This window comes from Demequina aurantiaca (assembly GCF_000975135.1).
Lineage (GTDB): Bacteria > Actinomycetota > Actinomycetes > Actinomycetales > Demequinaceae > Demequina > Demequina aurantiaca.
The window spans coordinates 1,669,906-1,783,758 of record NZ_BBRF01000001.1 but is presented as its reverse complement, the minus strand read 5'-3'; the positions used below and the strand labels follow the sequence as shown (position 1 = coordinate 1,783,758).

General features: G+C 65.5%; 111 protein-coding genes (2 of these 111 cut by a window edge). 20 read left to right on the top strand and 91 right to left on the bottom strand.

What is annotated here, in order from left to right; all coding sequences use genetic code 11:
• From ftsZ to mraZ, 13 genes are all read right to left on the bottom strand, one after another.
• A protein-coding gene (ftsZ, locus tag AOP73_RS08060) for a cell division protein FtsZ (protein ID WP_061964530.1) crosses the window boundary here: on the bottom strand, positions 1-635 show its 5' portion. Its footprint begins 553 nt before the window's first position; only the first 635 of its 1,188 coding nucleotides appear in the window; the start codon lies at positions 633-635; its stop codon lies off the left edge, out of view.
• A gap of 165 nt (positions 636-800) precedes the next feature.
• Complete coding sequence (locus AOP73_RS08055) at positions 801-2,015, bottom strand: cell division protein FtsQ/DivIB (RefSeq protein WP_152650579.1); 1,215 nt, start codon at positions 2,013-2,015, stop codon at positions 801-803.
• Positions 2,012-3,427, bottom strand: a complete 1,416-nt coding sequence (gene murC, locus AOP73_RS08050; RefSeq protein WP_061964526.1) for a UDP-N-acetylmuramate--L-alanine ligase — start codon at positions 3,425-3,427, stop codon at positions 2,012-2,014. The genes AOP73_RS08055 and murC overlap by 4 nt, the downstream gene beginning before the upstream one ends.
• A complete protein-coding gene (murG, locus tag AOP73_RS08045) occupies positions 3,424-4,542 on the bottom strand; it encodes an undecaprenyldiphospho-muramoylpentapeptide beta-N-acetylglucosaminyltransferase (protein ID WP_084626673.1) in 1,119 nt (372 codons plus the stop codon). Before murG ends, murC begins: the two co-directional genes overlap by 4 nt.
• On the bottom strand, positions 4,535-5,749 hold the full coding sequence (locus AOP73_RS08040; protein WP_061964524.1) for an FtsW/RodA/SpoVE family cell cycle protein: 1,215 nt from the start codon (positions 5,747-5,749) through the stop codon (positions 4,535-4,537). The genes murG and AOP73_RS08040 overlap by 8 nt, the downstream gene beginning before the upstream one ends.
• A 9-nt stretch (positions 5,750-5,758) precedes the next feature.
• Positions 5,759-7,138 carry a UDP-N-acetylmuramoyl-L-alanine--D-glutamate ligase gene (gene murD, locus AOP73_RS08035; RefSeq protein ID WP_061964522.1) on the bottom strand — a complete coding sequence of 460 codons (1,380 nt, stop codon included), beginning with the start codon at positions 7,136-7,138 and terminating at the stop codon, positions 5,759-5,761.
• Positions 7,120-8,202, bottom strand: a complete 1,083-nt coding sequence (gene mraY, locus AOP73_RS08030; protein WP_061964520.1) for a phospho-N-acetylmuramoyl-pentapeptide-transferase — start codon at positions 8,200-8,202, stop codon at positions 7,120-7,122. Before mraY ends, murD begins: the two co-directional genes overlap by 19 nt.
• Positions 8,199-9,683: a UDP-N-acetylmuramoyl-tripeptide--D-alanyl-D-alanine ligase gene (locus AOP73_RS08025; RefSeq protein ID WP_061964518.1), complete on the bottom strand. Its 1,485-nt coding sequence runs from the start codon at positions 9,681-9,683 to the stop codon at positions 8,199-8,201. The genes mraY and AOP73_RS08025 overlap by 4 nt, the downstream gene beginning before the upstream one ends.
• A complete protein-coding gene (locus tag AOP73_RS08020) occupies positions 9,680-11,284 on the bottom strand; it encodes a UDP-N-acetylmuramoyl-L-alanyl-D-glutamate--2,6-diaminopimelate ligase (RefSeq protein WP_061964970.1) in 1,605 nt (534 codons plus the stop codon). Before AOP73_RS08020 ends, AOP73_RS08025 begins: the two co-directional genes overlap by 4 nt.
• An 11-nt stretch (positions 11,285-11,295) precedes the next feature.
• Complete coding sequence (locus tag AOP73_RS08015) at positions 11,296-13,089, bottom strand: peptidoglycan D,D-transpeptidase FtsI family protein (RefSeq protein ID WP_236683533.1); 1,794 nt, start codon at positions 13,087-13,089, stop codon at positions 11,296-11,298.
• A gap of 4 nt (positions 13,090-13,093) precedes the next feature.
• Entirely contained in the window at positions 13,094-13,507 is a 414-nt protein-coding gene (gene ftsL / locus AOP73_RS08010; RefSeq protein ID WP_061964517.1) for a cell division protein FtsL, read from the bottom strand.
• Positions 13,504-14,490, bottom strand: a complete 987-nt coding sequence (gene rsmH / locus AOP73_RS08005) for a 16S rRNA (cytosine(1402)-N(4))-methyltransferase RsmH (protein WP_061964515.1) — start codon at positions 14,488-14,490, stop codon at positions 13,504-13,506. The genes ftsL and rsmH overlap by 4 nt, the downstream gene beginning before the upstream one ends.
• Positions 14,491-14,613: 123 nt before the next feature.
• Positions 14,614-15,081 carry a division/cell wall cluster transcriptional repressor MraZ gene (gene mraZ / locus AOP73_RS08000; RefSeq protein WP_061964513.1) on the bottom strand — a complete coding sequence of 156 codons (468 nt, stop codon included), beginning with the start codon at positions 15,079-15,081 and terminating at the stop codon, positions 14,614-14,616.
• Between the two features lie 197 nt (positions 15,082-15,278).
• Between mraZ and AOP73_RS07995 the strand changes: the two genes are divergently transcribed.
• The 3 genes from AOP73_RS07995 to AOP73_RS07985 are packed head-to-tail and all read left to right on the top strand — an operon-like array spanning position 15,279 to position 19,791.
• Positions 15,279-16,310, top strand: coding sequence for an AAA family ATPase (locus AOP73_RS07995; RefSeq protein ID WP_061964511.1), 1,032 nt, complete (start codon positions 15,279-15,281; stop codon positions 16,308-16,310).
• The gene (locus AOP73_RS07990) at positions 16,307-17,596 is read left to right on the top strand and encodes a DUF58 domain-containing protein (RefSeq protein WP_061964509.1); all 1,290 of its coding nucleotides are present in this window, start codon (positions 16,307-16,309) and stop codon (positions 17,594-17,596) included. The genes AOP73_RS07995 and AOP73_RS07990 overlap by 4 nt, the downstream gene beginning before the upstream one ends.
• A complete protein-coding gene (locus tag AOP73_RS07985; RefSeq protein WP_061964507.1) occupies positions 17,593-19,791 on the top strand; it encodes a transglutaminase TgpA family protein in 2,199 nt (732 codons plus the stop codon). Before AOP73_RS07990 ends, AOP73_RS07985 begins: the two co-directional genes overlap by 4 nt.
• A gap of 35 nt (positions 19,792-19,826) precedes the next feature.
• Here AOP73_RS07985 and AOP73_RS07980 read toward each other — a convergent pair whose 3' ends face one another.
• Positions 19,827-20,216 carry an SCO2097 family morphological protein gene (locus AOP73_RS07980; protein WP_061964505.1) on the bottom strand — a complete coding sequence of 130 codons (390 nt, stop codon included), beginning with the start codon at positions 20,214-20,216 and terminating at the stop codon, positions 19,827-19,829.
• A gap of 138 nt (positions 20,217-20,354) precedes the next feature.
• Here AOP73_RS07980 and AOP73_RS07975 point away from each other — a divergent pair, with 138 nt between their 5' ends.
• Positions 20,355-21,128 carry a spermidine synthase gene (locus tag AOP73_RS07975; protein ID WP_061964503.1) on the top strand — a complete coding sequence of 258 codons (774 nt, stop codon included), beginning with the start codon at positions 20,355-20,357 and terminating at the stop codon, positions 21,126-21,128.
• A gap of 198 nt (positions 21,129-21,326) precedes the next feature.
• On the opposite strand, the gene AOP73_RS07970 is transcribed toward AOP73_RS07975, so the two are convergent.
• Positions 21,327-21,530, bottom strand: coding sequence for a cold-shock protein (locus AOP73_RS07970; RefSeq protein WP_061964501.1), 204 nt, complete (start codon positions 21,528-21,530; stop codon positions 21,327-21,329).
• A 144-nt stretch (positions 21,531-21,674) separates the two neighbouring features.
• Positions 21,675-22,601 carry a PAC2 family protein gene (locus tag AOP73_RS07965; protein ID WP_061964499.1) on the bottom strand — a complete coding sequence of 309 codons (927 nt, stop codon included), beginning with the start codon at positions 22,599-22,601 and terminating at the stop codon, positions 21,675-21,677.
• A 133-nt stretch (positions 22,602-22,734) separates the two neighbouring features.
• Here AOP73_RS07965 and AOP73_RS07960 point away from each other — a divergent pair, with 133 nt between their 5' ends.
• The gene (locus AOP73_RS07960) at positions 22,735-24,948 is read left to right on the top strand and encodes a HelD family protein (protein ID WP_152650612.1); all 2,214 of its coding nucleotides are present in this window, start codon (positions 22,735-22,737) and stop codon (positions 24,946-24,948) included.
• 25 nt (positions 24,949-24,973) lie between these two features.
• Here AOP73_RS07960 and AOP73_RS07955 read toward each other — a convergent pair whose 3' ends face one another.
• Positions 24,974-25,777, bottom strand: coding sequence for a hypothetical protein (locus tag AOP73_RS07955; RefSeq protein WP_061964495.1), 804 nt, complete (start codon positions 25,775-25,777; stop codon positions 24,974-24,976).
• A gap of 67 nt (positions 25,778-25,844) precedes the next feature.
• Between AOP73_RS07955 and serA the strand changes: the two genes are divergently transcribed.
• Both serA and AOP73_RS07945 read left to right on the top strand, forming a co-directional pair.
• Positions 25,845-27,041, top strand: a complete 1,197-nt coding sequence (gene serA, locus AOP73_RS07950) for a phosphoglycerate dehydrogenase (RefSeq protein ID WP_061964493.1) — start codon at positions 25,845-25,847, stop codon at positions 27,039-27,041.
• Complete coding sequence (locus tag AOP73_RS07945) at positions 27,023-29,062, top strand: DEAD/DEAH box helicase (RefSeq protein ID WP_201774512.1); 2,040 nt, start codon at positions 27,023-27,025, stop codon at positions 29,060-29,062. The genes serA and AOP73_RS07945 overlap by 19 nt, the downstream gene beginning before the upstream one ends.
• On the opposite strand, the gene nrdR is transcribed toward AOP73_RS07945, so the two are convergent.
• Both nrdR and AOP73_RS11900 read right to left on the bottom strand, forming a co-directional pair.
• The gene (gene nrdR, locus AOP73_RS07940; protein ID WP_061964489.1) at positions 29,022-29,513 is read right to left on the bottom strand and encodes a transcriptional regulator NrdR; all 492 of its coding nucleotides are present in this window, start codon (positions 29,511-29,513) and stop codon (positions 29,022-29,024) included. The two genes, AOP73_RS07945 and nrdR, sit on opposite strands and share 41 nt — an antisense overlap.
• 64 nt (positions 29,514-29,577) lie before the next feature.
• Positions 29,578-29,892 carry a LysM peptidoglycan-binding domain-containing protein gene (locus AOP73_RS11900; RefSeq protein WP_061964487.1) on the bottom strand — a complete coding sequence of 105 codons (315 nt, stop codon included), beginning with the start codon at positions 29,890-29,892 and terminating at the stop codon, positions 29,578-29,580.
• Positions 29,893-30,095: 203 nt separating this feature from the next.
• Between AOP73_RS11900 and lexA the strand changes: the two genes are divergently transcribed.
• The gene (lexA, locus tag AOP73_RS07930; RefSeq protein WP_061964485.1) at positions 30,096-30,824 is read left to right on the top strand and encodes a transcriptional repressor LexA; all 729 of its coding nucleotides are present in this window, start codon (positions 30,096-30,098) and stop codon (positions 30,822-30,824) included.
• Positions 30,825-30,842: 18 nt separating this feature from the next.
• On the opposite strand, the gene AOP73_RS07925 is transcribed toward lexA, so the two are convergent.
• From AOP73_RS07925 to hflX, 3 genes are all read right to left on the bottom strand, one after another.
• Positions 30,843-31,073, bottom strand: a complete 231-nt coding sequence (locus AOP73_RS07925) for a hypothetical protein (RefSeq protein WP_061964483.1) — start codon at positions 31,071-31,073, stop codon at positions 30,843-30,845.
• A 72-nt stretch (positions 31,074-31,145) separates the two neighbouring features.
• Complete coding sequence (locus AOP73_RS07920) at positions 31,146-33,083, bottom strand: ATP-dependent DNA helicase (RefSeq protein ID WP_061964968.1); 1,938 nt, start codon at positions 33,081-33,083, stop codon at positions 31,146-31,148.
• Positions 33,080-34,567 carry a GTPase HflX gene (gene hflX, locus AOP73_RS07915; protein ID WP_061964481.1) on the bottom strand — a complete coding sequence of 496 codons (1,488 nt, stop codon included), beginning with the start codon at positions 34,565-34,567 and terminating at the stop codon, positions 33,080-33,082. The genes AOP73_RS07920 and hflX overlap by 4 nt, the downstream gene beginning before the upstream one ends.
• Positions 34,568-34,619: 52 nt before the next feature.
• On the opposite strand from hflX, the gene AOP73_RS07910 reads away from it, so the two are divergent.
• Complete coding sequence (locus AOP73_RS07910) at positions 34,620-35,249, top strand: class I SAM-dependent methyltransferase (protein WP_061964479.1); 630 nt, start codon at positions 34,620-34,622, stop codon at positions 35,247-35,249.
• Here AOP73_RS07910 and dapF read toward each other — a convergent pair.
• The 10 genes from dapF to pgsA all read right to left on the bottom strand — a co-directional run bounded on the left by dapF (position 35,246) and on the right by pgsA (position 44,016).
• A complete protein-coding gene (dapF, locus tag AOP73_RS07905) occupies positions 35,246-36,172 on the bottom strand; it encodes a diaminopimelate epimerase (RefSeq protein WP_061964476.1) in 927 nt (308 codons plus the stop codon). The two genes, AOP73_RS07910 and dapF, sit on opposite strands and share 4 nt — an antisense overlap.
• A gap of 17 nt (positions 36,173-36,189) precedes the next feature.
• On the bottom strand, positions 36,190-37,173 hold the full coding sequence (gene miaA, locus AOP73_RS07900) for a tRNA (adenosine(37)-N6)-dimethylallyltransferase MiaA (protein ID WP_236683532.1): 984 nt from the start codon (positions 37,171-37,173) through the stop codon (positions 36,190-36,192).
• A complete protein-coding gene (gene miaB / locus AOP73_RS07895; protein WP_061964474.1) occupies positions 37,170-38,774 on the bottom strand; it encodes a tRNA (N6-isopentenyl adenosine(37)-C2)-methylthiotransferase MiaB in 1,605 nt (534 codons plus the stop codon). The genes miaA and miaB overlap by 4 nt, the downstream gene beginning before the upstream one ends.
• A gap of 2 nt (positions 38,775-38,776) precedes the next feature.
• The gene (gene rny, locus AOP73_RS07890) at positions 38,777-40,237 is read right to left on the bottom strand and encodes a ribonuclease Y (RefSeq protein WP_061964473.1); all 1,461 of its coding nucleotides are present in this window, start codon (positions 40,235-40,237) and stop codon (positions 38,777-38,779) included.
• A 56-nt stretch (positions 40,238-40,293) separates the two neighbouring features.
• Entirely contained in the window at positions 40,294-40,779 is a 486-nt protein-coding gene (locus tag AOP73_RS07885) for a regulatory protein RecX (protein WP_160295456.1), read from the bottom strand.
• A 44-nt stretch (positions 40,780-40,823) separates the two neighbouring features.
• Positions 40,824-41,939, bottom strand: a complete 1,116-nt coding sequence (gene recA, locus AOP73_RS07880) for a recombinase RecA (protein WP_061964468.1) — start codon at positions 41,937-41,939, stop codon at positions 40,824-40,826.
• Positions 41,940-42,230: 291 nt separating this feature from the next.
• The gene (locus AOP73_RS07875; protein WP_061964466.1) at positions 42,231-42,464 is read right to left on the bottom strand and encodes a DUF3046 domain-containing protein; all 234 of its coding nucleotides are present in this window, start codon (positions 42,462-42,464) and stop codon (positions 42,231-42,233) included.
• 33 nt (positions 42,465-42,497) lie between these two features.
• Positions 42,498-42,809: a helix-turn-helix domain-containing protein gene (locus tag AOP73_RS07870; RefSeq protein WP_061964964.1), complete on the bottom strand. Its 312-nt coding sequence runs from the start codon at positions 42,807-42,809 to the stop codon at positions 42,498-42,500.
• 117 nt (positions 42,810-42,926) lie between these two features.
• On the bottom strand, positions 42,927-43,436 hold the full coding sequence (locus AOP73_RS07865) for a CinA family protein (RefSeq protein ID WP_061964464.1): 510 nt from the start codon (positions 43,434-43,436) through the stop codon (positions 42,927-42,929).
• On the bottom strand, positions 43,423-44,016 hold the full coding sequence (gene pgsA, locus AOP73_RS07860; protein ID WP_061964462.1) for a CDP-diacylglycerol--glycerol-3-phosphate 3-phosphatidyltransferase: 594 nt from the start codon (positions 44,014-44,016) through the stop codon (positions 43,423-43,425). Before pgsA ends, AOP73_RS07865 begins: the two co-directional genes overlap by 14 nt.
• Before the next feature lie 55 nt (positions 44,017-44,071).
• Here pgsA and AOP73_RS07855 point away from each other — a divergent pair, with 55 nt between their 5' ends.
• Entirely contained in the window at positions 44,072-45,427 is a 1,356-nt protein-coding gene (locus tag AOP73_RS07855; protein WP_084626740.1) for a CapA family protein, read from the top strand.
• 5 nt (positions 45,428-45,432) lie between these two features.
• Here AOP73_RS07855 and AOP73_RS07850 read toward each other — a convergent pair whose 3' ends face one another.
• The 7 genes from AOP73_RS07850 to thyX form a co-directional block, all read right to left on the bottom strand.
• Positions 45,433-47,691: a putative bifunctional diguanylate cyclase/phosphodiesterase gene (locus AOP73_RS07850; protein WP_084626669.1), complete on the bottom strand. Its 2,259-nt coding sequence runs from the start codon at positions 47,689-47,691 to the stop codon at positions 45,433-45,435.
• Positions 47,676-50,405: an FtsK/SpoIIIE family DNA translocase gene (locus AOP73_RS07845; protein ID WP_084626668.1), complete on the bottom strand. Its 2,730-nt coding sequence runs from the start codon at positions 50,403-50,405 to the stop codon at positions 47,676-47,678. Before AOP73_RS07845 ends, AOP73_RS07850 begins: the two co-directional genes overlap by 16 nt.
• 116 nt (positions 50,406-50,521) lie before the next feature.
• Positions 50,522-52,204 carry a ribonuclease J gene (locus AOP73_RS07840; protein ID WP_061964460.1) on the bottom strand — a complete coding sequence of 561 codons (1,683 nt, stop codon included), beginning with the start codon at positions 52,202-52,204 and terminating at the stop codon, positions 50,522-50,524.
• Positions 52,205-53,101: a 4-hydroxy-tetrahydrodipicolinate synthase gene (gene dapA / locus AOP73_RS07835; protein WP_061964459.1), complete on the bottom strand. Its 897-nt coding sequence runs from the start codon at positions 53,099-53,101 to the stop codon at positions 52,205-52,207.
• 72 nt (positions 53,102-53,173) lie between these two features.
• A complete protein-coding gene (locus AOP73_RS07830) occupies positions 53,174-53,509 on the bottom strand; it encodes a cupin domain-containing protein (protein ID WP_061964457.1) in 336 nt (111 codons plus the stop codon).
• A 79-nt stretch (positions 53,510-53,588) separates the two neighbouring features.
• Positions 53,589-54,101, bottom strand: a complete 513-nt coding sequence (locus tag AOP73_RS07825) for a hypothetical protein (RefSeq protein WP_061964455.1) — start codon at positions 54,099-54,101, stop codon at positions 53,589-53,591.
• Positions 54,098-54,787, bottom strand: coding sequence for an FAD-dependent thymidylate synthase (thyX, locus tag AOP73_RS07820; protein WP_061964958.1), 690 nt, complete (start codon positions 54,785-54,787; stop codon positions 54,098-54,100). Before thyX ends, AOP73_RS07825 begins: the two co-directional genes overlap by 4 nt.
• A gap of 221 nt (positions 54,788-55,008) precedes the next feature.
• Here thyX and AOP73_RS07815 point away from each other — a divergent pair, with 221 nt between their 5' ends.
• The 4 genes from AOP73_RS07815 to AOP73_RS07800 are packed head-to-tail and all read left to right on the top strand — an operon-like array spanning position 55,009 to position 57,204.
• Positions 55,009-55,644 (top strand): GNAT family N-acetyltransferase, encoded by a 636-nt coding sequence (locus tag AOP73_RS07815; RefSeq protein ID WP_061964453.1) that lies wholly within the window; start codon positions 55,009-55,011, stop codon positions 55,642-55,644.
• The gene (locus tag AOP73_RS07810; RefSeq protein WP_236683531.1) at positions 55,632-56,351 is read left to right on the top strand and encodes an AzlC family ABC transporter permease; all 720 of its coding nucleotides are present in this window, start codon (positions 55,632-55,634) and stop codon (positions 56,349-56,351) included. Before AOP73_RS07815 ends, AOP73_RS07810 begins: the two co-directional genes overlap by 13 nt.
• Positions 56,348-56,665 (top strand): AzlD domain-containing protein, encoded by a 318-nt coding sequence (locus AOP73_RS07805; protein WP_061964451.1) that lies wholly within the window; start codon positions 56,348-56,350, stop codon positions 56,663-56,665. Before AOP73_RS07810 ends, AOP73_RS07805 begins: the two co-directional genes overlap by 4 nt.
• Positions 56,666-56,715: 50 nt before the next feature.
• On the top strand, positions 56,716-57,204 hold the full coding sequence (locus AOP73_RS07800; protein ID WP_061964449.1) for a GNAT family N-acetyltransferase: 489 nt from the start codon (positions 56,716-56,718) through the stop codon (positions 57,202-57,204).
• A gap of 2 nt (positions 57,205-57,206) precedes the next feature.
• Here AOP73_RS07800 and AOP73_RS07795 read toward each other — a convergent pair whose 3' ends face one another.
• From AOP73_RS07795 to rimP, 16 genes are all read right to left on the bottom strand, one after another.
• The gene (locus AOP73_RS07795) at positions 57,207-57,686 is read right to left on the bottom strand and encodes a hypothetical protein (RefSeq protein WP_061964447.1); all 480 of its coding nucleotides are present in this window, start codon (positions 57,684-57,686) and stop codon (positions 57,207-57,209) included.
• A 2-nt stretch (positions 57,687-57,688) separates the two neighbouring features.
• A complete protein-coding gene (gene dapB, locus AOP73_RS07790; RefSeq protein ID WP_061964445.1) occupies positions 57,689-58,432 on the bottom strand; it encodes a 4-hydroxy-tetrahydrodipicolinate reductase in 744 nt (247 codons plus the stop codon).
• A gap of 28 nt (positions 58,433-58,460) precedes the next feature.
• Positions 58,461-59,783, bottom strand: a complete 1,323-nt coding sequence (locus AOP73_RS07785) for a M16 family metallopeptidase (RefSeq protein WP_061964443.1) — start codon at positions 59,781-59,783, stop codon at positions 58,461-58,463.
• Between the two features lie 451 nt (positions 59,784-60,234).
• Positions 60,235-62,451, bottom strand: a complete 2,217-nt coding sequence (locus AOP73_RS07780) for a polyribonucleotide nucleotidyltransferase (protein ID WP_061964440.1) — start codon at positions 62,449-62,451, stop codon at positions 60,235-60,237.
• 395 nt (positions 62,452-62,846) lie between these two features.
• The gene (rpsO, locus tag AOP73_RS07775) at positions 62,847-63,116 is read right to left on the bottom strand and encodes a 30S ribosomal protein S15 (RefSeq protein WP_061964438.1); all 270 of its coding nucleotides are present in this window, start codon (positions 63,114-63,116) and stop codon (positions 62,847-62,849) included.
• 128 nt (positions 63,117-63,244) lie between these two features.
• The gene (locus AOP73_RS07770) at positions 63,245-64,171 is read right to left on the bottom strand and encodes an amino acid ABC transporter permease (RefSeq protein ID WP_084626666.1); all 927 of its coding nucleotides are present in this window, start codon (positions 64,169-64,171) and stop codon (positions 63,245-63,247) included.
• Positions 64,168-64,821 carry an amino acid ABC transporter permease gene (locus tag AOP73_RS07765; protein ID WP_061964436.1) on the bottom strand — a complete coding sequence of 218 codons (654 nt, stop codon included), beginning with the start codon at positions 64,819-64,821 and terminating at the stop codon, positions 64,168-64,170. Before AOP73_RS07765 ends, AOP73_RS07770 begins: the two co-directional genes overlap by 4 nt.
• 100 nt (positions 64,822-64,921) lie before the next feature.
• Positions 64,922-65,785, bottom strand: a complete 864-nt coding sequence (locus tag AOP73_RS07760) for a glutamate ABC transporter substrate-binding protein (protein WP_061964433.1) — start codon at positions 65,783-65,785, stop codon at positions 64,922-64,924.
• A gap of 70 nt (positions 65,786-65,855) precedes the next feature.
• Positions 65,856-66,629 (bottom strand): amino acid ABC transporter ATP-binding protein, encoded by a 774-nt coding sequence (locus AOP73_RS07755; RefSeq protein WP_439645231.1) that lies wholly within the window; start codon positions 66,627-66,629, stop codon positions 65,856-65,858.
• 50 nt (positions 66,630-66,679) lie between these two features.
• Positions 66,680-67,702, bottom strand: a complete 1,023-nt coding sequence (locus AOP73_RS07750) for a bifunctional riboflavin kinase/FAD synthetase (protein ID WP_236683530.1) — start codon at positions 67,700-67,702, stop codon at positions 66,680-66,682.
• Positions 67,703-67,742: 40 nt separating this feature from the next.
• Positions 67,743-68,720, bottom strand: a complete 978-nt coding sequence (truB, locus tag AOP73_RS07745; protein ID WP_061964432.1) for a tRNA pseudouridine(55) synthase TruB — start codon at positions 68,718-68,720, stop codon at positions 67,743-67,745.
• Positions 68,704-69,141 carry a 30S ribosome-binding factor RbfA gene (gene rbfA, locus AOP73_RS07740; protein ID WP_061964430.1) on the bottom strand — a complete coding sequence of 146 codons (438 nt, stop codon included), beginning with the start codon at positions 69,139-69,141 and terminating at the stop codon, positions 68,704-68,706. Before rbfA ends, truB begins: the two co-directional genes overlap by 17 nt.
• On the bottom strand, positions 69,141-71,816 hold the full coding sequence (gene infB / locus AOP73_RS07735; protein WP_061964428.1) for a translation initiation factor IF-2: 2,676 nt from the start codon (positions 71,814-71,816) through the stop codon (positions 69,141-69,143). Before infB ends, rbfA begins: the two co-directional genes overlap by 1 nt.
• A gap of 131 nt (positions 71,817-71,947) precedes the next feature.
• Positions 71,948-72,235, bottom strand: coding sequence for a YlxR family protein (locus tag AOP73_RS12240; RefSeq protein ID WP_084626664.1), 288 nt, complete (start codon positions 72,233-72,235; stop codon positions 71,948-71,950).
• Positions 72,236-72,252: 17 nt separating this feature from the next.
• A complete protein-coding gene (nusA, locus tag AOP73_RS07725) occupies positions 72,253-73,305 on the bottom strand; it encodes a transcription termination factor NusA (RefSeq protein ID WP_061964424.1) in 1,053 nt (350 codons plus the stop codon).
• A complete protein-coding gene (gene rimP / locus AOP73_RS07720; protein ID WP_061964422.1) occupies positions 73,295-73,798 on the bottom strand; it encodes a ribosome maturation factor RimP in 504 nt (167 codons plus the stop codon). The genes nusA and rimP overlap by 11 nt, the downstream gene beginning before the upstream one ends.
• Before the next feature lie 96 nt (positions 73,799-73,894).
• Between rimP and AOP73_RS07715 the strand changes: the two genes are divergently transcribed.
• Entirely contained in the window at positions 73,895-75,016 is a 1,122-nt protein-coding gene (locus tag AOP73_RS07715) for a hypothetical protein (RefSeq protein WP_152650575.1), read from the top strand.
• Positions 75,017-75,115: 99 nt separating this feature from the next.
• On the opposite strand, the gene AOP73_RS07710 is transcribed toward AOP73_RS07715, so the two are convergent.
• The 3 genes from AOP73_RS07710 to ispG are packed head-to-tail and all read right to left on the bottom strand — an operon-like array spanning position 75,116 to position 79,060.
• Positions 75,116-76,915, bottom strand: coding sequence for a proline--tRNA ligase (locus AOP73_RS07710; protein ID WP_061964950.1), 1,800 nt, complete (start codon positions 76,913-76,915; stop codon positions 75,116-75,118).
• Between the two features lie 52 nt (positions 76,916-76,967).
• Complete coding sequence (locus AOP73_RS07705) at positions 76,968-77,909, bottom strand: GNAT family N-acetyltransferase (RefSeq protein ID WP_061964418.1); 942 nt, start codon at positions 77,907-77,909, stop codon at positions 76,968-76,970.
• Complete coding sequence (gene ispG, locus AOP73_RS07700; protein ID WP_061964416.1) at positions 77,906-79,060, bottom strand: flavodoxin-dependent (E)-4-hydroxy-3-methylbut-2-enyl-diphosphate synthase; 1,155 nt, start codon at positions 79,058-79,060, stop codon at positions 77,906-77,908. Before ispG ends, AOP73_RS07705 begins: the two co-directional genes overlap by 4 nt.
• Positions 79,061-79,155: 95 nt before the next feature.
• Between ispG and AOP73_RS07695 the strand changes: the two genes are divergently transcribed.
• Both AOP73_RS07695 and AOP73_RS07690 read left to right on the top strand, forming a co-directional pair.
• Complete coding sequence (locus AOP73_RS07695; protein ID WP_084626662.1) at positions 79,156-79,821, top strand: arsenate reductase/protein-tyrosine-phosphatase family protein; 666 nt, start codon at positions 79,156-79,158, stop codon at positions 79,819-79,821.
• Between the two features lie 4 nt (positions 79,822-79,825).
• Positions 79,826-80,506 carry an arsenate reductase ArsC gene (locus AOP73_RS07690; RefSeq protein ID WP_061964412.1) on the top strand — a complete coding sequence of 227 codons (681 nt, stop codon included), beginning with the start codon at positions 79,826-79,828 and terminating at the stop codon, positions 80,504-80,506.
• Between the two features lie 23 nt (positions 80,507-80,529).
• Here AOP73_RS07690 and AOP73_RS07685 read toward each other — a convergent pair whose 3' ends face one another.
• The 9 genes from AOP73_RS07685 to rpsB are packed head-to-tail and all read right to left on the bottom strand — an operon-like array spanning position 80,530 to position 89,167.
• Positions 80,530-81,840, bottom strand: coding sequence for a M50 family metallopeptidase (locus tag AOP73_RS07685; RefSeq protein WP_061964410.1), 1,311 nt, complete (start codon positions 81,838-81,840; stop codon positions 80,530-80,532).
• Between the two features lie 15 nt (positions 81,841-81,855).
• On the bottom strand, positions 81,856-83,010 hold the full coding sequence (gene dxr / locus AOP73_RS07680; protein ID WP_061964408.1) for a 1-deoxy-D-xylulose-5-phosphate reductoisomerase: 1,155 nt from the start codon (positions 83,008-83,010) through the stop codon (positions 81,856-81,858).
• A complete protein-coding gene (locus AOP73_RS07675) occupies positions 83,007-83,570 on the bottom strand; it encodes a DivIVA domain-containing protein (RefSeq protein ID WP_061964406.1) in 564 nt (187 codons plus the stop codon). The genes dxr and AOP73_RS07675 overlap by 4 nt, the downstream gene beginning before the upstream one ends.
• Positions 83,567-84,682, bottom strand: a complete 1,116-nt coding sequence (gene rlmN, locus AOP73_RS07670) for a dual-specificity RNA methyltransferase RlmN (protein ID WP_061964404.1) — start codon at positions 84,680-84,682, stop codon at positions 83,567-83,569. The genes AOP73_RS07675 and rlmN overlap by 4 nt, the downstream gene beginning before the upstream one ends.
• A 10-nt stretch (positions 84,683-84,692) precedes the next feature.
• Complete coding sequence (locus AOP73_RS07665) at positions 84,693-85,865, bottom strand: phosphatidate cytidylyltransferase (protein ID WP_084626660.1); 1,173 nt, start codon at positions 85,863-85,865, stop codon at positions 84,693-84,695.
• 25 nt (positions 85,866-85,890) lie between these two features.
• Complete coding sequence (gene frr, locus AOP73_RS07660) at positions 85,891-86,448, bottom strand: ribosome recycling factor (RefSeq protein WP_061964400.1); 558 nt, start codon at positions 86,446-86,448, stop codon at positions 85,891-85,893.
• Between the two features lie 27 nt (positions 86,449-86,475).
• Complete coding sequence (pyrH, locus tag AOP73_RS07655) at positions 86,476-87,225, bottom strand: UMP kinase (protein WP_061964398.1); 750 nt, start codon at positions 87,223-87,225, stop codon at positions 86,476-86,478.
• A gap of 47 nt (positions 87,226-87,272) precedes the next feature.
• Complete coding sequence (gene tsf / locus AOP73_RS07650) at positions 87,273-88,112, bottom strand: translation elongation factor Ts (protein WP_061964396.1); 840 nt, start codon at positions 88,110-88,112, stop codon at positions 87,273-87,275.
• A gap of 11 nt (positions 88,113-88,123) precedes the next feature.
• Positions 88,124-89,167: a 30S ribosomal protein S2 gene (gene rpsB / locus AOP73_RS07645; RefSeq protein WP_061964394.1), complete on the bottom strand. Its 1,044-nt coding sequence runs from the start codon at positions 89,165-89,167 to the stop codon at positions 88,124-88,126.
• A gap of 382 nt (positions 89,168-89,549) precedes the next feature.
• Between rpsB and AOP73_RS07640 the strand changes: the two genes are divergently transcribed.
• Complete coding sequence (locus AOP73_RS07640) at positions 89,550-90,161, top strand: M23 family metallopeptidase (protein ID WP_084626658.1); 612 nt, start codon at positions 89,550-89,552, stop codon at positions 90,159-90,161.
• A gap of 22 nt (positions 90,162-90,183) precedes the next feature.
• Here AOP73_RS07640 and AOP73_RS07635 read toward each other — a convergent pair whose 3' ends face one another.
• From AOP73_RS07635 to rimM, 14 genes are all read right to left on the bottom strand, one after another.
• The gene (locus AOP73_RS07635; protein WP_084626656.1) at positions 90,184-91,026 is read right to left on the bottom strand and encodes a FliA/WhiG family RNA polymerase sigma factor; all 843 of its coding nucleotides are present in this window, start codon (positions 91,024-91,026) and stop codon (positions 90,184-90,186) included.
• Between the two features lie 8 nt (positions 91,027-91,034).
• The gene (locus tag AOP73_RS07630) at positions 91,035-91,961 is read right to left on the bottom strand and encodes a tyrosine recombinase XerC (RefSeq protein ID WP_061964392.1); all 927 of its coding nucleotides are present in this window, start codon (positions 91,959-91,961) and stop codon (positions 91,035-91,037) included.
• Between the two features lie 112 nt (positions 91,962-92,073).
• Positions 92,074-93,432: a DNA-processing protein DprA gene (dprA, locus tag AOP73_RS07625; protein ID WP_236683529.1), complete on the bottom strand. Its 1,359-nt coding sequence runs from the start codon at positions 93,430-93,432 to the stop codon at positions 92,074-92,076.
• On the bottom strand, positions 93,429-94,946 hold the full coding sequence (locus tag AOP73_RS07620; RefSeq protein WP_061964388.1) for a YifB family Mg chelatase-like AAA ATPase: 1,518 nt from the start codon (positions 94,944-94,946) through the stop codon (positions 93,429-93,431). The genes dprA and AOP73_RS07620 overlap by 4 nt, the downstream gene beginning before the upstream one ends.
• Positions 94,943-95,299 carry a YraN family protein gene (locus tag AOP73_RS07615; RefSeq protein ID WP_061964386.1) on the bottom strand — a complete coding sequence of 119 codons (357 nt, stop codon included), beginning with the start codon at positions 95,297-95,299 and terminating at the stop codon, positions 94,943-94,945. The genes AOP73_RS07620 and AOP73_RS07615 overlap by 4 nt, the downstream gene beginning before the upstream one ends.
• A gap of 176 nt (positions 95,300-95,475) precedes the next feature.
• A complete protein-coding gene (locus tag AOP73_RS07610) occupies positions 95,476-97,149 on the bottom strand; it encodes an MDR family MFS transporter (protein ID WP_084626654.1) in 1,674 nt (557 codons plus the stop codon).
• 12 nt (positions 97,150-97,161) lie between these two features.
• On the bottom strand, positions 97,162-97,770 hold the full coding sequence (locus tag AOP73_RS07605; protein ID WP_160295455.1) for a TetR/AcrR family transcriptional regulator: 609 nt from the start codon (positions 97,768-97,770) through the stop codon (positions 97,162-97,164).
• A 114-nt stretch (positions 97,771-97,884) separates the two neighbouring features.
• Entirely contained in the window at positions 97,885-98,211 is a 327-nt protein-coding gene (locus AOP73_RS07600) for a DUF2469 domain-containing protein (protein WP_061964381.1), read from the bottom strand.
• Positions 98,212-98,278: 67 nt separating this feature from the next.
• Positions 98,279-98,962, bottom strand: a complete 684-nt coding sequence (gene rnhB / locus AOP73_RS07595; protein ID WP_061964379.1) for a ribonuclease HII — start codon at positions 98,960-98,962, stop codon at positions 98,279-98,281.
• Positions 98,963-98,966: 4 nt separating this feature from the next.
• A complete protein-coding gene (lepB, locus tag AOP73_RS07590) occupies positions 98,967-99,662 on the bottom strand; it encodes a signal peptidase I (protein ID WP_236683528.1) in 696 nt (231 codons plus the stop codon).
• 59 nt (positions 99,663-99,721) lie between these two features.
• Positions 99,722-100,069 (bottom strand): 50S ribosomal protein L19, encoded by a 348-nt coding sequence (gene rplS, locus AOP73_RS07585; protein ID WP_061964944.1) that lies wholly within the window; start codon positions 100,067-100,069, stop codon positions 99,722-99,724.
• Positions 100,070-100,245: 176 nt separating this feature from the next.
• Positions 100,246-101,607 (bottom strand): NADP-specific glutamate dehydrogenase, encoded by a 1,362-nt coding sequence (gene gdhA, locus AOP73_RS07580; RefSeq protein WP_061964377.1) that lies wholly within the window; start codon positions 101,605-101,607, stop codon positions 100,246-100,248.
• Positions 101,608-101,687: 80 nt separating this feature from the next.
• Positions 101,688-102,377 (bottom strand): tRNA (guanosine(37)-N1)-methyltransferase TrmD, encoded by a 690-nt coding sequence (gene trmD, locus AOP73_RS07575; protein ID WP_061964375.1) that lies wholly within the window; start codon positions 102,375-102,377, stop codon positions 101,688-101,690.
• Positions 102,377-102,934, bottom strand: a complete 558-nt coding sequence (gene rimM, locus AOP73_RS07570) for a ribosome maturation factor RimM (RefSeq protein ID WP_061964373.1) — start codon at positions 102,932-102,934, stop codon at positions 102,377-102,379. Before rimM ends, trmD begins: the two co-directional genes overlap by 1 nt.
• A gap of 86 nt (positions 102,935-103,020) precedes the next feature.
• On the opposite strand from rimM, the gene AOP73_RS07565 reads away from it, so the two are divergent.
• Positions 103,021-103,416 carry a hypothetical protein gene (locus tag AOP73_RS07565; RefSeq protein WP_061964371.1) on the top strand — a complete coding sequence of 132 codons (396 nt, stop codon included), beginning with the start codon at positions 103,021-103,023 and terminating at the stop codon, positions 103,414-103,416.
• A gap of 91 nt (positions 103,417-103,507) precedes the next feature.
• The gene (locus AOP73_RS07560; RefSeq protein ID WP_061964369.1) at positions 103,508-103,903 is read left to right on the top strand and encodes a hypothetical protein; all 396 of its coding nucleotides are present in this window, start codon (positions 103,508-103,510) and stop codon (positions 103,901-103,903) included.
• A 64-nt stretch (positions 103,904-103,967) separates the two neighbouring features.
• Here AOP73_RS07560 and AOP73_RS07555 read toward each other — a convergent pair whose 3' ends face one another.
• From AOP73_RS07555 to AOP73_RS07510, 10 genes are all read right to left on the bottom strand, one after another.
• Positions 103,968-104,204 carry a KH domain-containing protein gene (locus AOP73_RS07555; RefSeq protein WP_061964368.1) on the bottom strand — a complete coding sequence of 79 codons (237 nt, stop codon included), beginning with the start codon at positions 104,202-104,204 and terminating at the stop codon, positions 103,968-103,970.
• A 2-nt stretch (positions 104,205-104,206) separates the two neighbouring features.
• A complete protein-coding gene (rpsP, locus tag AOP73_RS07550; protein ID WP_061964366.1) occupies positions 104,207-104,752 on the bottom strand; it encodes a 30S ribosomal protein S16 in 546 nt (181 codons plus the stop codon).
• Positions 104,753-105,022: 270 nt separating this feature from the next.
• On the bottom strand, positions 105,023-105,796 hold the full coding sequence (locus AOP73_RS07545; protein WP_084626650.1) for an FAD:protein FMN transferase: 774 nt from the start codon (positions 105,794-105,796) through the stop codon (positions 105,023-105,025).
• Positions 105,797-105,799: 3 nt separating this feature from the next.
• On the bottom strand, positions 105,800-106,297 hold the full coding sequence (locus tag AOP73_RS07540; protein WP_061964362.1) for an FMN-binding protein: 498 nt from the start codon (positions 106,295-106,297) through the stop codon (positions 105,800-105,802).
• Between the two features lie 2 nt (positions 106,298-106,299).
• Positions 106,300-107,658 (bottom strand): ferredoxin reductase family protein, encoded by a 1,359-nt coding sequence (locus AOP73_RS07535; protein WP_061964360.1) that lies wholly within the window; start codon positions 107,656-107,658, stop codon positions 106,300-106,302.
• 61 nt (positions 107,659-107,719) lie between these two features.
• Positions 107,720-108,853 carry an amidohydrolase family protein gene (locus tag AOP73_RS07530; protein ID WP_061964358.1) on the bottom strand — a complete coding sequence of 378 codons (1,134 nt, stop codon included), beginning with the start codon at positions 108,851-108,853 and terminating at the stop codon, positions 107,720-107,722.
• Positions 108,854-108,860: 7 nt separating this feature from the next.
• A complete protein-coding gene (gene ffh / locus AOP73_RS07525; RefSeq protein ID WP_061964356.1) occupies positions 108,861-110,456 on the bottom strand; it encodes a signal recognition particle protein in 1,596 nt (531 codons plus the stop codon).
• A 28-nt stretch (positions 110,457-110,484) separates the two neighbouring features.
• Positions 110,485-112,362, bottom strand: coding sequence for a [protein-PII] uridylyltransferase family protein (locus AOP73_RS07520; protein ID WP_084626648.1), 1,878 nt, complete (start codon positions 112,360-112,362; stop codon positions 110,485-110,487).
• Between the two features lie 23 nt (positions 112,363-112,385).
• Positions 112,386-112,724 carry a P-II family nitrogen regulator gene (locus AOP73_RS07515; protein WP_061964354.1) on the bottom strand — a complete coding sequence of 113 codons (339 nt, stop codon included), beginning with the start codon at positions 112,722-112,724 and terminating at the stop codon, positions 112,386-112,388.
• 2 nt (positions 112,725-112,726) lie between these two features.
• Positions 112,727-113,853, bottom strand: partial view of an ammonium transporter gene (locus AOP73_RS07510; protein ID WP_061964352.1) — the 3' portion only. The gene runs 106 nt beyond the window's last position; only the last 1,127 of its 1,233 coding nucleotides appear in the window; its start codon lies off the right edge, out of view; it ends in the stop codon at positions 112,727-112,729.

The window sequence follows — 113,853 nt, the reverse complement described above, 5'->3', positions numbered from 1 at the left end:
TTCACGTCATTGAAGTCGACGTTGATGAGGCCGGGCGTGGTGATCAGGTCAGTGATGCCCTGAACGCCGCCCTGCAGCACCTGGTCAGCTGCGGCGAAGGCGCCCAGCACACTGAGTTCCGCGTCCGCAATGTCGAGGAGGCGATCGTTCGGGATCACGATGAGCGTGTCGACCTCGTCGCGAAGCGCCTTGATGCCGCTGTCCGCCTGGTCCGAGCGGCGAGCGCCCTCGAAGCCGAACGGGCGGGTCACCACACCCACGGTCAACGCGCCGAGGCCACGTGCGATGCGAGCCACGACGGGTGCGCCACCGGTTCCGGTACCGCCACCCTCGCCGGCGGTGACGAAGACCATGTCGGCTCCGCGCAGGGCCTCCGCGATCTCCTCCTCGTGGTCCTCCGCGGCGCTTTTGCCCACCTCAGGGTCGGCGCCAGCGCCGAGGCCCCTGGTGAGCTCGCGGCCGATGTCCAGCTTGACGTCGGCATCCGACATCAGCAGGGCCTGGGCATCGGTGTTGATCGCGATGAACTCCGCGCCCTTGAGTCCCACGTCGATCATGCGGTTGACGGCGTTAACGCCACCTCCACCGACGCCGACGACCTTGATGGCGGTGATGTAATTCTGCGGTGCAGCCATGATGTTCTCCCCTAAACATTAACCCTCTACCTGAAGGTTATAGTTATGTCAACTAGATCCACCATGAAGGTACGTCCAGGGCGCGGACGAGCGTCGCATTGACGCGCGTGTCGCCGATAATCGTGCCGCGATTTCCTTGCCGCCCCGCGCGACCCACCTAGGCGACTACTTAGATGTGATGGGCAGCGTCGGAGCGCTGACGTCGATGACCTTGGCGTCATCCGCGTCGCCCGAATTCAGCAGCACCTCGAGCACCCGTGCCTTGAGCGCAGACTGCTCCGAACTGCCCCACTCGACCCGCGGGCCCTTGCGCAGCGTGAACGTGACGGAGTCCTCGGTTGCGGCCTTGATGTTGTCCACGCGTCGGCTCACCTCAACGGGCAGCTGGTCCACCACACCGAGCACCGACTTCAACACCCGCACGTGATCCTCCCCTACTGGCACCTCAATCGCGGGCAGGTTGTCGGGAGCCTCGTCCGAGCGGCCCACTTGCACGGCCTCGTCGTCGATCAGCAGATACCCACCCTCGGGGTCGGGCACCGCAGCGACGGGTTCGCGCGACTCGATCGTCACGGCTAGGCCCGCCGGCCACTCGCGCTCGATGTGCACCGCCCTGACACCAGGGACGTCACGAATCTCGTTCGCGAGGTGGGTGGTATTCAGCAGCGCGAGTGAGGTGCCCTCGTGAGTCGCGATTGCGTCGTTGACCGCGGCAGGATCAACGACTGTCCCGAATCCGCTGGCCTCCACCTTGGTCGGATCCAGCGCGAAAACCGGAGACAGTAGCAGCAGCCACACGGCGAGCACGGCGGCGCCCACGTAGGCAGCTCGCTTGGCCCACGTGATGAGCAGAACTCGGTTCTTGGCCTTGGACCGTTCTCGCAGGCGCTCCTGCATGCGCGTGGTCACGTTGCCGAGCGCGGTCTTCGAATGGTTGATGGTCGCGGCCAGCGGAGACAGCGTCTCGGTCTCGCCCTTGTCGACCGGACCCTTGCGAATCTGGCTGGACGTGACAATCGCCACGCGTGACCATGCGCCAGGAGTCTTAGCGTCGGAGCCCTCCTTGCCCCCCTCGGACGGCCGCGGCGCACTGGGAGGACGGGCAACAATTCTGGTGGTGCTGACCGGCACCGAGTCCGTCGCGGGCGATGCCGTGGCTTTGGTCTTCTTGGGCGCCCGCCGTGGCATCGCCGGCTTGCCGGTGCGCGGCTTCGCCGCGGGGCCACTCGTGCGAGGCGCCGCAGGTTTGCGCGAACTAGCGGGGGTGGCCTTGGGCTTCGCCTTGCGCGCTCCCCCGCCGCTGGGCGCGGCGGGACGTTGCTTGCCACCTGGGGCAGGGCTCGATTGCTGGGGTGACGGGGGCCGGCGCTGATCAGTCACTGGTCACCGCCATCGCTGGCGTTGGGTTCCGCGGAACCTCCTGCCGAGCGTCGCTCGAGCGCGCCAAGGATCCAGTCGGCCGCGAGGGTCACGGTGCCCGAGCCCACGGTCAACACGGTGTCGCCCGGTCGCACAAGATTCGCGGCCACGCCGGCGGCGTCGGCAAGATCCTCGACCACCGTCACCGTCGAGCCCACACCCGGTACCACCTGATCGGCGATGAGTTGCGAGTTCACCCCCTCGATGGGGTCCTCGCGATCACCATGGACACCAGCGATCACCACGTCGACGTCGTCGAGCGACAGGGCGTGCGCAAAATTGCCCGAGTGCGCCTGCGTGCGGGTGAAGAGCGCCGGCTGGAACAGCACCACCATGCGTCCCACGCCTGATTCGCGAGCCGCGCGAAGCACCGCCGTCACTTCGGTGGGGTGATGCGCATAGTCGTCGATAACCTTGACGTCGTCCACGATGCCGCGCAGCTGATAGCGCCGACCCGTGCCTGCAAACGTAGCGAGCGCCTCGGCGGCACGATCCGGGTCAGCGCCCACCTGAGTGGCCGCAATCCAGGCCGCCGCCGCATTGAGTCTGTTGTGGTCTCCGGGCATCGTCAGCGCAGTCAGGAAGCTTTCCCCGTCGCGCGTCATCGAGGCGTCGGCGACGATCACGTCGCTGTTGGCGTCGTGCCCATAGGTCACCACAGCATCGGCCGCGTGGCCGGAGGCGTCCGCGATGCGCACGGCATGCTCGTCATCGCCGCACACCACAAGGGTGTTGGCCGCCGTCGCGAACGTCGCGTACGCGTCCTCCATTGCCTCGGCGGTGCCGTAGTAGTCCAGGTGGTCGGGCTCAACATTGAGAAGGATCGCGACGTCGGCGTCGTAGCGCAGAAACGAGCCGTCGGACTCATCTGCCTCGACTACCGCGATGCCCGAGGTTCCGGCGTACCCGCCCGCGACCGCGCCCTCGATGCCGAAGACTCGTGCGCCCACCGCGTAGCTCGCGTCGATGCCGCAGTGGTGCAGCACGTGCGCCACCATGGCCGACGTAGTGGTCTTGCCATGCGTCCCGGCAACCGCGATGATTCGCTGACCCTCGAGCGCACGCACCAGGGCTTCCGAACGGTGCCACACGTCAATTCCGAGCTCGCGCGCGCGGGCGAGTTCGGGGTTGGTCTCCCGAATCGCGGTCGAGACCACGACGGCCCGTGCTCCCTCGACGAGCGCCGGGTCGTGCCCCACCCGTACGTCCATGCCGGCGTCACGCAAGGCGCGGAAATAGGCGCTCTCGCCCCGGTCCGAGCCGCTGACGTCGTAGCCACGGGCGGCGATGAGGCGAGCGACCGCGGACATTCCGGAGCCGCCCACGCCGATGAAGTGAACTCGGTCGGCCGTGGTCGCGTTGTCCTGACTCACGCGGCGGCCTCTTCGATCATGTCCGCGAGCCGGCTCGCACCGTCAGCGATGCCGACCGTGGCTGCGGCCGCCCGCATGGCTGCGGCAACCTCGGCGTCCAGCACCATGCGCTCGGTTGCAAGCACGAGCTTCTGAGGAGTGAGGTCACCGTCGTCAATCAACTCGGCGGCGCCTGCGTCAACCGCGCCGCGAGCATTGAGGGCTTGTTCCCCGTTGCCGTGCGGCAGCGGCACGTAGAGCGCGGGGATGCCCATCGCGGTGGTCTCAGCGACGGTGCCGGCTCCGCTTCGGCACACCACGGCATCGGCTGCCGCGAGCGCGGTGGCCATATCGTGTAGGTATTCATGAACGGCGTAGCGATCACGCACCGTGGCCTTCAGATCACCCTTGGCGCGCAGCGCCTCGTCGTCCTTGCCCCGGCCCGTCGCGTGAAGGACGTAGAGGCCGTGGTCCAGCAGGGTCGGCACGGCATCCACCACGGCGGCGTTCACGCTTGCGGCGCCCTGCGACCCGCCGGTGACAAGCACCACCGGCGCGTCCTCGGGCCAGCCCAGGGACTCGCGTGCCGCGGCGCGCGCAGCCTCGCGAGACGTGGGATCGCCCAGCGTGCGGGCGAGCTCGGTAATCTCGGGGCGCAGAGGCAACCCGGTCTCAACAGCACCCTCGAGAGGCGTGTCCGCGAACGTGACTGCGACATGGGACGTGAATCGCGCGCCCAGCTTGTTGGCCATGCCGGGACGGACATTGCCCTCGTGCACCACCATCGGCACCTTGAGGCTGCGGGCCGCGACATACGCGGGAGTCGAGACGTACCCTCCGAACCCCACCACCACATCGGCGTCGGTCGAGCGAATGGCGTCCTTGGCGGCGCGAACGGCGGCATTCCAGCGCCCGGGAAAGCGGAACATGTCTCCCGAGGGACGCCGCGGCATGGGCACGCGCGGCACCACCAGCAGGGGCAGGCCGGCGCGTGGCACCAGGTCCTGCTCGAGACCCTCGGCGGTACCCAGCACGGTCACGGAATGCCCACGGCGGGTGAGTTCGGCGGCGGTCGCCAGCAGCGGGTTCACGTGCCCGGCCGTGCCACCCCCTGCAAGCAGGAAGGACTTACCCACGGCGCCCCCTCGACAGCACGGTGAGTGAACGCTTGATGACCGAAGGACGCGCGGCGAAAGCCTCCTGGGCGCCCGGTTCGTGTCTGGCGAAGGCCATGAGCACGCCCAACGCAGTCATCGACATGATGAGGGACGACCCTCCCGAGGAGACGATGGGCAGCGGCACCCCGGTGACGGGAGCGAGCCCGACCACGACGGCGATATTGACGCAGGCCTGACCCACGATCCAGACGCCGATGGCCGCGCCGGCGATCTGTACAAAGGGATCGCGCGAACGGCTGACGATGCGCGTGACCGCGATCACGATCATCGCGAACGCGAGCAGGACCAGCACCGTTCCGATGAGGCCGTACTCCTCGCCGAGGACGGCAAAGATGAAGTCGTTGTCCGCGGCGGGTAGGCCGCCCCACTTCTCGCGGCTCATGCCAGGGCCCAGGCCCCACAGGCCACCGGAGGCGAGCGCCCAGGTTCCGTGCGTGGTCTGCTGACACGCGGCCTGAATGTCGCAGCCCTCGGGCTTAAGGAACGTCTGGATACGGTCAAGCCTGGTATCGCCAATATTGATCAACGCGAGCACCCCCACGCCGCCCAACACCGCGAAGAGACCGAAGAATCTGGCGGGCAAACCGGCCACCCAGTACGCGGCGGCGATCATCATGGCCATCACCATTGCCGTGCCCATGTCGTGTCCAGCAAGCACGAGAGCCAGGACGATGCCGGCGCCGATTCCCCCTGGAACCAGCGCGCGTTTGAGGTTGGTGAGTTCGTTGCGGAAGGTGGCGAGCACGACGCCCAGATACAGGGCAATCCCGAGCTTGCCGATCTCGGACGGCTGCATGGTGATCGGTCCGACCTTGAGCCAGTTCTTGTTACCGCCGGACGACGTACCGGCCACGTACACGAGCATGAGGAGCGCAATCGAGCCGAACAGGATCCACGGCGCGAGGCGCTTCCACGTCTTGACACTGAGCCGGGAGCCGATAATCAGGGCCACCAGGCCCACGGCCATCGCCATCGCCTGAACCATGAAGAGTGCATAGGGGTTGCCGTCGGTCTGGCGGATCGACAGAATCGACGAACTCGACAGCACCATCGCGAGGCCAAGCACCACGAGGATGGTGGTCGCGGCGACCAGCAGGTAGTAGGAGGTGGCGGCCGAGCGCGTAGGGGATGCGGCGGCGTCACGCTTTGATGCGGTTGCCGTCATGCCCCAGTCCTAACTCCCTAGCGCCTCCACCGCCTGAGCGAAGGCTTCCCCGCGATCCGCGTAACTGCGGAACTGATCCATCGATGCACATGCCGGAGACAATAAGACTGTGTCTCCCGCCCGTGCCACGTCGCGCGCGGCCTCAACTGCCCGCGCCATCACAGTGTCCCCCGGTTCAATGCGCGTCACAGGGATATCTGCCGCGTGTCTTGCGAGCGCCTCGCTCAACGGAACTGGGTCGACCCCTATCAACACCACCTCACGCACGCGCGCAGAGATGGATCGGATGAGGTCGTCGAACTCCTGATCCTTGTCCAGCCCGCCTGCGATCCACACCACAGACTTGTCCTCGCGTCCTCCGAAGGCCGCGATCACGGCGTGGGCGTTGGTCGCCTTCGAGTCGTCCACGTACGTCACCCCGTCCAGCTCCCTCACGGTGGCGGTGCGGTGAGCATCAAGAGCGAAGGCGCGCAGCCCGTCACGTACGGCGGACGTGGGCACCCCCGCGGCTCGCGTGAGGGCCGCCGCACATAACGCGTTGAAAATGAGGTAGGGCGGGACGGCACCAGACACCAGGTGCTGGAGGTCATCGACGTGGCCGAGTTCGAGCGCCTCGGTGCGGCGGTTGTCGGTAAATGCTCGCTCGCACAGGACGCCATCCACGACGCCAAACTGCGAGATGGCCGGGGCTCCAAGGGTGACGCCGATGGCGCGGCAGCCGTCCTGCACGTCGGCATCCGCGACCATGGCCTCGATGCTGGCATCGTGCGCCGGATACACGCACGCCTTCTCGACGTTGCGGTAGACGCGGGCCTTGGCCGCGCGGTAGTTCTCGAGGCCACCGTGCCAGTCCGTGTGGTCGTCGTCGACGTTGAGTGCGACGGCGGCGAGCGGCGCGATCGTGGAACTGAAGTGAAGCTGCAAGCTGGCGATCTCCACGGCCACCAGATCGTGTTCCTCGCGCCCCGCGGCGATGACGGGTACGCCCATGTTTCCGCACACGGCGACGTTCAGGCCCGCGGCCGATGCGATGGCGCCGACCATCTGCGTCGTGGTGGTCTTGCCGTTAGTACCGGTGATCAATACCCACGGCACACCCGCCCGGCGCACGCGCCACGCAAACTCCATCTCGGACCAGATTTCCAGCCCTGCAGCCTCGCACGCCAGGACGGCCTCGCTGTGCGGCGAGAATCCGGGGGACGCCATGACGACGTCGAACTCGGCGAGGTTGACCTCGTCGGTGCTCGCAGCATCGGCGTTGCCGTTGGAATCCACCGTGGTGACGGTCGCGCCAAGGTCCAGCGCTGCCGCGCGGGCGGAGGTCCCGGCGACGCCCACGCCCAAAATCAGGACGCGCTTGTCAGCGAGCGTCACAGCGAACTGACCCATTCCGCGTAGAACAGCCCCATGCCGATGCCTGCACAGAGCCCCGCGATGATCCAGAAGCGGATCACGATGGTGACCTCACCCCAGCCCATGAGTTCGAAGTGGTGATGCAGTGGAGCCATCTTGAAGATGCGCTTGCCCGTGAGCTTGAAGGACGCGATCTGTAGCACCGAGCTCATCACGATGATGACGAACAGGCCGCCGATGATGCCACCCAGGATCTCGGTGCGCGACACGATGGTGAGACCGGCGATGGCGCCACCGAGGGCGAGCGATCCGGTGTCGCCCATGAAGATCTTTGCTGGGCTAGCGTTCCACCACAGGAAGCCGAAGCACGCACCCGCGATGGCCGCGGACAGAATAGCCAGGTCTCCCGGGTCGCGAACCTCGTAGCAAAGACTGCTGCTGTCGCTGAGGCCGCAGATTTGATTGCCCTGCCAGATGTTCAGCAGCACGTACGCCCCGAAGAACACGATCGAGGCGCCGGTGGCCAAGCCATCCAGTCCGTCGGTCAGGTTGACCGCGTTTGACCAGGCGGTGATGAGGAAGTTGGACCACACGATGAAGAGGATGAGGCCCACTGCGGGTCCCCAGTACGCGAGGTCGAGCGCCGTGTCGCGCAGGAACGAGATGGACGTCGAGGCGGGCGTCAGCCCTTCACCGTTGGGGAACTGCAGCGCGAGGATGCCGAACGTGATGCCGACGACGCCTTGACCAAGAAACTTCCAGCGAGCCCTCAGCCCAAGCGAGCGTTCGCGAGTGATCTTGATGCCGTCGTCGAGAAAGCCCACGAGGCCGAGGCCCACCATGAGGAAAACCACCAGCATCGACGATGCATTGGGTAGTTTTCCCGTGGCCAGGTTGGCCACCAGCCATGCGATGACCGCCGCCAGGATGATGACGATGCCACCCATGGTGGGGGTGCCACGCTTGGTGTGGTGACTGGCGGGACCGTCCTGGCGAATGAACTGGCCGTATTGACGCCGTGTGAGGTAGCGAATGAGCAGGGGCGTCCCCAGTAGGGACAGCACCAGCGAAATCGCTCCCGCAGCTACGACCGCTCTCATTCATTCACTCCCACAAGTTGGTCGGCTAGCTTCCACAGTCCCGCACCGTGCGAGGCCTTCACCAGCACGGTGTCTCCGGCGGCCAGACGCTCGTCTACAAACGTGCGGGCCTCCTCAATCGTAGCGACCCAGGCGGCCTCGTCGCCCCACGACCCCTCGCGCACGGCGGACGTGAATGCTGGTCGTGCGCCGTCGCCAACGACCAACAGGTGGTCGACGCCCAGGCGCACCACGTCAAGTCCGATGTCATTGTGCGCGTCAATCGACGCCTCGCCCATCTCCAACATCTCGCCGATGACAGCGAACGTGCGTCCCTGGGATCCGACAGCCATCAGGGCGCGCAGTGCCGCGCGCATGCTCTCGGGGCTCGCGTTGTACGAGTCGTCGATCACGGTGACCCCATCCGCGCGAGTGGTGACCGCCATGCGGTGGGCGGACAGGGGCCGGGCGGCAGCCACCGCATCGATCGCCTTGTAATACTCCATCCCGCACGTCAACCCCACGGCAATGGCCGCGAGAGCGTTGGTCACATGGTGCTCGCCCACGAGTCCCAGGTGGATCGCGTACGGCACGGCACCGTCGACAAATCCGTCGCTGGCAGAGCCTCCCCCACCCTGACCGGGGTCATCCGGGTCGTGGAAGCTCGCGCTGGACGCGAACGATGCCTGCACCATGGGAGTGAATTCCGCACGGCCGTCGACCAGGCGCGCACGCGAGGCGATCAAACTCACCTCGGCGTCCTCTGTCGCGCCAAAGGTCCGCACCGTCAGACTCTTGTCGTGCACGGCGGGCACGTCGCGCATGCCGGCCACGCGACCATCGTCCGCGTTGAGCAGCACCGTCCCCCCGGGGATCACACCGTCGATGATCGTCGATTTTTCCGCGGCCAACGCCTCGATATTGCCGTAGCCACCCACGTGTGCCGATCCCACAGTGAGCACCACCGCGATGTCGAGCGGCGCGATCGACGTCAGGTAGGCGATGTCGCCGGGCGCGCTCGCGCCCATTTCGAGCACCAGGTGGCGCGTCGAGGCGTCCGCACGCAACACGGTCAGCGGTAGGCCGATCTCGTTGTTGAAGCTACCTACGGGCGCCACCACGTCGGGAAGCACCTGGGCCAGCAGGTCTTTGGTAGTGGTCTTGCCGTTCGAGCCGGTGATGCCGATCACGGTGAGGTCCCCCTCAACGCGCAGCAGCGCAAGGTAGGCGCGAGCCAACCGGCCCAGAGCCTCAGTGACGTCGTCAACCATGATGTGAGGCGCGCCCACTGGGTGCTGCACAAGGCACAGGGTCGCACCGGCCGCGATGGCCTGATCCACGTAGTCGTGGCCGTCCACCCGGTCGCCGATGAATGCCGCGTACAACGCCCCGGGCTCGACATCTCGGGTGTCCTTCTCCACGGAATCGACGCGCACGTCCACGTCAGCGACGAGCGTTCCGCCCACGGCATTCGCCACCCACTGTGCCGTCAACTGCCTCATGACTCTCCCCCGGTGCTAGCGCCGTGACTGCCTGTGCGGCCGGCGACGATGCGTTCGTGTGCCTGCAGGTAGGCATCGCGATCGTTGTAGCGGTAGAACACTCCAGCGATCTCCTGCGTGGGCTCGTGGCCCTTGCCTGTGACAATGACGGTGTCTCCCGGTCCACCCAGGCGCAGCCCGAATTCGACGGCGGCGACTCTCGGCTCCACCTCGTGGACGTCCGTGAGATCCGGGCGCACCTGCTCGATGCCGGCGCGAATCGCCGCGCGCACGGCGGCGGGCTCTTCCGAGCGTGGGTTCTCGTCTGTGAGGACGATGACGTCGGCTAGCCGGGCGGCAATCTCGCCCATCACTGGCCGTTTGCCTTGGTCTCGGTCGCCGTCGGATCCGAAGATGAGGATCAGCTTGCCGGGTGTGATGGGTCGTACGCCCTCGAGTGCGAGCGTCAACGCATCGGGCGTGTGGGCGTAGTCGACGATCGCCAGCGGGTCGACGTCGCTGCGCTCGATGACGCGTTCCATGCGGCCGGGAACGCCGTGCGCGGTGGAGACGCCCTCGATCGCGGCAGCCAAGTCGATGCCCGCGGCGTGAGCGGCGACGATGGCGACCATAGCGTTCGACACATTGACGAGGCCGGGCAGCGGGCTGTGCGCTTGGTGGAGCACGCCCTGCGGGTCACGGAAGGTGAACCGCGAGCCCACGCCGTCGAGCCCAACGTCCGCGTCGGTCACAGCCCAGTCGGCCGATGCCGCTGCGGCGAGCGCTTCCTCGTCACCGGTTCGATCGGGACGTGTCGCGACTGTCTCGACGGGGATCTGCACCTCGCGTGCGAGCTGCCTGCCCCACGTGTCGTCCACGTTGATGACGCCGCGCCGGGCACGGCCGGGGGCGAAGAGCTTGGCCTTCGCCTTCAGGTAGTTGTCCATCGTGCCGTGGAAGTCCAGGTGGTCCCACTGCAAGTTGGTGAAGACTGCCACGGAGAAGTCTGCGCCGCTAATGCGCTCGAGCTCGGCGGCGTGCGAGCTCACCTCGGTGATGGCGGCTGTCGCGCCCTCCTCCCGCATGCGGGCGAGCAGCGCGTGCAGCACCGGCGCCTCGACCGTGGTGCGTGGGCTCTCGATTGCTTGATCGCCGATGCGCAGCTCGACGGTGCCCATCAGGCCCCGGTGCGGGTGCGCTGCGGCGAGCGCGTTGTCGATGAAGTAACTAGTGGTGGTCTTGCCGTTGGTGCCGGTGACACCCACAAAAACGAGATCATGTGACGGATCACCGTAAATCAGCGCCGCGGCCTCGCCCATGGCGAGCCGCGCATCGTCCGCCACGAGGACCGGAACTCCAATGTCAGCCAACTGTGCTGCACCGGCCCCGTCGGTGAGGATAGCCACGGCACCACCGGCCACGGCATCGGCCGCATAGACAGCACCATGGCGGTTGAAGCCAGGGAACGCCCCAAAAAGGTCTCCCGGCGCGACGTGTGTGGAATCGACAGTCGCCCCCGTCACCAGGACAGCCGCTGATGGGGTGTCGAGCTCAGCAATGCCGGCGCGGTTGGCGACGTCCGCCAAGGGGGTGGACGGAACACTGGCGGGCCGTAGCGCCATCTCAGCCAAAATTACTCCCAGGTGGTCGGGTACAGCTTGGCGGGCGTGCCGGATGGCGGCACACGCAGCGCCTGCAGTGCGAAGGTGGAGACATCTTTAAACAGCGGTGCTGCGACCTCACCACCATAGATCGAAGTCTTGGGCTCGTACATGATGACCGACACGACGATACGCGGGTTGTCCGCGGGGGCGACGCCCACAAACGAGGCGATGATCTTGGTGAGCTTGCCGCTGGCATCGGCGGCCTGCGCCGTACCCGTCTTGCCGGCTACTCGGTAGCCCTCGATCTGAGCGTTCTTGCCGGTGCCGTCCTCAGTCACGTCCTCGAGCATCAGCATGAGCTCCGACGCCGTCTTCTCCGACACCACCCGCGTGGGCTCGTCCAATTCGCGCGGCGTAAACGTTCCGTCCGGGTGCTGGAGACCCTTGACGATGGTGGGCTGCAGGCGCACGCCTCCGTTCGCCACCGTCTGGTACACCTGTGCGGTCTGCAGTGCGGTCACCGAGACTCCCTGGCCATAGAGCACCGCGTACTTGGTACGACCGTCCCACTCCTCCCAGGGGTGCAGGATTCCGCCGGACTCGTCGGGTAGACCCACATTGGTGGGCTCTCCAAACCCGAATGCCGTCAAGTACTTGTAACGGGTTTCCTGAGAGAGCTTTTCACCGATCTGCACGGTGCCCGTGTTGGACGAGTGCACCAGCACTCCCGCGAGCGTGAGCTTCTGAGTACCGGAGTCGTGTGAGTCGTGGAACGTCTGGTTGTTGGGTGTCGTGTACTTGTAGGGCGCCTTGTACTCCGACAAGGGCGTGGCGACACCTTCCTCGAGCGCCGCAGCCATGGTGATCACCTTGCCGGTCGAGCCCGGCTCGAAGACTGTCGACACGGTGCGGGCACCACGGGCATCCGCCTTGGTCGCGCCGGGGTCGTTCGGATCCACTGAGCCGGAGTCGACCAGGGCCAGAATCTCCCCCGTCTGGACGTCCTCGACGGTGACCATCGCACGCTCGGTACCGGTCTTCTTGACTGCGGCCTCGACGAGCTTCTGCGTCTGCCACTGGATGTCACGGTCGAGCGTCAGCACCACAGTCGAGCCGGGGACCGCTGGAGTCTCCTCGTGCGTGCCGGTCGGGATGATGGTGCCTCCGCCACCCTTCTCGTACGTGATGGATCCTGGCTTGCCGAGCAGTTCGTCCTCGTACTCGAGTTCCGTGCCTGCCGCGCCGCGTTCGCCTGGGCCGTCGGCGCTACCTGCGACAAAGCCCACCACGTTGCCGGCGATGTCGCCGTTCGGATAGATGCGCTCCGAGGTGGGTTCAGGCTCGATGCCGTAAATGTTCTCGTCCTGGATCAGTTCCCAGGTCTCGGGGGTGATGTCTTTGGCGATGTACTTGAAAGTGCTGTCGCCGACCATCTGAGCGGCGAGCTCAGATTCCTTGAGCCCCAAGATGGGAGCCAGAATCTTGGCGGCGTCGAGCGGCCCCTCGGCAACTACCTGCTGATTCTCGGTGCGCTTGAACTGGGCAATGAGCTTCTGGTTGACGCCAACGTTGTACCGCTTGACCGAGGTTGCCAGGACCACACCGTTGCGGTCGACGATGTCTGCTCGCTCGGAGTCGACCTCGGTAGTGACGAGCCGCGAGGCCAGCGCCTCCTCGGAGAGTTCAGCGGCCTGGACTCCCTGCACGAGCACGAGTCGACCGGCGAATACCACCAGCAACGCCAGAAGCAGCACCGCGAGGATGCGCTGGCGTTTGACGGGCTTGCCTACGGTCGGTGCGACGGAGCGCTGAGCCGATGCCATCGATCTACTGCCCCTCCGACTCGAGTACAACCGCATCCTTGAGAGAGACAAATCCCAATGTCTCTGCGGGAACCATACCCATGTCGGCAGCCTCATTCGCTAAGAATTGCGGCGAAGAGTTCGATTCGAGTTGCGTGACGAGCGAAGCACGCTCCTGGTGCAGGCTCGCGATCTCGATCTTGAGGTCGCGGCGCTCGTAAGCGCCACTCGCCATCGTGGTGTTGAGAATCAGCACCGCCACCATGGACCCAAGCACGATCGAGACGCACAACCAGGCGAACGGCACCATCGATCGCACCTGCTCGGGAGCAGCGACGGCACGCAAGTGCTCGCGGCGGCGTGCGGCTTGCCTCGGGCTTGCCTGGGGCGCCCCCGCGCGCGCCGAGGAACGCTGCTGTCGCAACGGTGCTGCACTCATGCTGTTCTCCTCAGTCGCTCGATGGGGGTGAGACGGGTACGTTGCGCGGCCCTCAGCCTCACGGGCTTGGAGCGAGGGTTGTCTTCGGCCTCTGCCTCGGTGGCCATCTCCGCGCCACGAGTGAGGGCCTTCAGGTACGGCTGGTCCTCGTCGGGAATGACGGGCATCCCGGGGGGCGCGGAGGACACGACGCCTGCGGCGAAGGCCTGTTTCACAATCCGGTCCTCGAGGGAGTGATAGGACATCACCACAATGCGGCCATCGACCGGGGTGGCCTCGATTGCCGTGGGAATGGTTCGCTCCAATACCTCAAGCTCGCGGTTGACGGCAATGCGCAACGCCTGGAACGTGCGCTTGGCCGGATTGCCGCCCTTCGCGCGCGCCGCGGCCGGAATCGCGACGCGGACCAGTTCGACCAGGTCAGCGCTGCGCGTCACCGGCTCGGTCTCGCGCCGGCGCACGATGGCCCGGGCAATACGTGGAGCGAAACGCTCCTCGCCGTACTCGCGGAAAATGCGGGCCAGGTCTCGCTCAGGAAGATCGGCAAGAAGATCGGCGGCCGTCACCTCATCGTCGCGATTCATGCGCATGTCCAGCGGAGCATCCTGCGCGTAGGAAAATCCGCGATCGGCCTCGTCGATCTGCAGCGAACTGACGCCCAGGTCGAGTAGAATTCCGTTGGCGGTGGTCGCTCCCACGAGCGAGAGGGCACCCGCAATATCGTCGTACTCCGCGTGGTGGGCCACAAAGCGGTCGCCAAAGGGCGCGAGACGCTCGCTCGCGAGCGCGATCGCATCGGTGTCACGGTCAATACCCACGACGGTCACGTGGGGACAGCGTGTCAACAGTGCCTCGGTGTGGCCGCCCATGCCCAGGGTGCCGTCGATCGCAATCGAGCCGGGCGCCTCCAGCGCTGGGGCAAGGAGATCGACGCAGCGCTTTAGCATGACCGGCTGGTGCCGGGAAGCTGCGCTGTGTGTCATTGCCCCTCCTTGCTGGTTCGTGTTGGTGTACATGGGCGACATGTCCCGAGGTCTCCCTCCGGCTCTCTGTCGGGGGGAAGTCCGTCAGAGCGGCGCGGGAGGAGGCCACGGGGCATGTCGGTGTTACATGTCGTCAAAAACTTCTGCTGCAGTGGCGGCATATTCGTCCTCGCCGCGCTCGAGGTACTCGTTCCAGGCGTCGATGTCCCAGATCTCCACGCGTGAGCCCAGGCCCACGACTGCGACCTCACGGTCGATGCCCGCGTACTTTCGCAGCGGCTGCGACAGCAAGATGCGCCCCTGCTTGTCGGGGATGTCGTCGGAGGCGTAGCCCAGGAAGTTGCGCAGGTAGTCACGCGCATTCTTGTTCTCGAGCGGCGCCTTGCGCAGGCGGTCGTGGATGCTCGCGAACTCGTCAAGCGGGAACAGGAAAATACAGCGATCGAGTCCGCGCGTTGCCACGAGCCCCGAAGCGAGGCGGCCACGGAACTTGGCCGGCAGGATCAGGCGGCCCTTGTCGTCCAATTTGGGCGTGAACGTGCCGAGGAAGACCCCGGTAGGGCCCAACCCATGTGCGGTTGTCTCCGACACGTCCAATCACCTCCCCAACGCCACGACTCGCCAGTTGTCCCCACATTACTCCACTTCTCTCCACATTTGGGGGGATTCGAGAGAGTTGACGACCAATCCCAGGCATATATCCAGGTAACTCAGCAGTTAATTAAGTGGAGTGACATTGTCACTTGCGCGTATCGCATAGGCTCGTGGGGTTACGTAAAGGAGCGCACATGTCACAGCCGCTGCCCACTGAGGCGGAACTGACCGAGGTTGCGGACGTCACCTCGCAGATCCGGGAGTCGATTTCCACCGTGCTCTCCGGCATGGACACGGCAGTTACTGCCACCCTCGCGACGATGCTCGCCGAGGGCCACCTCCTCATGGAAGACGTCCCCGGCGTGGGAAAGACCACGCTGGCCCGAGCACTTGCCGCGAGCATCGACTGCTCGCTCGGACGCTTGCAGTTCACGCCGGACCTACTGCCATCCGACGTCACCGGTGTGAGCATTTTCCGTGCGGCCGATGCGTCGTTTGAGTTCCGCCCCGGCCCCGTCTTCGCGAACGTCGTCATCGCGGACGAGATCAACCGCGCGTCGCCCAAGACTCAGTCCGCACTACTCGAGGCGATGGCCGAGCGGTCCGTGACGTCCGATGGCACCACGCGCCCCCTTCCCCGTCCTTTCCTGGTGGTGGCGACGCAGAACCCCATCGAGATGGAAGGCACGTACCCCCTCCCCGAAGCACAGCGCGATCGCTTCATGGCGCAGGTCTCGGTTGGTTACCCCTCACCTCAGGACGAGATGTCGATGCTCGAGTCCCACGACGGCGTCGACCCCCTCAGCCTTGTCACTCCGGTCGCAGACACCGAGACGATTGCGCGCTTGGTCGACATCGCGCGGCGGGTGTACACGGCGCCAGCCATCAAGCAGTACATCGTCGACCTGGCCACGGCGACTCGCACGGACGGCGCTCTCCGCCTGGGCGCGTCGCCGCGAGCGGCCCTTCAGCTCCTCGCCGCCGCGAAGTCACGCGCAGCGATGGCGGCCCGCAACCACGTCTTGCCGGATGACATCAAAGCGCTCGCGGTGCCGGTCTTTGCCCACCGTCTGATCTCGTCGACCGAGGCGCGCCTCGCCGGGCGCACGTCCGACCAGGTCATCCGCGAGATCCTCGCACGTACCGCCGTCCCCTCCGAAGCCCGCGACGTGGCTCCGCACCGTGAGAGGGCGTTCACCCGCACCCAGGCCGCGCCAGCACAATGAAGCGACGCCGCTCTCGCGACCTGGGGACCATCACCGTGATGACCCCCCGGGGCATCGGCATGGGAGCATCCGGCGTCGTGATCGTGATCCTCGGCATCGGCCTCGCGAGCCCCGTACTCGTCTGGATCGGCGTGTCGATGGCCGCCACGGTGCTCATCGCAGCAACATGGCTGCTCGCCTCCGTGGCAATGTTCCGCCGGAGATTCCCCGATGCGTGGCGGACCGTTGTCCCCCATCCGTTGTCTGCCGGCGGTAGCGGAACCGTCAACGTCAGCATCCGTACCGCGCGGCACCGCCAACGACTCGGCATAAGCAACGCCCTAGCGTCCGCCCTCGACGTACGCGAGCAGGCAGCGGCGGAGCTCACCGGGGGGCTCTCCACCAAGGCCACGGTCGGCCGCTCCGCCGAGGAGCTACGCCTCGACTATCAGGTGCATCCCTCCCTCCGTGGCCGGTGGCCGCTCGGACCCGCGCTCGTTAAAGTTTCCGAACCGCTCGGCATGATGTGGGCGGACGTCGCCGCCGGCAGCGTCGAACACGTACCCGTCTGGCCGCGCATCATCGACCTCACGGCGGCGACCGGCGCGTTGATGGGTCAGGCCGATCAAGTGGTGCTGGGGGCACGTATGCCTTCCGCCGACGACTCATCCCTACGGGACTATCGGGACGGCGACGACCTTCGCCGGGTGCACTGGAAGAGCACCGCACGGCGCGGAACCATGGTGGTGCGTGCTGACGAGCGAGCCGGCGTCAGGCCCGCCACTGTGTTGCTGGACCTGCCCGTCAACCCGGTTGCCGCCGAGTGGAGCATCAGTGCCGCGGCATCGGTCGCGGTTTCCGTGCTCGCGTCTGGTCACCCTGTGCGCCTCATCGGCTCCAATGCTCCCCCGGAGGTAGGCGAGGTCAACGATGCCCACAATCACGACAGCGCCCGCTCTCGAATTCTCAATGCGACACTCGACCTTGAGGTGCCGCTTAGTCGCGAGAACGCACTCGACCACACCCGTGCCGCGGTCCGGATTGCGACCCACGAGGCAACCCAGGGAGAAGTCGTCATCGCCGTGTGCGATCCGCTCGCGGACGACATCCTCGCATCGCTGGTACCGCTGGGCGAGTCCGGCCGCGCGTGGGCAATCGTGCGCAACGGCGACGGCCCTCGCCACGACGAGCGTGCCGAGAATACCGCCGCAACGCTCAACAGATCCGGCTGGAAGGTGGTCACGGCGTCGGTGCGAGACGACTTGGCCTCCGTGTGGACTGAACTTGTTGCCGGAGGGTCGCAATGAGTCGCCGCCCTAAAAACTCACGCGCGTCACGCGCTAACCGACCCTCATGGCTCGTCACTATTCTGATCGCCGTCGCTGCCCTGCTCGGGCTGGGCGGACTCTCCGTCATGATCCACTACGACACGTGGTTGCGCACCGTAGTGGTGACCGTCCTGGCGGTTGCCGCCGTGGTGGCATTCGCGCGGACTCGGACGGCGTCCAGGTGGGTTCCGACTGCCATCGGCGCGGTCGCCGCGTTCATGTTCATGATCTGGGACTTCGCGGCCCGTGAGGATGGGTCACATCACACGTTCCCCACCATTGGCGCGTTGCGAGACCTCGGGGCCGCCCTCGGCCAGGGAATACATCACGCCGAGGTGTCGACCATTCCCGTCACCGCGACACCAGGGTTCGCGGCGATCATTGCTGGCTCGGTGCTCGCGCTGTTCCTGGTCAGCGAATATCTCACAGTCTCGTGGGGCCTCACCGCGACCGCCGGCATTCTGCTCCTCCTCGCGTGGCTCCCGGCCGCGATACTGCAGCACCAGGTTTCCATCACCCTGCTCGTGGCTGCCATTGGCTGTTGGGTGGCAGCAATGGTGCTGACCCGTGCCCCCACGGGGCGAGGTCGACCCAACACTCTCACCGGTGCAGCGGTGACCGCTGGCGCGGTGGTGGCGATTGCTGCGCTCGTCGCCCCCCTGGGCGTTGGGGCCCCCGGGTGGGGCATGATCCCTCGATTCGAGGCACCGGGTGGCCTCGATGGCACCACACGCCTCAACCTGGCGCTCGACCTGCGCAGCTCGCTCACCACGAAGTCAGGAACCGCCGTCATGGTCTACGCGACCTCGGGCTCGCGCCCCGAGGCGCTTCGCCTCTACACGCTGACCGACTTCGACGGCAATTCGTGGGAGCGCGACGAGCCGATTGACGAGTCAGTGCCGGCGACCGACGGCGTGTTGTGGCCCACAGCGGTGGACGACTGGTCTGGCCGCAATCGTGAACGTCTCGACATTCAGGTCCGCTCACTTTCCGAAAGCAACCTGCCGCTGCCCACCGCTCCACGCACGGTGGACGTGGGCCCCGGGTGGTCGTACGTACCCTCGCGTGACGAGGTCACCAGCTCCGACAAGACCACCAACGGACTGACCTACTCAGTGGTGACCGACCTGGACTACCACGACAAGGATTCACTGATCGAGGAACAGGGACAGATCGACGAGGGGGCAGACGAGGGTCTCGACCCCCGCTACCTCGAGGTGGCACCGGACATCGATCTCGACCGCGTGCACACTGTGGCTCAGAACGTGACTGACCGGGCGGACACGCGCTATGCGCAGGCACTCGCGCTCCAGCAGTATCTACGCAGTCCGCTCGACTTCACCTACGACACCACGGTGAGTCCCACTGGCGACGATTCGGTGTCGGAGTTCTTGGACGCACGGTCTGGATACTGTGTCCAGTTCGCCACGACGATGGTGGTCCTCGCGCGCTCACTCGGCATCCCAGCCCGGCTGGCAGTTGGCTTCCTCGGTGGCACCGTCACGGAGGATGAGACGTATGTGGTCCGTGGTTCAGATGCACACGCTTGGCCTGAGCTCTACTTCGCGGATCAGGGATGGGTGCGCTTCGAACCGACTCCTGCGATTCAGACCGGCACGCCGCCCATCTACGCGGACCCCACGCAAGGCATCAACGAGCCCGTCATTAACCTCCCCGAGGGACGCGCGCCGGAGAATCCCGGCGATATCTCCAACCCTGATCTGGGCGTTGACCCCGGCAGTAGCGTCGACACCACCGCCGCTCCGGTGACCAGCTGGTGGGCGGTGGCCGGCCTGATCGTCGTAGCTCTCGCCGTGGCCGCCGCCTTGTGGTGGCGCCACAGGGTGCGCCCCGTTCATGCCCTGACAGAGCCCGAGCGCGCCTGGCGCATCCTCTCCGACCGACTCGCTCCGCGCATCGGCTGGCCGGACACGCTCACACCTCTCGAGGCACCCACACACATTGACGAGGGTCTGCGACCACTACGCACTCGCCTGAGCGACGACGCACAGGCCGCGTTGGCACGGGTATGCGGCGCAGTGTCAGACGCACGCTACGGCTTTACCGGTGACGCCACCGGCACAGATCACGCCGACAGGTCGCTGGGGACGGACGCCCGCCTCGTGGCGACCGAGGTCGAGCAGGCAATCAAAGGCAAGCCCGTCTCGAAGTAAAAGATGGGGGCCAGCGGAACTGACGAACTGCGTGCTTAGAGGTCGCCCTCTTCGCGGCGGCGCTCAAAGCGGTCTTCGACGCGGCCCATGAAACCCTTGTGATCCTTGGTCGCGGTCTTGGGAGCGGGGCCCTTGGCATCGTCCGCCCGCGGCTCAGCCGCCTTGGAGGACGTTGGCTTGCCGCCCGTCAGTCCCCAGACTGCGAACCCAAGCATGATGGCAAAGCCGGCGATGCCGAGCAACGTCAGCTGAGTCATCACTCCTGCTAACACCACTCCGAGGCCAGCAACGACACCAAACACGGCCCACGTGAGGTGACCGCGAGACTTCTGTCCGCGAGACATGGCGTGACCCAATTTGGGGTCGGAGCCGAGGTCGTGCTCGAGCTGCTCAAGCACGCGCTGCTCATATTCTGAAAGCGGCACCGTGACCTCCTTAGGTTCCTGTGCGGATAAGTCTAGTTGATATTTTGCGCAGACACTAGACCGATGTGAGCACGGTCGTAGGCGGAGCGGTGAGCACTCTTCTACGTTCGCCATCACGTCGGGTCTACAGTGAACGCCATGGCCCGCCGCGCACCCACAGTGATTGCCCCGAACACACCTCGCAACACTCCGATCGCGATTGGCTCGGGGACCGTCGAGTTGCGTGACGAGTCTGATGGGTCAACGACTGTATGGGTCAATAATGTTCCCAGTTCGAGCATGCGACCTGAAGTGGACGTGCTCGACTTCGAATACATGCGCCATATGGCGGCTGCGATCGCCGCGTGGGCACCGTCGGGTCGTTGGCTCGCTCTCCACGTGGGCGCGGCCGCATGCTCACTCCCCCGCTACCTGGCTCACGCCTACCCAGAGTCTGGCCACATCGCCGTGGACATCGACACCTCTCTGCCCGAGCTAGTCCGCGAGTGGTGGGACCTCCCTCGCGCGCCACGCCTGCGCATCCGTGCGCAGGACGGGCTCGACGCGGTGGCCAGTCGCCGCGACGACAGCCTCGACCTCGTGGTGCGCGATGCCTTCGCGGGCGATGCCACCCCCAATCATCTCGCCGACGCCCACTGGTGGGAGCAGGCCCGTCGGGCTGTGCGCGCGTCCGGATTGGTGGTCGCGAACGTCGGTACCCGCCCGGGCACCATCATGGGCCGCGACGACGCTCGCGCGGCCCGGGCCACGTTCAACGACGTCATTGCCGTGGGCGAACACGCGGTTCTCAAGGGCAAACGACGTGGAAACGTGGTGGTGGTGGCAGGCGACGCGATCGACTCGCGAGCGCTAGCGCGGTACGCGGCATCGGCGCCGCTGCCCACGGGTGTCGACCCGGGCTGGAACCGCTAGCCCCCTCCCCTGGGTCGCCACCGCATCGTCCGCGGCAGTGCTCCACCCTTGGCAGAAAGACAAAAATGGCCGCTCTCCCGAAGGAGAGCGGCCATCGTTGCGCGTAGTCACGGCACGAGTGCCACGAACTACAAATGCCTGTATTCAGCTGGCGTCGAGCGGGCCTAAGCCTGCGTCAACTGCCAAGACTGAGAAGACTTAGAGGGGACGAACCTGCTCGGCCTGGGGACCCTTGGGGCCCTCGGTGACCTCGAACTCGACGCGCTGCGCCTCTTCGAGGGACTTGTAACCGTCGGTCACGATCGCGGAGTAGTGCACGAAAACGTCGGCGCCGCCGCCGTCCTGTGCGATAAATCCGTAGCCCTTTTCGGCGTTAAACCACTTCACAGCACCCTGTGCCATTTTTAATTCCTATCTGTACTGCCCGGAGACGGGAAGCAACGACACCATGTCCCTGCTTGTCGCCGCAATGCTTTGTTCCACGCCCGGAAAGCCAGACAGGTTTCGCACACTACGTTCTTGCAACCAACCCAATTGTGTCACGTTTTATGGATTTGGGGGGAAGTCAGGCCGTTGTTGTTCAAGAAATTGCTCAAATGCCGCTCCGAGCTCGTCCGCGGAGGGCAGCGAACCGTCCATCGGGATGACTCCTTCGCGAGACTCAACCAGCGCGTCGTACTGCCTTTCAAGCTGTTCAACCAGGCCTTGAATCTCCTCCGACTCGGCCATCTGCCGGTTAATCTCCTCGGTCGCCGTCGACGCGGCATCGTCCAGATCGCCGGTGGAGAGGACCAGTCCCGAGACGTCCTCAATGGCGCGCATAGCGCGCTGGGCGGCCTGGGGGTACGAGCTCTGAGCCAGATAGTGAGGCACGTGGATCGCCACGCCTACCGCGTCAAGATCCCATTGGCCGAACCGGTATTCCATGAGGTTTTGTGAGGATGCAGGCACTTGAACAGTGCCGAAGATGCTGGGCGCGTCAGGCAGGATCTCTTGACGGGTTCCGTGCACCGTCGCGATCAGCGGCCTGGTGTGCGGTACTCCCATGGGGACACCGTGGGTGCCCAGAGTGAGACCGACGCCAAGGGTGTCGACGATCTCACGGACCGCTCGAATGTAGCGCTCCCACTGCACGTCGGGCTCAAACCCGTGCAGCAATAGGAACGCGGTTCCCTCGGCATCGGTCACCATGTCCAGTTCGAGGTGCGGTTCGTCGTAATCGGTCCACTGATTCACGGAGAACGTCATCTCAGGACGGCGCGACCGGTAGTCGAGCAGTTGATCGATGTTGAACGTCGCGACGCGCACGGGTTCGCTGTGTTCGAGTACGTGGTCGGCGACGTGTGCGCCAGCACGGCCAGCGTCAATAAACCCACGCAGCGAATACATCAGCACCGCGGAACCGTGTGACGACCGTGCTGTCCACGCCTCGACGCCTTGCGGGTCCCACGTCAACAGAGAAGTGTCAGTCATAACCTCATTGTTTCACGGCATCCCCGGCCGGGGGTCAGACCTCGCTGCGAGCGAACGACCAACCGCCGCTGGTCGCCACGCTCGAGCATCTTTGCGATAATGGTCAACTGTCTCGGCGACTTACGTGACGAAGATGCAAGGGGTGAAGATGCACGAGGACAACGCGGTGAGCACTGACCGGCGCGGACTCGCTGGCGAGCAAGAGGTCATCGACGTTCTCTACTCCCGTGTGGATACCTTGCGCGATGAGGCCGACGAACGCCTGACAGAAATACGACGCACAGGCCCCAGTGGCTCCCCACAGAATCGCTCCGAGCGCGACGCGTTCGCCACACTGTACGAGGACCGCATCGCCCAGTTGGATGCAGTGGAGGATCGGCTCTGCTTTGGCCGCCTTGACCTGCGCGACGGCGACCATCTGTACGTGGGCCGCATCGGGCTGTCCGACGCCGACCACGCCCCTCTGCTGACGGACTGGCGCGCCCCAGCCGCCCGCGCGTTCTACTCTGCCACCGCGGCGAACCCTGGGAATGTGGTCAACCGTCGACACCTGACCACTCGCCGCCGTGTTGTCACCGCCGTCGAGGACGACGTGTTGGACGTCGAGGCGCTACGCGAATCCGGCGCCGATGCTGCCCTCGCTGGCGAGGGAGCGCTGCTCGCCGCGCTAGGAGAACGCCGCACCGGACGCATGGGCGACATTGTCGCCACCATTCAGGCTGAGCAGGACGACGTGATTCGAGCGCCGATGCAGGGGGCGCTGGTCGTTCAGGGTGGCCCCGGCACGGGCAAGACCGCCGTCGCTCTCCACCGCGCCGCATACCTGCTGTACCACCACCGTCAGCAACTCGAGAGCCGAGGCGTGTTGCTCATCGGGCCGTCGCGGTCCTTCCTGAACTACATCGACCATGTGCTGCCGTCGCTGGGAGAGACCGGCGCGGTCAGCACCACCATGAGTGGGCTCGTCAAGGGCGTTGATACGTCCACCATGGAGGGCGACGAGATCGCGGCTCTCAAGGGCCGGACCGAGATGGCTACGGTGATTCGCAGTGCAGTCCGCGAGCGCCAGCGCCTCCCGCGTGCCGACCAGGAATTCCGCCTCGACGGGCGCACGGTTGTCATCCGCCGCGCCGACGTCAAGGACGCCCAGGCGCGTGCACGTCGCGACGGCAAGCCTCACAATCAGGCCCGCAAGGCGTTCGCCAAGGACATGATCGGTCGCCTGACCATGCAACTGATGGAGCAGCTCGACCACTCGCTCGGCGACGACGACCGCGCCGAATTCGAGCGCGACGTCCGTGACGACAAGAACATTCGCGTCGCCATCAACCTGTGCTGGCTGCCGGTCTCCCCCGTTCAGCTGTTGCGCGATCTCTTTGCCAAACCACACCTGCTCGATTACGCCGCGCAATCCCTCTCGCCGGTCGAGCGCTCACTCCTCATGCGCGCCGCTGACGCGCCTTTCACCGACGCCGACGTGCCCCTGCTGGACGAGGCCGCCGAGCTCCTGGGCGATATGCCCGGCTCGAACAAGCGCACCCGAGACGAGGCACCCTCCGCGGAGGAGGTCCAGTACGCGAAGGACGTGCTCGACAGCTTTGGCGCGGAAAGCATGATCAAGGTGGATGCCGAGGTGCTGGCCGCCCGCATGCAGGCCGGACCCGGACGCATGTCTGTCGCGGAGCGCGCGTCCGGCGACCGCCGCTGGGCCTACGGCCACGTCGTCGTCGACGAGGCCCAGGAGATTTCGCCGATGGGCTGGCGGATGCTCCTGCGACGATGCCCCACAAGGTCCTTCACGATCGTGGGCGACGTCGCGCAGACGACAGCGAGCGCCGGCACCCGCTGGTGGCCGGAAACCATGGACCCCGTGTTCAAGGACTCGTGGAACCTTCGTGAACTCACCATCAGCTATCGCATTCCGGCCGGGGTGGCCGAGGTTGCTCAGTCGTTTGCCCGTTCTGCCGGCCTGCCGGTGAGTGACCTGACGGCAGCTCGTGACCTCGACGACTCGGTTGCTGTGACCCAGGACGCCGATGCCGTGACACGTGCCGTACGCATCGCCTCCGAGCACTCACGCGCGCTGGCGTCGACAGGGGGCGGACTGGTCGCGGTCATTGCTCCGGACGCACTGCTGGCCAAGGCCGGACGTCAATTCGTCGACGCCGGAGTCGAGGATGTCACCCTGGTGACCGCGCGCGGCGCCAAGGGGCTTGAGTTCGACGTGGTGGTGGTGGTTGAGCCGGCACAGATTGCTCAGCACCCCGGCGACCTCTACGTCGCGCTCACTCGCTCGACACGCCGCCTGGAAGTGGTCCACACCGGATCGCTACCTCTCGGAATGTAGCAACCCGGGCCGCCACCGACGCGGCCTAGACATCCTCACAGGGACCTGCCCCCGCGATGGCCAGGCCCTCCAGGTCGCCCCCTCCCCACGTGGTGAGTTTCGAGTTGGACGCGTTCATGAGTTCCGCCGTGTCGTTCACGTGGGCGAGCCCCACGACATGGCCCCATTCGTGCATCACAATGGCTTGGGCGAGATCGTCACCCCCGGGAACCGACATCAGCCGAACGATGTCCTCGCTGTCGAGCACGATCACCCCAGCGTGCAGGTAGCGCTGCGAGCCGTACGCGCCGTTGACCGCGCTCGATCCCCCCACCCCGGTCACCGCCCCGGCGAGGTCTGGGGTTTCCCCCTCCGTTGACCAGCCCACCACGACCGGTGCAAAGCGGTCGCCGTAGCGCTCCTGGAACAGTTCACGTTCAAAGTCCGCCGGCTCCGTGGTGGTGCCTTCATAAACCAACTCAATACCCGTCGCCGCGGCCACCGCATCGGCCGCGCTGTGAAGCAGCGGCTCGGCGCCCGGCGGCATCCCCTCCGGAGACAACACCCACCCAAGCGGACGGCAGGGGTCATAGCGCACGGGCCCGGCGTCGGGATCGTCGAACAGGAACGAGAACGAGCCCTTGCCCTGCGGAACAATGACCGCGCTGTGCCGTTCGGAGGGCCCGTCCGGCAACGGAATGGTGCGTTCAGCATCGCCTTCGATCACCGAGTTGCGCGGAGTGCCCAAGTGCTTCAGGTCCTCCAGTTCGATGCCCTGCCAACTTGCCATCGCCCACGCGCCCGCGACGGCGCAAGCAAGCATCGCGGTGACGTTCAAGGCACGGGACATAGGTCTAGCCTGCCACGGTCGCGCATACGAATTGGAAACGGCGGCAAAGTGCGAGACAATCAGCCACGTGCGAGCACTCTTACTTGAAAACCTTCACCCCAAAGCCACCGAGATCCTCGAGGGCGCCGGAATCGACGTCGAGAACCATGGCGGTGCCATGGACGAGGACGAACTGATCGAGGCCCTCAAGGGCGTCGAACTGCTTGGACTGCGCTCCAAGACACAGCTCACGGAGCGCGTCATCGAGGCCTCCCCCTCGCTGATCTCCGTTGGAGCGTTCTCCATCGGAACCAACCAGATCGACCTCGCGGCGGCCGCCCGTAAGGGAATCGCCGCGTTCAACGCGCCATTCTCGAACACGCGCTCCGTCGTCGAGATGGCCGTATCCGAGATGATCTCGCTGACGCGTCGCCTCCCCGACCACAACCGCATGCTGCACCAGGGCATCTGGAACAAGAGTGCTGACGGCGCACACGAGATTCGCAGCCGCACGCTTGGCATCGTGGGTTACGGCAACATCGGCTCGCAACTGTCCGTCATCGCTGAAGCGCTCGGCATGAATGTAATCTTCTACGACAGCGCAGAGAAGCTTGCGCTCAGCAACGCCACGCGCATGCCGACGCTTGAGTCGCTGCTTGCCGAGGCAGACATCGTCACCCTGCACGTCGATGGGCGCCCAGGCAACCAGGGTTTCTTTGGCCCCGATCAGATCAACGCCATGAAGCCCGGCGCGCTGTTCCTCAACCTGTCGCGCGGCTTCAACGTCGACATCGACGCCCTCTGCGCGGCTCTCGAGTCGGGTCACATCGGCGGCGCTGCCATCGACGTGTTCCCCGAGGAGCCCAAGAAGAAGGGCGACCCGTTCGTTACCCCGCTGCAGAACATGCCCAACGTCATCCTCACCCCCCACATCGGTGGCTCCACTGAGGAAGCACAGCGGGACATCGGCATCTTCGTGGCGACGCGGCTGCGCGACTACGTTCAGAACGGTTCCACGTCGCTGAGCGTCAACCTGCCCAACCTTTCCCTGGAGCAGGTCAGCGGTTCGTACCGCATTGCTCACCTGCACTCCAACATTCCTGGTGTGCTCGCGGCCGTTAACCACGAGCTCGCGCAGCACGACGTCAACATCGAAGCGCAGTTGCTTTCAACGCGCGGCGACCTTGGCTACGTTGTCACCGACATCGCGGCCGGCACTGACTCCGGTGCACTAGAAGCACTTGCCAGCATGCCTGGCACCGTGCGATTGCGAGTTCTCTCATAAATAACCCCACCACCAACGAAGCCGTCGCCTTCTCCGACCTCGGTCTACCCGACGCGCTCGTTGAGGCACTGTCGCGCGCCGGAATCGAGACCGCGTTTCCCATTCAGTCGGCGACCATCGCCGATGGTCTAGCCGGCCGGGACGTCCTCGGCAAGGCCCGTACCGGTTCAGGAAAGACGCTTGGCTTTGGCCTGCCCGCGATCGCGCGCCTCGCCGATACCGGACGCGCCGAACCGAACAAGCCCCGTGCCATTGTGCTGGTCCCCACCCGCGAGCTGGCCATGCAGGTCAACGACGCGCTCGAGCCCTACGCGCACGCCATGCACGTGTCGCTACGTCTGGTGGCCGGCGGCCTGTCGATGTCCAAGCAGGTTCAGGCCCTCGACCGTGGCGTGCACCTGTTGGTGGCCACCCCTGGGCGCCTCGCCGACCTGGTGCGCCGCGGCGACGCCAACCTGTCCGACGTCTCGCTGGTCGTGCTCGATGAGGCCGACCATATGGCCGAGATGGGGTTCATGGACGAGATCACCGAGATCCTCGCCGGAGTGCCCAAGGGCGGGCAGCGACTGCTGTTCTCGGCGACGCTCGACGGCGACGTCGACCGGCTGGTCAACGCGTACATGAACGACCCGGTGCTGCACGACGTCACCTCTGGTGACGACGCGACTGCCACCATGACGCACGTGGGCCTCAACGTTCCGCCCCACCTGAAGTACCAGATCGCCAACCGCATCGTCTCCCGCGAGGGTCGCACCATCGTGTTTGTTCGCACCAAGTTGGGGTGCGACCGCATTGCCGGCCAGATGCGCGAGGCTGGCGTCAACGCGATCGCCCTGCACGGCGACAAGACGCAGGCGGAGCGCAATGCGGCCATCAGCGGCTTCCGTGCTGGCACCGTTCCGGTGCTTGTGGCGACCGATGTCGCTGCTCGCGGCATCCACGTCGACTCGGTCGACCTGGTCATGCAGATTGACCCACCAGCAGACCACAAGGACTACACGCACCGCGCCGGTCGTACCGCTCGCGCGGGCGAGGCCGGCATGGTCGTCACGCTCGTGTTGCCGCACCAGCGCAAGACCGTTGACCGCCTGTTTGAGAATGCCGGAATCGAGCCGCTGTTCCGCAAGATTCGCGGAGACGATGCAGAATCCATGGCCATGGTTGACGCACTGACGGGAGGGCACGAGCCCAGCGGGATACCCGTTCCCGAGCCGCGTGCGCCCCGCCCCGAACGTGGTCGTGGACGCCCGGAGCGTGGGGGCGGCTCGCGTGGTCGGGGTGACTCCGGTCGCCGACCGAGCCGCAATATGTCCGACGGCGGACGGTGGGATTCTCGCCGCGAGGACGCCGGAGCGTCGCGTGCACGTGATGATCTCGCGCGCAAGGAGCGCGAGCTTGCCGAGCGGGAGCGTCAGCTGACCATGCGCGAGCAGGAGTTCTCGTCCCGCGCGCAGGCCCCACGCGCCTCGACGGGCGGCGCGCCTTCCGCACGCCGCGACGAAGGACGCCCCGCTTACGAGCGCAAGTCGTCGGACCGCAAGCCTTACGGCCGGGACGACCGTTCTAGCCGTTCCAATGGACGCGACGAGCGCCCCTCGTACAAGCGTGACGACCGCTCAGGCCGCCCGACGAGTCGCGACGACCGTCCAGCAAAGTCATCCTCATGGGACCGCAAAGACTCCAAGCCCCCACGTGACCGCGACGACCGCAAGCCCTACAGTCGTGACGACCTTGCGTCGTCGGATCGTAAGTCCTACGGCCGGGAGGACCGCCCCTCATACAAGCGTGACGACCGCTCAGGCCGCCCGACGAGTCGCGACGACCGTCCAGCAAAGTCATCCTCATGGGACCGCAAGGAATCCAAGCCCTCACGCGACCGCGACGACCGCGGCTCGGCCAATGGCAGGAAGTTCGACGGACCCAAGAAGCCCAAGGCCGTCAACGACACTCCCGGCAAGGGCAAGAAGCCCAAGAAGACCTCTAATCGGAGCGGGAAGCCTCGTCCAAAGAAGAAGAAGTAGCCGCAGCATCCTCTGCCCTTAGCCGTGCGATCGCGGCGTCGAAATCGTCGAGCGTCTCGAACGCCTGATACACGCTCGCGAAACGCAGGTACGCGATCTCGTCGAGTTCGCGCAGTGGTGGCAGGATGGCGAGTCCGATGTCGAGAGCGTTGATCTCGGCCTGACCGTTGGCACGGATCGATTCTTCGACTTTCTGTGCCAGCAGGGCGAGGTCGTCTTCGCTGACAGGCCTCCCCTGGCAGGCCTTCTTCACTCCGGACATGATCTTCTCGCGGCTGAAGGGCTCAGACACCCCCGCTCTCTTCAGAACTGACAGGCTCGCGGTCTCGACGGTAGTGAAGCGTCTGCCGCACGAGGGGCACTCGCGGCGGCGGCGGATGGAAGCGCCATCGTCCGAGGTACGCGAGTCGACGACCTTGGAGTCAGTGTGGCGACAGAAGGGACAGTGCATTCCCGCATTGTCCCATGTCGAGCAAGGCGCCTGCGAACCGGCGTAAATGCAGTGGGCGCTTTGCCTAGACCTTAGACGGAAGCAATAGTTCCTGGCCGGCACGGAGCGACGAGGACTCCATCACGTTCAATCGCTGAATGTCACCCACCGTCGCCTGGACGTCGTTTCCACTGGGGGTGATCGAGCTGGCGATATCCCACAGGGTGTCCCCCGGCATCACGACGTAAGTGTCGGTCACCACCGGCACCGTCGAGGCATCGGCGGACGTGTCGTTGGCGAAAGCCTGAGGTCCGACCACCACTGCGACGGCCAAGAGTACGACCACCAGAGCGGCGCGCTTGGCACGGGCTGCGGGGTTCTGCGGTGCGTAGATCTTCATGATTCCCTCCATTCGAACACGTGTTCGTCGAACACTTGTTCTATTTCTAGCATCTAGGACCGACAAGTGCAAGACACGCTCGAACATATGTTTGATTAATTGCTCGACGTGCCCTACCGTCATGTCCTAAGAGCATCACGAGGGTCTGACAATGACTGGCCCGGCAAACGTGCGGTTCAGGACCTAGAGGAGAGGGAACGCTCATGAGTGACGACGCGAACCACGCACCTGGCGGTGCGACCATTCATCAGTTCCCCAACGTCGGTGGCGGTGACACGCTCACCGAGCGCCAGCGACAGATTCTCGAGCACATCCGCGACGCAGTCGCTGATCGTGGGTACCCGCCCAGCATGCGTGAGATCGGCGAGGCAGTCGGCCTCAACTCGACGTCGTCCGTGACCCATCAACTCCGCACCCTGCAGGAGAAGGGCTACCTGCGCCGCGACCCCAACCGCCCGCGCGCCATGGAGGTCGTCCTGCCCGGCGAGCCCATCGAAAGCCTCGAATCGATCGACGACTCACCCCCAGCATCGGCGCCCGCCATTGCTGTGGACGAGAACGTCTCGAGCGTCCCACTGGTGGGGCGCATCGCCGCAGGTGGCCCCATCCTCGCGGACCAGGCCGTCGAGGATGTCTTTACGCTCCCCACCCAACTCACCGGCCACGGCGACTTGTTCATGCTGAAGGTCTCCGGTGACTCGATGATCGACGCCGCCATCTGCGACGGCGACTGGGTAGTAGTGCGCAAGCAGAACACCTGTGAGAACGGCGACATCGTCGCGGCGTTGCTCGACGACGAGGCAACGGTCAAGACGTTCCGTCAGCGCGACGGTCACGTGTGGCTTATGCCCCACAACCCCGCGTATACGCCGATCGACGGCGACCACGCCACCATCATGGGCAAGGTCGTCTCGGTGATGCGGCGCCTCTAGTCGTGACGCCGGATGGCGCTACTTCGAGTCGCGCCATCCATCAAGCCAGTGGAACCCACCATTGATGGCGCGGCGCATCGCCTGCATCGCATTCGCGATGGTCGTCTGATAGACGCGAGACTCTTCGGTCTCCGCCGCTTCCGCCTTGGCACGGCTGGTCGTCATGAAGTGCTCAAGGTAAGCAGCGAAGCGCTCGCGCTCGGCCAGCTGTCCACGGACAAACTCCTCGGACGGTTCGTTCTCTGTCATCGTGTCAGCTCCTTGAAGACGGTCAACCTGAATAAAGCCTATGGGGTGCGGCGCAGCACCTGCACCTAGACATCAACTGCCGTTGGCCCTTGCCGCCGCATCCAACCGGCGGAGTGCGTCTAGCACCTTGTCACGGTCGTTCGTCGGCCACAGCGGGGGCATTGACTTGGCAAGAAAGCCACCATATCGCGCAGTTGCCAAGCGCGAGTCGAGCACCGCCACGACGCCCCGATCATCGGCTCCACGGATCAGGCGACCCGCGCCTTGCGCCATGAGCAGTGCAGCCGATGTCGCGGAGACCGCCATAAAGCCGTTGCCTCCGCGTCGCCCCACCTCCTCGGTGCGCGCCTGAGAGACGGGGTCGTCCGGTCGCGGGAAGGGGATGCGATCGATGATGACGAGCGACGATGAGGGGCCCGGAATGTCGATTCCCTGCCACAGCGAGGTCGAACCAAAGAGGCACGCGCGCGGATCCTCACGAAACTGCTCCACGAGCGTCGAGACCTGATCGTCGAGCTGATAGAGCACGGGAACGTCGAGGCGTTCACGCATCGCCTCAGCGGCGGCCAGTGCGGCGCGGTGCGAGGAGAAGAGGCCTAACGTGCGCCCACCCGCGGCACGGATGAGCTCTTCCATCTCGTCCAGGGCCTCGGCCGAGATTCCGCCGGGCCCGGGGCGAGGCAGGTGGGCCGCGACGTAGAGGATGCCGGCCTTTGAGTAGTCGAAGGGACTACCCGCGTCCATGGACGTGGGGCCATCGAGCCCCAGGTGACGCGCCATCGCGTCAAACTTGCCGCCCAGCGCGAGGGTGGCGGAGGTAAACACGGTGGCCTTGCCGTCCAGTAGACCGCCGCGGATGAGGCCGGCCACGTCCAACGGCGCGGCGACGATGCGCGACGGACGCGGGGCCTCATAATCGCCATCCGCTGGGGCAAGCCAAATCACGTACTTGCCGTGCTCACCTTGGAGTTCTTCGCACACGTCGAAGACCTCCTGCAGGGCCGCCATCGCAATCTTGGAGGCCGACCCACCGGCCGCCTCGGTCACCTTGCCCACCTGTGTCAGGGCCGCGCGTGCGGCCCCGCGAATCAGCTCGACCGCCTCCGCAAGCGCATCGGGCAGGCCAAGGCGCAGGCGACCGTTCTCGGAGTCTCCCAGCGCGCCATCGAGGCGGCGTGCCGCTGTGTCCAGATTCTCGGTGGTCACACCGCACCTGCGGGCCGCCCGTGCGGCCCGGTCGACCGCCGCCACCGTTAGCTCGTGGGTAGCCGATGACGTGATGCGCTGCACCAGCTCGTGAGCCTCGTCGACGATCAACACGTCGTGCTCCCCCAGCATGTCGTGGCTCGTCGCCTGGACCCCGAGCACCGCATGATTGGTCACCACCACGTGGGCCTTCGCCGCCTCGTCGCGCGCCTTCTGCGAATAGCACTCGTCAATCATGGGGCACTTCTTCTCGAGGCACTCGCGCCCAGACACGCTGACCTGCGCCCACGCGCGACCGGAGACGCCGGGAACCAGATCGTCACGGTCGCCCGTCTCGGTCTCCTTCTCCCATTCGTTGATGCGCGCGACCTGCTGACCGAGTTCACTGGTGGGCCCAGCCGTGAACGGCAGCATGTCGTCGTCCGGCTCGGGATAGCCACCTGCCATTTTGTGGACGCATAGATAATTGCTGCGGCCCTTGAACAACGCGATGCGAGGCTGTTCCCCAAGGTCGTCGGCTAGGGCATCCGCGACCTGCGGAAGGTCCTTGGTGTAGACCTGGCGCTGCAGCGCGAGCGTGGCCGTCGAGACGATCACGCGCTTCTTAGTGCGCACGGCGTGAACCACGGCAGGCACGAGGTAGCCGACTGACTTACCTGTGCCGGTGCCCGCTTGGATGAGCGCGTGTTCGCGGGTCTCGATGGCCTCGTCGACGGCAACAGCCATGTCGCGCTGCCCGTCACGCTCCTGGCCGCCGAGCGCGGCAACCGCCTTGGCGAGTAGCGCCGTGACGTCGTCGCTCACGCCGGAGCGACCGCCGCGGCGTGCAGCCGCGCGGCCAGTGACTCGTCGACGAGGGCTTCCATCCACGTTCCGTCGGCGTCGTGTCGTTCGAGCAACACCTCGCCGTGCTGATGGATCTCGCTCACCAGGTCACCGCGCGTGTAGGGCACCGTGAGGTCTACGCGGACGGACGGACGTGGGAGAGCTTCCGCGATGGCGTCCATCAGTTCTGGAATGCCTGCGCCGGTCATGGCGGACACGTCGATGGTCTGGTCTCGTCGCGAGCGCAGACGCATCAGCGTCTCAGGGTCCGCGATGTCGGCCTTGTTGAGCACCAGCACCTCGCGCACATCCGAGGCTCCCGGTACGTCCGCGAGCACGGTGTGCACTGCGGTGATCTGACCCTCCGGGTCCGGGTGAGCTGCGTCGACGACGTGCAGAATGAGGTCGGCATTCGCGGCCTCCTCCAGGGTCGACGAGAACGCGGCGACCAGCTGGTGTGGCAGGTTGCGCACAAAGCCAACCGTGTCGGACACGGTGAATTCGCGGCCGTCGGGGGTCTGCGAGCGTCGCACGGTGGGGTCAAGGGTCGCGAACAGCGAGTTCTCCACCAGCACTCCGGCCCCCGTGATGCGGTTGAGCAGCGAGGACTTGCCGGCATTGGTGTAGCCGATGATCGCGACATTCGGCAGCGCCAGGCGCCGATCGCGACGCACCTCGCGCGCGGGCGCCATCGCCTTGATCTGGCGGCGCAGGATGGCCATGCGGGTGTGGATGCGGCGGCGGTCCAACTCGATCTTGGTCTCACCTGGGCCGCGCGAACCCATTCCGGCGGCCGCGCCACCCACCTGGCCACCGGCCTGGCGAGACATGGAGTCACCCCAACCACGCAGGCGCGGCAGCAGGTATTCGAGCTGAGCGAGCTCGACCTGAGCCTTGCCCTCCTTGGACTTGGCGTGCTGGGCGAAGATATCCAGGATCAGCCCAGTGCGGTCGATGACCTTGACCTTGACGACGTCCTCGAGTGCGCGGCGTTGGCTGGGTGCGAGCTCGTCGTTGACCACCACCGTATCCGCGCCCACCTCGGCAACGATTGCCTTGACCTCGAGCGCCTTGCCCTTGCCGATGTACGTGGCAGGGTCGGGGTGAGCTCGACGCTGCAGCACACCATCGAGCACCTCGGATCCTGCCGTCTCCGCGAGGGCAGACAGCTCTCTCAGGCCCACCTCGGCATCGGCAAGATCGCGCTGGTATTGACCCACCAACACCACCCGCTCGAGGCGCAGTTTGCGGTACTCGACCTCGGTGACATCCTCGAGCTCGGTGCTGAGGCCGTAGACACGGCGTAGCGCGGCGCGTTCCTCGCGGTCAAACTGGTCGCCGTCGTAGTCGGTTCTCGCGGTGCCACCGGCGCCAATCGCCGTTCCCTCGCGCGAAAGGACGCGGTCAATCACCGCATCGGCGCGGGACGTTTCGGGCAGTTCTGTCTCGTGGGGTTCATTCATACTCCCTCTATTGTCGCACCCTGCCGCGCGACGCGGGGTACGCTCGCTTACCGTGAGCGACGACCACTATTTCACCGCCCAGCCCGCGTCCGCCGACGAGCGGCGCGTCATTCCCGTGACCCTTGCGGGCTTCGACATCGACGTGGAGACGGCGCCAGGGATCTTCTCCCCGGGTCACGTCGACGCCGGCACCGCAGTGCTGCTCCGCTACCTACCGACGCCACCCGCAGGTGAGTTGCTTGACCTCGGTTGCGGTTGGGGTCCTATCGCTCTCACTGCGGCCTTGTCCAACCCTGAGACACGCGTCACTGCCGTCGACGTCAACGAGCGCGCGCTCGACCTGTTGCGCCGCAATACGGAGCGCATCGGCTCGCGTCACGAGCTTGGAGCCATCAACGCCACCACACCCGATGCTGTGGCGGCCGATCTCCGCTTCGACGCCATCTGGTCCAACCCACCCATTCGCATCGGCAAGGCGGCGCTCCACGACCTCCTGACGGCCTGGATCCCGCGGCTCAAGCCTGGCGGCGAAGCGCATCTGGTGGTGCAGAAGAATCTGGGCGCCGACTCGTTGGCGACGTGGATCGCGGCTCAGCGCGATGAGACTGGCCCCTGGGGTCACATCGAGAAACTCGGCAGCTCCAAGGGCTTCCGGGTGCTGCGGCTCACGCGCGCCAGCTAGCCGCTGATGACCCCGTCGGCGATGAGAGCCGCGGGCCCCTCCAGCACCGTTTGATCCCCGACGATGCGCACGGTCACCAGCCCACCGGGCACCTCGACATCCCAGACTGTGGGCGCCGCTTCGCCGGCCCATTCGCGCACCGCAAGGGCCACCGCGCATGCGCCCGTGCCGCAGGACTGAGTCTCGCCTGATCCGCGCTCGTGAACGCGCATGCGCACCCGGCCGCGCGGTACCCCGTCGACCAGCGATCCGCCGCGTGTCACCACAAATTCGACGTTGGAGCCGTGCGGGGGCACGGGCTCGACCACCGGAGCATTGGAGAGGTCCAACGCCTCGAGCGCCTCGAGCGATGGCAGCGCCACCACGTGGTGGGGGTTGCCCACGTCCACGCTCAACGCGGGATGGGGGTGCGCCAGCCCCTGGACGGTCACCTCGGCATCGAACCCCTCGGGGGCCTCGCCGAGGGCCCATGTGCCCATACCGACGGCGTAGTGGCCGTTGTCGAGCCCCGTGAGGGTGCGAGGACCGCCTCGGGTTCCGATGGTCAGTCCCGACCTCAGGTCCTCGTCCGCCTCGCGCTCCACATAGGCGGCGAACACGCGCGCGCCATTGCCGCACATTTCCGACGTTGAGCCGTCGGCGTTCCAGTAGTCCATGAACCAGGTGTCGGGTGCGAAGTCTGCTCCCGCGTCCAGATTGCCGGCGCGCACAGCGCGAATCAGCCCGTCACCGCCGATACCGCCGCGGCGGTCACATAGCTCGCGCGCCATTTCCGCCGTGACGTCCACGTCGCCGTGCTCGTCAAAGATCAGCACGAAGTCGTTGCGCGTGCCGTGTCCCTTAGTGAAGCGCAGACCAGCGAGAGTGCCGAGGGGGCGGGCGGCAGCGGACGTCGTGTCGTTGGACGGGGTGGTCTCAGGCATGCCATCAGCCTACGCAGTCAGAGCCCTGCGGCCCGAATCGCGTCAGCCACGGCGCGTGGAACGTCGTCCGTGTCCACCGGACCGTCCACCCAATTCACTCGGTCGTCCGGGCCAAACCACCGGTGCTGCTTGCGAGCCAGTCGGCGCGTGTGCTGCGCAATCAGGTCGATGGTCTGACGCTCGGTCAGTTGGCCGTCAAGGTGGCTGAGCGTCTCCGCGTATCCCACGGCCCTGCGAGCCGTGATCGCGCCACGGATTCCCTGCTCCTCGAGCCGGCGCACCTCGTCCACGAGCCCAGCGGCCCACATGTGTTCCACCCGCGCGTCGATGCGCGCGTCGAGAATCTCGTACGGCACGCGCAACCCGACCTGCACCGCGGGGATCGCATACTCCTTGACGGGTAGCGAGCTGGAGAACTTCTCGCCCGTGATTTCGATGACCTCGAGCGCGCGCGCAATGCGCTTGGCATTCTGCGGCTGAATCTTGCTTGCCGCGTCAGGGTCCACTGCAAGCAGTTCACGATAGAGAACACCGGGTCCCTCGACCTCGGCGCGCGTCTCGAACTTCTCACGCACCTGGGGGTCCGTGGGCGGGAAGTCGAACTTGTCGAGCAGCGCCCTCAAGTAAAGGCCCGAGCCACCCACCACAATGGCGCGACCCCCACGAGCATGAATGTCATCGATCGCGGCACGCGCCTGGTCCTGAAACTGGGCGACCGTTGCATCCTGTGACACGTCGAGCGTGTCCAGCAGGTGATGGACTATCCCCCGCCGCTGCGCCATGGGCAACTTCGCGGAGCCGATGTCCATTCCGCGATAGAACTGCATCGAGTCCCCGTTGATAATCTCGGCGGGGGTCCCCCGCGCGATGAGGTGCTCGGCGATCCCGACACTGATCGCGGACTTGCCCGTGGCAGTCGCCCCCACGATTGCGATCACCTCGGGCGCACTACTGGCGGCCGTTGCTGGGGCCGAGTTGATGCCGTCGGCGGGCTCGGTCACGGGTTGCGGCGCAGGCTAGGCATGCCAAGGCCCACCGGTGCGCCCGGGGTGCCGTTGCCGGTCCCGCACGCGTCGCCACAGCCGCCGGAGGCGTGCTCATGGTCGCCCGCCTGCACCGAGTCCCAGGCGTCCCCCGCACGGGTACGCCGAACCGAGTAGGTGCCTCCGTCCTGAGCGTCACTGTCGAGAACCGAGTCTGCGACCAAGTGGAACGGGGCGCCGTACGTGACGTCAACGGTGACCATGTCACCAGGTCGCGGCGCGGCGTCGGTGCCTGCCACCCCATCGGGGAGGCTGAAGTGGACCAGGCGATTGTCGCGGGCTCGGCCTGTCATGCGTTCCGAGGCGTCGTCCTTACGGCCGGCGCCGTCAAGCACCATCAGCTCCACCGTGGTGCCGACGAGGGCCTGGTTCTCCTCGAGGGCGATGCGCTTCTGCAGGTCCAACAGGCGCACGAAGCGCTCCTGGACGACCTCCTTGGGAAGTGGCTCGAGCTCGAAGGCGGGCGTGCCGGGACGCGGCGAATACTGGAACGTGTATGCGCTGGCGAAGCGCGAGGCCTCGACCACGCGCATAGTCTCGAGGAAGTCGTCCTCGGTCTCACCAGGAAAGCCCACGATGATGTCCGTGGTGATCGCAGCATCGGGCATCGTGGCACGCACCCTGTCGAGGATCCCCAGGAATTTGCTGGAGCGATACGAGCGACGCATCGCTCGCAACACTGCATCCGAGCCTGACTGCAGCGGCATGTGCAGGCTCGGCATCACGTTGGGCGTCTCGGCCATCGCGTCGATCACGTCGTCCGTAAAGGCCGCCGGGTGTGGCGACGTGAATCGCACCCGCTCGAGTCCCTCGATCTCACCGCAGGCTCGCAGGAGTTTGGCGAACGCGCCCCGGTCGCCGAACTCGACGCCATAGCTGTTGACGTTCTGACCCAGCAGCGTGATCTCGACGGCGCCCTGCGAGACCAAAGCCTTGATTTCCGCCAGGATCTCGCCGGGACGGCGGTCACGCTCTTTGCCGCGCAATGACGGGACGATGCAGAAAGTGCACGTGTTGTTGCAGCCCACAGAAATGGACACCCAGGCTGACGCGATCGCATCGCGACGAGAGGGTAGCGTCGAGGGGAAGACCTTGAGCGACTCCTCGATCTCGACCTGCGCTTCGGCGTTGTGGCGCGCACGCTCGAGTAGGGCCGGGAGCACGTCGATGTTGTGCGTGCCGAAGACGACGTCCACGTAGGGCGCGCGCTTGACGATGTCGCCGCGGTCCTTCTGCGCGAGGCATCCGCCCACGGCAATCTGCATGCCCGGGTGCTCGGCCTTGATCGACGCCAGTTGACCCAGGTTGCCGTAGAGCTTGCCCGCCGCGTTTTCACGCACGGCACACGTGTTGATCACGACAACATCAGCGATATCGGCTGCTTCCGGGGCTGCGATGTAGCCGGCACCCTCGAGCAGACCCGCCATGTGCTCGGAGTCGTGCACGTTCATCTGGCAACCGAGCGTCCTCACCACGTAGGTGGGCGCTGAAGTAGCCTCGACGGCGGTCACGTCTGATGAGGCGAATGGTGCGGTGGTGGTGAGGGGCGTCTGGGTCATACCTATCCTGCGACGGCGTCCGCGCGTAGTTCGCGAATCACCGTCACTCTGATCTCTCCGGGAACGTTAAATTCCTTGCTGATGTGATCAGCAATTGTACGCGCCAGTTCCCGCGTGCCCTCATCGTCCACCTCGTCGGGCTCCACCACGACGCGCACCTCGCGGCCCGCCGCCATGGAAACGGCCTTCTTGACGCCCGCATGCTCGCTCACGAACTTCTCGAGGTGGTTCATCCGCTCGACGTAGTGCTCGACGTCCTCACGCCTCGCGCCCGGGCGCGAGGCGGAGATGGCGTCCGCCACCTGCACGATGACGGCCTCGATGCTCGCGGGCTCGACCTCGTCGTGGTGGGCCGCAATCGCGTTCACGACAGTCTCGGTCTCTCCGGCCCGTTCGGCAATCTCGGCGCCGATAGCGGCATGTGTTCCCTCGCGCTCGTGGCTGTAGGCCTTGCCGAGATCATGCAGGAAGGCTCCGCGGCGCGTGGACTCCACGTCGGCGCCGACCGCCACTGCGATGTCGGCAGCAATCTGCGCGGTCTCCACCAGGTGAGCGAGCACGTTCTGGCCGTACGAACTGCGCAGGCGCAGCAGGCCGAGCGTATCGACAATCTCCTGAGGCACGCCCTTCACCTTGGCCGCTTCTAGTGCGTCGAGGCCGGCGTCTCGGTGACGCTGGGCGGCACCCGCCACGGCGCGCGCGTAGGCGGCCTCCACCCGCTGGGGCTGGATGCGGCCGTCCTCAACGAGTGCGGCGAGTGTGACCTCGGCAATTTCGCGCCGTTCCACATCAAAGCAGGACAGCTGTACCGCGTTCACGCCTTCCTCGACGATGACGTTAACCCCGGTGAGCGCTTCGAACGCCCGGATATTGCGGCCCTCACGGCCGATGATGCGGCCCTTCATCTCCTCAGAGGGAAGATCGATCCAGGTCACTGACGCCTCCGCGGCCGTGGGGGCGGCCTGGCGTTGCATGGCCTCGACAAGTATTTTGCGCCCTCGTTCGTCGGCGTCCCGTTTCGCGGCCTTCTCAATGCGACGCACCTCGGCGGCGGCGTCCGCGCGAGCGCCGCCGGTCAGTCGCGCTACGAGCTCGGCCTTGGCCTCGTCGGCCGTTGTCCCGGCGAGGGCGGCGATCGCCTCCACATGAGCCGCTCGCTGCTGCTCACGTTCTGCGGCAATACGCTTCTCGTCCTTGGCGACCATGGCCACGCGCTCTTCCAAGTTGCGCGAGTATCGCTGCGCATTGCGATGTTCCTCGGCAGTCTCCTTCTCGCGCAGCAGTGCCCGTTCCTCACGATGCTTTGCCTCGTCAATGCGTTGACGGGCATCGTCGCGGATGTCCTTGGTCTCTCGCTGCGCGGCCTCGCGGATAGCCTTTGCCTCGCGGCGCGCGAACATGACGAGCAGGAGGGCGATGAGCGACGCGCCAAGAAGTAGCACGATGATGGTCGACTGCAACATCTGCCCCACTCCCCTCGACAACTGCCAAAACGCAGGCCCCCCTCTGCGTCACGCGATCACAGAGAACGCGTTTCTTCACTATCGGCATTATCCAGGGATTTCACAACCCCAAAAGCCACACCAGGGGCGTAACCCTTACGCCCGAGCATGCCAACGGTTCTGCGGACTCGCACCTCATGGTCGAGGCCCGCGAGTTTTTCCCAGCGTTTACGTGCTAGTTCGCGCGCACGTTCGAACTCGTCGTCGTCATCAATTTGACTCAACGCGGCGTCAATGTCGTGCTGTTCAAAGCCCTTGCGGCGCAGTTCGGCGCCGATGGCCCGACGTGACGCACCCCGCTCGTTGTGTCGGGTACGGGCGACTGTCGCTGCCAGTTGCGCATCATCGAGGAGCCCCACCTCGACGTAGCGTTCGATGATCTCGTCAATGATGGGCTCAACGACGTTGCGCTTGCGCAGACCTTCGCGCAGTTGCTCAGCGGATCGCGGCGCGCTCCCGAGAATCCGCAGTGCGATCTCCCGCGCGCGCTCGGCGGACTCCACCGGTGTCGTGGTGGTGGAGTCCTGCCGAGCACGTGGGGCCATACCTAGAAGGAACTCCGCTCCTTCTTGGCGGCGGGCTTTGCCTTAGGCGCGGCTGCGGCCGCAGCCTCCGCCGCATCCTCTGGCGAGACGTCAGGAGCCGCGGCGGTCTCATCGAACGCCACCACTCCAATGCCCAACTTGCTCTTGATCTTCTGTTCGATCTCGATCGCGAGCTCGGGATTGTCCTTGAGGAAGGTGCGCGCGTTCTCCTTACCCTGACCCAGTTGGTCGCCTTCGTAGGTGTACCAGGAGCCGGACTTCTTGACGAAGCCGTGCTCGACGCCCAGGTCGATGATGCCGCCCTCAGCAGAGATGCCCTGGCCGTAGAGGATGTCGAACTCCGCCTGCTTGAACGGTGGTGCGACCTTGTTCTTGACGACCTTGACGCGGGTACGGTTGCCGACCGCATCGGTTCCCTCCTTGAGGGTCTCAATACGTCGCACGTCGAGGCGAACGGAGGCGTAGAACTTCAGCGCCTTGCCGCCCGTGGTGGTCTCTGGGGAGCCGAAGAACACACCGATCTTCTCGCGCAGCTGATTAATGAAGATCGCGGTGGTGCCCGTCTGGGCGATCGCACCGGTGATCTTGCGCAGTGCCTGTGACATGAGCCGCGCCTGCAGGCCCACGTGGCTGTCACCCATCTCCCCTTCGATCTCGGCCTTGGGCACCAAGGCCGCGACGGAGTCGATGACGAGGATGTCGACGCTGCCCGAGCGGATCAGGATGTCAGCAATTTCGAGAGCCTGCTCACCGGTGTCCGGCTGTGAGACCAGCAGGTTGTCGGTGTCGACGCCAAGCTTCTTGGCATACTCCGGATCGAGAGCGTGTTCGGCATCGATAAAGGCCGCGGTACCACCCTGCTTCTGCATGCTCGCGACAGCGTGAAGCGCCACGGTGGTCTTACCGGAAGACTCGGGGCCGTAGATCTCGACGACGCGTCCACGGGGAAGGCCGCCTACGCCGAGCGCGATGTCCAGCGAGATAGAGCCGGTCGGAATCGCTGCGATGGCAACCTTTTGGCTGTCGCCAAGTCGCATCAGCGACCCCTTGCCGAACTGGCGGTCAATCTGTCCGAGTGCCGCCTCGAGTGCCTTGGAGCGGTCTGGGGTTCCAGCCATGGTCTGTGTCCAATCTTGTCAGTGCCCTGCGTGTGGGTAGTCCGCGTAAGGCGAGTGCCTCACCCGGACCGTTCGTGTCCAAGTACGACGCTATGTTGCGCCACTGACATCGGCGCTTCTCAGGCTCTGAATCACACGACCCTGAGGTTCGCTCCACGTCTTGTGCACCACAGTAATCGAACGAGTGTTCGAATGGAAGCGACACGCCGCATTCTCGAATCCCACGCGAGTTGACGTGGCACCCAGGCCCTCGGGCGACGCCTCGGGTATGCCGTGCGCGGCCGTTACTCGCTAGCGAGGCGGAGGCACCATACGCTCGCGGTCGCCGCCGTCGCGGCGCGCGAGAGGAACCTGCATCTGATTGCAGATGGCGTGCCATACGTCCCTGGGGTCAAAGCCGTCCTCAAGCCCCTGGGCCGCAGTGCGTGAGTCCAGTTCGTCGAGTGCGAGCTCGCGCGCCAGGGTGCGCGAATACGCCTCGCCAAACACGTGGTCCATGAGTTCCCAGAATTCGCTGAGCCTCACGGCCTTGCCACACTTTCCCGCTGAGGCGAGATGTCAGCGAGCGCGCATCGAGCTGAGCAGCTCGGGCACCGTGTCGGGGATTGACGGCATGACTGCGACGTCTGCGAGCGACTCGGCGGTCTCGAAGCGGCCGGAGACCTCACGCAGGATGGTCGACATCGGCACGTCGAGCGCTTCGCAGATCGAGGACAGCAGTTCTGACGATGCTTCCTTCTGTCCACGCTCTACCTCGGACAGATAGCCGAGCGATACTCGAGCTCCGGAGGAAATGTCGCGCAGGGTCTTGCCCTGCAGCAGGCGGGCGTCGCGAAGTACATCGCCGATCTCATTGCGCAAAATAGGCATACGCACCGCCCTTCCGTTGACGTTCGCTTTGGGAAGCGCCGCACCCCTCGCGGGAATCGCGGTGCTCTTCTTGTTGAACGTAGTTCCTTGGTTCATGCTGACACAACGCACATTACCTTAGAGTTGTTCCCCAATTCCAGGCGCCTCGGCGGTATGTCCGCCCATGGCGGACAAAAACACCGTCAAGGCCGCGTCAACGGAGCGCCTCACGATGGCCCCCCGGTCGCCTGTGAACGTAAATTCCTGGGCTCGCGCGATGCCCGGACCGGCGACACCGATGAACACCGTGCCCACCTCCCGGCCATCGTGGGCCCGCGGTCCGGCAACGCCCGTCGTCGACACTGCGATGTCCACACCAAGTCTGGCTCGCGTGCCTTGTGCCATCGCGAGCGCCGTATCCGGAGAGACGGCTCCCACCTCGTCGAGCACATGCGCGGGCACCCCCAGCAGGTCGCGCTTCACGTCCGCGTGGTACGCCACCACCGCGCCGCGCCACACGTCGGAGGCACCCGGCACCGCGGTGATGGTCGCGGAGAGCGCGCCGCCCGTGAGCGACTCGGCCGACCCCAAGGTCAACCCTCCGGCGCGTGCCAAGTCAATGACGTGTGCTGGTTCAGGCCGCCACATCAGGACGGCTCCCCTGATGTCCGCCGTCGACTGCCCGCTGATGGCGCCGGGCGGCCACGATGCGCCGCATGTAGTCGTATCCGGTCACGAGCGCGAGCACGACCGCGGCGACGAGCAACACGTAGGCCACCACATCTACCCACGGTGCAGCGTTCGGCCACAGGAAGAGCGTGATGGCGCCCGCCTGAAGCGCCGTCTTGATCTTGCCCCCTTGCGACGCAGCGATGACGGTATCCCCGGCCACCATCAGTCGGCCCACTGTCACGGCGATCTCGCGCAACGCGAGCACGATGAAGGCCCACCAGCCGATGCCATCGATCAGTGAAATCATCGCCAACGCCGCCAGGATCAGGACCTTGTCGGCAATCGGATCCGCAAGCTTGCCGAACGTCGAGACCACGGCCCAGCGACGGGCGAGGTAGCCGTCCAGAAAGTCCGTTGCGCCCGCGATCAAGAAGACGAGCAGTCCCCACCATCGATCCGGCCCCTCGGCGCCGTCGTCCGCGAGCAGGAGCAGCACCATCACCGGCACCGCCACTAGGCGGAGGGCCGTCAGGATGTTCGGAAGGGCTGCGCTCACAGGTTCACCCTACTGGCGTACCCGCCCCGCTACCTCACAGGCGATAATGGTCGGCATGTCTCCCTCGCGCGCGCCCTCGCATTCCACGAGTCCGCGCACCAGCCTCGGCCTGTGGCTCGTGGCCTCACTGGGTGTGGTCGCCGTGGTCGCCACTGGCATAGTCATCGGCCTGAACGTGTCCTCCCCATCGGGGGGCCCCACCACTGTCGCGGGCCCGGTTGCTTCTCCAGGGGAATCGTCGAAACCCGACGCTGCCACGGACGCAGTCGTGCCGCCTCCCGCTCCCGTGAGCGAGGTCAACAAGACACCAGCCGATGAGACGGTCACCTTTACGCTCGCCGCGGCTGGGGACGTGCTCACCCACGGCCCTGTCTTGAGCTCCGCGAAAACATCGGATGGCTACGACTTTGACCGGCTCATGGATCCGGTGCGTGACTATGTCTCCGGACCCGACCTCGCCCTGTGTCATCTTGAGGTCCCGATCGCGCCCCCGGGCACCCAGCCCACTGGCTATCCCATCTTTGGCGCCCCCAAGGAGCTCGTGGGCGCCCTACAGGACGAGGGCTGGGACGGCTGCTCGACCGCGTCGAATCACACCGTCGACCGTGGTTTCGCGGGCCTTGAGGCCACCCTGGACGAGTTCGACACGGTCGGAATGGGGCACGCCGGCTCCGCCAGGACTGAGGACGAGGCCGACTCGGTGCAGATGTATCGGGTTCGCACCGGGGAGCGGCTGATCACGGTCGCAAACATTTCATTCGCCTACGGCCTCAACGGCTTGCCCAAGCCCGAGGGCAAACCGTGGGCCGTCAATACCTTCGACGCCAATGCGGAGGACGCACAGCCCATCATCGACCGCGCCCAGGAGGCGCGCGACGCGGGCGCCGACATCGTCATCGCATCGGTGCATTGCTGCGTCGAATACCAAACCGAGCCCACCGCCGCTCAGCGTTCGATCGCGGAGAAGATCGCGTCTTCTGGCCTGGTAGACCTATACATCGGGCACCACGCGCACGTTCCACAGCCCATCGAGCTACTTCCTGGCGGCCCCACGGGTGACGGCATGTGGACCGCCTTTGGGCTCGGCAACTATCTGTCGAATCAGGATGCGAATTGTTGCGTCCCCAATACAGACTCGGGCATCCTGCTGACCGCCACCTTTGACGTGTCCGCTGACGACGATGTGGGCGTGGGGGTCGAGTGGACAGCGGTCACGGTGGACCGCCGAGATGCGCACGAGATGCATGTGCTGCGCGACATTCCCGACGGCACCGAGACTCTCACCGCCAACGAGGTTGCTGCTCGCCTCAAGCGCGTGAGCGACGCGGCCGGGACGCAGGCATCGGAACGGACCGAGCCCGCCGAGGCGCTGGCGGACGACTCCTATTGGGTCCCGCGCGGCAAGAAATAGCGCCGCTACTCCACGCTGGAGTCGACGGCGTCCTCCTGCGGGAGGGGGTCAATCATGCTCGTGGAGAATTGCGTGGTGGCCGCGCAAATGGCGGCCGCCGGCTGCGCTACGCCGAAGAGCCAGCCTTGGCCGTAACGCCAACCGCAGTTGCTGAGGAACTGCGCTTGGGCTTCCGTCTCAATGCCCTCGGCGATGGTGGCAAGGCCGAGTTCGCGCGCGAGAGCTCCGAGAGCACGTGACACCCGGGCTCCCGCGGGGTCCTCGGGAATTCCAGCGACGAACGACATGTCCAGCTTCACTCCGGACACGGGTAGGTCGCGCAGGTAACTCAGCGGCGATACCCCCGTGCCGAAGTCGTCCAGCAGGATGGGAACGCCGGCATTGCGCAGTTCGGTGAGTTCATGTCGGATGCGCGTGTTGGGCGCGACCAGCGACGCCTCCGTGAGCTCCACGACGATGCGCTGTGCGCTCAGCCGGTGGCGCCCAATGGTGCTGAGAACACGGTCCGCGAACTCTGAGTCGCCCAGTTGATCCGCGGACACGTTCAGCGAGACCCACGCAGTGTCACTCGCTACTCGTGCCAGGAATCCGGCCGCCTGATCCACGAGCGCGGTGCCGAGTACGACGGATAGCTTCTTGTCGTTGATGAGTGGCAGGAACGCCCCGGGAAGCAGGAGCCCGCGGGTGGGGTGTTGCCAGCGCACCAGCGCCTCATAGCCCACCACGGTGCGCGTGCTGAGTTCCAGAACTGGCTGGTAGTGCAGCACCAGATCGCCGTTCTCGATGGCTCGCGCGAGTTCCGTGGCAAGGGCGCTGTGAGTGTCAGTGGAGGTACGCATGGAGGCGTCGAATACCTCCGTACGCGACTTGCCGGACGACTTGGCTCGGTACATGGCGGCATCGGCGGCGCTCAACAGTGCCGGGGCTCCGCCGTCCACGGTGGTCTCGTCGGCCATCGCGATTCCCAGTGACGCGTTGACGGCAATGAGGTGGCGTTTCACCTGAAGAGGTTGCTTGAGGCCGGTGTGAATCGCTCCGGCAATTTCGAACAGCGCCTTGGCACAGTCGTCGTCCTGCACCACAATGACAAACTCGTCGCCACCGATGCGGGCTACGGTGCCACGTCCCGCGGTAGCCGAACGCAGCACTCCCGCGACGTGAACGAGCGCGTTGTCCCCCGTCGCGTGACCGAAGCGGTCGTTGAGTCCCTTAAAGCCATCGAGATCCACCGCGATGACGCCCGCACGGCCTTGCGCATCGGGCTGCTCGAGGACTTGCTGGAGCACGTCGTGGAGCAAGGTGCGGTTGGCCAGACCCGTCAGTGGGTCGTGCATGGCCCGGTGGGCAAGCAGCTCGGAATGCATGCGATCGTCCGTTGAATCACGCACCTGCACCACGTAGTGGTCGGGCGCTCCCCCGGCGTAGCGCACTAGTCCCACGTCAAGGACGGCCCACACGACGTTGCCGTCTGCCCGCACGTAGCGCTTTTCTAGCGAGAAATGGTTCTGGTGTCCGTCGTAGAGTCGCTGGAGCTGGTCGCGCTCAGCCTGCAAATCCTGAGGATGCGACAGCGCCGAGAATGGCGTGCCCCGCAGCGCTGCCACCGTTGAGCCCATCATCTCCGCGAACGCACGGTTGGCCTCCATCAATCGCCACTCAAGGTCAACGAGAGCCATGCCGGTGGGTGCGTTCTCCATCGCCTTGCGAAACTGCACGTCTGACCGATTGAGCGCCTCGGCCGCCTCTCGCAGCCCGCTAGTGTCCATAATGGTGGTGACGGTGATCGAGGTGCCGTCGTGCTCGCTCTCGACGTTGGCAGTGCGCACCTGAATCCAGCGCACGTCGTCCGCACCTCGGCGGCCGGGAACCCCCACGACGCGAGACTTCCCTGGCTCGGTAGGCGCGAAGGCCTCGTTGACGAGGAGCGGATGCATCTGTGCGTCCAACGCACGCACCGGAAGCCTCATCATGGGCTTGCCCACCGCATCGGCCGCGTTCAATCCCAGAATATGCGCGGCCATGTCCGAAATCATCGCGATCTCACCCGTTGACCGGGAGATGATCACGCCGTCACGTGCGGAGGACATCACCGCATCGAATTGCTGTCGCAGTTCGCGCTCGTGGATCAGGGCGTCGTCGTGTGCTTCGCGTTCCTTGTGCGAACGCCAGAAATAGTAGAAGGCCGCGAGCGCGAGGACTACCAGCAGGCAGGTGACAGCAACGACAAAGCTTGGTTGCTGAAACAGATCTACGAGTCCGCCCATGGCCCTTCCTCAGCGTCGTCCTCGACGTCTTCAATGCTTACACTAGCGGGTGTTTCGCCCCGAAGAATCGCTAGTGTGCCAGCAAGGTCATCAGCCATGACGAGCACGTCGCGTGCCTTGGAGCCCTGCGAGGGTCCCACGATCTCTCGACTCTCCAAGAGGTCCATCAGACGGCCGGCCTTGGCGAAGCCCATCTTGAGTTTGCGCTGAAGCATTGACGTCGACCCGAGCTGGGTGGTGATGACAAGTTCGGCCGCAGCACAAAGGTCGTCTAGATCATCTCCGATGTCCTCTGCCACGACGGCAGAAGAGGTGCTCTGGATCACGTCGTCACGGAACTGCGGTTGTGCCTGGTTCTTGACGTGCTCCACCGCTTCGTGAATCTCCGTCTCCGTCACCCAGGCACCCTGCACGCGCATCGGCTTGGATGAACCCATGGGCAGGAACAGCGCGTCACCCTGGCCAATCAGCTTCTCGGCACCGGGCATGTCGAGCACCACGCGCGAGTCAGCGAGGGACGACGTAGCGAAAGCGAGGCGGGACGGCACATTCGCCTTGATGGTTCCCGTGATGATGTCCACCGAGGGGCGCTGCGTCGCCAGCACCAGGTGAATACCGGCGGCGCGGGCCAGCTGCGTGATGCGCTGAATCGACTCGTCGACGTCGCGTGGCGCGACCATCATGAGGTCGGCAAGCTCGTCGACAATCACCAGCAGGTACGGGTAGGTGGTGATCTTGCGTTCGGAGCCCGGCAGTGGCTTGACCTTGCCCGCGCGGACTGCCTTGTTGAAGTCGTCGATGTGCTTGTAACCGAACAGCGCCAGGTCGTCGTAGCGCATGTCCATTTCCTTCACCACCCACTCGAGGGCCTGGGCGGCCTTCTTCGGATCGGTAATGATGGGGGTGATCAGGTGAGGAATCCCCTCGTACATGGTGAGTTCCACGCGCTTGGGGTCCACCAGCACCATACGCACCTCCTGCGGGGTAGAACGCATCAGGATGGAGGTGATCATGGAGTTCACAAAGCTGGACTTACCAGCGCCGGTGGCTCCGGCGACGAGCAGGTGGGGCATCTTGGCGAGGTTCGCCATGACGTAGCCGCCCTCGACATCCTTGCCAATGCCGATCGCCATCGGGTGGTCATTCTTGATGGCCACCTGCGAGCGCAACACGTCGCCTAGCGCGACGGTCTCGCGGTCGACGTTGGGAATCTCGATGCCGATCGCCATCTTGCCGGGAATCGGGGACAGAATGCGAATGTCGGCACTGGCGACCGCGTACGCGATGTTCTTGGACAACTGGGTGATCTTCTCGACCTTGACGCCGTGACCCAACTCGACCTCGTACCGCGTGACCGTGGGTCCGCGGGTGAATCCGGTCACGTTCGCGTCCACACCAAATTGCTCAAGCACGCTCTTCAGTGACTCGACGACGCGGTCATTCGCTGCCGAACGAGTCTTGTGCGGCGCGCCGGCGACCAGCATGCTCGGGTCAGGCAGCACATACGGGCTGGAGTTCTCGAGCTGGCCCTGTTCGCCGGCGGGCACGATACTCGTTGTCTCGGGCGCGCGGAGCTCGGTCTTCGCGCCCGATGCGGCGGCAGCCAGGGCTGCGGCATCCGCGGAGGTCTCGATCACCTCAGTGACGTCATACGGGGACACGCCCTCGCCGGAATAGACCGTGGTCGGGGACATCTCCTCGTCCTCCGGCACGGCAGGCTTCATGCCCGCCTTGGCGTCGAGCTTGGCCTGCTTGGCGGCCTTCGCCTCCGCCTCGGCGCGGGCCAGTGCGGCTCGGTGCTCTCCGCCGGGGTCAATGATGTCGTCGAAGGGGTCGCCGTCAATGGCAGCAGCAGCGGCGAAGGCCTCATCGGCCTCGTAGCCGTCGAGACGTCGCTCGTCCTCGGCGGACGTGCCGGTCATCTTGTCGCGAGCCCGGTCCATGAGACCCGGCTTGCGCTGTTTGACGGGCTTCTCCCCGGAGCGTTCCAACGTCCGGTGCTCGGGCAGGTCCAGTTCGGGGTCATCGTCGATCTCCTGGCCCCTGCCAAAGAGATGACGAGCTCGCGGCCCCACCTCGCGCAGCGGAATTCCAGCGATGATAAGAACCGACCACAGGCCGAGGAGTACCAGCACCACGACTGCCAGTCCGCTGGTGAGGATCGCCGCAAGTGGGGTTCCCACCAGGAAGCCCATGATGCCCCCGGCGGACTGAATGGCGTCCATCCCGTCTGCCTGAGGCGAGGGGGATCCCTTGGCAATCTGAATGATGGCGTCGACGATGACCGTCAGCATCAGCACACCCAGCGCGATGCGGTTATTGGTGTGCCCCTCCTGCGGCGCCCGGAACAGCCGGAACGCCATCACGAGCAACACCACCGGCATCGCGACGGCGAGCACTCCAAAGATCCCGGCCGCGACGAAGTGGACGGCGGTGCCGGCCCAACTCGAGAGTCCAAACCACTCACGTGCCGCGACAATGATCGCGAAGATCAGCAGCGTGATTGCCAGGCCGTCGCGACGCACCTCGGGACTCACATCGCGGGCGCCGTGGCCGATGTGACGAACGGATCCGCCCACGGCGTGCGAGACTCCAGCACCGGCCGACTTGATGCCACGCACAAGCGTGGGAGGCTGTTCGGCCTGCTTCTTCTTGGCGGGCGTGCGGGGCTTAGCCCCCTTGGGGGCAGTGCGAGCTGGACGTGACTGTGCCATGTTTCAGCACGCTACTCCTCGCATCGGACAAGGCGAGGTTGCCATGCCGCGTGTGACTGCATCAGCCGTGGCATCGGCGCGGACCCGCCCACGGGCGGGACCGCGCGTCACACTGGCTACGCCTCGATGACGATCGGGATGATCATGGGGCGACGACGCAGCTTGGTGCCGGCGAAGCGGCCGAGCGTGCGGCGCATCACTTGCTGAAGCTGATGATTGTCGGTGGACCCGCCTGCCGCAGACTCCTCGAGAGCCGCCTTGATTTTGGGCAAGATCGCGTCAAAGACGCTGTCGTCCTCAGCAATGCCCCGCGCGTGCACGGTGGGACCGGAGACCACCTTGCCGTTGGACGAGTCGACGACCGCGAATACGGACACAAACCCCTCCTCCGACATGATGCGGCGGTCCTTGAGCTCGGCATCGGTGATCTCGCCCACGGACGACCCGTCGACATACACGTTGTGCATCTCGACCGCGCCCACGACCTTGGCCTTGCCGTTCTGCAGGTCGACCACCACGCCGTTCTCCGCGAAAACGACGCGGTTCTTAGGCACGCCGGTCTTCATGGCCAGATTGCCGTTCGCGAGCAGGTGACGCACCTCGCCGTGAACCGGCATCACGTTCTTGGGGCGCACGATGTTGTAGCAGTAGAGCAACTCGCCGGCGCTCGCGTGGCCGGAGACGTGAACGCGCGCACTACCCTGGTGGACCACCGTCGCGCCGTGACGCATGAGGCCATTGATCACGCGGAACACCGCGTTCTCGTTGCCCGGGATCAGGGACGATGCCAGGATCACCAAGTCGCCCTGACCCACCTTGAGCTTGTGGTCGAGATTAGCCATGCGGCTGAGGGCGGCCATGGGCTCGCCCTGTGAGCCGGTGCACATGTAGACCACCTTGTTGGCTGGCAAGTCGTCGGCCTTCTTGGCATCAACAACGAGGCCCTGCGGCACATCGAGGTATCCCATCTCAGAGGCAATACCCATGTTGCGCACCATGGAGCGGCCCACAAACGCGACCTTCCGACCATGCGCGTGGGCGGCATTGAGGACCTGCTGCACGCGGTGCACGTGGCTGGAGAACGACGCCACCACGATGCGGCCGGTGGCGTTCCCAAACTGCTGGTCCAGGACCGGGGTGATTTCCACCTCGCTCATGGTGAAGCCAGGGCTCTCTGCGTTGGTCGAGTCCACCATGAACAGGTCGACGCCCTGCTCGCCTAGGCGGGAGAAGCCACGCAGGTCGGTGATGCGGCCGTCGAGCGGCAGCTGGTCCATCTTGAAGTCACCCGTGTGGAGCACGGACCCGGCAGGCGTCTGAATGAACACGGCCAGTGCATCGGGAATCGAGTGGTTGACGGCGACGAACTCCAGATCGAAGTCGTGAAGCTTCTCCTTCTGCCCCTCCTTCACCGCGAGGGTGACGGGGGTGATGCGGTGCTCCTTGAGCTTGGCCTCGATGAAGGCGAGCGTCAACTGCGAGCCGATGATGGGGATGTCGCGACGCAACCGCAGCAGGTACGGCACAGCGCCGATGTGATCCTCGTGGCCGTGCGTCAGCACGATTCCCTCGACGTCGTCCATGCGGTCCTCGATGTAACTGAAGTCCGGCAGGATCAGGTCCACGCCTGGCTGGTTGTCCTCGGGGAATAGCACGCCACAGTCGACGATGAGCAGCTTGCCGCGGTACTCGAAGACGGCCATATTGCGGCCGACCTCACCCAGGCCACCCAAGGGGACGATGCGCAGAGCGTCGGGGTTGAGTGCGGGTGGTTCTTTAAGTTCGGGGTGAAAGTTCACTTAGTTCTTCAATCCTGCGGCAATCAGTACCGCGGTGAGGGAGTCGTACTCCTCGGAGGTGGCCGGGAGCAGCGGCAGCCGCATGTGGCGCCCGCTCAAGACGCCAAGCGCCTGCATCCCGGCCTTGGCCATGGTTGCGCCCGGACCTGGTGACATGACCGCGTCAGTCACCGGTGCGATGCGTTCGTTCAATTCGTCGGCGAGCGCCGTGTTGCCGGCATCGTGAGCCGCGATCATGTCGCGCACCCACTCGCCTGCCACGTGACTCACGACCGAGACGACGCCGACGGCGCCCACTCGTAGAAATTCGAGGGTCAACGGGTCGTCACCCGAGTACCAGACCACGTCGGAGCGCTCGATGCGGGCCTTGGCCTGAGCCACGTCTCCCGTCGCGTCCTTGAGCGCCGTCACGGTAGGAATCGCGGAGATCTGGTCGAAGGCGTCGTCTCCGATCGCCAACGCAGTGCGACCGGGGATGTCATAGAGCATTACCGGCAGGTCGGAGGCGTCGCAGATCGCCTTGAAGTGGGCAACGACGCCTGCCTGCGAGGGCTTCGAGTAGTACGGCGTCAGGGCGAGCACGCCATCCGCTCCGCATTCCTTTGCCTGGGCAGCCATCATCACGGCGTGAGCCGTGTCGTTGGAGCCCGCGCCGGCGACGATGGTCGCCCGGTCTCCCACGGCCTCGACGATCGCACGCGTGAGGTCTTCCTTTTCTGGCGCGTGCGTGGTGGGTGCCTCGCCCGTGGTGCCAGAGATGACTAGTCCGTCGCTGCCATGGTCAACCAAGTACCTGGCGACATTCTGAGCGCCCTCGATGTCGATGGTTCCGTCGTCGAACATTGGGGTCACCATCGCGGTGAGCACCGTGCCAAAGGGGCGCTGAGCAGAGGTCATGTGCCTAACTTACCGCGTACGCCACGCCATGCCTGCCCGGCGGGGCCCGCCGGGCCATCGGCCGGAAGCTTGCTACGTGGCGCGAGTGGCCACCGTCAGCAGGAACGCGGCATCGGTGGGCGCGTGCACCGAGTGGCGCAACGGCGGAATGAGGTAGTAATCCCCCACCGCGAGGCGCACCACCTCGCCGCCCGCGGTGATGTCGATGGCGCCCACGAGCACCTGGACCGTGGCCTCGCCCGGGCTGGCATGCTCGCTGAGCCCGTGCCCCTCCGTGAGGCAGATCAGCGTCTGGCGAAGGTCGTGCTCGCGTCCTCCGTAAATTGTTTCTGAATGACGGCCATTGCCCGACTCCTGCGCCTCGGTGAGGTGCTTCTGCGCGAGTTCGTGAAGGTTGACACTAGTCATGGCATGCCTTTCATCAGTAGCCCGTAGAGCCGGGCGAGCATTTCCATCGTGGCACGCGCACCAGGTTGGCGCGAGCCGACTAGTTCGCCTGCGACTCCTTGAGCTTGGCCTCGACCAGTCCCTTGTTGTCGATCAGTAGCGTCACCGCGGTGAAGTCCGTCTGGGCGAGTCCGCCGCCCACGATGGTCGAGCCCTCAAAGGTGATCGACGTCGCGGTCGCGGTGGGCTTGCCCAGGTTCACGATCAACGAGTGGTTCTTGCCGCCGAGGACGCCGGTGATCACTGCGCGAGGCATGGTGTCGCCGAACTCGCTGTCCCAGTCCTGCACGAGCTGAGAGACGGACACTGCGTTGACTTCCTGGCCGTCCTCGACGCTGACCTGCAACACCGAACCACCCACGTTGTCGAGCTCCACTGCCTCGGTCGAGACGGAGGCCGTTTGCGATTGCACCACCCAGACGTCACCTTCGTCGGACTTCGCCGTGGTGGCGGCAGCAATTGCCCAGCCACCAAAGAGCCCGAGCGTGAGCGCGATCAGAGTCACCACCGTGATGGTGCGGATGGTGTTCTTCTTCTTGGTGTCCTCGGTCATGGTGCGACGCGTCCGTTCTTGTTGAAGGCCGCGTAGGTCAGCGGCATGAGGGTGGCCCACTCGTCTTCCATCTGCTCCGCGACCATCTCGATCTCGCGCTGAGGGAAGGAGGGGAAGTGCGTGCCCTCGCGCGTGGTGCGCAGGGACAGGAAATTCATCAGTGCGCGGGCATTCATGGTGACGTACATCGAGCTGTACGTGTTCACCGGCAAGACCGCGCGGGCGACCTCACGAGCAATGCCAGCATCCAGCATGCGCTGGTAGGCCTCGTAGGCGTGCGTGCAGCTCGAGCGAATCTCCGCATCGGCGAGCGCGTGCTGCTCCGCAGTGCCGTCCTCAAAGCTGTAGGCACCAGGCTTGCCCACCTGGACCAGTTTGCGCTCGGGCGCGGGCGTATAGAAAACGGGACGCAGGTTGCGGTAGCGGCCCGATTCCTCGTTGTAGCTAGCGATGCGGTGACGCATGAACTCGCGAAACACGAAGATAGGCGCCTGGACGTAGAACGTCATCGAGTTGTGCTCGAAAGGGCTGCCGTGGCGGTCGCGCATCAAGTAGTTGATGAGGCCCGCGCTCTTCGACGCGTCGGCGTCCACGTCGTCGAGGGATTGCTCGCCCTTGGTGGACACGCGCGCCGCGAACAGCACGTCCGCGTCCTGCGCGTTGGCGCGTACCAACTCGACCGTCATGTGGGACTTGAATTCGATTTCCGGTGTCTCGCTCACGCCGCCCAGCCTAGCGTTGTCCACGTGAGGCGGGGACGCACGGCACGCGTGAGGTCGACTCGTGGCCACCTCTCGCAAGCTTGCGGTACATGAGTGCGGTTTCGATGCCCCAAATCAGCACTCATGTACCGCCAGCAAGCACCACGCGCCGGAATCGCACCCACACACCGTGCCAGGATGTACCCATGCCAGCAATGCCCCGAGCGGTACCCCACCGCGTCGTGACCGAGCGCGTCGTGATTCGCGCGTATGAGGTTACCGACGCGGAGGAGATGGATGCCGTCATGGTCGCCAACCACGTGCGCCTGCGGGAGTGGATGGCGTGGGCGTGGGACGAGCCGCAGATCCTCGAGACCCGCCGCAACTTGCTCCGCTATTTCCGCGAGCGCTTTGACGCGGGCGAGGACTGGACCATGGGGATGTTCGACCGCTCGTCGGGTGCACTGCTGGGCGGTACTGGTCTGCACCCCCGAGGCGAGCCAGGACTTCTCGAGATTGGCTACTGGCTCGCGGCCGATGCCGAGGGGCGCGGGCTGATGAGAGAGGTCGCCGCAGCGCTTACTCAGGTGGCTTTAGAGGTCGCGCACGCGAATCGCGTCCAAGTCTGCTGTGACCCAGCAAATGTGCGTAGCCGTGGGGTGCCGCAGTCACTCGGCTATACGCGCGTGGGAGTACGGACCGAGCCCGAAGGGGCGGAAGTCGGCCGAGAACTGACAGAAGTGTGGGCGATGACCGACCTCTCCCCTGACTCCCCCGTGGCGGCGTACCCGCGGCCAGGCTTGGCCGATGCCGACGGTAGGGACATCGCTTGGCCCGCCTGAACGTGGGGAGGCTGAGTCTGCGCGGGCTCGACCCCGCGCGCCAACAGGCTGTCTCAGTCTCCGTCGCGACCGGGGCCTACGCGATCAGCTTTGGCGCGCTGTCCGTCGCCGCCGGCCTGGACGTATGGCAGACGATGGCGCTGTCGCTCCTGGTCTTCAGCGGCGGCTCGCAGTTCGCATTCGTTGGTGTGATTGCCGCGGGAGGCGGGGCTGCGGCGGCCGTCGCGACTTCCACGTTTCTGGGGCTGCGCAACGGCTTTTACGGGGTGGGACTCGCGCCCGTACTGCGACCCATGAGTGGGTGGCGGCGTGTGTGGGCGGCGCACATGACCATCGACGAGTCGACGGCCGTCTCCCTCGCCCAGCCCGCCGACGACGTTGAGGCACGACGTGCGGGTTTCTGGTGGACTGGCGTGGGCGTCTTCATCCTGTGGAACGCGATCACGGTCGTGGGTGCGCTCGTCGGAGAGCGCATCGGCGACCCTGCGGACTGGGGCCTCGACGCGGCGGCCGCCGCGGCGTTCCTCGGCCTGGTGTGGCCGCGCCTGGCGTCGCGTCCCGCTCAAGCGGTGGCCGGGGCATCGGCCGTCTTGGCGCTGTTGCTCACCCCAGTGACCCCGGCAGGAGTGCCAATTCTTGCCGCCGCCCTGATCGCCATCGTGGTCGGTTGGCGCGCCCCCACGTCCAAGGACGAGGTGCCCGAATGACTTCATACATGTGGATGTGGGTGGCGATCGTGGGCGCCGGGCTGCTGGCCTGGGCGACCAAGTACGCGGGTCACGTGGTGCCGGAGCGGTTTTTGGAGAACCCGCGCGTGCACCGCATCGCAGCGTACGTGACCGTCGCATTGCTGTTCGCACTCTTCGCGGTGCAGGCGTTCACGACGGACGGCGCGATCGTGTTCGACGCGCGCGTGGTCGCGGTCGCGGTCGCCGCGGTACTGCTGTGGAGGCGAGCGCCGTTCATCGTGGTGGTGGTGGTTGCCGCAGCCGTCGCCGCGGTGCTGCGGCTGATCTTCTAGCGCCCACGGTCGGTTCGGTCACGGCTGGTGTGCCGCGTACGCTTGAGGGCATGCCTACCGCCGATGTTTCCGCCCGCCCCGCCGTGCTCGGCGACGAGCACGCGTTCGCCGCGATCCAGTTGGCCGCGTGGCGCGAGACGCTTGGCGACGAGGCGGTCGATGCTCTAGATGCCGACGAGGTGCGCGACACCTGGGGTGCGGCGATCGAGTCTCCTCCTACGCGCGACGACCGCATGTTCGCCGCCTGTGACGGTCCGCGTGTGGTGGGCTTCGCGGCCATGACCGCCGCCGGCGACATCATCGCGCTCGAGGTTGCCCCCGAGCACCGCCGCATGGGCCATGGGTCACGCCTCATGGCCGCCTGCGTGGACACCCTCCGCATCAGGAATGCGCCCGTCGTGCGCGCCTGGGCACTCGAGGGCGACGAGGCGCGTGAAGCGTTCCTGCAAACGGCTGGACTTGGCGAGGGCGGTGTCCGGCGCACCCTTGAGGGACCCCACGGCGACCTCGTCGAGCGGCTCTGGCGCGCAGAGGTCTAGCTCTAAGCGTCGGTGCGGGAGGCCTTGCGCTCGGCACGGTAGAGGTCCGCAGCGTGACGCAGCGTCTTGCGGGCCTGAGAACGCTCCCCCGCCGCCTCGTAGGCGTAGGCGAGGTGGAACCACGCCGACCAGTCCTCCGGGGCGTCCTCAACCTGGCGCGACGCCACCTCAAAGACCGCCTCGGCGGACTCGCGCGTGAGTTTGCCGCTGGGCTTGGTCTCGCCGTCGTGGATGGGCAGCCGACCCTCGCGATCCAGCGTGTCCGCCATCTGCTGCACGGACGTCCCCAGCCGGAACTCGTGCACCAAATACCAGGCACCAAGCAGCGGCAAGAACAGCAGCGCGGCGCCGATCCCCTTTGCCGCCAGCTCGTCGGAGCCAAGGAACAGGAATGCCTGGTTGGCGATCAACACGAAGTACAGCGCCAGGATCAACGTGATGGCGACGGCGGCGAGGAAGCCGCGATTGCGCATGAGCTTCATCTCTACAGGCTCATGTACTTGTCGAGTCCGACCGTCAGCCCCGAGTAGTTGCCCACCTCGCGAATACCCAGCAGCACTCCCGGCATGAAGCTCACGCGGTCGAACGAGTCGGTGCGGATGGTGAATTGCTCACCCGGATTGCCCATCAGGATCTCCTCGTGGGCGACCAGGCCTCGCAGACGAACCGAGTGCACGCGCACGCCGTTGACGTCCGCGCCGCGAGCGCCGTTGGCGAAGTCCTCCGTCGCATCGGGCGATGCCGCGATGCCTGCCTCCGCGCGTGCGGCGGCGATACCGGCGGCCGAGTGCACCGCGGTTCCGGAGGGCGCATCCACCTTGTCGGGGTGGTGAAGTTCAATGACCTCAACGGACTCGAAGTACTTGGCCGCGAGGGCCGACATGCGCATTGCTAACACGGCGCCGAGCGCAAAGTTGGGGGCGATCAGCACACCCAGGTCGGGACGCTCACGCAGGTGCTCTTCGACTCGCTGAAGCGCGTCCTGGGTCCACCCCGAGGTGCCGACCACGGCACTGATGCCGAGGTCGATCAGCGCGTGGACGTTGGCCTCCGTCGCGGACGGCACGGTGAAGTCCACCGCGACATTCGCCTGCGCCTTCGCGGCGGCAGAGATGTCGTCACCGTCATCGAGAGTCGCGACGACGCTCAGGTCCTCGGCCGCAGATACGGCGTTGACGACGTGGGTTCCCATGCGCCCCGAGGCGCCCAGCACAGCTACGTTAATCATGCGTCCACCTTACTTGGGAGCAGCGGGACTAGACCGCGCCCGGGCCCACGCGCACGGCAGTTCGCTGGCGGCCAGCCAACTCGGCGGCAAGGCCCACTACCTGATCCGCCGTCACGGCACGCACCTGGTCCAGCACCTCGCCGATGCTCCACAACTCGCCATAGACGAGCTCGGCCTTCCCGAGCCGCGACATACGCGAGTACGAGTCCTCGAGGCGCAGCACGGTTGAGCCGCTCAGCTGGCCGATGGCGCGCTCCATCTCCTCGTCCGTCACACCCTCGGCCATGCGCTCAAGCTCGGAGACCATCAGGCGCGACACCTCGTCCGCTTTGCCCGGCGTGCAGGCGGCGTACATGCCAAACAAGCCAGCATCGGCGTTGGGTGCACCGAATGAATAGACCGAGTAGGTGAGACCGCGCTTTTCGCGAATCTCCTGGAATAGGCGCGACGACATGCCCCCGCCCAGGATGGTGTTGAAGACGGCCAGGGTGTTGCGGCGGTCGTCGCTAGCTTTGAAGCCGCGCGAGCCGATCACGACGTGCGCCTGCTCAAAATCGCGGACGATGCTGAGGTCGCCGCCCTGGGTAGCCGTCACCTGGTTCGTCGAGTCGCGCCGTGACAGTGGCGCTCGCTGCGACGTCACGTCCCAGCCTCCTAGTTCTAGGGCAGCCATCACTTGCTCGCACACGATGTCGTGGTCCACTCCCCCGGCGGCCGTCACGATCAGACCCTCGGGGACGTAATGCTTCTGGTAGTGGTCCCAGACAGCGTCGCGGGTCACCGAGCGGATGATGTCAGGGGTTCCGCCGATGGGCCGGCCCAAGGGGTGCCCGCCAAAGACCAACTCCGTGAACTTCTCGTGCGCCACGTCCCCCGGGTCATCGTCGTTCATGGCGATCTCCTCGAGGATCACACCACGCTCCATTTCGAACTCGTCTCGGTCCAGCTTGGGGCTGGTGACCATGTCCAGGATGACGTCGATCGCCATCGGCAGGTCGGTATCAATCACCCGCGCGAAGTAGCAGGTGAACTCCTTGGCCGTCATCGCGTTGGACTCGCCGCCCACGCGGTCAAAGGCCTCGGCGATCTGCAGCGCGCTACGACGCTGGGTGCCCTTGAACAGGAGGTGCTCGAGGAAGTGCGTGGAGCCGGCGTGCTCAGGGGTCTCGTCGCGCGAACCCACACCCACCCAGGCGCCCATCGTGGCGGACCGCATCCCAGGGATTTGCTCGGTGAATACCCGCACTCCTCCCGGTAGCACGCTGCGGCGCACCACGGCACCGTGATCCTGTTCGATGGAAATGGAGGAGCCGATGGATTCGGCGGAGACAAGGGGAAGGGCGTGAGGCATGGTCACGAGCCTAACCCCGGCCGCCGCTGCTCTGGCGCAGTTTCGCTACCCGCGTTGCCCTGGCCGGCATCGGCGTTCCATCCTGAAGGACGATTAGCCAGATAGTCCTTCGACAAGACACTGAGGGACCATCGGGAAGGACGAATGAAGGTTTCGTCCTTCGGGACCGGACGGGACCGCACAGGGCGGGACGGGGCCGGACCGGACAGGGCGGGACGGTACAGGGCGGGACGGGACGAGGACGGAACAGGGCGGGACGGGACGAGGATGGAACAGGGCGGGGCGAAACAGGGCGGGTACCACGTGTAGGGGCCTACTCGATGTGCGGCCGATGCGCTGGCCCGGTCGTGCCTCTCGAGCGATTGGCGCAGGTCAGGGTTCAGAAACGACGAAGCCGCCGGCCCCTTGCGGGAACCGGCGGCCTCGTGAACCGTCTAGTGAAGGGCTGCGACTAGTTGTCGTCACCCTCAGAGTCGGCGCCCTCGGCACCGGCCTCTTCGACGACCTCGAGCGACAGCTTGCCGCGCGGGTCAACTTCACCAATCTGGACCTGAATCTTCTGACCCACGGAGAGGACGTCCTCGACGTTCTCCACACGCTTGCCACCGACCAGCTTGCGGATCTGCGAGATGTGCAGCAGTCCGTCGCGGCCGGGGCTGAGCGAAACGAAGGCACCGAAGGCGACGGTCTTGACGACCGTTCCAACGAAACGCTCGCCGACCTCAGGCACGTGCGGGTTGGCGATCGCGTTGATCGCCGCGCGGGCAGCCTCGGCCGAAGGGCCGTCGGTTGCACCGATGAACACGGTGCCGTCGTCCTCAATGGAGATGTCGGCGCCAGTGTCGTCCTGGATCTGGTTGATCATCTTGCCCTTCGGGCCAATGACCTCACCGATCTTGTCAACGGGGACGCGCACCGAGATGACGCGAGGAGCGAAGGGGCTCATCTCGTCGGGCTCAGAGATGGCCTCCGCCATGACGCCCAGGATGTGGATGCGAGCATCCTTGGCCTGGTCGAGTGCTCCGATGAGGACCGAGGACGGAAGCCCGTCGAGCTTGGTGTCGAGCTGGATGGCGGTGATGAATTCCGAGGTACCTGCGACCTTGAAGTCCATGTCGCCGAACGCGTCCTCAGCACCCAGGATGTCGGTCAGCGCCGCGTAGCGGGTCTCACCGTCAACCGTGTCGGACACGAGGCCCATGGCGATACCCGCGACAGGGGCGCGCAGCGGCACACCAGCGTTGAGCATGGCGAGGGTTGATGCGCAAACCGAACCCATCGAGGTGGAACCATTGGACCCGAGGGCCTCGGACACCTGGCGGATTGCGTAGGGGAAGTCGTCACGCGACGGGAGCACGGGCACCAAGGCACGCTCAGCAAGCGCACCGTGACCGATCTCGCGGCGCTTGGGGCTGCCCACACGGCCGGTCTCGCCCGTCGAGAACGGCGGGAAGTTGTAGTGGTGCATGTAGCGCTTCTTCGTCTCGGGGCCAAACGAGTCGATCTGCTGCTCCATCTTCAGCATGTTCAGCGTGGTGATACCCATGATCTGGGTCTCTCCGCGCTCGAAGATAGCCGAACCGTGCACGCGCGGAATGGGGCCAACCTCTGCGGCGAGCGGACGAATGTCCTTCAGGCCACGGCCGTCGATGCGGATGCCCTCCGTGAGGACGCGCTGGCGGATGGTCTTCTTCGTGACGGCGCGAACCGCTGCGGAGATTTCCTTCTCGCGACCCTCGAACTGAGCGTCAAGAGCGGTGTGAGCCGCGTCCTTGATCTCGTCGAGACGGTCCTCGCGCTCTGCCTTGTCAGCAATCTTGAGCGCTGCGGACAGGTCCGCCTCGGTGGCCGCGGTCACGGCGTCGAGGACATCGTCCTGGTAGTCAAGGAAGCGGGGGAACTCCTTGGGAGCCTTCTGCGACTTGCCGGCGAGTTCGATCTGGGCGTCGCACAGCGCCTTCAGGAATGGCTTGGCAGCCTCGAGGCCCTCGGCGACGACGGTCTCGGTGGGAGCCTGGGCACCCTCGGAGATCAGGTCGAACGAGTCGTCGGTCGCTTCTGCCTCAACCATCATGATGGCGACGTCGTCACCTGCGATGCGACCGGACACGACCATGTTGAACACGGCGCGATCCATCTGGCTGTACTTGGGGAACGCGACCCACTGACCGTCGATCAGCGCGATGCGCACGCCGGCCACAGGACCCGTGAAGGGCAGGCCGGAGAGCTGCGTCGAAGCCGATGCGGCATTGATGGCGAGGGTGTCGTACGAGTCATCGGGGTTGATGGCGAGCACGGTCACGACGACCTGAACCTCGTTGCGCAGGCCCGACACGAAGGTGGGACGCAGCGGGCGGTCGATGAGGCGGCAGGTCAGGATCGCGTCGGTCGAGGGACGGCCTTCGCGGCGGAAGAACGAGCCGGGGATCTTGCCGGCGGCGTAGGTGCGCTCTTCAACGTCAACCGTCAGCGGGAAGAAGTCGAAGCCCTCGCGAGGGTGCTTGCCGGCGGTCGTCGCCGACAGCAGCATGGTGTCGTTGTCGAGGTAAGCGGCGACCGTACCGGCTGCCTGCTGAGCCAAGCGGCCCGTCTCGAAGCGCACCGTGCGGGTGCCGTACTTGCCGTTGTCGATAACGGCTTCAGCGAACTGAATTTCGGGACCTTCCATGTGGAAGTTTCTCCTTAATTTGTGAAGCAGGGAATGCGAACTTAGCGACCTTGTGCCGCCACTGATCGTCAGTCGAAATGCTCAGAAGTAGTCCGCGAGAGTTCGCGGAGAGTCTGCCCATCACCACCGAGGACCAGCGTTCTACTTGCCTGCCAGGTGTATGTGTGCGGCTCTGCCTACAGTGGAGAGCCGGTTCTATGCTATCAGGGATGCCCCACACGGGACCCGTGCATCGCGGGACCACGAGCAAATGACAGATGCGCGAAACGTACGTGGTGGGACCGCCACGTCGCTAGAGCCCCGCACCCTTCGCGCGCCGGGCCCCAAAAAAACAGAAACCCGACCGCTCAACCCCCTGGTGGGAGGAGCGGCCGGGCTCTGATATGAAGCTGTGACTAGCGACGCAGTCCGAGGCGCTCAATGAGTGCACGGTAGCGCTCGATGTCGACGCGCTGAAGGTAGTTCAGCAGGTTGCGGCGCTGACCGACCATAAGGAGCAGGCCACGACGGGTGTGGTGGTCGTGCTTGTGCTCCTTGAGGTGCTCGGTGAGGTCGAGGATGCGCTGCGAGAGCATCGCGATCTGAACCTCGGGAGAACCGGTGTCGCCTTCTGAGCGGGCGTAATCGGCCATGATGGACTTCTTGACTTCAGGGGTAAGCGGCACAGCAGTCTCCTTCGTAATGTCTTGTTGCGCGGCGCACCCGGGCATATTCTCCGGGGCACTGGGATCCGCGGCCGTTATACGGCGACGGTCAATGTTACCCGAAGACGCGCTTCCCAGCCACCACGCAACTAGAGGGCGCTATCCCCGGTGCGTGTGTTGGCGCCAATACCCGTGGCGGTCACTCCCCCGGGCGGGCCATCGGCCTTGCCCTCCACATGAAGTCCACCGACTGTCTTGCTCTTGGTCCGCATGCGGCCCTCGATGTAGGTCGCGAGCCTCGACACCGACATGTTGATGAGGATGTACAGCACTGCGACCACGAAGATGAAGACCACCTTGGTGGACTCTCCAAAGAAGTTGTAGTTGTCCTTTGCCGACTTGAGGAGCTCCGAGTAGCCGATGATGAATCCCAGCGAGGAGTCCTTCAGCAGCACCACGATCTGGCTGATGAGTGCGGGGAGCATGATGCGCACGGCCTGCGGCAATTGAATTCGGAGCAGCGTCTGCAACGGCGACAGGCCGATGCTGAGGCCCGCCTCCTTCTGCCCGCTTGGCAATGCGGCGATTCCAGCTCGCAGAATCTCCGCCACCACAGCCATGTTGTAAACCACGAGGCCGAGCACCACGGCCCACAGCGGATCGATGTTGAGCCCGATGACACCGAAGTACATGATGAGCAGCACGGGAATGCCGCGGAACACCTCGGTCACCACTCGGGCGGGCACCCGCGCGATCCAGTATGGCGACTGGCGGAGAATCGTGAGCGCCAACGCCAGTGCGAGTGCGATGGGGATGGCGATGAGGACGGGCTTCAGCGTGCCCCAGATGCCGCTCATCAGGATGGAGGTGATCCACACGTCGGACACGGACTGGCCGCGCGGCGGATCCCACAACACCGCCCAGCGGTCGTCGAAGATGCCGTTGCTGTAGGCGGTATAGCCAGCCCACACCAGCAGTCCAACAAAAATCAGGGTGAAGACAACGGTGAAGATTCTGTCGCGAGCCTTGGCGCGCGGTCCGGGTGCTTCGTAGAGCACTGACGTTTCATTGCTCATCGGGCGATCGCCACCTTTCGCTCGATTCGCTGACTCGCGACGCCCATGGGAATGGTGATCACGAGATAGCAAAGGCCGATGCCCGCGAACACGCCAACCACGTCTGCGGGATTGCCATTCGCGAGACGCTGCGCGGAAGCAGTCAGCTCGAAGACCGCAAAACCGGCCGCAACCGACGTGTTCTTCACGTGAGCAATGTAGACGTTGATGAGGGGCGGGACCACGGAGCGGAACGCCTGCGGTAGCACGATTTGGCCGAGGGTCTGGAAGAACGTGAGGCCGATGGACCGGGCGGCCTCGGCCTGACCAACGCCCACGGAATTGATTCCAGAGCGCACCACCTCACAGACGAAGGTGGAGGTATACAACGTGAGCGAGATGATCGCCATGGGGACGCCCAGACCCACATGCAGGCCCAAAACGGGGACCGCGAGGTTAAGCATCACCAGAAAAATCAGGGTGAGTGGAGAGTTGCGGAAGATGTTCACGTACACGGTGCCAAAGGTGCGTAGCGGGCCTATCGGGGAAACGCGAAAGGCGGCCAGCATGACGCCCCAGATGAACGACAGGACTCCGGCGGAAACCGACAGCCACAACGTCATTTTGAACGCCGTCCAAACGACGTCAGCGTTGTCTATCAGTGCTCCCATAGTCCTCTCCGAGTGACGTACTTAGTTGGGCTGGTAGGTGCCCGGCCAGGAAGGCTCTCGGTGCGCTCCGCGAGGGAGCGCACCGAGGCCCACTTACTGGCTAGTTTTCGTAGCGGTCGACCGAGGGAGCGGTCGGCTCGGGAAGGACCGTTCCAGCGGTCTCGTTCCACGCGTCGAGCCACGAACCGTCCTCGAAGGACTCTTCGAGAACGTCGTTGATCCACATGCGGAAGTCGGTGTCGTCGTGCGCGACACCGATGCCGTAGGGCTCCTCGGTGAACGGTTCGCCAGCCACCTTGAACTCGCCGTCCGACTCGGACACGTAGCCCGCGAGAATGACGTTGTCAGTGGTCACCACGTCGACTGCACCGTTGCGCAGCGGCTCGAGGCAGTCGGTGTAGGCACCGAACAGCACGAGGTTGGCGTCGGGGTAGTTGTCCGCGATGTTCGCGGCGGGGGTCGAGCCCTCAACCGAGCACACGTTCTTGCCCGCGAGGTCATCGGGGCTGGTGATGTCCTCGTTGTCGGCAAGCACCATGAGCGCCTGGCCTGCGTTGTAGTACGGTCCGGCGAAGGAGACTACTTCCTTACGCTCGTCGTTGATGGTGTACGTCGCCACCACCATGTCGACCTGACCGCCCTCGATGAAGGGCTCACGGTTGGCGGACACCGTCTCGACCCAGGTAATGCCCGAGTCTTCAATGCCAAGCTTGTGAGCGATGATCTTCGCGACCTCAACGTCGAAGCCCTCAGGGTCACCGCTGGGGGCCTTGAGGCCGAACAGGGGCTGGTCGAACTTGGTACCAATAGTGATGGCACCCGCATCCGCGAGCTTAGCCATCGTCGATCCCTCGGGGAACGACGACGGGTCGACGTCGTCTCCGCCACCGGAATCCGACGAGCACGCGCTCAGCGCGATCGCAGCAGTCGCTGCCAGCGCCGCTACCTTTACCTTGGTGTTCATGTGATCTCCTTTATTTTTGGTCCGAGGGTCTCCCGGGCCATTACTGCAGCTCTGTGGGTAAGAACAGACGTCAGTGGGTCAGGATCTTTGACAAGAAGTCCTTGGCGCGCTCTGACTTCGGGTTCGTGAAGAACTCCTCTGGCTCCGCCTCCTCTAAGATCTGACCGTCCGCCATGAAGACCACGCGGTTTGCGGCCTTGCGGGCAAATCCCATCTCGTGGGTCACGACGATCATCGTCATGCCCTCGTGAGCGAGGTCCGTCATGACGTCGAGCACTTCGTTGATCATCTCGGGGTCGAGCGCCGAGGTTGGCTCGTCGAACAACATGACCTTGGGCTGCATCGCGAGTGACCGGGCAATGGCGACGCGCTGCTGCTGGCCGCCGGAAAGCTGAGCCGGGAACTTGTCGGCCTGCGCGGCAATGCCGACTCTCTCGAGCAACGTCATGGCCCGCTCCTTGGCCTCCGCCTTCTTGACTCCCTTGACCTTCATCGGGCCAAGCGTGACGTTCTCCAGGATGGTCTTGTGAGCGAAAAGATTGAAGGACTGAAACACCATGCCGACGTCCGCGCGCAACTGTGCGAGCTGCTTGCCCTCCGCGGGCACCTCGACGCCGTCGAGCGTAATGGATCCGTCGTCGATGGTCTCGAGTCGGTTGATCGCACGGCACAGCGTCGACTTGCCTGAGCCTGACGGCCCAATGACCACGACGACTTCGCCTTCACCAACGGTCAGATTAATGTTCTGGAGGACGTGCAACTCGCCAAAGTGCTTGTTCACGTCCTTGAGAACTACGAGGGGCTTGTGGTCACCCTGCTGCATTGCATCGTTGGCCTTGTCCATTTAAAGACTGTAGCCCCAAAAAGTGGGCGAATGCCAGGGTTAACGGGGATTTAACACGAATCGTGACCTTGGCTTAATACTTCACGGGTCCAGCTGACGTCTTCATCGAGCGCGGCGGTCAGAGCCTCAAGCGACCCAAAGTCCAGCATCGGCCGACGCCACTGCACCAGGTCCAGGGCGACTTCGGTGTCATAGATGTCGATTCCGACCGCGTCCAGGGCGAAGGCCTCCACCCGTAGGTCGCTGCCTCCCACGGTGTAGTTGTGGCCCAGGCTCACCGCAGCCATCATCCGTGTGCCCACCAGGGGCTTCGCCAGCGCGTTGTCGCGCGCGTCGAGCACCGTAAGCCACCCGGCGTAGACGCCATGGCGCGGAATCATGCCGGCGGAGACGTCCAGGTTTGCGGTGGGGAAGCCGATGGTGCGTCCGAGGGCGTCGCCGTGGATCACGGTTCCGCGCAGCCGGTGGTGCCGCCCCAACACGTCGGTTGCCGCTGGGAGGTCCCCGGACTCGAGCAGTTCACGCACCCAGGTGGACGACCAACGCCGCCCCGACTGGGAGATGGCGCATGCGTCGTCAATAACCTCGACCGCGAAGCCGTACTTCTTACCCAAGTCACGCATGGTGTCTACGTCGCCGGCGTTGCCGCGCCCGAAGCGCGTGTCCTGACCCACGACCACCGTGGCGGCGTGCAGCCCCTCAACCAGGTAGCGAACCACGAACTCCTCCGCGGTCTGCTGCGCGAAGTCGAGCGTGTACCGCACGACCAACGCGCCATTGAGTCCGGTCGCTGCGAGGCGCTCAAGCTTGTCCTGCGTGCCGGTGATGAGCACAGGCGGGTGCGCGGGATCGTGCACGGCCTTGGGGTGGGGATCGAAAGTCATCGCGATGGCGACCTCGCCACGCTCGCGGGCGTCCGCGACCATGCGCGTTAGCACCGCCTGATGACCCCGGTGGACGCCGTCGAAGTTGCCCAGTGTCACGATGGTCGGGCCCAGCGACGTCGGCACGTCCGCAAGCGAGCGCCACGTCGTCATGGAATCCGTAGGCATGGTTGAGTCAGCGCGCGTCACGTGTGTCATTGTTGCCTACCCTCGGAGGAATCTAGAACTCTCACTCGCCAGCGGCGAGCGGGCCAGCCTCAACCGAGCTGGTCTCAAAGACGACCACGGGCGCGAGCTTGCCACGGCGCGGGCGCAGTATGGCGGCCAACGTTCCGGCGGCCGTGATGGCAGCAACCTCTCCCCCGCTGGGGGCCACGACGCCCGCCGATGCCGTGGCTGGCTCGGCGACCTCAATGGCCTGACCGAAGCCCAGGGCCCGCGCTTGCGAGGCGTCGATCGTCACGACGGGCAGCGCCGATGCCGCGGCATCGGCGAGCGGGAGCAGCGGCAGCGGTTCGCCGTCGTCCACGAGGGCGCCCAGATCCTCGAGCGAGTGCCCGCTCGACAGCGGGATATCTCCTACCGCGGTACGCCGCAGCGCGGTCAGGTGGCCGCCCACGCCCAACGCATCGCCCAGGTCACGGGCGAGCGCGCGCACGTAGGTCCCGGAGGACACGTCCACGCCAACGTCGATGTCGATCACACCGCCGTCGCGGCGCACGTCGAGCACGTCGAAGCGCGACACCGTGACCGGACGCGTCGGCAACTCAACGTCCTCGCCGTCACGTACGCGCTTGTACGCCCGCTGGCCGTCCACCTTGATCGCGCTGACGGAACTGGGCCGTTGCTGAATGTCCCCCGTCAAGCCTGCGACCGCATCGGCGATCTGAGCGTCGGTGACACTCGCGGTATCGGCCGTCTCCACGACGTCGCCCTCGGCGTCGTCAGTCACGGTGGACTGGCCGAGCCGAATGGTGGCGTCGTAGGTCTTGCCGTGTCCCACGAAGTACGTGAGCAACTTGGTGGCCTTGCCGATGCCGATCACCAGCACGCCGGTGGCCATGGGATCAAGCGTGCCCGCGTGACCAACCTTCTTGGTCTGCGCGAGACGACGCATACGGCCAACGACATCGTGAGAGGTCCAGCCCTGAGGCTTGTCGACCACCACGATGCCGGGAACCGGCTCGGGCTTAGGCGTCCTCGTCATCGGACTCGGGGTGCTTGTACGGGTCCTCATCGCCGGCGAACGTGGCGCCCTCGCGCATGCGCTTGAGCTCCTCGTCCCGCAGCCGTGCGGCCTGCAACGACTCCTCGAGCGAGGCGGCCGTCTCCGGCACCGCGTCAAGGTAGAAGTCGAGCGTGGGAGTCAGCCGAATGCCCAACTGCCCACCCACGAGCGACCGCAGCCGGCCCTTGGCCGAAGCCAAGGCCGCTGCCGTGGAAGCCTGCTGTTCCTCATCGCCAAAGACGGTGTAAAACACGGACGCCTGCTGGAGGTCGCCCGTCATCCGAACATCGGTGACGGTGACGAATCCCAGTCGGGGGTCTTTTATGTCGTTCTCAAGCGCGCCGGCGACGATCCTCTTGATCGTGCCAGCGAGCTTGAGCGCGCGTGCGGAGTCAACCATTAGTTCCTCGGAATCTCCACCATCTCGAACGTCTCAATGACGTCTCCGACCTGGATGTCGTTGAACTTGCCAAGACCGATACCGCACTCGAAGCCGTCCTTGACCTCGGTCGCGTCGTCCTTGAACCGGCGCAGCGTGTCGATCTTCGCTTCGCCGATGACGTTGCCGGCACGCACCACGCGAGCCGCCGCGTTGCGACGAATCGTTCCGGTGCGCACGAGGCAACCTGCGATGTTTCCGAACTTGGAGCTGCGGAAGATCTCCATGATCTCAGCGCCACCGCTCTGGCGCTCCTCGAACTCGGGCTTGAGCATGCCCTTGAGCGACGCCTCGACGTCCTCGAGCACGCGGTAGATGACCGAGTAGAAGCGCATGTCGACGCCCTCGCGGTCCGCGAGTTCCTGGACACGCTCGGCGGGGCGAACGTTGAATCCAAGGATGATCGCGTTGTCGACCGTCGCAAGGTTGACATCGTTCTGCGTGACAGCACCCACACCACGGTGGATGATGCGCAGGTCGACTTCCTTGCCCACATCGATCTGGAGCAACGCGTCCTCGAGCGCCTCGACGGCACCGGAGACGTCACCCTTGATGATGAGGTTGAGCGTGTCGACCTTGCCATCTTCGAGAGCCTGGTTGAAGTCCTCGAGGCTGATGCGCTTGCGGCGCTTGGCCAGCTGAGCTGCACGCTCGGCCGTCTCGCGCTTCTCCGCAATCTGACGCGCGGTACGGTCGTCGTCGGCCACCAGGAAGGTGTCGCCGGCGCCGGGCACCGAGGTCAGACCGATGACGAGCACCGGACGAGCGGGAAGGGCTTCCTTGACGGGCTGGTCGTGCTCATCGAACATCGCACGCACACGGCCGTGAGCCGTACCCGCGACGATCGAGTCACCCACGCGCAGCGTTCCGGAGTTAACCAGTACCGTCGCAACGGCACCTCGGCCCTTGTCCAGGTGAGCCTCGACTGCCACACCGCGAGCGTCCTTGTTGGGGTTGGCTCGCAGGTCAAGGCCGGCGTCTGCTGTCAGCAGCACGGCCTCGAGCAGCGCGTCGATGTTCTTGTTCTGGATAGCGGACACGTCGACGAACATCGTCTCTCCGCCGTACTCCTCAGCGACCAAGTTGTACTCGGTGAGCTGCTGGCGAATCTTGGCGGGGTTGGCGCCTTCCTTATCGACCTTGTTCACTGCTACCACGATCGGCACGTCGGCCGCCTGGGCGTGGTTGAGCGCCTCAATGGTCTGGGGCATGACGCCGTCATCCGCTGCAACCACGAGGATCGCGATGTCGGTGACCTTGGCACCACGGGCACGCATGGCGGTGAACGCCTCGTGACCCGGGGTGTCAATGAACGTGATGGCGCGGTTGACGCCCTCGTGCTCGTGGTGAACCTGGTACGCACCGATGTGCTGCGTGATGCCGCCGGCCTCGCCGGAGATGACGTCGGCGTGGCGGATCGCGTCCAGCAGGCGCGTCTTACCGTGGTCGACGTGACCCATGACGGTGACGACCGGTGGCCGCGCCTCGAGCTCCTCATCGGTCTCCGCCTCAAGTTCGGCGTCGATGTCGATGTTGAAGTCCTCGAGCAGCTCGCGGTCCTCCTCCTCGGGAGACACGATCTGGATCTTGTAGCCCAGCTCGGCACCCAGCGTCGCGAACGTGTCCTCGTCCAGCGACTGCGTCGCGGTGGCCATCTCACCGAGGTGGAACAGCACGGTCACGAGCGACGCGGGAATCACGTCAATCTTCTCGGCAAAGTCAGCCAACGTCGCGCCACGGCGAAGACGAATCAGCGTCTCACCGTTACCGCGAGGAATGTTGACGCCGCCGATGGCGGGCGCCTGGCTCTGCTCGTATTCGGCCCGCTTCGCGCGCTTCGACTTACGCGAACGTGCAGGCTTGCCTCCCTGGCGACCGAAGGCACCTGCGGTGCCGCCGCCACGTCCACGTCCACCTGCGGCCGGACGGCCACCGGGGCCGCCGAACCCGCCGGGACGACCAGGGGCTCCACCAGGACCGCCGCGGCCGGGTGCGCCACCTGGGCCACCACGGTTGGGGGCCTGAGCGGGCATCTGCCCCGGAGTCGGGCGTGCGCCACGAGGTCCGGGCGCGCCGCCTGCACCTGCGGGACGACCACCCGGCGCGCCGCCGGGTCGACCCTGCGGGCGAGGAGCCTGGAAGGGGTTGTTGCCGCCCGGACGCGGGCGAGGGCGAGGAGCCGACGCCTTGTCCGAGAAGGGGTTATTGCCGCCGGGACGCGGACGCGGACGCGGCATGTCGCCGGGGGTCGGTGCGTCAGTCTTGGCCGCCGCGGCAGGCGCGTCGGCCGGAGCGTCCGCGGGAGCATCGGCTGGCTTGGCGGGGGTTGCCGCTGCCGGAGCCGAAGGTGCGGGCGCCGGTGCGGCGGGGGCCTCGTCCGGAACCGGCGCCTCAGGGGCGGCAGGCTTAGGAGCGGCAGGCTTGGGTGCCGCAGGCTTCTTAGCTGCGGGCTTGGGGGCCTCGGCGGGCTTCTCGGCGGGTGCCGGGAATGCCTCCTTGGCCTTTCGCACCACTGGTGCTTCAAGGGTGGAAGACGGACCCTTCACGTACTCACCGATTTCGGTGAGCTTGGCGATTAGGTCCTTGCTCGATACTCCGAGCTCTTTCGCGATCTCATGGACGCGGGGCTTTGCCACAATTCTCCTGTCTTGGTTCGACCAAGACAGGGTCGAACCATCGTTACTGCTGGGTACTCATCGTGAGGCACTCATCGGGTTGCCATGGGCTTTCGTCCCGTTCTATCGATGGTCATCAAGGGCACAGTCTCTTAGCTCTCCAGCGTGATGCCGGAGGCGTCTGCCTGTGGTGCGCGCAGTGCACGCCCCAAGGCTCGACGCTGAAGCGCCGTCGCGAGGCATTCGTCGCTGCGGTGCAGCCACGCTCCTCGCCCCGGCAACGAGCGGCTCGGATCGGCCACCACGTGGTTGCCGTCCAATGCCACTCGCATCAAGACTGACTGAGCGTCCGTCTTCCGACATCCGACGCACGTCCGTATCGGCCCTGTGGGGTCCGACGCGGGGGTGCGAGATGCCAGCGGCTGGCTGCTCAGCGTCATCAGTCTACCGGGTTGCGCTAGTGAGCGGCACCGGGCGCGTCGGAATCGGCCGAATCGCCGTCCTCCACGCCGGTCGCCACGGGGCCGTCGGGCGCCTCATCCGAGCGGATATCAATGCGCCAGCCCGTCAGTCGTGCCGCCAGGCGGGCGTTTTGCCCCTCCTTGCCGATCGCGAGAGACAGGTGGAAGTCAGGAACAATCACGCGAGCCGCGCGTGCCTCGAGGTCGACCACCGTGACGGACACCACTCGCGACGGGGACAACGCGTTGCCGACGTACGTGGCGGGGTCCTCATCCCAATCGACAATGTCGATCTTCTCGCCGTGCAATTCGCTCATGACGGCGCGCACACGCGCACCCATGGGACCAATGCAGGCACCCTTGGGGTTCACGCCCGGGATCGTCGCACGGACGGCCATCTTGGTGCGGTGGCCGGCCTCGCGGGCGACGCTCATGATTTCGACCGTGCCGTCGGCGATCTCCGGGACCTCGAGTTCGAACAGTCTGCGGACCAGGCCCGGGTGGGTCCTGGACAGCGTGATCGACGGGCCCTTCATGCCACGCGAAACGTCAAGCACGAACGCGCGCAGGCGCTCGCCGTGGGTGTATGTCTCGGTGGGCACCTGCTCGTGGGACGGCAACAGACCTTCGACGTCTCCCATGTCGAGGTGCACGTTGCGCGGATCCGCGCTCTGCTGGATGACGCCGGAGACCAGGTGGCCCTCCTTGTCGGCGTACTCACCCAGCACGGCATCGTCCCCCGCCTGGCGCAGGCGCTGGAAGATGACCTGGCGGGCAGTGGACGTCGCGATGCGCCCAAAGTCGTCTGGGGTGTGGTCAAACTCGGGCGAGAGATCGACGAGTTCGCCGTCCTCCGACTTGTTCTCCTCGCGGGCGAGGATGGACACCTTGCCGCTCGCGCGGTCCACGTGAGCGCGGGCGTGAGAGTAGGCCCCGGGGGTCTTGTGGTAGGCCGACAGGAGCGCCTGCTCGATCGCGTCAATCAGGACGCCGAGCTTGATGTCCTTTTCCTTCTCGAGCCCCTGCAGGGCGCGCATATCAATGTCCATCAGGTGCGTCCTCTTCCTCAAACTTCGCGTTCTTCAGCTTCTTCATTTCTACCTCGATGCGCCCGTCGGCAATGTCGCTCAGGGCAAACGAGACGCGCTCGCCGGCGGTTTCCAGCACCACCGCATCGTCCTCGACGTCCACGATGCGACCCGTGGCCGTCGCGCCTTCCGCGAGGTCGAGCGTGACCAGGCGGGTGCGTGCGCGCAGGAAGTGACCGCGCTCCGTGAGCGGACGGTCAATGCCCGGGGTCGAGACCTCGAGCGTGTATTCGTTCTTGGGGACGTTCGCCTCGTCCAGCGCCGCGCCGATGGCACGTGAGGCCACGGCGATCGAGTCGAGGCTGGCGGAACCGACCTCGGTCTCGGGCAGGTCCAGTGTGATGAGCACGCGTGTGCGCTTTCCCGCCGGTGAGACGGCGACCCCGTCAACGACCAACCCGGCGGCGTGGGCCCCCGGTGTCGCGAGGTCGGCAATCTGGCGTGAGATGTCCATAGTCATCGCCTCCCCGCGCGCGGATGCGCGCTCCGTTTCTGAAATTCGTCAGGACACAGTCTAAGCCCAGGCCAAGTGCGTGTCATGATGGCGGGCATGAGCGCCCGCCGAGCCACCAACTCTACCGTCCGACCGTGGACCGCGGCACTGCTCGCGGGCGTACTGGTGGTGGGCGTCGCGGGATGTTCCTGGCACCTCGAGAAGGAGCCCGTCGTGTACCCGTCTGCCGACGCGGTCACCCTTGAACGCGACGATGCTGCCGCGCGCGAGCAGCATGTGCTTGACGTTCTTGGTTCAGGCTCAAGCGATGGGGTGTCTGCATCCGATCTCGCGTCCATCGAAGCCCAGGCTGCCCCCGCACATCTGGAGGCGCTGGGCGGCGTCTATGTCGCGACTCCCTCCCCCGCCCCGTCGCCCTCTCCGTTCACCGGTTCTCTTGACGACGCGGTCACGCAGGCGCGTGAGGGAGCCTTGGAGACCGCGACCACGACCACTGACTCAAATCTTGCACTCTTGCAGTCCAGCATGGGCCTGACTCATGCCTTCGCGCTGTGGTGGGCGCAAAACACCGCCCTGGCCGAGACGGTGCAGCCCAGTCCTTCCCCCACCCCTCTCGCGTCCCCCAGCGGCGCGCTCCCGGGTGAGCCAGAGCCGAACGGGACCGGCGAACCATCCACCAGCGAGAGCGCTATTCCGGCGGTGAGTTCCTCCCCGGAGCCCATCCCCGTGACCGCCGCCGAACGGGTCCTGCCCACCAGCGTCGACCTTGGAGATACGTTCCTCCCCGCCAGCGCCGACGCCATCTCCCCTGTGACCCTCGGCGACCTCGCCGTGGCACACGACCGGGCGCGGTTCCTCTACGAGGTCATCGCCGCCAAGTCCGCAGGTGAAGAGCGTGCGAATGCGCTCGCCCGTCGCGACATCCAAGGGGCGCGTGCCGACGAGTTCGGCATCCTGGCCGGGACCCAGGATCGCCGCCAGGAGCTCTACGACATCCCGCCGACCATGGTGGACACCGCACTGTCGCGTGCGGCGACCGCCAGGGACACGGAGTTTGCCCTAGGCGCGACTTATGCAGCCATGCTGGATGGCGTCACCCCTGACGACCGTGGGTGGATCCTCAACGCGGCATTCGACGCCTACGCAGCAGGGGCCCTGCAGCCGGGCTTCACGCCCGACAAATTCCCGGTGCTACCAGGACTACAACCCGCGTCCTAACACCCCAGGCCACAGCACCCCGCACTTCTGTTGGTCCGTTTTGGCACGCTTTTCGGGGGCTCGAGCGCCCTGCTGGTCCGATCCCCACCGTGCCCGCGGTTACGCAGGTTGAGGCAGATCGGCACGAACGGCTGCGGCCACGTGCTCAATAACGTCGCCGACGGGCAGGTTCTCGCTCGAGCCGGTGGCCCGCACCTTAAACTCCACGTGTCCATCAGCCAGTCCGCGGCCCACGACCACTGTGAAGGGCGCGCCGATGAGCTCGGCATCCTTGAATTTCACGCCCGGCGACACCTTGGGACGGTCGTCGTAGCAGACCTCGATGCCGTCGGCCTCGAGAGCTTTGGAGATCGCCTCGGCCTTGTCGTGCATCGCGTCGTCCTTGCCGGCCGCGATCACGTGCACGTGATACGGAGCAACGTGCGTGGGCCATTTGAGACCCAGCTCGTCGTTGTTGTTCTCCGCGAGCAGGGCGAGTGCGCGCGTGACGCCCACACCGTACGAACCCATGGTGACAATCTGCTGCTTGCCGTTGACGTCTAGCACCTTGAGGTCCAGAGCCTCGGCGTACTTGCGGCCCAGCTGGAAGATGTGGCCAATCTCGACGCCGCGTGCGAGCTCGAGTGGCCCCGAACCATCGGGAGCCTCGTCGCCGGCGAGCACTTCGGCAGCCTCGATCACACCGTCGCCAACAAAGTCACGACCCATGGTGAGTTCGAAGACGTGCTTGCCGGGCGCATCGGCGCCGGTAATCCAGCGGGTACCGGGGACGATGCGCGGGTCCAGCATGTACGGGATCGTCGCGTCCTCGGCGGACAGGAATTCGACGTCCGCGGGCCTCGCCTGGGGACCAAGGACGCCGGGGCCGATGTACCCCTTGACCAGCTCGGGGTGCTTCTTGATGTCTTCCTCAGTCGCGGGCTCGACGATCGCGGGCGCCAGCGCGGCCGCGAGACGCGTCATGTCCACCGCGCGGTCGCCGGGCAACCCCACCACGAGGATGCCCCGCTCGCCGGCGGGGTTGGTGGCAGCGATGACCACGTTCTTGAGCGTGTCCGCCGCCGTCCAGGGACGATCCGCGCGGGGGTGGAGCGCATTCGCCGCATCCACGAGTGTGTCAATCGTGGGGGTCTCAGGCGTGTCCTCGACGTGAGCCGCGGGTGCGTCGGAGAAGTCAATCGCGTCGGGCACCGGAGTGGTGACGGCCTCGACGTTGGCTGCGTAGCCACCGGGTGAGCGCACATACGTGTCCTCGCCGATGGGGGTGGGGCTCAGGAATTCCTCGGACTTGGACCCACCCATGGCTCCCGACGTCGCCGTGACGATGACGTATTCGAGTCCCATGCGGTCGAAGATGCGCACGTAGGCTTCACGCTGCGCCTGGTACGAGGCCTCGAGCCCGGCATCGTCGATATCGAAGCTGTATGCGTCCTTCATGATGAACTCGCGGCCACGGAGGAGCCCCGCACGCGGGCGTGCCTCGTCGCGATACTTGTTCTGAATCTGAAAAATCGTCAGCGGCAGGTCCTTGTACGAGTTGTACAGGTCCTTCACCAGGAGCGTGAACATCTCCTCGTGCGTGGGCGCGAGCAGCATGTCGGTGCCCTTGCGATCCTGAAGGCGGAACAGGTTGGGGCCGTACTCGTCCCAGCGACCCGTGACCTCATAGGGCTCCTTGGGCAGCAGCGCGGGGAAGTGAACCTCCTGCGCACCAGCGGCCTCCATCTCCTCCCGGACAATGGCCTCAACCTTGGCGAGAACCCGCAGTCCCAGCGGCAGCCAGGTGTAGATGCCGGGAGCGGCACGACGGATGTAACCCGCGCGAACCAACAGCTTGTGCGAGGCGACCTCCGCCTCGGCGGGGTCTTCACGGAGGGTACGGAGAAAGAGAGTAGACATGCGCAACATGGGGCTAAGCCTACTGGCGCATGTGGCCAGTCTCGAGCGCCTGTCAGAACATGACCGTGGCGAAGGTCCCGACCTCTTCAAAGCCCACTGCACGGTAGCCCGCCACCGCGGGCGCGTTGAAGTCGTTGACGTACAGCGACACCGTGGGGGCGATCGTCGCGCGCACGGATTCGACGACGGCGGCCATTCCCGCCTTGGACAGTCCGCGCCCGCGTACAGCCGGGTTGACCCACACGCCCTGTACCTGCGCCACATTGCAGCCCACGGCACCAACGTCGGCCTTGAACAGAACCTGCCGGCTCCCCTCAAGTGTCCCGAACTGAACAAAAACGCGACCACCACGCACCAACGCGCGCAACCGATCCTCGTAGGCTGCACGCCCGTGATGCATCGGGTCGTAGCCCACCTCCCCTACGAACATGTGGACAGATGCCGGCAACAACAGGTCGTAGTCCACCATGGTGGCCGGGCGTACGGCCGCGAGCTCCAGGCCAGAACCGTCGCTCGCCACATGCTTGGGGCCCGACGCCAGCGCCATCGACAACTGCCTGTCGCGAACCTCACGCGCAGGACCCCACCAGGGCTCCACGCGACCCCACAGGTCAAGCATCAACTCCGCGCTACCGACGAGCGCCGCAGGTCGGTTGAGCCTACCCACCATCGCCGCCGCGACCTCGGCGCGGACGTCGTCGGTGGAAAAGGCACCAGCATCGGCCGCCTCAGGGATGACCGCCGTCAGATTGGCGCCATTCCAGATAATGCCCACGCTCTCGCGATTCATGCCCGGCAGTCCACGGATGCCACGGCGCTTGACGGCCCACAGGTATGGGGGGATGATTCCGGAGTCACGCGCGGTCTCGAGGTGCATCGCGAGGACGCAGTTGCTGACCGGGTCCTCCGCACACCACTCGAGAGCCTGGGCGAGATCACGCCGCTGCAGGGGCGCCAGCGAGTGCTGCGCGCGCCTGAGCAGCGAGTCGGTCATTGTGCGGCCATCACCTTTGGCGACGAGCCCTCCACGGGTTCCATGGTCTCGGCGATCTTCATGGCTTCCTCGATGAGGGTCTCCACGATGTCCTTCTCGGCCACGGTCTTGATGACCTCACCCTTGACGAAGATCTGGCCCTTGCCATTGCCCGATGCGACGCCCAGGTCGGCCTCGCGGGCCTCCCCTGGTCCATTCACGACGCAACCCATGACGGCGACGCGCAGCGGCACCTCCATGCCCTCGAGGCCGGCGGTCACCTTCTCCGCGAGCTCGTACACGTCCACCTGAGCGCGGCCACATGACGGGCACGACACGATCTCGAGCTTGCGCGGGCGCAGGTTGAGGCTCTGCAGAATCTGGATGCCGACCTTGACCTCCTCAACAGGAGGCGCGGACAGCGAAACACGAATGGTGTCGCCGATGCCCTGGCTGAGTAGCGCTCCGAACGCGGTTGCGGACTTGATGGTGCCCTGGAACGCGGGGCCGGCCTCAGTGACGCCGAGGTGCAGCGGCCAGTCGCCGCGCTGGCTCAGCATCTCGTACGCCTTGACCATGATCACAGGGTCGTTGTGCTTGACGGAGATCTTGAAGTCGTGGAAGTCGTGCTCCTCGAACAGGCTCGCCTCCCATACCGCGGACTCGACGAGGGCCTCGGGGGTCGCCTTGCCGTACTTCTTGAGCAGGCGCGGATCCAACGATCCTGCGTTGACGCCGATGCGGATCGAGGTGCCGTGGTCCTTGGCCGCCTGCGCGATCTCCTTGACCTGGTCATCAAACTTGCGGATGTTGCCCGGGTTCACGCGCACCGCGGCGCAGCCGGCCTCGATGGCGGCGAACACGTACTTGGGCTGGAAGTGGATGTCAGCGATCACGGGGATGTTGGACTTCTTGGCGATCGCGGGGAGCGCGTCAGCGTCGTCCTGCGTCGGTACCGCAACGCGCACAATGTCGCAGCCTGATGCGGTGAGCTCCGCGATCTGCTGCAGCGTCGCGTTGATGTCGGTGGTCTTGGTCGTGGTCATCGACTGCACGCTCACGGGTGCGTCTCCGCCCACGTCAACCGTGCCGACCTTGATCTTGCGGGTCTTCTTGCGGGGGCTAAGCGTCTCCGGCGGCATGGCCGGCATTCCGAGTCCAATTGCAGTCATAGTTCTAGTATCAACCACTCGCCCACCCTGGATGTTCCCGACTCACGCGCCAGGCCGAGAGGACGACATCAACTTCATCTGATATTGTTTCAATCATGATTGAACTAAATCGCATGGAGGTGCTCGGGGCCCTCGCGGAACCTAGCCGTCTCGCGATCGTGGATGCGCTGGCGTTGGACGACCTCTCGCCCAAAGAACTGAGCGCACGGACTGGCCAGCAGCCCAGCCTCCTGGCCCACCACCTCGCCTGGCTAGAGAAGGCGGAGGTAGTCCGCCGACGCCGCTCGGATGGCGACGCCCGCCGGTCCTACTTCACACTTGCTTGGGACAACCCCATCGTCGCCGCGACGGCCGCCCAAACGCTCGCGCCCGAGGGTGCCCGCGTGGTTTTTGTGTGCTCCGCCAACTCCGCGCGGTCGCAGTTCGCCGCCAGTCTCTTTGCACGCCGCACCTCGCTCCCGGTCGCGTCTGCCGGCACCGTTCCGGCGGCCCGCGTGCACCCACTGGCGACTGCAGCCTTGGCCAGCGAGGGCCTGGCACCGCTCACCTCACGACCACAGCCCGCGTCCGAGGTGTTGAGAGACGGCGACGTCGTCATCGCCGTGTGCGACCAGGCCTTCGAGGAAATGGGTCGCGATGTCATCGACCTCCACTGGTCGATACCGGACCCCGCACCAGGCGGCCCGGCCGAATTTACCAAAGCTCTGAACACTATCAACCCCCGCGTCGCGCGCCTCGCCGATGCCCTCACGATTGGATAAGCCCATGACCAACCCGCTCTCTCGCGAACACACGCTCACCATCGACCAAACCCACGCGCTGGAGACCGCCGCTGCACGCCTCGAGGCCCACTTCGATGGGATCTTTGGTCGGGAGACCATCGCTAACTTCCTGGCCACGTCGTATGACCAATTCGCGGGAAACGCCAAGGTCACCAACTACTTGCCCCTCCTCGCGGAGCGATTCGCACGCCAGCGTCTGCAGGCGTTCAGTCGCGTCGAAGGCTTCGTCAGCGACGGCAAGCCGGTGGTGCTGTTCCTCTGCGTGCACAATGCGGGAAAGTCGCAGATGGCGCTCGGGTTCTTTGAAAAGCTCGCGGGCGACCGCGCCATCGCATGGTCCGGTGGATCCGAGCCTGGCAACGCTCTCAATCAATACTCGGTCGAGGCGATGACCGAGGTGGGCATCGACATCACTGGTGAGTTCCCCAAGCCATGGACCGAGGAGACCCTACGCGCGGCCGATGTCATCGTCACTATGGGTTGCGGGGACGCGTGCCCCGTGTATCCCGGCAAGCGCTACCTGGACTGGGACCTCAACGCTGCTCCCGGCACCAGCATCGAGAACGTCAGGCCGGTTCGCGACGAGATCGAACGCCGCGTCCGCGCGCTCCTCAATGAGCTTGGCGTCGCTGTCGAGGCTACCGATTCGCCGACTCACGTGTAGCCGCACCACGGTGCTGGATGGGACTAGGTCACACTCACGGGTGCCACGATGTCGGCCACGATCAAGACCAGTCCCATCACCAGCAACAGCCCGAACACCCCGTACGCGAGCGGCATCATCCTCGCCACGTCTACGGGTCGCGGCTTGGGTAGCGCACGCGCCTTCGCCCAGCCATTCTTGATGGCCTGCCAGATAGCCGATGCGATGTGCCCACCATCGAGAGGGACCAACGGGATCATATTGAACACGAAGAGCGCCAGGTTCAGACCGCCGAGCAGCATCAGCATGTCCGCGATCTTCTCGGACAAGCCGTAGCCCTCGACATCCGCGGAGGCTACGTCGCCGGCAATTCGGCCCACTCCCACCACTCCGATGACGGACTGGGTGTCGCGATCCTCTTGCCCCAGTGCCGCCAGGGTCACGTGGTAGAGGTTCTGTGGCAGGTGGAACACGACGTTGAAGGTCTTGCCCAAGTAGTCCCAGGTCAGAGCCGCACCGGCACCGATGCCCTGGGGCTGGTTGACCACCTCGGGCGCCACACCCAAGTAGCCAACCGTTTCGGTCTCGACATCGCCCGATGCATTGGTCACGACGACGCCGTCGGCATCCGTCACCGCGCGCTCGCGTTCGGTAGGTGTCACCGTGAGAGTGAGGTCCTCACCGTCACGCACCACGTCCAGTGGCATCGTCTTGCCGGGGTTCGCCGCGACATACTCGGTGAGTTCGGGCCATTCGGTGACGGCCAGGCCGTCAATGGCGGTGATCTGGTCTCCGGGCTCGAGGCCTGCCGCCGCGGCGGGTGACTGCGGGTCCCCCGCCTCACATTCGAGCGCGCCCGCTGCGGGGATGCAGGGCACGGTCTCGTTGACCGTGAGGGTGGGGGTGGGTGATCCGAATCCCACCAGCACGGTGGTGAACAGAAGAAGTGCGAGGAACAAGTTGACCAGCGGTCCACCGGCCATCACGATGACCTTCTTCCACCAGGCGAGGTGATAGAACGCCCGGTAGTCCTCCCCTGGCAGGACCTCCTCGGTCGACGCCGCACGCGAGTCGCCGATCATCTCCGCGATGCGGCCCTTCACCTTGAGGGGCTTCACCGACTCCTCAGGAGGAATCATTCCCACGAGCTTCACGTAGCCGCCAAGGGGGATCGCCTTGATGCCGTATTCGGTCTCCTTGCCGTGGCGGGACCACAGTGTGGGACCAAAGCCCACGAAGTATTGGCTCACGCGCACGCCAAACTTCTTGGCGGGGATCATGTGCCCCATCTCGTGCAGCCCGATCGAGATCAACAATCCGAGCACCAATACCAAGATGCCTACGACCTGCGCCATGTCCGTCCTCTACTTCTACACTTGCACCGCGATGACCGCGGCAGCTTGGGCTCGCGCCCACGACTCGGCGGCGTCCACAGCCTCGAGGGAAATCTCGGCTGGCGCCTCGTACTTTTCGACAACGCTTCGCACCGTGTCAACGATCCCGAGGAAGGGCAACTTTCCTGCAACGAAGGCGGCGACGCACTCCTCGTTGGCGGCGTTGAACACCGCCGGGTGCAGGGTGGACTCGGCGACAGCGGCGCGCGCCACGCGGATCGCGGGGAACGCTTCCTCGTCGAGCGGCTCGAAGGTCCACTGCTGGGCCTTGGTCCAGTCCATGCCGTCAATCGCGCCGGGAACGCGCGCGGGCCACGTGAGGCCCAAGGCGATCGGTAGTCGCATATCCGGCGGAGATACCTGCGCCAGCGTCGACCCGTCCACGAATTCGACCATCGAGTGCACGATCGACTGCGCGTGGACCACCACGTCGATCCGGTCCATCGGAATGTCGAAGAGCAGGTGAGCCTCGATCACCTCGAGCGCCTTGTTCATCATGGACGCGGAATTAATGGTGACCACGGGGCCCATGTCCCAGTTGGGGTGCGTGAGCGCCTGCTCAGGCGTGACGCCGGCAAGGTCGGCTCGTGTCTTGCCCCTGAAGGCGCCGCCCGATGCGGTGACGACCAGGCGCTTGACCTCGGCGTGGGTGCCACCCAGCAGTGCCTGCGCTAGCGCGGAGTGCTCCGAGTCCACGGGAACGATCTGATCAGGGCGCTGCCTCGCGGCATTGACCAGCGCTCCCCCGGCCACCAGCGATTCCTTGTTCGCGAGGGCCAGCGTGCTGCCGGCTGCCAGGGCCGCGAGGGTGGGGCGCAGACCCACCGAGCCCGTCATGCCGTTGAGGACGACGTCGGCGCCGATGCCCGCCACAGCCTCCACGCCAACGGATCCCGCAAGAATTTCAACGCCGGGCAAAGCCGCGCCGATGCGCTCGGCAGCGACAGCATCGGCGACGGCGACGGTGCGAACGTCGAGCGCACGGGCCTGCGCGACCACAGCCTCGGGATCGTTGCCGCCGGCGGCGATTGCGACCACGTCGAACTCATCGCGGTTGCGCTCAATGACGTCGATGGCTTGGGTGCCGATCGAGCCCGTCGAGCCCAGTAGCGCGATGGTGCGGGAGGTCATGCGGGAATGACACCCAACAAGATGTCAACGGTGCGTGCAATGAAGGCGTCGACGGTGCGCTCGTCGTACGCGCGGGTGCCAGTCTTCGTGGAGAAGGCGATCGCACGGAGCTCGTCCGCCTCGAGCGGGGCGCCGGTGTCAAAAAACTCCGTAATGCGGGCCATCACAGCGTCAACTTGGCGGACGTCGTAGCCGTGCTTGAACGTCGCCGGGTGAGCGAAGCGCTCACCGACAGGTCGCCGTAGACGCGGATAGAGCACCTGGGCGCGTTCTGCGAGGTGCGCCATCCACTCCTCCCGGCTGTGTGCGCGGACGTAGATGTCTCGGGTGCGCTCGGCGAAGGCGAGCTCAAGGCGGTCCAGGGCGGCATCGACCGCGGCCGTGGAGTAACCACCGTGCTTGAGGTCGAAGGCCGCGCGGCGCACGTCCAACTGCGACACCTCGGCGTCGGGACTTCCCGGACGCTCATAGGCGAGGCGTGCCTCGTCAAAAAAAGCCGCCACCTGCTCCGGCTTGTATCCCAGACGCAGTGCATTGGTGCGGGGGAAGAGGTCGTTCATTCGTTCTCCTTGATGGCCAGTTGACCGCAAGCGCCGTCAATGTCGCTACCACGAGTATCCCTGATAGTCGTCGGAATTCCGTGAGCGCGAAGCCTTCTGACAAATTCCTTTTCCACCGCGGGGTCCGACGCCGTCCAGATTGAGCCCGGAGTGGGATTCAACGGGATGGGGTTGACGTGGACCCAGCCGTCGCCGCGGGCCTTCAACTTCTCGCCCAACAGGTCGGCGCGCCAGCCGTGGTCGTTCATGTTGCGGATCAGCGCATACTCGATGCTGACGCGGCGACCGGTCTCGGCGTAGTACCGGTACGCGGCGTCGAGCGTCTCGTCCACGCTCCAGCGCGTGTTGATGGGCACGATCTCGTTGCGCAGCTCGTCATCCGGGGCGTGCAGGCTCACCGCGAGCGTCACGGGGATGCCCTCCTTCGTGAGCTTGTCGATCGCGGGGACCAGGCCCACGGTCGACACGGTCACGTGGCGCGCGGACAGGCCGAAGCCGTTGGGCTCGGGCGCCACGAGGGCGCGCACCGTCTCCATGACTGCCTTGTAGTTCGCGAGCGGCTCGCCCATGCCCATGAACACCACGTTGGACAGTCGCACGGGCTCGCCGAGAGATCCGTCCCGTGAGGCGCGTGCCGCGAGGCGGACCTGCTCGATGATCTCCGCGGATGACAGATTGCGGGTCAACCCCATCTGCCCGGTGGCGCAGAACGGGCAGGCCATGCCACAGCCCGCCTGGCTGGTGACACACAGGGTCGCGCGCTCGGGGTACTTCATCAGGACGGACTCGACCTTGACGTTGTCGTGCAGGCTCCACAGCGTCTTGACCGTCTCACCACCGTCGGCCTCGAGCGTACGCACGGGGCTCATCAGCGTGGGGAACATCGCCGCGGCGATCTCCTCGCGCACCCCCGCGGGCAAGTCAGTCATGTCCGCGGCATCGGTCGTGAGGTGGCTGTAGTAGTGCGTCGCCAACTGTTTGGCTCGGAAGCCGGGCTGGCCAATCTCCTTGAGCGCCTCAATCCGGTCGGCCGCGTTGAGGTCCGCGAAGTGGCGAGGGGCCTTCTTGCCTCGCTTAGGGGCGGCCATCTGAAGTACGGGGCGGTCGGTCATGTTGTCCTCATCACATAAATATGGCGAACACCACGTACACCGCGGGGCCAGCAACTAACAATGAATCGATCCGGTCAAGTATTCCGCCATGACCGGGAATGATCCCGCTCATGTCCTTGACCTCCATGTCGCGCTTGAGCGCGGACTCGGCGAGGTCGCCGATGATCGAAGCTATCGCCGCGGCAACTCCGGCCGCGACTCCAATCCACCATTGTCCGTCAAAGAAGAAGTAGGACACAATTCCGGCGCACACGGTTCCGAGGATGAGGCCACCGACGGCACCCTCCCACGTCTTCTTGGGGCTCACGCGGGGCGCCAGTTTGTGCTTGCCCCACGCCATTCCGCTGAAGAGGGCGCCCGTGTCGTTGCCGGAGACAGCCACCACCAGGATGATGACCCGTTGCCAGCCGTCTTCGGCGACCTCGAGCAACATCAGGAACGACCCCAGGAACGGGATCCACATCAAGGCGAAGATGCTACCGACGGACTCGGAGAACGTGTTCTCGATGCGTTCGTCGACGACGCGCCATGCCACCATGCCCGCGCAGCCGATGAGCATGGCCACCACCAGGCCCTCCGCGGCGCCCGGGCCCTGCTGAGCCCCGTACCAGGTGGCCACGCCCATACCGAAGGTCGCGATCGCGATGGGGACGAGCGACAGGCGTTGCGCCTGCTTACGCAGCACGTTGCGCCACTCCACCACGCCCGCGAAGAGGAACGAGTAGAGCAGCAGGCCAAAGACGCGAGGGTCGTACCAGGCGGCCACCACTGCGATTCCGAGCAACAGGATGCCCGCGCTCGCCGCCGCGGGCATATTGCGACCCTTACGGGGTGTGGGGACCGGGATGGTCTCCTCGAAGTCGGTGACCGCTTCGCCCTGCTCGTTGAACGGCTCAACGTGCGGAACCTCGGGAGCGATCGAGTCCGGCACCACCGGGTCCGTGGCGTCATCAGCTGACCAGGTCGACAGATCCGGCACCACGCGTTCCGCGCCTTCGCTGCGCTCGACCGACCCGTCGGACGCCTGCGTGGGGTGAAGCCGAACTTGACCCGCCTGAGAAGGCTGGGCGGCATCGGCCGTCGTCTTCTGGGTGACAGGCGCGAAGTGCCTCGGCGGTGAGACCGCCGGTGCGCGTTCCGAGTCGCTCGTCGACGGATTCCCGCGACGTCTGGTCCACTTCATGGTGGTGGTGTGCGAATCTCGGGGGTTAGACCTCGAGCAGTTCGCTCTCCTTGTGAGCCAGGAGTGCGTCGATAGCGTCCACGTGCTTCTTGGTGAGCGCGTCCAGGTCCTTCTCGGCCCGCGACCCCTCGTCCTCGCCAACCTCGCCGTCCTTCACCGCGGCATCGATGAGGTCCTTGCCCTTGCGGCGCATGTTGCGAACAGTGACGCGGGAATCTTCTGCCTTCTGCTTGGCAAGCTTCACGTAGTCGCGACGGCGCTCCTCCGTGAGCTGCGGCATGTTGACACGTAGCACGTTGCCATCGTCCGACGGGTTGATGCCCATGTCGGAGTTGCGCAGGGCCGTCTCAATGTCCTTCTTGGCGCCTGCGTCGTATGGGGTGATCATGACGGTGCGCGCCTCGGGGACGTTGATCGCGGCGAGTGCCTGCAGCGCGGTGGGTGCGCCGTAGTAGTCCACGGTGATGTTCGCGAACATCGCAGCCGACGCCTGGCCGGTACGAATCTTCGCAAAGTTGTCCTTGGCGACCTCGACGGCCTGGTCCATGTTTTCCTCGACATCGAGGAGGATCTCGTCAATCACAGTTGTCTCCTTAAAGGGGTAGCGGCGTTACGCCGTTACCAAGGTCCCGATTCTCTCACCCATCAGGGCTCGCGTCACATTTCCAGGCTCTTCGAGGCCGAACACGACCATCGGGAGGCTGTTTTCCATGCACAGACTAAAGGCGGCCGCGTCCATGACCTTGAGACCCTGCTGGAGGGCGTCAGAGTAGGTGACGTGATCGAGGCGTTTCGCGGAGTCATCCTCGCGCGGGTCCGCGGTGTAGACGGCGTCGACGCCGTGCTTTCCCATCAGCACCTCGGTGCAACGGGTCTCGAGGGCGCGCTGGACGGAGACGGTGTCAGTCGAGAAATACGGCATGCCGGCGCCGGCACCAAAGATGACGACACGGCCCTTTTCCATATGGCGCATCGCGCGACGGGGAATGTAGGGCTCGGCCACCTGGCCCATCGTGATCGCCGTCTGCACACGGGTGTCCACGCCAGCCTGCTCGAGGAAGTCCTGCAGGGCGAGGGCGTTCATCACGGTGCCCAGCATGCCCATGTAGTCCGCACGCGCGCGCTCCATGCCGCGCTGCGACAGTTCCGCGCCGCGGAAGAAGTTACCGCCGCCTACGACGATGCCGACCTGGACACCGCCGGCGACGGCCTCCGCGACCTCGCGGGCCACGCGTGAGATCACGTCGGGGTCGAGTCCAACGGACCCACCGCCAAACATCTCACCGCTGAGCTTAAGCAAAACGCGCCGCGCCGTAGGAGGGGAATCGACCTCCGGGACCAGATCACTGTTCTCGGGCATCAATTCCTCCTGAAGGCGCGGCGCGTTTATTGAAAAGCTTGTTGTGGTTAGGCTCCCACACGGAAGCGAGCGAAGGCCGAAACCTCGCCGCCAGTGTTCTCGATGACCTTACCGACAGTCGTCTTGGGGTCCTTCGCGAAAGCCTGGTCAACCAGGGTGTTCTCCTTGAAGAAGCCCGTCATGCGACCCTCAACGATCTTGGGCATGGCAGCCGCAGGCTTGCCCTCTCCAAGAGCCGTCTCCTCAGCAACACGACGCTCGTTCGCGACCACATCGGCCGGAACTGCATCACGGTTGAGGTACGTGGGTGAGTACGCCGCGATGTGCATGGCGATGTCGCGTGCGACCTCGCCTGCCTTCGCGTCCGCTCCGACCAGCACGCCGACCTGCGCAGGCAGGTCCTTGTTGGTGCGGTGCAGGTACTCCTTGACGACGGGAGCTTCGATGCGAGCGACGCGACGCAGGACGATCTTCTCGCCCAGGATGCCAGCGTTCTCGTCAATGAACTCCTGCACAGGCTTGCCGTCGACGTCGGCCGCGAGGGCCTTCTCGGCGGAGTCCGCGCCGGCAGCGACGACAGCTGCCAGGACCTTCTCCGCGAGAGCGAGGAACTTCTCGTTCTTCGCCACGAAGTCGGTCTCGGAGTTGATCTCGATGAGCGTGCCCACCTGGCCTCCATCGACATCGTCGATGGAGGTCAGGACGAGGCCCTCGGAAGCCGAGCGGCCTTCGCGCTTGGTGACGCCCTTGAGGCCCTTCACGCGCAGGATGTCAACGGCGGCGTCGAGGTCGCCGTCCGCCTCGTCGAGTGCCTTCTTGACGTCGAGCATGCCCGCGCCAGTGCGCTCACGGAGCGTCTGGATGTCAGCAACGGTGTAGTTCGCCATAAATGGGTTCCTTACTTCTCGTCGGTCGTGGCCGCTGCGTCAGCAGCAGGCTTGGCCGCGGGCTTCTTGGGAGCCGGCTTCTTAGCGGCAGGCTTGTCAGCCTTGGCCTCGTCAGCGTCGTCCTTCTTGGCTGCGGCCTTCTTCGGGGCAGCCTTCTTGGCGGCAGGCTTCTCGTCTGCTGCCTTCTGCTCGGCCGCGGGGGCCTCGGTTGCGGCGTCGTCGGCCTTGGCGTCGGCTGCGGGAGCCTCGTCCTTGGCATCGTCCGTCTTCGCGTCGTCCTTCTTGCCGTCGAGGAGCTCCTGCTCCCACTCGGCCAAAGGCTCAGCCTCGCCGGTTGCCTCAGCATCGTCGCCAGCCTTAGGGGTGTGGCGGATCTTGAGGCCCTCGGCCACGGCATCGGCGATCACACGGGTGAGCAGACCCACCGAGCGGATAGCGTCGTCGTTTCCGGGGATGCCGTACTGGACGTCGTCCGGGTCGCAGTTGGAGTCGAGGATGCCGACCACGGGGATGCCGAGCTTGCGTGCCTCGTCAACCGCCAGGTGCTCCTTGTTCGTGTCAACGATCCACACGACCGAGGGAACCTTGGGCATGTCGCGGATACCGGACAGCACCTTCGAGAGCTTGTCGCGCTCGCGGCGCATCATGAGCAGTTCCTTCTTGGTGCGACCGGAGCCTGCGACGTCGTCGAAGTCAACGAGCTCGAGCTCCTTGAGGCGCGTCACGCGCTTCGAGACGGTCTGGAAGTTGGTCAGCATTCCGCCGAGCCAGCGCTCGTTCACGTAGGGCATGCCCACGCGAGCGGCCTGCTCTGCGATCTGCTCCTGGCCCTGACGCTTGGTGCCGACGAACAGCACCGTGCCGCCGTGAGCGACGGTGTCGCGCACGAAGGTGTAGGCGTTGTCGATCATGGCGAGCGACTGCTGCAGGTCAATGATGTAGATGCCGTTGCGCTCGGTGAAAATAAAGCGCTTCATCTTGGGGTTCCAGCGGCTGGTCTGGTGTCCAAAGTGAACACCCGAGTCGAGCAGCTGGCGCATGGTCACGACGGCCATTGCGCATCCTTATCTGCACGCCGTGGCGGCGTGCTTGTCTTGTTCGGGTTCGCTCTGAGAGCTCACCCGAGGGTTCGGTTGATGGCTTCCTCGGTTGAGTTGGCCCCTAGCATCAACGCGGTCTGGCACCGAGCGAACTCGGACCTTGCCATTCCGGCGCTATCCCCCTGGCCTTGCGGCACGAGCGAAAAGCGAATGATGCGCGATGTCATTCGGGCATGCCGAATGCAGGGTCAATGTTACCTGACGGCGCGGCATGCGCGCGACCTCGAGCGCGCGGGTGTGCGGCAGCTGCGGTCCACAGGACTTTGGGACCGGCGTCCGTTCCCCCGATCCTACCGGCGGCCGATGCTGGGGCTGGCTGAGGGGCGACGATTCAGTCATGAGGCACACCCGAGGATTGGTCGCGTTATCGCTGGCACTTGTGCTCACCGGCGTGGGACTTGGTTACGCGCAGGCGCAGGTGGCGTCAGGATCACCACCATCGGTCGCGGGCGCGGTCTTCAACGGTGCACACCCGGCCGGCGTGGCGGACACCAGTGCTCACATCGCGGGTACTGCTCGCCCTGTGCTCACCTCACCGGTGACGCCGATGCGCGCGGTGCGCCTGTTCGATCCGCCTCCGGAGCGATGGAACGCGGGCCATCGTGGCATCGACCTGCGGGCGGGGTCCGGCGTAGCGGTGCGCTCCCCCGGCGCGGGCACGGTGGCATTTGCAGGGGTCGTCGTCAACCGCCCGGTGCTCAGCATCGACCTGGATGTGGGCCTACGCGCATCGCTCGAGCCCGTCGCAACGGACCTCCAGGTAGGCGACCGAGTTATTCGCGGGGAGCCGGTGGGCACCGTCGTTGATGCGCCGGGGGCAGGCCATTGCGAACCGCAAAGGTGCGTACATTGGGGGCTACGACGCGGGGATGACTATGTGAATCCGCTGGATTGGCTCGAGGGCTATGGACCAATCGTGTTGCTTCCGCTCCATGGGTCGCCAGGCTGACCCCGACCACATCGGTGCGTCGCTAGAACGCACCAGTCTTGAGCAAGGAATCACGTAGCTTGCGCACCGCTCCAGAGTGAATCTGGCTGACACGAGACTCGGTCACTCCGAGAATCTGACCGATCTGCGACAGGGTGAGGTTCTCGTAGTAATACAGGCGCAGGACCTCCTGCTCGCGGTCGCGAACATCCTGGACTGCAGTGGCGAGTAGGGACCGGGTCTCACGCGCCTCGACTGAGGTTGACGCTCCCGGCACCGAAAGCGAGGCGACGGTGTCGATTGCCGAGGTGTCGGAGTCGGAGGTGCCGAGTGAGTCCAGCGCTGCGACGTGACTCAGCGCGACTTGTGCTCGCACGGTACGCACCTCATTGGTGCGCCAACCAATGCGCTCGGCGACATCGCTGTCGGTAATGGGGCGCATCAGCTCCTGTTCGAGGGTGCGGGTGGCCTGCTCCACGGTGCGTGCCTTGGACCGCACGGAGCGGGGAACCCAGTCGGCCGCACGCAGCTCGTCGATGATCGCTCCGCGGATGCGGGTGGAAGCATAGGTCTCGAACTTGAATCCGCGATTGAGTTCAAACTTCTCAATGGCGTCGATGAGGCCGAACATTCCATAGGAAACCAGGTCGCCCAGTTCGACGGTGTCGGGCAGACGCCCGATCATGCGGGATGCCACCTGGGTGACGAGAGGAGCAAAGTGAGTGATAAGCGCGTCTCGGGACTCCCTGCGCGCGGCCTCGTTGCCGTCGGCGAGCTGACCCCACCACTGCGCCGTGACGTCAATCTGCGGTGTTTCGAACCGTCGTGCGTCCGCCACACTTGGCGACTCTGCCAGTTCCGTGGGCACTGTGTTGAGAGTGGACATTGTTCTCCCTAAGCGCGCGGGTGCGCGAGTTGGTAGGTGGCCCGCAAGCGTTCTGCGGACACGTGCGTGTATCTCTGCGTGGTGGTCAAACTGGCGTGACCGAGCACCTCTTGGACCGAGCGGAGATCTGATCCGCCGTGCAGGAGGTGCGTGGCCGCGGTGTGGCGCAGCCCGTGCGGTGCGATGTCGCCGATCTCGGCAAATGCACACAGTTGATGAATGGATTCGCGGATCTGCCGCTGATCGACACGGTGACCTCGCCGTCCAAGCAAGAAGGCCGAGTCCGTGACCTCACTGACAAGCTGCGGGCGTCCTACCTCGAGCCACGCGTTGGCGGCGAGGGCTGCCGGAACACCGAATGGCACCACTCGCTCCTTGGAGCCCTTACCCATGACGCGCACGAGGTGGTCATCGAGGTCTACATCGCCGACGTTGGTTCCGGCAAGTTCTCCCACACGCATACCGGTCGCGTACAGCATTTCCGCGGCGGCCCAGTCGCGCAGGTGAAGCGGGTTGCCGTCATCGGCCCGTGTCTGGGCGGCATGCAGCAACGTGATGACATCGGCAGGGCTCATCACCGTAGGAATCGTGGAGGCAGGGCGGGCCGAGGCGAGGCGTGCGGCCGGGTTGGGTGTGATCTCCTCGGCGTCCTCGGCCCAGGCGTAGAAGGCGCGCACCGATGCTCCCCGGCGGGCGAGGGTGGTGCGGCTCAGTCCACCGGTCGACATGGCCGCGAGCCAAGCGCGCAAGTCGGCGATCGTGAGCGACCGAAGGGTCTCGTCGACGCCATCGCCGCCGCAAGAGAAGTTCACGAGGTGGGAGAGATCCCCCAGGTAGGCGCGCACGGTGTTGGCCGCAAGCCCGCGCTGATGCACCAGGTGGCGCTCAAAGCGCGCGAGCAACTCGCTGCTGGCTACGTCCTCCGTTATCGGCATAACGACACTCTGGCACCGTCACACCTGTCAAATCAACCCCTTAAGTAACATTTGTCACATCAGTTTCATGAATTGACCCCACTTTGTCCTGTTATGTCCGAATATTTCTTCATTAATCGGGACTTGCACGGCGCCATGTGCCCGCATCGCGTCGTGCCATACCTGCAATTTCCAGGCCGCCGAGAGCCGATCGAGTCTCGGCCAACGTCAAGCCGGCCTCCCTGGCGACGTCCTCGATGGACGTTCGCCGCCCGCCCAGCGCCCCGAACGCCTGGCGCTGTTTGGCGTCGGCAAACTCCTGAACCGCGGCGTGGGTGCCTGCCCGACGTCGCTCTCGACGCGGCTGCTTCACCTCTCCGCCCGAGGCCGCATCGTCGGCGACCCCGACGAACCCCTCCGCGTCCCGCCCCATCGCCGCTATCGCCGACCCAATGGGCTCGACCATCGCGAGCACGTCGGCGCCGGTCGTCACCAGCGAGGCGAGCCCGTCGCGAATGAGTCCGTGACAACCGGCGGACGACGCGGAGGTCACGGGTCCTGGCACCGCGCCCACCGGACGTACCATCGCGGCAGCGTGGCGGGCGGTGCTGAGCGCACCGGATCTGAAGGCCGCCTCGACCACGACGGTTCCGCGCGCGGTGGCGATCAACCTATTGCGGGACAGGAAGCGCGCCCGGTGTGGAGCGTAGCCCGGCGGCACCTCGCTCACCACCACTCCCCCATCGAGCACTCGTTCCAACATGTCCGCATTGCCGGCCGGGTACAGGCGATCGACTCCCCCGGCCATGACCGCAACGGTAGGACTGCCAACCGCGAGCGCCGTTCGGTGCGCGGCCGCATCGATCCCGTACGCGCCTCCCGACACCACCGTCGCTCCCCTGTCACAGAGTTCGGCCGCCATTGTGGAGGTGACGTGCTCCCCGTAGGCCGTGGCGGAGCGCGCCCCCACGATGGCGATCCCCGTGGCCATGAGATCCGCCAGATCACCCGCGCCGCGTACCCACAGCGCGAAGGGCGCGAGCGGCCCCAGGTCATCGAGGCACCCCGGCCACTCTTGTGATCCTCTCGCCACTACCCGCGCACCGCACCTGGCCGCATGCTCGAGGTGCATCTCGGCATTGGCCGTGTCGAGACGCGCCACCCATTTCTCGCTAATTCTGACGGCCTCGTCGACCTGATGCTGCGGCGCTACCTGGACGAGTTCCATCGTTGCGCTCACCGGGTTCGCCGCCACCAGCCGCACCCAGTTCAGCGCCCGAGCCGGCCCCAGCATCGCGACGAGCCACGCGGCCCCCTGATCCGCAGGCTCGGCGAGCGCGCTCCACGCCACGAGCGCATCCGCATCGGCAGCGCTTGAATCGGGGTCCTCGTCCGCGGCCCGCATTCGGTTGACGCTCGCCCGCCTGCCTTCTCCCACGACGGAGTTTGCCCCTGGGCCCGCGAGGGGTCTTCCCACGGCATCCCCGCTCATGACGACAGCTCTCGCGTGCGCAACGTCATCGCCTGATTCACGTGATCGGCGTTGGGGGTGACGGCGCCCGCGAGGTCGGCCAACGTCCACGCCACCCGTAGCGCTCGATCCACCCCACGCGCCGTGAGCGCGCCCCTATCCATCGCCCCATAAACTGGCTTCATCACGTCACGTGGCGTATTGGCACGCAGCCACGCTCCCGTCGCTTGTGAGTTCACGGCCCACCCATGCGCACCCAATCGGTCGCGCATCGCGTCTCGCGCCTGCCTCACTCGCGCCGCGACCACCGCGCTCGACTCAGCGTCATCCTCAGCGTCGCGGCGCACCGGGCGCACGTCCACATGCAAGTCGATCCGATCGAGAAGCGGCCCCGACAGCCGTCCCATGTACCGCCGCCGAGTTATCGCGGTGCACGAGCAGTCGACGCCCGTGCCATAGAAGCGTCCACAGGGGCAGGGGTTGGCCGCCAGCACGAGTTGGAACCTCGCCGGGTAGCGTGCCGCACCTTGGGCGCGATGGAGCACCACCTCGCCGGCCTCGAGCGGCTGACGCAGCGTCTGCAACACTCGCGACGGAAACTCGGGCGCCTCGTCGAGGAATAACACCCCTCCATGCGCACGAGAGATCGCTCCGGGGCGGGCCATCAACGACCCGCCGCCCACAATCGATGCCGCCGAGGCGCTGTGGTGCGGGGCCTCGAATGGCGGCCGCGACAGCAGTCCTCGCTCGGGATCGAACGTGCCCGCCAGCGAGTGCACCGCGGTCGCGGCCACCGCGTCCGTCGCACTGAGATCCGGCAGGATCGTGGGCAACCGCGACGCGAGCATCGTCTTCCCAGCACCGGGAGGGCCAAGCATGAGCAGGTGGTGTCCGCCGGCTGCAGCGACCTCGAGGGCCCACCGTGCCTCCTGCTGACCGCGCACTTCCGCGAGATCCAGCTCTCGCGGCGTGTGCGATCCCACGACCGGCGCGGACACCGCGTCAAGCGACGAGACCTCGGCATCCTCGTTTCCGTAGTCGTGAGCCAGTTGAGCCAGCGACGCGACAGCGTGCACCTCAGCCCCCGGGACCAATTGCGCCTCACGCGCGTTGCCGGCCGGCACGACGACTCGCGGGTGACCCGCCTCGACGGCCGCCACCACCGCAGGCAGGACCCCACGCACCGGCCGCACCCGGCCATCGAGTCCCAACTCTCCGAGGTGAACCGCACGCGCCGCGACGCTGGCGTCGACCATTCCAGCGGCGGCCATGACGCTGACGGCTATCGCGAGGTCCGTCAGCGATCCGGACTTAGGCAGTGACGCCGGTGAGAGATTGACCGTGATGCGCCGCGTCGGCCACGCCAGACCCGAACTGGTCACCGCCGCCCGGACGCGGTCCCGCGACTCGCTCAGTGAGGCATCGGGCAATCCCACCACCGAGAACGCCGGAAGCGAGGCTGCCATGTGCGCCTCTACGTCGATCACGTGGCCGGCGAGCCCCGCGAGTGCGATCGACCTCGTGCGGCCTATCACTCGACACCCCTCAGGTGCTCGACGGTCGCGGCCCCAGCGCGCGCCACCGTCACCGCAACTACGTCCACCCGCACGCCCGGAAACGACCTGTCCTGCGACGCGAGCCAGGCGGCAATGAGCCGGCGTATCCTGTGCAGCTTGCGCCACGTCACCGCCTCTTGCGGACTTCCGAAGGCGCTGCCGCGCCGCGTCTTGACCTCGACCGCCACCAGGTCGCCGCCGTCAACCGCGATGATGTCCAGTTCACCGTCTGGGCATCGCCAGTTGCGCGCCAGCACCTCCCACCCCTGCTCCGTCAGCACCCTCGCCACCACGTCCTCGCCGTAGCGACCCACCTCGTCCTTCGCGGCCATGCGCCACCTCCCAAGGCGAGCCTCACGCATCGGGACGTGCCCGGGGGACCCGGCCGCAGCATCGGCGGAAATCCTCTCAATCGACGCTGCCTGTGCACATCAGTCCGTACACAGAAAAGCCCCCGCGGGTCGGCTTCTCGCCGAGTCACGGGGGCCCACTGCTGTGAGGAAATTAACTACCTCGTCGATTCAGTCTCCGGCGCTTCGGACGAATCGACGCTCTCGTCGACCACTCGGGCACCAACAGTCTCAAGCTCGCGAGTATCGAGGTAGGCGCTCGAGCTGCCGTCGATCTCGAAGGACTCCGGCACCACGTCACGCTCGATGGTGGTCGCCAACTTCTCCTGCTTGACGAACAGCAGCAGGATGAAGCTCACCGCGAGCAGCGGCACCATCAGCAGGAACACGGGGGTCAACGCATCGTTGTACGAGCTGACAATCGCGTCCTGAATCTCCGCCGGCATGTCCTGCACCGCGGACGGAACCAGTGTGTTCAGGTCTGCCTCGGTCCCCACGCCTGCGGGCAGGCGCTCGCCGAGCAGGTTGATGAGGTGCGAGGTGAACAGGCTACCCACAGCAGCGGAACCAACCGAGGCACCGATCTGACGGAAGTAGTTATTCGCCGCGGTCGCGGTGCCCACTGCCTTAGCGGGGAATGAGTTCTGCACGATGAGCACCAGGATCTGCATCGTCAGGCCGAGTCCAAGACCCATCACCGCGAGGTAGGCGCAACGGATCCACAGCGCCATGTCCGGCGTCATGGTGGAGAGCAGGAACAGGCCGAGCGCGATGAATACCGAACCCATGATGGGCAGGAACTTGTACGTTCCTGTCTTGGTCACGTACTGACCAGAACTGATGGACGTGATGAGCATGGCGGCCATCATCGGGATCATCAGCAGTCCCGCCTGGGTCGCCGTCACTCCAGTAACCATCTGCATGTACGTGGGCATGTACGCCATCGCACCGAACATCGCGATACCGGTGATGAGACCCGCACCCGTCGTGAGGTTGAAGTTGCGGTTCTTGAATAGGTACAGCGGCATGACGGGCTCAGCGGCGCGCTTCTCGATGAAGACGAAAACGATTCCGACGACGATGCCAGTAGCGAACAGGCCCACGATCTGCCATGAGCTCCACGCGTAGGTGTTGCCTCCGAGAGAGGTGGCAAGAACGACGGCGGACGATGCCACGGCCAGGGTGATCATTCCGGCCACGTCGATCTTGGGCTTGCCCTGGTCACGCTTGGGCAGGTGCAGGAACATCACGGCCGAGACAATCGCGGCGATGCCGAGTGGAATGTTGATCCAGAAGCACCAGCGCCAGTCCAGCGACTCGGTGAAGTAGCCACCCAGCAGCGGGCCAGCCACGGAGGCCAGGGCGAAGACGCCACCCATGACTCCCATGTACTTGCCACGCTCGCGGGCCGGGACGACGTCGGCGATGATCGCCTGCGCCAGAATCATCAGGCCACCGCCACCGAGGCCCTGAATGGCGCGACCGGCAATGAGCTCGGGCATGTTCTGCGCGAGGCCACCCACGATGGATCCGACCATAAAGACGGAGATCGCGAAGATGAAGAGGTGCTTCCGGCCAAAAAGGTCGCCCAGCTTGCCGTAGACCGGCATCATGATCGTTGCGGCCAGGATGTATGCCGTGGTCACCCACAGCATGTGTTCGACGCCTCCGAGCTCACCGACGATCGTGGGTAGCGCAGTGGAGAAGATCATCTGGTCGAGTGCTGCGAGCAGCATTGCCAGGATGAGACCCACGAAGACAAGCAGGATGTGCTTGCGATCAAGGGTCTCCTCGGCGGTCGCGGTCGGCGACGCCTCAGGTTGGTTACTCATAGGGGTCTCCTTTTAAGAAGTGCTCTCGCCGGAAGGGCGAGGAGTCTGGGTGATGTGACGAATAGTGACGAACGCCTCGCGGAGGTATTCGTGGACGGACATGTCCGTGTGGCCGTGGAGCCAGCCACGGCCAATGACCTGCATAGCTCCCATGGTCAGAGCGACGATGTACTGGGCACGAGTTACGCGCTCGTCTGGCTCCAGGCCGGGCTCGACCACAGCGACGCGACGGGAAACAATCTCGGCGTATTGCCCGCGCGCCTCGGTGACTCGTGAGAAGTTCAAGGTGGCGAGCTCAGGTGAGACGTCCATCAGCTCGCGGCGCTTGCGAACCAGGTCGCGGTCCACCTTCTCGCTATTGAACGTCTGGGCGATGAGGGTCGCGAACTCCTCAACCTCACTCGCGCCAGTGCTGTCGATGTACGCCTGAATGGCGTCCTCGCTCGGCATCGGCTTGCTGTCTCCCAGGAGCGCAGCCTCACGGGTACCAAAGTAGTTGTAGAAGGTACGCGCCGAGATCTCGGCGGCGTCGCAAATCATGTCGACCGTTACCGCCTCGAAGCCGTGCTCCAGGCTCAGGTCGATCGCGGCATGTTCGGTACGTAGGCGACTCTCAGCCACTTTGCGTTCCCGCAGGCCCACTTCACTCATCGCGCACCACTCCCATCTCGTTGCATACTCTGCATTGTTGCAGACTCTGCAACGAGTTGCAAGCGAGGGGACGGCGGCGTGCTGCTACTTACTGCGCAATTGCCTCATGTCAGGAATCGCGTCCTCATCCTGCGAGAGCTCCTCAATATTGACGTCCTTGAAGGTCACCACGCGAACGTTCTTCACCAGACGCGCGGAACGATAGACATCCCACACCCAGGCGTCGGCCATCACGACCTCGAAGTAGACGTCACCCCCTGAGGCCCTGACCTGCAGGTCAACCTTGTTCGCCAGGTAGAACCGGCGCTCCGTCTCAACGACGTACTGGAACAGGCCCACCACATCGCGGTACTCGCGGTACAGCGCTAACTCGGCGTCTGTTTCGTAATTCTCGAGGTCTTCGCTACTCACGTGTCCATCATGGTCACAAAGTGCCCTTGAGCGCACCTGGCGCGCCGCGTCTGGCTCTCGCGCCGGCCTAGTTTTCGCGCTCGGGCAGCTTCCACGAGCGCCGATGGTAGTCGGTCGCTCCGAGAGTCCGAATCGCGGCGAGGTGGCTCTCTGCGCCGTAGCCCTTGTTGCCGCACCACCCGTACTCGGGGTGCTCGTCGTGAGCGACGGCCATGAGTCCGTCGCGCTCTACCTTGGCAATCACGGACCCCGCCGCGATCGACGCGCAGAGGTTGTCTCCTTTGATCACCATCGTGACCGGAGGCAGGGGTGCCGGCGGGGATTGCTCAGCCCCAGCATCGGCCGATGCTGCGAACAGGTCGTCGGCGGGAGGCGTCAGCCAGTCGTGCTTGCCATCCAGAAGGATGGCGTCAACGACGATGCCCGATGCGGTAACGGCGGCGAGAGCTCGGTTGCCAGCCAGGCGGAGAGCGCCATTGATGCCGAGGTCATCAATCTCTCGCGGCGTCGCGTGGCCGACCGCACGGGCGACGCCGAAGTTGGCCAGGGTCTCATTCATCGCGATGCGGCGCTTGAGGCTCAGCAATTTGGAATCGGCCAGACCCTCGGGCCAGGTGTCGCACCGCTCGAGCGCGCATACACCCACCGAGACGGGACCGGCGAGTGCGCCGCGTCCCACCTCGTCGATTCCTACGACGACCCGCGCGCCCGCGTCCCAGAGCACGGACTCATGCTCAAGCGAGACGGGCATCGCGCTAGTTCGCCGTGGTGGGAACGGGAGTGGTGGAGATGGGGGGAGGCGGTGCGGTCTCGTCCGTGAACGGGTTGCCAAGCCCCGTCCAGTGACTCAGCGGCCACACCACCGCAAACGTGGTGCCCACGACGTTGTCAATGGGAATAGTGCCGCCACCCGGCTCGCCCATGTGTGCGCGAGAGTCCGCGGAATTGTCGCGGTTATCGCCCATCACCCACAGGTAGCCGTCGGGCACCGTGATTTCGAACTCGCGGCCGCAGGGCTCGGTCCCCGGCTTGATGTAGGGCTCGTCGATCGCGGTGCCGTTGACGTGGACCTTGCCCTCAGGGTCGGTGCAGGTAACGGTGTCGCCAGGAAGGCCTACGACGCGCTTGATGAGGTGCTCCCCGGCATCCTCGGGCAGCAGGCCCGTGAAGGTGAGGATCTCGTTGCCGACCTTGTGCAGGCCGGTCGGGTCATCGGCGGGATTGTGGCGCAGCCAGTTGTTCGGATCCTTGAACACGACAACGTCGCCGTGACGCAGCTCCAACGGACCGGGGCGCCACTTGGTCACGAGGATGCGGTCGCCGTCGACCAGTGTGTCTTCCATCGACTCTGACGGAATCCAGAACGACTGGAAGAAGAAAGTCTTGATAATCAGCGAGAGCAGTAACGCACTCGCGATGATGATGAGAAGTTCGCGTACCCACAGCCACACGCGACGGCCGGCGGAGGGCTGCTGCCCGTCCGCCGGCGCGTCGGTGGTGGTGCTGATGTTTAGTTCTCGCGCTTCTCGCGGATACGAGCTGCCTTGCCGCGCAGGCCGCGCAGGTAGTAGAGCTTCGCGCGACGGACGTCGCCGCGGCTCACGATTTCGACGTGGTCGATCGTCGGGGCGTTGATGGGGAACGTACGCTCCACACCGCAACCGAAGGAGACCTTGCGGACGGTGAACGTCGCTGCGACACCCTGGCTCTGGCGGGCGATGACGATGCCCTGGAAGACCTGGATACGCGAGCGGCTGCCCTCGACGACCTTCACGTGGACCTTGACGGTGTCGCCGGCCCGGAAGTTTGGCATATCGGTGCGGAGCAGGTCCGCGGTAATGGCGTCAAGCTTCTGCATGACTTATCTCTCCTCGCACACGCCACAGGTCCCGCGCGGTATCTGCCTTACGGCAATCAATAGATGGTGATGCGCATCGAATGATGCATGAGCCCCCTGTGGCAGGCCAATGCGTCGTGAGCACCGAGGGTCTATTCTGCCACAGGTTGAACCCAGGACACGAGCCCTGGCTACGGCTAGACGACTCCCTGCGCGCGCATCGCGTTCGCAACCTTGAAGAAACCGGCAATATTGGCGCCGTTGACATAGTTGCCCGGCGTCCCGAAGTCGTCGGCCGCCGCCTGGCAACGATGGTGGATGGTGGCCATGATCGACCGCAGCCGAGAGTCGACCTCACCGCTGGTCCATGACAGCCGAGCGCTGTTCTGCGCCATTTCGAGGCCCGACACTGCCACGCCACCCGCGTTGCTCGCCTTGGCCGGACCATAGAGGATGCCCGCGTCGAGGAACACGTGCGCCGCCTCCAGCGTGGAGGGCATGTTGGCGCCCTCGGCCACGAGTTGCACGCCGTTCTTGACTAGGTTGCGGGCATCGGCGCCGTTGATCTCGTTCTGGGTCGCGGAGGGGAAGGCACAGTCGGCCTCGTGATCCCACAGCGGATTGTGGTCGGCGTCCGCGTTGACGGGAGTGAAGACCGCGTCCGGGAATTTGTCGACGTACTCCGAGATGCGTCCGCGTCGCTGGTTCTTGATCTCCTTGACCCAGGCCAGCTTCTCGCGATCAATCCCGGATTCGTCATAGATGTATCCACTGGAGTCGGACACGGTGACGGCGGTCGCTCCCAGGTCGATGAGCTTCTCCACCGTGTACTGCGCGACGTTTCCTGAACCCGACACGAGCGCGATCTTGTCGTCGAACCGCTCCTTGCGCGTGTGCAGCATCTCCTCCGCGAAATACACGCAGCCGTAGCCCGTGGCCTCCGGACGAATCAACGACCCGCCCCAGTCGAGACCCTTTCCCGTCAGCACGCCGGTGAACTCGTTGCGAAGTCGCTTGTACTGGCCGAACAGGTAGCCAATCTCGCGGGCACCCACGCCGATATCTCCCGCGGGAACATCAGTGTTGGGGCCGATGTGGCGGGCCAACTCAGTCATGAAGGCCTGGCAGAAGCGCATCACCTCGCCGTCGGACTTGCCCTTGGGGTCAAAGTCGCTGCCGCCCTTGCCGCCTCCGAGCGACAACGAGGTCAACGAGTTCTTGAGGACCTGCTCGAAAGCGAGGAACTTGAGCACGCCTAGGTTGACCGACGGGTGGAAGCGCAACCCGCCCTTGTACGGCCCGAGTGCGCTGTTCATCTCCACGCGGTAGCCGCGGTTGACCTGGACCTCGCCGGCGTCGTCCGTCCACACGACGCGAAAAGTAATGATGCGCTCGGGTTCAATCATGCGGTCGAGGATTTTCTCGGCAACGAACTCCGGGTGCCTCTCCAAGACCAGGTCAAGAGACTCCACGGTCTCCTCGACCGCCTGTCGAAACTCGACCTCACCCGGGTCCTTCGCGGTCACGGTGGCAAGCAGTTGTGCGGCGTAATCACTCATGTGAGTCCTTTGGTTTGCGTGCTCCTGTGGCGTATGGAAATTCCACCGAGCCTACACAGGTCGGAACAGCGGAATTTGCCTCAGTCGAGAGGCGGGAGCAGGTCGGGGCGGCGCTCGCGCGTGCGCTTCACCTGTTGCTCGTGGCGCCACTGCGCGATCTTGCCGTGATGGCCGCTGAGCAGGATCTCCGGAACATCGAGGTCGCGCCACGACGCGGGTCGCGTGTAACTCGGGTACTCGAGCAGCCCGTCGGAGTGCGACTCCTCGACGATGCTCTCGGCGTTGCCCATGAAGCCCGGAATGAGACGCGTGATGGCCTCGATCATCGCGAAGGCCGCAACCTCTCCCCCGTTGAGCACGTAATCACCCAGCGATACCTCGGTAACGGCGAATCCGGCCGCCGCATAATGCTCTGCGACCCGCGCATCGATGCCTTCGTAGCGCCCGCATGCGAAGGCAATCTGAGGCGCCTGTGCGAGTTCTGCCGCCATCGCCTGGGTGAAGGGAACGCCAGCCGGACTGGGAACCAAGAGGTGGCCGCCAGGCTGGAGCACGTCGTCGAGAGCCCGGCCCCACACATCGGCTTTCATGACCATGCCAGCGCCGCCGCCGAAGGGCGAGTCGTCGACCGTTTTGTGATTGTCGGTGGTCCAATTGCGTAGGTCGTGGACGTGGGTCTCGACCAGGTCCGCCTGGCGTGCCTTGCCCAGCAGGGACACGTCGAGAACGCCAAAGAACTCCGGGAAAATCGTGACGACGTCAATGCGCATCAGTTGTCACCGTCGCCACTGGCGTTGCCGTGGGTCTCGCCGGTCGCCTCGGGCTCCTCGCCAGCCAGCAATCCATACGGTGGCGTAATAACCACCCGGCCACCGTCGATGTCCACCTCCGGAACAAACTCATCAACGAACGGAATCATGGCTCGTTCACCGCTTGCCTGCTTCACAATCAGCAAATCCTGAGCCGGCATCGACTGCAGGTCGACGACCTTGCCCACCTCGGTGCCGTCGGGACGCACTACGGCGAGCCCCACGAGTTCGTGGATGTACCAGGCGTCATCCTCGTCGGACTCGTCCCCCTCGATCACTAGTTCCGCGCCTCGCGCGGCATCGGCGAACTCGCGGGAGTTGATCTCCTTAAACACGACATACCAGCGGCCCGCCTGGGTGCGCGTCTTGACGACAGTCAGCGGCCCCGCAGCGACGGGCTCCGTGTCGAACGTCGCGCCCGCCGTGAGCCGCTCCTCGGGGATGTCGGTGTGCAACTCGACAGTTACCTCGCCCTTGAGTCCGTGCGCTCGGCCGATGCGGGCAACAGTAAGTTTCATGACTCAAGCCTAAATCACCCGCGCGCGGAGACGTTGCGCGCACTACTATCGAAAAAACGTCATCGTGCCTGAAAAAGGGGAGAGTCATGAGTTCGACAGCAGTACGTCCAGGTAGCGTCACCCTCGTCGTCGTGTTGATGTGGCTCTCCGCACTCGGCAGTGCAGTGGGTGGCGGGCTCCTACTGTGGGCCGTCGCGAATCCCAGTAGTGCGACCGCGGACGGCGATGGCGCCCTCTACGGGTGGATCTCGCTGGGCATTGGACTGTTCATGGCGATCCTCGCCGTCGCGCTGTCCGGTGGGTCGCGCCTGGTGCGTTTCCTCGTTATTGCGACAATGGCGATTCGGGCCGTCCTGGACGTCTACGCCTTGGTCAGTGTCGAGGACGCCAACGTCATCGTGCTCGTCGTCTCGTTGCTCTTCGCACTCGGCATCATCGCGTTCCTGACCACCAAGCGCGCCTCAGCGTTCTTCCGCCGCTAACGCGCCTCGTAACCACTGATTTTCCCCGTGCGCAGCGGCGCTGGCGGCAGTACTATCGAGAAAACGGCACCGTGCCGAAACGGGGAGAATCATGAGTTCAGTCGCAACTCGTCCAGCGAGTGTCACCTTTGTCGTGGTCCTGATGTGGATCTTCGCCCTTGGCAGCATCGTCGGTGGCGTGCTCGTCCTCACGCGCCAGATAGATCTGTCTGCTGCCGAGAGTGGCGGCGACGGCACGGCCTATGCGTGGGGTTCCATCTTCTTTGGCGTCATTATGGCGTTGCTGGCGATGGCGCTCGCACGCGGATCTCGCATCATGCGAGTACTCATCATCATCGTGATGCTGGTTCGCATTGCCACGGACGTGTACGCGTGGTTCGCCGTGAGCAATCCGCCGGTCTTCCAACTGGGGTTGTCCATTGCGTTCGCGCTACTGATCATCCTGCTGCTGTCGACCAAGCGTGCGGGAGAGTTCTTCCGCCGCTAGCGGGCACTCTGCTCCGCGGGTGGTGTTGCGTACCCGGGGGTGGTGCTGGAGCGCGGGTAGCCGGTTAGCGCGGGGCTACGTCCACAATATTGACCCTCACGTCGTCGCGGGCAATGGCCTCCACGACGGTGCGGATGGCGGACGCCGTGCGTCCGCGACGACCAATCACGCGGGGAAGGTCGTCGGGGTGAACCACCACGTTGAGCGTGGTTCCCCGACGCCCGGAGCGCTCGGTGACGCGCACGTCGTCCGGGTTGCGGACGATGCTACGGACCAGGTACTCCAGGGCGTCGAGGGTCACGGTTACTTCTCCTCGGCCTCTGCGGCGTCGGCGGCAGGCGCCTCTTCAGCGGCGGCTTCCTCTGCAGGAGCCTCCTCTGCCTCGGCGGCCTTTGCCTCGTCAGCGGCCCTGGCCTCTGCTGCGGCAGCCTCTTCGGCAGCCTTAGCTTCTGCTTCGGCTTCCTTCTTGGCCTTTTCGTTCTCCTCGGCCTTGGCGGCCTTGAGCTTCTCGGCGGCGTCAGCGTGAGCCTTGATCTGGTCCTCGGCGCTGGCCTTGCCAGCGGAGAGCTCAACGGTGCTCTTGGCGTTCTTGTCACCCTGGTGGATGCCCATGTCGCCCGTGAGGGTCAGCAGCTTGCGCACCTGGTCGGAAGGCTGTGCGCCAACCGAGAGCCAGTACAGCGCGCGCTCGGAGTTGATCTCGATGATCGAGGGGTTGTTCAGCGGGTGGTAAATGCCGATCTCTTCGAGGGCCTTACCGTCGCGCTTCGCGCGGCCGTCCATGACGACGACGCGGTAGAAAGGCGCCTTCTTCTTACCAAAACGCTTCAGACGAATCTTGACAGCCATAGCTGTATCTCCTTGTTATTCGGTGTGAGCCGGCACCCATCGTCCGGGGAAATCGGACGATGTCGCTAGCAAGACGAATTGGTTCATGTGGGTTAGAGGGCCACAATCACCAGCGCCCTATTGTGCCAGATCGCCAGGGCACTGGGCAACCACAGCACACACGCCGGCCGATGCTGGGGCTGGCTTTCCTGGCCCGCACACTACTCGAAGGAGCCGGGGACCTCGGCGTCGAGCCTGAAGGCTGTTCCACGTACCGCACTGGGAGGGTGTCTAGGGGGCAATCCGCGGCCACCCGGGACTGCGCTCCGCGAAGATCTTGCCCTCGCGCGCCGAGCACGTCAGCACATGCAACCCCTCGGCTTGCGCCGCGAGCGCGACCTTGCGTCCTCCCGCCATGATGGCCGTCGCCCACGCATCGCACTGCACCACATCGCCTCCGGCCACAGAGACCTGCGCGTAGTGGTGTGCCGCGCTTCCCCGGCGTGGGTCCCAGATGTGTGCTCCGCTGTGAGCCGTACCCGAGGTGGCCACAGCAACAGCAGTGCCGAGCTCGATCGCGTCGACAGTGGCGCCAGTACCGCGCGGGTCTGCGATGCCTACACGCCACGGCGCCGTGGCATCCGGCCGCCCCTGGGCGGACACGTCACCGGCACATCCCCACAGCCACGCCGATGCTCCCAGGAGTGGGAACCGCCATCGCACCCGTTCCATGGCCCAGGTTTTGACGATGCCGGTGGGGTCGATCACCCCATCGGGGCGGCGGGCATCAAAAGCCCCGCCCGTCTCGTCGCGGTACTTTTCGCACAGGTCGAGCACCTCCGCGACGGCGGGCACACAGTCGCCGATGCTGGCCTCGCCACGCCCCAGCCGTGACAGTTCGGAGTCGGGCTTGTAGAGGCTAAAGATGGAGTCCGCCCACTGCAGGTCGGACTCGATAAAGGGCATCACCGTGTCGAGGGCGTCGTCGGATACGGATGCCGGCACGTCCAGCGTGAAGTCCATGGTCATCGCGGTGACTACGCGACGCTTGAGTGATTCCCTCATGGCCTATAGGCCGGCGTCGTCGAACGCGCCCTGTGCGGATTCGACCATTGCCGGCGAGGTGAACGAGGCGCCGCTGACGTAGTCCACGTCCCAGTCCTGGGCCTCCAGGATCTCCTCGCGAAGAATAGGCAGTGCCCTGGCGTTAATGGAAACGGACTCGGCGGCCTCGGTGCCCGCCGCGAGGAACTCCACGTCGGTCACCACTGCGTCGACCACCACGATCTGCAGTTGGTAGTCCCCGCGGATGTTGGTGACGACGGGGCCTGGGTAGGTGCCGTCCGCGGCTTCCTCGCTGACGTCCGGGGGCGTTGAGGTTTCGGGTACGGGCGAGGTGTCGGGAGCCGCGGTGGCTTCAGTGGTGGGCTGGTCGGTCGCACCCGAGGCCGTCTCCGCACCCGGGTCGGTGAGTTCCAGAACCGCCGCCTCGGGCGCCGCCGCGAATCCTGCACCTAGGATCACCACGGAGGCTCCGCCCACCATGAGCTTTCTCGATGTCTTCATCTCTACCACCCAAACTCTTCGCGATGTATTGCCTCGGCGGGCACGCCAGCCGCGGCAGCATCGGCCGCAACGACCGTCGACCAACCGGGCGGGCCACAGACATAGACGTCGGTGGCGGCGGGATCGGCAACGAACTGGCCGATGCTCGCCGGCAACTCAGCGGTACCCCAGGTCGCACCGCGTTGGCCCTCGAGCACGTGCAGCGTGGCGCCTCTGGCGTTTGCGAGTTCCTCCACCTCGTCGAGCAACGGCGCCTCGGCGCGCGAGCGCACCCGCACCACCACCGTGCAGTCATCGCCGGGCTCGACGGCCTCAAGCATGGAACGTACCGGGGTGATGCCGATGCCCGCGCTGACCAGCAGGAGTGCCGACTTGGCGCGCCGCGAGTGGGTAAAGATGCCGAGCGGACCCTCAATCATCACGCGTGTCCCGACCGGCACCTCCGCCACGCGTCCGGACCCATCTCCCGAGGCCTTCACGGTGATCCGGAGGCGGTCGCCGGGTGCCGCGGACAGCGAATAGGGGTGCGACTGCCAGCGCAGCCCAGGACTGAGGAAGCGCCACAGAAAGAACTGACCAGCCTGGGCGCGCAATCGGGCCACGTCGCGCCCGGCGATTGTGACGGACGTCGAGCCGTCCCCCAGCGTGTCGACGGACTCGACAGTGAGGTGATGCCTGCCGGTCAGGAGCAGCGGGCGTATCAGTCGATAGACGACGAACGAACCGATGCTCACGGTCCACAACGCTGCCCAGAACCACCACGCCACGCCCCCGCCTACAAAGGTGGTCCCCTCGAGGAACTGGTGCGGGACGGCGAAGGCCACACCCACATAGACCAGCAGGTGGACCGCGTGCCAGCGTTCGTATCGCCAGCGCAACCGGACAGCCGTGAGCGACGTCACCAGCACCACCAGGAAGCTCACGGACGCGATCTGCGCGAATAGCATGAACCAGCCGTAGTCCTGCCACCTGATGGTCTGCTCAACGAATGATCGGTCGTCGAAGGCCGCGGTCGTCGCCGTCATCAGGATGAGGTGCACAAACATCAGCAAGATCGCTACCTTGCCCAGACGGGTGTGCTTGGCGATCGCACGGTCGTGACCAATGACCTTCTCGATCCACGGTGCCCGCGAGGCCAACAACACTTGCGTCATCATCATCACCGCGGCGACGATGCCGATGGCGCGACCCAACGTGTTCCACCAGTTCGCAGCGGTCGCCACGGTAAATCCGCCGCTGGCGATCATGAACGCAATGCCGGTGATCGCAGCAAGCCACATCGCGGCCTCCAACGCGTCGGACCATACGCTCCGTCGGGCAGCGCGATTCGCGCGTTCACGCCCCACGTCGATTGCGGACATATGGTCCTCCTAGGTATGAAGACGGTTCGTCTACGAGCGCCGTGCGGATTGCACGGTCTCGCTAGGCTCCGGATCCTGCACTCGCCACGACGCTTCCCCGCAGCACAATGGTCGCGGGCTCACGCAAGGCAGTGATGTCTCGGCGCGGGTCGCGTGGGTAGATCACTAGATCCGCGCTGGCGCCCTCGGTGAGGCCACGTGCACCCAGGAAATGCCTGGCTGACCAGGAGGCCGCGGCGACGACCTCGGCAGCGGGAATGCCCGCCTCGACCATCAGCTCGGCCTCCTCGGCGATCGCGCCGTGGCCGATGGTGCCGCCGGCATCGGTGCCTACCAACAGCGTCAGTCCCGCGTCACGGAAGGCCCTCACTTGAGCGAAACGATTGTCGTACATGCGCTGCATGCGCTCGGCATAGGCAGGAAACTTGGCTCTCCCCTGGGCCGCGTAGTTCTCGAAGTTGGCCACCTGCAGCAGGGTGGGCACCACCGGCACCCCGGCTGCCGCGGCCCGCTCCATCTGCCCGCGAGTCATGCCCGTGCCGTGCTCGATGCAGTCGATGCGTGCGTCCAGCAGAGGGTCGATGCTCTCCGTGGCGAACGTGTGGGCCGTCACCCGAACCCCCAACGCATGGGCGGCGGCGATGGCCTCCGCAAGCAGGTCAGCGGGCCACAGCGGTTCCAGGTCACCGGTGTCGCGGTCAATCCAGTCAGAGATGATCTTGACCCAGCCGTCGCCGCGCTTGGCCTCCTCAACCACCACGCGCACCAAGTCCTCCACCTCGATCTCGCGGCCGTAGCCGCGCAGGTAGCGCTTGGGACGGGCGATGAAGCGACCCGCGCGAATCAGCCGCGGCAGGTCCTCATGGGCCTGGACAAAGGAATTGTCGATGGGTGACCCGGCGTCCCGAATCAGCAGCGTGCCAGCATCGCGGTCCACAGTGGCCTGCTTGAGCGCGAGTTCCGGGTCGACGGCTCCACCCGAGTCCAGCCCGACGTGACAGTGGACGTCCACCAGCCCGGGAATCGCCACCCCGGAAATCTCCACCCAGGGTTCGTTCTGCGTCGTGGTGCCGCTAGCCCCAGCATCGGCCGTCACTGGCCGCGTGAACGTAATGTGACCGTCCTCCACCCACGCCTCATCGTGCTGCGTGGCGGCGTCGACCACCACGGTGCCGGTCAGATGAAGGCGGGCCACAGGGCGCCTAACGTCCCAGGTACTTGCCGAGGTCGGCGTTCAACTGGGTCGGGTCCACGTCCTTGGGCTCCGGCGCGGTGCCCAGGCCGAACGCGCTGCCCGCGGGCGCCGAGTTCGCCCCTGACTTGGCCGCGGCCTCCTGCTGAGCGCGCTTGGCCGGGTTGCCGCTCTTGCCCTTGACCTTGCGCTGGGGGGCCTGCTTGCCGCGAGACTTCTTGCCGCCGGGCATGCCGCCGTACGCACCCGGACCTCCGCCGGCACCGGGCATCTGCGGCATCCCGCCGCCCTTGCCAATGGCACGCATCATCTGCTGGGCGTCGCCAAAACGCTTGACCAAGGTATTGATCTGGGCGACCGACGTTCCGGAACCCTTGGCGATGCGCAGGCGGCGCGAGCCGTTCAGGATCTTGGGATTGTCACGCTCGGCGGGAGTCATCGACTGGATCATCGCCTCGGTCCGCACCAGCTCCGCCTCGTCGAAGTTGTCGATCTGGTCGCGCATCTGACCCATGCCCGGAAGCATGGTCAGCATCTTCTTCATGGAGCCCATGTTCTTGAGTTGCTGCATCTGGCTCAGGAAGTCGCTGAGGGTGAAATCTTCCCCCTTGGCGACCTTATCCGCCATGCGCTTGGACTCATCCTCATCGAAAGCCTTCTCGGCCTGTTCGATGAGCGACAGCACGTCACCCATGTCCAGGATGCGCGAGGCCATACGGTCGGGGTGGAACACCTCGAACTCGTCGAGCTTCTCACCGGTGGAGGCGAACATGATGGGTCGGCCGGTGACCTCTGCGACGGACAGTGCGGCACCACCGCGCGCGTCACCGTCTAGCTTGGTGAGCACGACGCCCGTGAAGTCCACGCCATCTTGGAACGCCTTGGCCGTGTTGACCGCGTCCTGACCGATCATCGAGTCGATGACGAACAGGACCTCGTTGGGCTCAATTGCCTTGCGGATGTCCCCCGCCTGCTTCATGAGCTCGGCGTCAACACCAAGGCGGCCGGCGGTGTCGACAATCACCACGGAGTGCTGCTTGGCCTGGGCCTCCTTGAGACCCTTCTTGGCGACCTTGACGGGGTTGCCCCGCTGCTTCTCGCCCTCGCGGGTGACACCGGGCTCGGGGGCAAACACCGGCACGCCAGCACGCTCACCGACCACCTGGAGCTGCGTGACGGCGTTGGGGCGCTGGAGGTCGGCGGCCACGAGCAGCGGCGTCTGCCCCTGCTGCTTGAGGTTGTGCGCAAGCTTTCCGGCCAGCGTGGTCTTTCCGGCACCCTGCAGACCCGCAAGCATGATGACCGTGGGGCCGTTCTTCGCGAACTTGAGGTTGCGGGTTTCGCCACCCAGGATCGCGACGAGCTCCTCGTTAACGATCTTGACGACCTGCTGGCCCGGATTGAGGGCCTCGGAGACTTCCATGCCGAGCGCGCGCTCGCGGATGTTGCCAGTAAAGGTACGGACCACGGGAACGGCGACGTCGGCATCGAGCAAGGCGCGACGGATTTCACGAATGGTGCCGTCGATGTCGGCCTCGGAGAGGCGTCCCTTCCCGCGCAGGTTGCGGAAGGTCGATGTCAGACGGTCGGAGAGGTTTGCGAACACTGGTGCCCTTTCAGAAAAGACTTGCGTTCTAGCCTACCTGGGGCGGCACCTGGGCTTGGTCCACGATTCCTGGATCCACGGCTGGCGGGTCAAGATCGGCCGATGCCGGGGGGAGGTTCTCACCGTCCAGGTGGCCGTGGGTGAGGGCTTGCTTGGCACGGTGCGTCAAGTCAGAGATGAGCGTCTCGCGCCAGGTCGTCCAGGCCTTGGGGCCAGCCGCCTTGGCGTCTGCCTCGGTGAGTGCGCGGAGCACCTCGAGCAGGTCCTCGCGTCCCTCGACGGCGGCAAGCAGGTCAGCCACGGTCTGCGGGTCGTCCAGGTCCCGCGTGGTGGCGAACTGCGCGAGGGTCAGGTGCTGGCGCACGAGGACCTCGATGTCGTGCGCGAAGTCTTTTGACAACCCAAGGCGGTTCGCGATGCTGGGAATCAGGTCTGCGCCGTCGAGTGAATGGTTGGTCGCCCCGGCGCGCTTGCCGATGTCGTGCAGCCACGCGGTGAACACCAGCAGATCTGCGTCCTCGACGTGCCTGCGCGCCTTACCCGCGAGCACCACCGCCTCGATGGAGTGACGGTCCACGGTGTAGCGGTGCACGGGACTGCGCTGAGGACGGTTGCGCACCCCCTCCCACTCGGGCAGCCACCGCACGGCGAGCCCCGCGAGGTCGATCGCCTCCCACACGGACACCAGATGCGCGCTCGCTCCCAACAGGTCGCGGAGGTACTCGAGGGCCTCGTGAGGCCACGGCTCCGGCAGGTCCGGGCACTTCTCCAGGGTGACCAGCAGGTTCGGGGTGAAGGTGAGCCCGGTCTGTGCGGCCGTTGCGGCGGCGCGCAACGGCAACAGTGCATCGGCGGTCGCGTCATAGTCCGGCGCGAGGGCGAGCTCACCGTCCACATCGATCAGTCCGGTAGCCACCGGTACGTGACGGGGCGGGCCGCCACGGCGGCGAGCCTTCCATCCTCGCGAGCCAATGCCGGAGCGCTCAAGCGAGCGGCGAGCGCCTCGCTCCGTCGTGTCCAGCGCATAGGCGATGGTGCGGCCGGCCTCGGCAAGCTTGGCCAGCACGTCGTCGGCATCGGACTCGCCCAGTAAGTCCGCGACGTCGCCCGCGATGTGACGGCCCAGCACGTTCTGCGGCCGCTCCGTCACGGTCTGAATCGCGTCACGGACGTCCAGAAGGTAGTTGCCAGCAGCATCGACCGCGCCGTGGGGTTTGTCGGTCAGCCAGGTGGCGGACAGCGCCTTGAGGCTCATCCAGTCGCGCAGTCCACCACGGGACTCCTTGAGGTGCGGCTCGATCAGGTAGGCGAGCTCGCCATGCCGTTCGGCACGGGCGCGGGAATTGCTGAGAAGTTCAGGGAAGCGCTTCCGTGCTGCCGAGCGCCAGTCCTGGTAGATCGCGGCGCGTGCCTGCTTGGCGAGGGCGTCATCGCCGGCGATGGCCTGCAGGTCGAGCAGCCCGGCTGCAGCGGCAAGATCCTTGGACGCCACCTGGCGACACTCGGTGATTGACCGCATCGAGTAGTCGAGCTCAAGGCCAGCGTCCCAGATGGGATACCAGAGGCGCTCCGCGAGGTCGGCCAGCTCCTCCTTCGAGAAGGTGTTGCCGTCGTGGATCAGCACCAGGTCGAGGTCGGATTCGGGTCCCGCGTCGCCGCGTCCGATGCTGCCCACGGCGCCAAGCGTCGCACCCTCGGTGAGGCCGTCGGTGATCAGGTTCCAGTGCTCGGCGAGGCGGGTGAACGCGAGTCCGGACAGTGCAAGGCGTCGGGCCGGGCCCGACACCTTGTCACGGTAAAGCTCGGCGGCGAGTTCGCGCCGCTCACGCTTGAGGTCCCGCACCCCAGAAGGATGCGGGACCTCAGCGTGGGAGCCATCGCGAGCGTCGCTAGCGTGGGGCTCCATTGGTGTGATGTGTAGCGGTGCGGTTACAGCGCGTCTGCGCCGTGCTCGCCGGTACGGACGCGAGCCACGTCGTCGACGGGCACCGTCCAGACCTTGCCGTCACCGATCTTGCCAGTCTGTGCGGCGGAGACGATGGCCTCCGTCACGACCGCAGCATCGGCGTCCTCAACGAGGATCTCAAGACGAGTCTTGGGAACCAGGTCGACCGTGTATTCGGCACCGCGGTAGACCTCGGTGTGGCCCTTCTGGCGACCGTAGCCGGCTGCCTCGGAGACCGTCACACCCTTGACACCGGCGGCCTCGACGGCTGCACGAACTTCGTCAACGCGGTGCGGCTGAATGATTGCTGTGACTAGCTTCATAGTTACTTAGCCTCCTCGTATGCGGTCTCGCCGTGTTCGGCGAGGTCGATTCCGGCAACTTCGATCTCCTCGGAGACTCGGAAGCCCATGGTGTGCTTAATTGCCAGACCAATGATCAGCGTAGCGACTGCGGAGTAGGCGATGGTGACGCCGGCCGCAACGATCTGGGCCCAGAGGCCGCCGAAGCCGCCCCCGAGGAACAGTCCGTCCCAGGCACCGAACGTGGTGGTACCGATAAGACCGATGGCCACGGTGCCCCAGAGACCAGAGACCAGGTGGACACCCACGACGTCGAGCGAGTCGTCATATCCGAACTTGTACTTCAGGCCAACGGCGAGCGACGAGAACACACCGGCGAGAACACCGATGACCAGCGCGCCCCACGGGTCCACCGCGACTGCGGCAGGCGTAATGGCGACCAGACCAGCGACCACACCGGACGCGGCACCAAGCGAGGTGGCCTTGCCGTCGCGGATCTTCTCAACGAGCAACCAACCGAGGATGGCGGCAACCGTTGCTGCGGTGGTGTTCACCCAGGCGGCGGCAGCCGAGTCGTCGGCGGCGAAGGCCGAACCGGCGTTGAATCCGAACCAGCCGAACCAGAGCAGTGCTGCACCGATCATGACGAAGGGAAGGTTGTGAGGCTTGAAGGGCTCCTTGCCGAAGCCCTTGCGGACACCGAGCAGAAGCGCGAGAACCAGGCCGGCGACACCAGCGTTAATGTGCACCACGGTTCCACCGGCGAAGTCCTGGGGGAACCAGTCTTCGTTGAAGATTGGACCTGCGTCGCTGAGGATTCCGCCGCCCCAGACCCAGTGCGAGACGGGCGAGTAGACGAGGATCGCCCACAGGAAGGAGAAGACGAGCCAGGCGCTGAACTTGGCGCGGTCGGCGATCGACCCCGAGATCAGCGCGACGGTGATGATGGCGAAGGTAGCGCCGAAGCCTGTCGAGATGAGTGCCTCGCCGTCACCGGAGACCCAAGAGGCGTTGAGGAAGAGGTCCGAGGTGGGGTTTCCGAAGAGCCCTCCCGCCATCGACTCGCCTACTGAAATGCCGTTTCCGACGAAGATCCAAGCCACGCCGACGACTGCCATCGCGCCGAAGCTCATCATCATCATGTTCAGGA

Excerpts from the sequence above, each read along its gene's own strand:
- AOP73_RS08040 (WP_061964524.1), bottom strand. The coding sequence starts at position 5,749 with ATGACGGCAACCGCATCAAAGCGTGACGCCGCCGCATCCCCTACGCGC.
- murD (WP_061964522.1), bottom strand. The coding sequence starts at position 7,138 with ATGGGTCAGTTCGCTGTGACGCTCGCTGACAAGCGCGTCCTGATTTTG.
- mraY (WP_061964520.1), bottom strand. The coding sequence starts at position 8,202 with ATGAGAGCGGTCGTAGCTGCGGGAGCGATTTCGCTGGTGCTGTCCCTA.
- AOP73_RS08025 (WP_061964518.1), bottom strand. The coding sequence starts at position 9,683 with ATGAGGCAGTTGACGGCACAGTGGGTGGCGAATGCCGTGGGCGGAACG.
- AOP73_RS08020 (WP_061964970.1), bottom strand. The coding sequence starts at position 11,284 with ATGGCGCTACGGCCCGCCAGTGTTCCGTCCACCCCCTTGGCGGACGTC.
- AOP73_RS08015 (WP_236683533.1), bottom strand. The coding sequence starts at position 13,089 with ATGGCATCGGCTCAGCGCTCCGTCGCACCGACCGTAGGCAAGCCCGTC.
- ftsL (WP_061964517.1), bottom strand. The coding sequence starts at position 13,507 with ATGAGTGCAGCACCGTTGCGACAGCAGCGTTCCTCGGCGCGCGCGGGG.
- rsmH (WP_061964515.1), bottom strand. The coding sequence starts at position 14,490 with ATGACACACAGCGCAGCTTCCCGGCACCAGCCGGTCATGCTAAAGCGC.
- AOP73_RS07995 (WP_061964511.1), top strand. The coding sequence starts at position 15,279 with ATGTCACAGCCGCTGCCCACTGAGGCGGAACTGACCGAGGTTGCGGAC.
- AOP73_RS07990 (WP_061964509.1), top strand. The coding sequence starts at position 16,307 with ATGAAGCGACGCCGCTCTCGCGACCTGGGGACCATCACCGTGATGACC.
- AOP73_RS07985 (WP_061964507.1), top strand. The coding sequence starts at position 17,593 with ATGAGTCGCCGCCCTAAAAACTCACGCGCGTCACGCGCTAACCGACCC.
- AOP73_RS07975 (WP_061964503.1), top strand. The coding sequence starts at position 20,355 with ATGGCCCGCCGCGCACCCACAGTGATTGCCCCGAACACACCTCGCAAC.
- AOP73_RS07970 (WP_061964501.1), bottom strand. The coding sequence starts at position 21,530 with ATGGCACAGGGTGCTGTGAAGTGGTTTAACGCCGAAAAGGGCTACGGA.
- AOP73_RS07965 (WP_061964499.1), bottom strand. The coding sequence starts at position 22,601 with ATGACTGACACTTCTCTGTTGACGTGGGACCCGCAAGGCGTCGAGGCG.
- AOP73_RS07960 (WP_152650612.1), top strand. The coding sequence starts at position 22,735 with ATGCAAGGGGTGAAGATGCACGAGGACAACGCGGTGAGCACTGACCGG.
- AOP73_RS07955 (WP_061964495.1), bottom strand. The coding sequence starts at position 25,777 with ATGTCCCGTGCCTTGAACGTCACCGCGATGCTTGCTTGCGCCGTCGCG.
- nrdR (WP_061964489.1), bottom strand. The coding sequence starts at position 29,513 with ATGCACTGTCCCTTCTGTCGCCACACTGACTCCAAGGTCGTCGACTCG.
- AOP73_RS11900 (WP_061964487.1), bottom strand. The coding sequence starts at position 29,892 with ATGAAGATCTACGCACCGCAGAACCCCGCAGCCCGTGCCAAGCGCGCC.
- lexA (WP_061964485.1), top strand. The coding sequence starts at position 30,096 with ATGAGTGACGACGCGAACCACGCACCTGGCGGTGCGACCATTCATCAG.
- AOP73_RS07925 (WP_061964483.1), bottom strand. The coding sequence starts at position 31,073 with ATGACAGAGAACGAACCGTCCGAGGAGTTTGTCCGTGGACAGCTGGCC.
- hflX (WP_061964481.1), bottom strand. The coding sequence starts at position 34,567 with ATGAATGAACCCCACGAGACAGAACTGCCCGAAACGTCCCGCGCCGAT.
- dapF (WP_061964476.1), bottom strand. The coding sequence starts at position 36,172 with ATGCCTGAGACCACCCCGTCCAACGACACGACGTCCGCTGCCGCCCGC.
- miaB (WP_061964474.1), bottom strand. The coding sequence starts at position 38,774 with ATGACCCAGACGCCCCTCACCACCACCGCACCATTCGCCTCATCAGAC.
- rny (WP_061964473.1), bottom strand. The coding sequence starts at position 40,237 with ATGTTGCAGTCGACCATCATCGTGCTACTTCTTGGCGCGTCGCTCATC.
- recA (WP_061964468.1), bottom strand. The coding sequence starts at position 41,939 with ATGGCTGGAACCCCAGACCGCTCCAAGGCACTCGAGGCGGCACTCGGA.
- AOP73_RS07870 (WP_061964964.1), bottom strand. The coding sequence starts at position 42,809 with ATGCCTATTTTGCGCAATGAGATCGGCGATGTACTTCGCGACGCCCGC.
- AOP73_RS07865 (WP_061964464.1), bottom strand. The coding sequence starts at position 43,436 with ATGTGGCGGCCTGAACCAGCACACGTCATTGACTTGGCACGCGCCGGA.
- AOP73_RS07855 (WP_084626740.1), top strand. The coding sequence starts at position 44,072 with ATGTCTCCCTCGCGCGCGCCCTCGCATTCCACGAGTCCGCGCACCAGC.
- AOP73_RS07850 (WP_084626669.1), bottom strand. The coding sequence starts at position 47,691 with ATGGGCGGACTCGTAGATCTGTTTCAGCAACCAAGCTTTGTCGTTGCT.
- AOP73_RS07845 (WP_084626668.1), bottom strand. The coding sequence starts at position 50,405 with ATGGCACAGTCACGTCCAGCTCGCACTGCCCCCAAGGGGGCTAAGCCC.
- dapA (WP_061964459.1), bottom strand. The coding sequence starts at position 53,101 with ATGACCTCTGCTCAGCGCCCCTTTGGCACGGTGCTCACCGCGATGGTG.
- AOP73_RS07830 (WP_061964457.1), bottom strand. The coding sequence starts at position 53,509 with ATGACTAGTGTCAACCTTCACGAACTCGCGCAGAAGCACCTCACCGAG.
- AOP73_RS07825 (WP_061964455.1), bottom strand. The coding sequence starts at position 54,101 with ATGACCGAGGACACCAAGAAGAAGAACACCATCCGCACCATCACGGTG.
- thyX (WP_061964958.1), bottom strand. The coding sequence starts at position 54,787 with ATGACGGTCGAGTTGGTACGCGCCAACGCGCAGGACGCGGACGTGCTG.
- AOP73_RS07815 (WP_061964453.1), top strand. The coding sequence starts at position 55,009 with ATGCCAGCAATGCCCCGAGCGGTACCCCACCGCGTCGTGACCGAGCGC.
- AOP73_RS07805 (WP_061964451.1), top strand. The coding sequence starts at position 56,348 with ATGACTTCATACATGTGGATGTGGGTGGCGATCGTGGGCGCCGGGCTG.
- AOP73_RS07800 (WP_061964449.1), top strand. The coding sequence starts at position 56,716 with ATGCCTACCGCCGATGTTTCCGCCCGCCCCGCCGTGCTCGGCGACGAG.
- AOP73_RS07795 (WP_061964447.1), bottom strand. The coding sequence starts at position 57,686 with ATGAAGCTCATGCGCAATCGCGGCTTCCTCGCCGCCGTCGCCATCACG.
- dapB (WP_061964445.1), bottom strand. The coding sequence starts at position 58,432 with ATGATTAACGTAGCTGTGCTGGGCGCCTCGGGGCGCATGGGAACCCAC.
- AOP73_RS07785 (WP_061964443.1), bottom strand. The coding sequence starts at position 59,783 with ATGCCTCACGCCCTTCCCCTTGTCTCCGCCGAATCCATCGGCTCCTCC.
- AOP73_RS07780 (WP_061964440.1), bottom strand. The coding sequence starts at position 62,451 with ATGGAAGGTCCCGAAATTCAGTTCGCTGAAGCCGTTATCGACAACGGC.
- AOP73_RS07770 (WP_084626666.1), bottom strand. The coding sequence starts at position 64,171 with ATGAGCAATGAAACGTCAGTGCTCTACGAAGCACCCGGACCGCGCGCC.
- AOP73_RS07765 (WP_061964436.1), bottom strand. The coding sequence starts at position 64,821 with ATGGGAGCACTGATAGACAACGCTGACGTCGTTTGGACGGCGTTCAAA.
- AOP73_RS07760 (WP_061964433.1), bottom strand. The coding sequence starts at position 65,785 with ATGAACACCAAGGTAAAGGTAGCGGCGCTGGCAGCGACTGCTGCGATC.
- AOP73_RS07755 (WP_439645231.1), bottom strand. The coding sequence starts at position 66,629 with ATGGACAAGGCCAACGATGCAATGCAGCAGGGTGACCACAAGCCCCTC.
- truB (WP_061964432.1), bottom strand. The coding sequence starts at position 68,720 with ATGACGAGGACGCCTAAGCCCGAGCCGGTTCCCGGCATCGTGGTGGTC.
- rbfA (WP_061964430.1), bottom strand. The coding sequence starts at position 69,141 with ATGGTTGACTCCGCACGCGCGCTCAAGCTCGCTGGCACGATCAAGAGG.
- AOP73_RS12240 (WP_084626664.1), bottom strand. The coding sequence starts at position 72,235 with ATGACGCTGAGCAGCCAGCCGCTGGCATCTCGCACCCCCGCGTCGGAC.
- nusA (WP_061964424.1), bottom strand. The coding sequence starts at position 73,305 with ATGGACATTGATATGCGCGCCCTGCAGGGGCTCGAGAAGGAAAAGGAC.
- rimP (WP_061964422.1), bottom strand. The coding sequence starts at position 73,798 with ATGGACATCTCACGCCAGATTGCCGACCTCGCGACACCGGGGGCCCAC.
- AOP73_RS07715 (WP_152650575.1), top strand. The coding sequence starts at position 73,895 with ATGAGCGCCCGCCGAGCCACCAACTCTACCGTCCGACCGTGGACCGCG.
- AOP73_RS07710 (WP_061964950.1), bottom strand. The coding sequence starts at position 76,915 with ATGTCTACTCTCTTTCTCCGTACCCTCCGTGAAGACCCCGCCGAGGCG.
- AOP73_RS07705 (WP_061964418.1), bottom strand. The coding sequence starts at position 77,909 with ATGACCGACTCGCTGCTCAGGCGCGCGCAGCACTCGCTGGCGCCCCTG.
- ispG (WP_061964416.1), bottom strand. The coding sequence starts at position 79,060 with ATGACTGCAATTGGACTCGGAATGCCGGCCATGCCGCCGGAGACGCTT.
- AOP73_RS07695 (WP_084626662.1), top strand. The coding sequence starts at position 79,156 with ATGATTGAACTAAATCGCATGGAGGTGCTCGGGGCCCTCGCGGAACCT.
- AOP73_RS07690 (WP_061964412.1), top strand. The coding sequence starts at position 79,826 with ATGACCAACCCGCTCTCTCGCGAACACACGCTCACCATCGACCAAACC.
- AOP73_RS07685 (WP_061964410.1), bottom strand. The coding sequence starts at position 81,840 with ATGGCGCAGGTCGTAGGCATCTTGGTATTGGTGCTCGGATTGTTGATC.
- dxr (WP_061964408.1), bottom strand. The coding sequence starts at position 83,010 with ATGACCTCCCGCACCATCGCGCTACTGGGCTCGACGGGCTCGATCGGC.
- AOP73_RS07675 (WP_061964406.1), bottom strand. The coding sequence starts at position 83,570 with ATGAACGACCTCTTCCCCCGCACCAATGCACTGCGTCTGGGATACAAG.
- rlmN (WP_061964404.1), bottom strand. The coding sequence starts at position 84,682 with ATGACCGACCGCCCCGTACTTCAGATGGCCGCCCCTAAGCGAGGCAAG.
- AOP73_RS07665 (WP_084626660.1), bottom strand. The coding sequence starts at position 85,865 with ATGAAGTGGACCAGACGTCGCGGGAATCCGTCGACGAGCGACTCGGAA.
- pyrH (WP_061964398.1), bottom strand. The coding sequence starts at position 87,225 with ATGCCCGAGAACAGTGATCTGGTCCCGGAGGTCGATTCCCCTCCTACG.
- tsf (WP_061964396.1), bottom strand. The coding sequence starts at position 88,112 with ATGGCGAACTACACCGTTGCTGACATCCAGACGCTCCGTGAGCGCACT.
- rpsB (WP_061964394.1), bottom strand. The coding sequence starts at position 89,167 with ATGGCCGTCGTGACCATGCGCCAGCTGCTCGACTCGGGTGTTCACTTT.
- AOP73_RS07640 (WP_084626658.1), top strand. The coding sequence starts at position 89,550 with ATGAGGCACACCCGAGGATTGGTCGCGTTATCGCTGGCACTTGTGCTC.
- AOP73_RS07635 (WP_084626656.1), bottom strand. The coding sequence starts at position 91,026 with ATGTCCACTCTCAACACAGTGCCCACGGAACTGGCAGAGTCGCCAAGT.
- AOP73_RS07630 (WP_061964392.1), bottom strand. The coding sequence starts at position 91,961 with ATGCCGATAACGGAGGACGTAGCCAGCAGCGAGTTGCTCGCGCGCTTT.
- dprA (WP_236683529.1), bottom strand. The coding sequence starts at position 93,432 with ATGAGCGGGGATGCCGTGGGAAGACCCCTCGCGGGCCCAGGGGCAAAC.
- AOP73_RS07615 (WP_061964386.1), bottom strand. The coding sequence starts at position 95,299 with ATGGCCGCGAAGGACGAGGTGGGTCGCTACGGCGAGGACGTGGTGGCG.
- AOP73_RS07610 (WP_084626654.1), bottom strand. The coding sequence starts at position 97,149 with ATGAGTAACCAACCTGAGGCGTCGCCGACCGCGACCGCCGAGGAGACC.
- rnhB (WP_061964379.1), bottom strand. The coding sequence starts at position 98,962 with ATGCCCGTCTCGCTTGAGCATGAGTCCGTGCTCTGGGACGCGGGCGCG.
- rplS (WP_061964944.1), bottom strand. The coding sequence starts at position 100,069 with ATGCAGAAGCTTGACGCCATTACCGCGGACCTGCTCCGCACCGATATG.
- gdhA (WP_061964377.1), bottom strand. The coding sequence starts at position 101,607 with ATGAGTGATTACGCCGCACAACTGCTTGCCACCGTGACCGCGAAGGAC.
- trmD (WP_061964375.1), bottom strand. The coding sequence starts at position 102,377 with ATGCGCATTGACGTCGTCACGATTTTCCCGGAGTTCTTTGGCGTTCTC.
- rimM (WP_061964373.1), bottom strand. The coding sequence starts at position 102,934 with ATGAAACTTACTGTTGCCCGCATCGGCCGAGCGCACGGACTCAAGGGC.
- AOP73_RS07565 (WP_061964371.1), top strand. The coding sequence starts at position 103,021 with ATGAGTTCGACAGCAGTACGTCCAGGTAGCGTCACCCTCGTCGTCGTG.
- AOP73_RS07560 (WP_061964369.1), top strand. The coding sequence starts at position 103,508 with ATGAGTTCAGTCGCAACTCGTCCAGCGAGTGTCACCTTTGTCGTGGTC.
- rpsP (WP_061964366.1), bottom strand. The coding sequence starts at position 104,752 with ATGGCTGTCAAGATTCGTCTGAAGCGTTTTGGTAAGAAGAAGGCGCCT.
- AOP73_RS07545 (WP_084626650.1), bottom strand. The coding sequence starts at position 105,796 with ATGAGGGAATCACTCAAGCGTCGCGTAGTCACCGCGATGACCATGGAC.
- AOP73_RS07540 (WP_061964362.1), bottom strand. The coding sequence starts at position 106,297 with ATGAAGACATCGAGAAAGCTCATGGTGGGCGGAGCCTCCGTGGTGATC.
- AOP73_RS07535 (WP_061964360.1), bottom strand. The coding sequence starts at position 107,658 with ATGTCCGCAATCGACGTGGGGCGTGAACGCGCGAATCGCGCTGCCCGA.
- AOP73_RS07520 (WP_084626648.1), bottom strand. The coding sequence starts at position 112,362 with ATGGAGCCCCACGCTAGCGACGCTCGCGATGGCTCCCACGCTGAGGTC.
- AOP73_RS07515 (WP_061964354.1), bottom strand. The coding sequence starts at position 112,724 with ATGAAGCTAGTCACAGCAATCATTCAGCCGCACCGCGTTGACGAAGTT.